General features: G+C 47.2%; 116 protein-coding genes, 1 tRNA gene and 1 rRNA gene (1 of these 118 running past the window's edge). 77 read left to right on the top strand and 41 right to left on the bottom strand.

Annotated elements, in window-relative coordinates; all coding sequences use genetic code 11:
* Together BFR57_RS10775 and BFR57_RS10770 are read right to left on the bottom strand one after the other, a co-directional pair.
* Nucleotides 1-943, bottom strand: partial view of an aldehyde dehydrogenase family protein gene (locus BFR57_RS10775; protein WP_071464009.1) — the 5' portion only. 443 nt of this gene lie to the left of the window's left edge; 943 of the gene's 1,386 nt are visible here — the first part of the coding sequence; its start codon is at nt 941-943; its stop codon lies off the left edge, out of view.
* Nucleotides 940-2,382 carry an NAD-dependent succinate-semialdehyde dehydrogenase gene (locus BFR57_RS10770; protein ID WP_083405127.1) on the bottom strand — a complete coding sequence of 481 codons (1,443 nt, stop codon included), beginning with the start codon at nt 2,380-2,382 and terminating at the stop codon, nt 940-942. Before BFR57_RS10770 ends, BFR57_RS10775 begins: the two co-directional genes overlap by 4 nt.
* A 311-nt stretch (nt 2,383-2,693) precedes the next feature.
* Between BFR57_RS10770 and BFR57_RS10765 the strand changes: the two genes are divergently transcribed.
* A complete protein-coding gene (locus tag BFR57_RS10765; RefSeq protein WP_071464007.1) occupies nt 2,694-4,457 on the top strand; it encodes a DEAD/DEAH box helicase in 1,764 nt (587 codons plus the stop codon).
* Here the strand turns inward: BFR57_RS10765 and BFR57_RS10760 are convergent.
* Genes BFR57_RS10760 through BFR57_RS10750 form a run of 3 tightly spaced genes read right to left on the bottom strand, consistent with a single transcriptional unit; the run spans nt 4,454 to nt 7,230 of the window.
* A complete protein-coding gene (locus tag BFR57_RS10760; RefSeq protein WP_071464006.1) occupies nt 4,454-5,014 on the bottom strand; it encodes a lipocalin family protein in 561 nt (186 codons plus the stop codon). The genes BFR57_RS10765 and BFR57_RS10760 overlap by 4 nt on opposite strands.
* 1 nt (nt 5,015) lies before the next feature.
* Entirely contained in the window at nt 5,016-6,572 is a 1,557-nt protein-coding gene (locus tag BFR57_RS10755) for a cryptochrome/photolyase family protein (protein WP_071464005.1), read from the bottom strand.
* Nucleotides 6,565-7,230: a flavin reductase family protein gene (locus BFR57_RS10750; RefSeq protein WP_071464004.1), complete on the bottom strand. Its 666-nt coding sequence runs from the start codon at nt 7,228-7,230 to the stop codon at nt 6,565-6,567. The genes BFR57_RS10755 and BFR57_RS10750 overlap by 8 nt, the downstream gene beginning before the upstream one ends.
* A gap of 114 nt (nt 7,231-7,344) precedes the next feature.
* On the opposite strand from BFR57_RS10750, the gene BFR57_RS10745 reads away from it, so the two are divergent.
* Both BFR57_RS10745 and BFR57_RS10740 read left to right on the top strand, forming a co-directional pair.
* On the top strand, nt 7,345-8,097 hold the full coding sequence (locus tag BFR57_RS10745; RefSeq protein WP_071464003.1) for a glycosyltransferase: 753 nt from the start codon (nt 7,345-7,347) through the stop codon (nt 8,095-8,097).
* A gap of 2 nt (nt 8,098-8,099) precedes the next feature.
* Nucleotides 8,100-10,094: a 3-deoxy-D-manno-octulosonic acid kinase gene (locus tag BFR57_RS10740; RefSeq protein ID WP_071464002.1), complete on the top strand. Its 1,995-nt coding sequence runs from the start codon at nt 8,100-8,102 to the stop codon at nt 10,092-10,094.
* Nucleotides 10,095-10,174: 80 nt separating this feature from the next.
* Here the strand turns inward: BFR57_RS10740 and BFR57_RS10735 are convergent, their stop codons facing one another.
* The 4 genes from BFR57_RS10735 to mutY form a co-directional block, all read right to left on the bottom strand.
* Complete coding sequence (locus tag BFR57_RS10735) at nt 10,175-11,428, bottom strand: glutamate-5-semialdehyde dehydrogenase (protein ID WP_071464001.1); 1,254 nt, start codon at nt 11,426-11,428, stop codon at nt 10,175-10,177.
* Nucleotides 11,425-12,540, bottom strand: coding sequence for a glutamate 5-kinase (proB, locus tag BFR57_RS10730; RefSeq protein WP_071464000.1), 1,116 nt, complete (start codon nt 12,538-12,540; stop codon nt 11,425-11,427). Before proB ends, BFR57_RS10735 begins: the two co-directional genes overlap by 4 nt.
* A 147-nt stretch (nt 12,541-12,687) precedes the next feature.
* Nucleotides 12,688-12,960, bottom strand: coding sequence for an oxidative damage protection protein (locus BFR57_RS10725; protein WP_006956129.1), 273 nt, complete (start codon nt 12,958-12,960; stop codon nt 12,688-12,690).
* Nucleotides 12,957-13,994 (bottom strand): A/G-specific adenine glycosylase, encoded by a 1,038-nt coding sequence (gene mutY, locus BFR57_RS10720; RefSeq protein WP_071463999.1) that lies wholly within the window; start codon nt 13,992-13,994, stop codon nt 12,957-12,959. Before mutY ends, BFR57_RS10725 begins: the two co-directional genes overlap by 4 nt.
* 212 nt (nt 13,995-14,206) lie before the next feature.
* Here mutY and BFR57_RS10715 point away from each other — a divergent pair, with 212 nt between their 5' ends.
* Together BFR57_RS10715 and trmB are read left to right on the top strand one after the other, a co-directional pair.
* Nucleotides 14,207-15,301 (top strand): OmpA family protein, encoded by a 1,095-nt coding sequence (locus BFR57_RS10715; protein WP_071463998.1) that lies wholly within the window; start codon nt 14,207-14,209, stop codon nt 15,299-15,301.
* Between the two features lie 99 nt (nt 15,302-15,400).
* Complete coding sequence (gene trmB, locus BFR57_RS10710; RefSeq protein WP_071463997.1) at nt 15,401-16,120, top strand: tRNA (guanosine(46)-N7)-methyltransferase TrmB; 720 nt, start codon at nt 15,401-15,403, stop codon at nt 16,118-16,120.
* On the opposite strand, the gene hemW is transcribed toward trmB, so the two are convergent.
* Both hemW and rdgB read right to left on the bottom strand, forming a co-directional pair.
* Entirely contained in the window at nt 16,098-17,249 is a 1,152-nt protein-coding gene (gene hemW, locus BFR57_RS10705) for a radical SAM family heme chaperone HemW (protein ID WP_071463996.1), read from the bottom strand. The genes trmB and hemW overlap by 23 nt on opposite strands.
* 1 nt (nt 17,250) lies before the next feature.
* The gene (gene rdgB / locus BFR57_RS10700) at nt 17,251-17,865 is read right to left on the bottom strand and encodes an RdgB/HAM1 family non-canonical purine NTP pyrophosphatase (protein WP_071463995.1); all 615 of its coding nucleotides are present in this window, start codon (nt 17,863-17,865) and stop codon (nt 17,251-17,253) included.
* A 109-nt stretch (nt 17,866-17,974) separates the two neighbouring features.
* Between rdgB and BFR57_RS10695 the strand changes: the two genes are divergently transcribed.
* Nucleotides 17,975-19,708: a potassium/proton antiporter gene (locus BFR57_RS10695; RefSeq protein WP_171903964.1), complete on the top strand. Its 1,734-nt coding sequence runs from the start codon at nt 17,975-17,977 to the stop codon at nt 19,706-19,708.
* 8 nt (nt 19,709-19,716) lie between these two features.
* Here the strand turns inward: BFR57_RS10695 and BFR57_RS10690 are convergent, their stop codons facing one another.
* From BFR57_RS10690 to BFR57_RS10675, 4 genes are read right to left on the bottom strand one after another with little or no spacing between them, the layout of a single operon-like run.
* Entirely contained in the window at nt 19,717-20,157 is a 441-nt protein-coding gene (locus BFR57_RS10690) for a DUF4426 domain-containing protein (protein WP_071463994.1), read from the bottom strand.
* A gap of 9 nt (nt 20,158-20,166) precedes the next feature.
* Nucleotides 20,167-20,694, bottom strand: coding sequence for a YggT family protein (locus tag BFR57_RS10685; RefSeq protein ID WP_071463993.1), 528 nt, complete (start codon nt 20,692-20,694; stop codon nt 20,167-20,169).
* Between the two features lie 8 nt (nt 20,695-20,702).
* Entirely contained in the window at nt 20,703-21,524 is an 822-nt protein-coding gene (gene proC, locus BFR57_RS10680; RefSeq protein WP_071463992.1) for a pyrroline-5-carboxylate reductase, read from the bottom strand.
* Between the two features lie 2 nt (nt 21,525-21,526).
* Complete coding sequence (locus BFR57_RS10675; RefSeq protein WP_071463991.1) at nt 21,527-22,222, bottom strand: YggS family pyridoxal phosphate-dependent enzyme; 696 nt, start codon at nt 22,220-22,222, stop codon at nt 21,527-21,529.
* Between the two features lie 32 nt (nt 22,223-22,254).
* On the opposite strand from BFR57_RS10675, the gene BFR57_RS10670 reads away from it, so the two are divergent.
* On the top strand, nt 22,255-23,289 hold the full coding sequence (locus tag BFR57_RS10670; RefSeq protein WP_071463990.1) for a type IV pilus twitching motility protein PilT: 1,035 nt from the start codon (nt 22,255-22,257) through the stop codon (nt 23,287-23,289).
* Complete coding sequence (locus tag BFR57_RS10665; protein WP_071463989.1) at nt 23,289-24,320, top strand: phosphodiesterase; 1,032 nt, start codon at nt 23,289-23,291, stop codon at nt 24,318-24,320. The genes BFR57_RS10670 and BFR57_RS10665 overlap by 1 nt, the downstream gene beginning before the upstream one ends.
* Here the strand turns inward: BFR57_RS10665 and BFR57_RS10660 are convergent.
* Nucleotides 24,298-25,923: an amidase gene (locus BFR57_RS10660; RefSeq protein ID WP_071463988.1), complete on the bottom strand. Its 1,626-nt coding sequence runs from the start codon at nt 25,921-25,923 to the stop codon at nt 24,298-24,300. The two genes, BFR57_RS10665 and BFR57_RS10660, sit on opposite strands and share 23 nt — an antisense overlap.
* A 118-nt stretch (nt 25,924-26,041) precedes the next feature.
* On the opposite strand from BFR57_RS10660, the gene tsaD reads away from it, so the two are divergent.
* Nucleotides 26,042-27,058, top strand: coding sequence for a tRNA (adenosine(37)-N6)-threonylcarbamoyltransferase complex transferase subunit TsaD (gene tsaD, locus BFR57_RS10655; RefSeq protein ID WP_071463987.1), 1,017 nt, complete (start codon nt 26,042-26,044; stop codon nt 27,056-27,058).
* A gap of 7 nt (nt 27,059-27,065) precedes the next feature.
* Here tsaD and plsY read toward each other — a convergent pair whose 3' ends face one another.
* Entirely contained in the window at nt 27,066-27,656 is a 591-nt protein-coding gene (gene plsY / locus BFR57_RS10650; RefSeq protein WP_071463986.1) for a glycerol-3-phosphate 1-O-acyltransferase PlsY, read from the bottom strand.
* 84 nt (nt 27,657-27,740) lie between these two features.
* Here plsY and folB point away from each other — a divergent pair, with 84 nt between their 5' ends.
* Together folB and folK are read left to right on the top strand one after the other, a co-directional pair.
* Nucleotides 27,741-28,124, top strand: coding sequence for a dihydroneopterin aldolase (gene folB, locus BFR57_RS10645; RefSeq protein WP_071463985.1), 384 nt, complete (start codon nt 27,741-27,743; stop codon nt 28,122-28,124).
* A 5-nt stretch (nt 28,125-28,129) separates the two neighbouring features.
* A complete protein-coding gene (gene folK, locus BFR57_RS10640) occupies nt 28,130-28,624 on the top strand; it encodes a 2-amino-4-hydroxy-6-hydroxymethyldihydropteridine diphosphokinase (RefSeq protein WP_071463984.1) in 495 nt (164 codons plus the stop codon).
* Here the strand turns inward: folK and BFR57_RS10635 are convergent.
* Nucleotides 28,621-29,709 (bottom strand): hypothetical protein, encoded by a 1,089-nt coding sequence (locus BFR57_RS10635; RefSeq protein WP_143441091.1) that lies wholly within the window; start codon nt 29,707-29,709, stop codon nt 28,621-28,623. The genes folK and BFR57_RS10635 overlap by 4 nt on opposite strands.
* 92 nt (nt 29,710-29,801) lie before the next feature.
* Here BFR57_RS10635 and BFR57_RS10630 point away from each other — a divergent pair, with 92 nt between their 5' ends.
* The 4 genes from BFR57_RS10630 (at nt 29,802) to BFR57_RS10615 (ending at nt 34,232) form a co-directional block, all read left to right on the top strand.
* A complete protein-coding gene (locus BFR57_RS10630; RefSeq protein ID WP_071463982.1) occupies nt 29,802-31,238 on the top strand; it encodes an AAA family ATPase in 1,437 nt (478 codons plus the stop codon).
* Nucleotides 31,238-31,945, top strand: a complete 708-nt coding sequence (locus tag BFR57_RS10625; protein WP_071463981.1) for a general secretion pathway protein GspB — start codon at nt 31,238-31,240, stop codon at nt 31,943-31,945. Before BFR57_RS10630 ends, BFR57_RS10625 begins: the two co-directional genes overlap by 1 nt.
* 102 nt (nt 31,946-32,047) lie before the next feature.
* Nucleotides 32,048-33,829: an acyl-CoA dehydrogenase C-terminal domain-containing protein gene (locus BFR57_RS10620; protein WP_071463980.1), complete on the top strand. Its 1,782-nt coding sequence runs from the start codon at nt 32,048-32,050 to the stop codon at nt 33,827-33,829.
* Nucleotides 33,810-34,232 (top strand): hypothetical protein, encoded by a 423-nt coding sequence (locus BFR57_RS10615; RefSeq protein WP_071463979.1) that lies wholly within the window; start codon nt 33,810-33,812, stop codon nt 34,230-34,232. The genes BFR57_RS10620 and BFR57_RS10615 overlap by 20 nt, the downstream gene beginning before the upstream one ends.
* A gap of 61 nt (nt 34,233-34,293) precedes the next feature.
* On the opposite strand, the gene putA is transcribed toward BFR57_RS10615, so the two are convergent.
* Nucleotides 34,294-37,461: a bifunctional proline dehydrogenase/L-glutamate gamma-semialdehyde dehydrogenase PutA gene (gene putA / locus BFR57_RS10610; protein WP_071463978.1), complete on the bottom strand. Its 3,168-nt coding sequence runs from the start codon at nt 37,459-37,461 to the stop codon at nt 34,294-34,296.
* A gap of 219 nt (nt 37,462-37,680) precedes the next feature.
* Between putA and BFR57_RS10605 the strand changes: the two genes are divergently transcribed.
* Complete coding sequence (locus BFR57_RS10605; protein ID WP_071463977.1) at nt 37,681-39,180, top strand: CYTH and CHAD domain-containing protein; 1,500 nt, start codon at nt 37,681-37,683, stop codon at nt 39,178-39,180.
* Between the two features lie 10 nt (nt 39,181-39,190).
* A complete protein-coding gene (gene glnE, locus BFR57_RS10600; protein ID WP_071464020.1) occupies nt 39,191-42,034 on the top strand; it encodes a bifunctional [glutamate--ammonia ligase]-adenylyl-L-tyrosine phosphorylase/[glutamate--ammonia-ligase] adenylyltransferase in 2,844 nt (947 codons plus the stop codon).
* Here glnE and lpxL read toward each other — a convergent pair.
* Together lpxL and tolC are read right to left on the bottom strand one after the other, a co-directional pair.
* The gene (gene lpxL, locus BFR57_RS10595; protein ID WP_071463976.1) at nt 42,031-42,957 is read right to left on the bottom strand and encodes an LpxL/LpxP family Kdo(2)-lipid IV(A) lauroyl/palmitoleoyl acyltransferase; all 927 of its coding nucleotides are present in this window, start codon (nt 42,955-42,957) and stop codon (nt 42,031-42,033) included. The genes glnE and lpxL overlap by 4 nt on opposite strands.
* A 110-nt stretch (nt 42,958-43,067) precedes the next feature.
* Complete coding sequence (gene tolC, locus BFR57_RS10590; RefSeq protein ID WP_071463975.1) at nt 43,068-44,429, bottom strand: outer membrane channel protein TolC; 1,362 nt, start codon at nt 44,427-44,429, stop codon at nt 43,068-43,070.
* Between the two features lie 215 nt (nt 44,430-44,644).
* Here tolC and BFR57_RS10585 point away from each other — a divergent pair, with 215 nt between their 5' ends.
* The 4 genes from BFR57_RS10585 to parC all read left to right on the top strand — a co-directional run bounded on the left by BFR57_RS10585 (nt 44,645) and on the right by parC (nt 50,031).
* A complete protein-coding gene (locus BFR57_RS10585) occupies nt 44,645-45,253 on the top strand; it encodes an NUDIX domain-containing protein (RefSeq protein ID WP_071463974.1) in 609 nt (202 codons plus the stop codon).
* Between the two features lie 21 nt (nt 45,254-45,274).
* Nucleotides 45,275-45,727, top strand: coding sequence for a DUF1249 domain-containing protein (locus BFR57_RS10580; RefSeq protein WP_071463973.1), 453 nt, complete (start codon nt 45,275-45,277; stop codon nt 45,725-45,727).
* Between the two features lie 79 nt (nt 45,728-45,806).
* Nucleotides 45,807-47,705, top strand: coding sequence for a DNA topoisomerase IV subunit B (gene parE / locus BFR57_RS10575; RefSeq protein WP_171903967.1), 1,899 nt, complete (start codon nt 45,807-45,809; stop codon nt 47,703-47,705).
* Nucleotides 47,706-47,748: 43 nt separating this feature from the next.
* Nucleotides 47,749-50,031: a DNA topoisomerase IV subunit A gene (parC, locus tag BFR57_RS10570; protein WP_071463971.1), complete on the top strand. Its 2,283-nt coding sequence runs from the start codon at nt 47,749-47,751 to the stop codon at nt 50,029-50,031.
* A 1-nt stretch (nt 50,032) separates the two neighbouring features.
* Here the strand turns inward: parC and BFR57_RS10565 are convergent, their stop codons facing one another.
* The gene (locus BFR57_RS10565) at nt 50,033-51,133 is read right to left on the bottom strand and encodes an HD domain-containing phosphohydrolase (protein ID WP_071463970.1); all 1,101 of its coding nucleotides are present in this window, start codon (nt 51,131-51,133) and stop codon (nt 50,033-50,035) included.
* Nucleotides 51,134-51,215: 82 nt separating this feature from the next.
* Between BFR57_RS10565 and BFR57_RS10560 the strand changes: the two genes are divergently transcribed.
* The gene (locus BFR57_RS10560; protein WP_071463969.1) at nt 51,216-51,950 is read left to right on the top strand and encodes a 1-acylglycerol-3-phosphate O-acyltransferase; all 735 of its coding nucleotides are present in this window, start codon (nt 51,216-51,218) and stop codon (nt 51,948-51,950) included.
* Complete coding sequence (gene rraB, locus BFR57_RS10555) at nt 51,947-52,318, top strand: ribonuclease E inhibitor RraB (RefSeq protein WP_071463968.1); 372 nt, start codon at nt 51,947-51,949, stop codon at nt 52,316-52,318. The genes BFR57_RS10560 and rraB overlap by 4 nt, the downstream gene beginning before the upstream one ends.
* 19 nt (nt 52,319-52,337) lie before the next feature.
* On the opposite strand, the gene BFR57_RS10550 is transcribed toward rraB, so the two are convergent.
* The 4 genes from BFR57_RS10550 to pepA all read right to left on the bottom strand — a co-directional run bounded on the left by BFR57_RS10550 (nt 52,338) and on the right by pepA (nt 57,691).
* Complete coding sequence (locus BFR57_RS10550) at nt 52,338-52,775, bottom strand: hemerythrin domain-containing protein (protein WP_071463967.1); 438 nt, start codon at nt 52,773-52,775, stop codon at nt 52,338-52,340.
* A gap of 101 nt (nt 52,776-52,876) precedes the next feature.
* Entirely contained in the window at nt 52,877-55,726 is a 2,850-nt protein-coding gene (locus BFR57_RS10545) for a valine--tRNA ligase (protein WP_071463966.1), read from the bottom strand.
* A gap of 7 nt (nt 55,727-55,733) precedes the next feature.
* Nucleotides 55,734-56,180: a DNA polymerase III subunit chi gene (locus tag BFR57_RS10540; protein ID WP_006956975.1), complete on the bottom strand. Its 447-nt coding sequence runs from the start codon at nt 56,178-56,180 to the stop codon at nt 55,734-55,736.
* Between the two features lie 2 nt (nt 56,181-56,182).
* The gene (gene pepA / locus BFR57_RS10535) at nt 56,183-57,691 is read right to left on the bottom strand and encodes a leucyl aminopeptidase (protein ID WP_071463965.1); all 1,509 of its coding nucleotides are present in this window, start codon (nt 57,689-57,691) and stop codon (nt 56,183-56,185) included.
* A 134-nt stretch (nt 57,692-57,825) separates the two neighbouring features.
* Between pepA and lptF the strand changes: the two genes are divergently transcribed.
* Together lptF and lptG are read left to right on the top strand one after the other, a co-directional pair.
* The gene (gene lptF, locus BFR57_RS10530) at nt 57,826-58,941 is read left to right on the top strand and encodes an LPS export ABC transporter permease LptF (RefSeq protein ID WP_071463964.1); all 1,116 of its coding nucleotides are present in this window, start codon (nt 57,826-57,828) and stop codon (nt 58,939-58,941) included.
* 2 nt (nt 58,942-58,943) lie between these two features.
* Entirely contained in the window at nt 58,944-60,011 is a 1,068-nt protein-coding gene (gene lptG / locus BFR57_RS10525; protein WP_071463963.1) for an LPS export ABC transporter permease LptG, read from the top strand.
* On the opposite strand, the gene BFR57_RS10520 is transcribed toward lptG, so the two are convergent.
* Nucleotides 60,008-60,517: an RDD family protein gene (locus tag BFR57_RS10520; RefSeq protein WP_071463962.1), complete on the bottom strand. Its 510-nt coding sequence runs from the start codon at nt 60,515-60,517 to the stop codon at nt 60,008-60,010. The genes lptG and BFR57_RS10520 overlap by 4 nt on opposite strands.
* Nucleotides 60,518-60,701: 184 nt before the next feature.
* Between BFR57_RS10520 and BFR57_RS10515 the strand changes: the two genes are divergently transcribed.
* Nucleotides 60,702-60,788, top strand: a tRNA-Leu gene (locus BFR57_RS10515).
* Between the two features lie 279 nt (nt 60,789-61,067).
* Complete coding sequence (locus BFR57_RS10510) at nt 61,068-61,421, top strand: hypothetical protein (protein ID WP_071463961.1); 354 nt, start codon at nt 61,068-61,070, stop codon at nt 61,419-61,421.
* Between the two features lie 2 nt (nt 61,422-61,423).
* Here BFR57_RS10510 and katG read toward each other — a convergent pair whose 3' ends face one another.
* The gene (gene katG, locus BFR57_RS10505; RefSeq protein ID WP_071463960.1) at nt 61,424-63,688 is read right to left on the bottom strand and encodes a catalase/peroxidase HPI; all 2,265 of its coding nucleotides are present in this window, start codon (nt 63,686-63,688) and stop codon (nt 61,424-61,426) included.
* Between the two features lie 279 nt (nt 63,689-63,967).
* Here katG and BFR57_RS10500 point away from each other — a divergent pair, with 279 nt between their 5' ends.
* Nucleotides 63,968-65,959, top strand: coding sequence for a TonB-dependent receptor (locus tag BFR57_RS10500; RefSeq protein ID WP_071463959.1), 1,992 nt, complete (start codon nt 63,968-63,970; stop codon nt 65,957-65,959).
* Between the two features lie 69 nt (nt 65,960-66,028).
* Here BFR57_RS10500 and BFR57_RS10495 read toward each other — a convergent pair whose 3' ends face one another.
* A complete protein-coding gene (locus BFR57_RS10495) occupies nt 66,029-66,616 on the bottom strand; it encodes a CBS domain-containing protein (RefSeq protein WP_071463958.1) in 588 nt (195 codons plus the stop codon).
* A 45-nt stretch (nt 66,617-66,661) separates the two neighbouring features.
* Nucleotides 66,662-66,991 carry a hypothetical protein gene (locus BFR57_RS10490; protein ID WP_071463957.1) on the bottom strand — a complete coding sequence of 110 codons (330 nt, stop codon included), beginning with the start codon at nt 66,989-66,991 and terminating at the stop codon, nt 66,662-66,664.
* Nucleotides 66,992-67,128: 137 nt separating this feature from the next.
* Here BFR57_RS10490 and BFR57_RS10485 point away from each other — a divergent pair, with 137 nt between their 5' ends.
* The 13 genes from BFR57_RS10485 (at nt 67,129) to dnaB (ending at nt 79,413) form a co-directional block, all read left to right on the top strand.
* The gene (locus tag BFR57_RS10485) at nt 67,129-67,914 is read left to right on the top strand and encodes a PhzF family phenazine biosynthesis protein (protein ID WP_071463956.1); all 786 of its coding nucleotides are present in this window, start codon (nt 67,129-67,131) and stop codon (nt 67,912-67,914) included.
* Nucleotides 67,915-68,079: 165 nt separating this feature from the next.
* The gene (locus BFR57_RS10480) at nt 68,080-70,623 is read left to right on the top strand and encodes an acylase (protein WP_071463955.1); all 2,544 of its coding nucleotides are present in this window, start codon (nt 68,080-68,082) and stop codon (nt 70,621-70,623) included.
* Between the two features lie 123 nt (nt 70,624-70,746).
* On the top strand, nt 70,747-73,104 hold the full coding sequence (rnr, locus tag BFR57_RS10475) for a ribonuclease R (RefSeq protein ID WP_071463954.1): 2,358 nt from the start codon (nt 70,747-70,749) through the stop codon (nt 73,102-73,104).
* A complete protein-coding gene (gene rlmB, locus BFR57_RS10470; protein ID WP_071463953.1) occupies nt 73,101-73,847 on the top strand; it encodes a 23S rRNA (guanosine(2251)-2'-O)-methyltransferase RlmB in 747 nt (248 codons plus the stop codon). The genes rnr and rlmB overlap by 4 nt, the downstream gene beginning before the upstream one ends.
* The gene (locus BFR57_RS10465) at nt 73,837-74,283 is read left to right on the top strand and encodes a hypothetical protein (RefSeq protein ID WP_071463952.1); all 447 of its coding nucleotides are present in this window, start codon (nt 73,837-73,839) and stop codon (nt 74,281-74,283) included. Before rlmB ends, BFR57_RS10465 begins: the two co-directional genes overlap by 11 nt.
* A 138-nt stretch (nt 74,284-74,421) precedes the next feature.
* Entirely contained in the window at nt 74,422-74,769 is a 348-nt protein-coding gene (gene rpsF / locus BFR57_RS10460; RefSeq protein WP_006956990.1) for a 30S ribosomal protein S6, read from the top strand.
* 25 nt (nt 74,770-74,794) lie between these two features.
* Nucleotides 74,795-75,094 carry a primosomal replication protein N gene (gene priB, locus BFR57_RS10455; RefSeq protein ID WP_006956989.1) on the top strand — a complete coding sequence of 100 codons (300 nt, stop codon included), beginning with the start codon at nt 74,795-74,797 and terminating at the stop codon, nt 75,092-75,094.
* 10 nt (nt 75,095-75,104) lie between these two features.
* Nucleotides 75,105-75,332 (top strand): 30S ribosomal protein S18, encoded by a 228-nt coding sequence (rpsR, locus tag BFR57_RS10450; RefSeq protein WP_006956988.1) that lies wholly within the window; start codon nt 75,105-75,107, stop codon nt 75,330-75,332.
* 41 nt (nt 75,333-75,373) lie between these two features.
* On the top strand, nt 75,374-75,826 hold the full coding sequence (gene rplI / locus BFR57_RS10445) for a 50S ribosomal protein L9 (RefSeq protein ID WP_071463951.1): 453 nt from the start codon (nt 75,374-75,376) through the stop codon (nt 75,824-75,826).
* Between the two features lie 129 nt (nt 75,827-75,955).
* Nucleotides 75,956-76,465, top strand: a complete 510-nt coding sequence (locus BFR57_RS10440) for an RNA polymerase sigma factor (protein ID WP_083405123.1) — start codon at nt 75,956-75,958, stop codon at nt 76,463-76,465.
* Nucleotides 76,462-76,998: a hypothetical protein gene (locus BFR57_RS10435; RefSeq protein WP_071463949.1), complete on the top strand. Its 537-nt coding sequence runs from the start codon at nt 76,462-76,464 to the stop codon at nt 76,996-76,998. Before BFR57_RS10440 ends, BFR57_RS10435 begins: the two co-directional genes overlap by 4 nt.
* Nucleotides 76,999-77,021: 23 nt before the next feature.
* Complete coding sequence (locus BFR57_RS10430) at nt 77,022-77,975, top strand: DUF4097 family beta strand repeat-containing protein (RefSeq protein ID WP_071463948.1); 954 nt, start codon at nt 77,022-77,024, stop codon at nt 77,973-77,975.
* A gap of 43 nt (nt 77,976-78,018) precedes the next feature.
* A complete protein-coding gene (gene dnaB, locus BFR57_RS10425; RefSeq protein ID WP_071463947.1) occupies nt 78,019-79,413 on the top strand; it encodes a replicative DNA helicase in 1,395 nt (464 codons plus the stop codon).
* 25 nt (nt 79,414-79,438) lie between these two features.
* Here the strand turns inward: dnaB and BFR57_RS10420 are convergent, their stop codons facing one another.
* Genes BFR57_RS10420 through zur form a run of 4 tightly spaced genes read right to left on the bottom strand, consistent with a single transcriptional unit; the run spans nt 79,439 to nt 83,238 of the window.
* Nucleotides 79,439-79,912 (bottom strand): chemotaxis protein CheX, encoded by a 474-nt coding sequence (locus BFR57_RS10420; RefSeq protein ID WP_071463946.1) that lies wholly within the window; start codon nt 79,910-79,912, stop codon nt 79,439-79,441.
* Between the two features lie 13 nt (nt 79,913-79,925).
* A complete protein-coding gene (locus tag BFR57_RS10415; protein WP_071463945.1) occupies nt 79,926-80,447 on the bottom strand; it encodes a DUF6702 family protein in 522 nt (173 codons plus the stop codon).
* Nucleotides 80,425-82,770 carry a M1 family metallopeptidase gene (locus tag BFR57_RS10410; protein WP_071463944.1) on the bottom strand — a complete coding sequence of 782 codons (2,346 nt, stop codon included), beginning with the start codon at nt 82,768-82,770 and terminating at the stop codon, nt 80,425-80,427. The genes BFR57_RS10415 and BFR57_RS10410 overlap by 23 nt, the downstream gene beginning before the upstream one ends.
* A gap of 27 nt (nt 82,771-82,797) precedes the next feature.
* Nucleotides 82,798-83,238, bottom strand: a complete 441-nt coding sequence (gene zur / locus BFR57_RS10405; RefSeq protein ID WP_071463943.1) for a zinc uptake transcriptional repressor Zur — start codon at nt 83,236-83,238, stop codon at nt 82,798-82,800.
* 211 nt (nt 83,239-83,449) lie between these two features.
* Here zur and dusA point away from each other — a divergent pair, with 211 nt between their 5' ends.
* The 17 genes from dusA (at nt 83,450) to BFR57_RS10320 (ending at nt 97,641) form a co-directional block, all read left to right on the top strand.
* On the top strand, nt 83,450-84,445 hold the full coding sequence (gene dusA / locus BFR57_RS10400) for a tRNA dihydrouridine(20/20a) synthase DusA (protein ID WP_083405122.1): 996 nt from the start codon (nt 83,450-83,452) through the stop codon (nt 84,443-84,445).
* 190 nt (nt 84,446-84,635) lie between these two features.
* Nucleotides 84,636-84,902 carry a hypothetical protein gene (locus BFR57_RS10395; RefSeq protein WP_071463942.1) on the top strand — a complete coding sequence of 89 codons (267 nt, stop codon included), beginning with the start codon at nt 84,636-84,638 and terminating at the stop codon, nt 84,900-84,902.
* Between the two features lie 166 nt (nt 84,903-85,068).
* Nucleotides 85,069-86,265, top strand: a complete 1,197-nt coding sequence (locus tag BFR57_RS10390) for a dipeptidase (protein WP_071463941.1) — start codon at nt 85,069-85,071, stop codon at nt 86,263-86,265.
* Between the two features lie 273 nt (nt 86,266-86,538).
* Nucleotides 86,539-86,850, top strand: a complete 312-nt coding sequence (gene rpsJ, locus BFR57_RS10385) for a 30S ribosomal protein S10 (RefSeq protein ID WP_006956423.1) — start codon at nt 86,539-86,541, stop codon at nt 86,848-86,850.
* A gap of 38 nt (nt 86,851-86,888) precedes the next feature.
* Complete coding sequence (gene rplC / locus BFR57_RS10380; protein WP_071463940.1) at nt 86,889-87,527, top strand: 50S ribosomal protein L3; 639 nt, start codon at nt 86,889-86,891, stop codon at nt 87,525-87,527.
* 18 nt (nt 87,528-87,545) lie between these two features.
* The gene (gene rplD, locus BFR57_RS10375; RefSeq protein WP_006956426.1) at nt 87,546-88,151 is read left to right on the top strand and encodes a 50S ribosomal protein L4; all 606 of its coding nucleotides are present in this window, start codon (nt 87,546-87,548) and stop codon (nt 88,149-88,151) included.
* On the top strand, nt 88,148-88,450 hold the full coding sequence (gene rplW / locus BFR57_RS10370; RefSeq protein ID WP_006956427.1) for a 50S ribosomal protein L23: 303 nt from the start codon (nt 88,148-88,150) through the stop codon (nt 88,448-88,450). Before rplD ends, rplW begins: the two co-directional genes overlap by 4 nt.
* Before the next feature lie 14 nt (nt 88,451-88,464).
* A complete protein-coding gene (rplB, locus tag BFR57_RS10365) occupies nt 88,465-89,289 on the top strand; it encodes a 50S ribosomal protein L2 (protein ID WP_071463939.1) in 825 nt (274 codons plus the stop codon).
* Nucleotides 89,290-89,305: 16 nt separating this feature from the next.
* A complete protein-coding gene (rpsS, locus tag BFR57_RS10360; protein ID WP_026860408.1) occupies nt 89,306-89,584 on the top strand; it encodes a 30S ribosomal protein S19 in 279 nt (92 codons plus the stop codon).
* A 13-nt stretch (nt 89,585-89,597) separates the two neighbouring features.
* The gene (rplV, locus tag BFR57_RS10355) at nt 89,598-89,930 is read left to right on the top strand and encodes a 50S ribosomal protein L22 (RefSeq protein WP_006956456.1); all 333 of its coding nucleotides are present in this window, start codon (nt 89,598-89,600) and stop codon (nt 89,928-89,930) included.
* Between the two features lie 10 nt (nt 89,931-89,940).
* Entirely contained in the window at nt 89,941-90,621 is a 681-nt protein-coding gene (rpsC, locus tag BFR57_RS10350; RefSeq protein WP_006956455.1) for a 30S ribosomal protein S3, read from the top strand.
* 11 nt (nt 90,622-90,632) lie between these two features.
* Entirely contained in the window at nt 90,633-91,046 is a 414-nt protein-coding gene (gene rplP / locus BFR57_RS10345) for a 50S ribosomal protein L16 (protein WP_006956454.1), read from the top strand.
* Nucleotides 91,046-91,237: a 50S ribosomal protein L29 gene (gene rpmC, locus BFR57_RS10340; protein WP_006956453.1), complete on the top strand. Its 192-nt coding sequence runs from the start codon at nt 91,046-91,048 to the stop codon at nt 91,235-91,237. The genes rplP and rpmC overlap by 1 nt, the downstream gene beginning before the upstream one ends.
* Complete coding sequence (gene rpsQ / locus BFR57_RS10335; protein ID WP_006956452.1) at nt 91,237-91,500, top strand: 30S ribosomal protein S17; 264 nt, start codon at nt 91,237-91,239, stop codon at nt 91,498-91,500. Before rpmC ends, rpsQ begins: the two co-directional genes overlap by 1 nt.
* Before the next feature lie 136 nt (nt 91,501-91,636).
* Nucleotides 91,637-93,058: a hypothetical protein gene (locus tag BFR57_RS10330; protein ID WP_071463938.1), complete on the top strand. Its 1,422-nt coding sequence runs from the start codon at nt 91,637-91,639 to the stop codon at nt 93,056-93,058.
* Nucleotides 93,059-93,161: 103 nt separating this feature from the next.
* Entirely contained in the window at nt 93,162-95,600 is a 2,439-nt protein-coding gene (locus BFR57_RS10325; RefSeq protein ID WP_071463937.1) for a TonB-dependent receptor, read from the top strand.
* A 61-nt stretch (nt 95,601-95,661) separates the two neighbouring features.
* Nucleotides 95,662-97,641, top strand: coding sequence for a tetratricopeptide repeat-containing sulfotransferase family protein (locus BFR57_RS10320; RefSeq protein ID WP_071463936.1), 1,980 nt, complete (start codon nt 95,662-95,664; stop codon nt 97,639-97,641).
* An 11-nt stretch (nt 97,642-97,652) separates the two neighbouring features.
* Here BFR57_RS10320 and BFR57_RS10315 read toward each other — a convergent pair whose 3' ends face one another.
* From BFR57_RS10315 to BFR57_RS10290, 6 genes are read right to left on the bottom strand one after another with little or no spacing between them, the layout of a single operon-like run.
* Nucleotides 97,653-98,027, bottom strand: coding sequence for a Na+/H+ antiporter subunit G (locus BFR57_RS10315; protein WP_071463935.1), 375 nt, complete (start codon nt 98,025-98,027; stop codon nt 97,653-97,655).
* Nucleotides 98,028-98,036: 9 nt separating this feature from the next.
* Nucleotides 98,037-98,306 carry a K+/H+ antiporter subunit F gene (locus tag BFR57_RS10310; RefSeq protein WP_071463934.1) on the bottom strand — a complete coding sequence of 90 codons (270 nt, stop codon included), beginning with the start codon at nt 98,304-98,306 and terminating at the stop codon, nt 98,037-98,039.
* Nucleotides 98,300-98,788: a Na+/H+ antiporter subunit E gene (locus tag BFR57_RS10305; protein WP_071463933.1), complete on the bottom strand. Its 489-nt coding sequence runs from the start codon at nt 98,786-98,788 to the stop codon at nt 98,300-98,302. Before BFR57_RS10305 ends, BFR57_RS10310 begins: the two co-directional genes overlap by 7 nt.
* A complete protein-coding gene (locus tag BFR57_RS10300) occupies nt 98,781-100,310 on the bottom strand; it encodes a monovalent cation/H+ antiporter subunit D (protein WP_071463932.1) in 1,530 nt (509 codons plus the stop codon). Before BFR57_RS10300 ends, BFR57_RS10305 begins: the two co-directional genes overlap by 8 nt.
* Nucleotides 100,310-100,648 (bottom strand): Na+/H+ antiporter subunit C, encoded by a 339-nt coding sequence (locus BFR57_RS10295; protein WP_071463931.1) that lies wholly within the window; start codon nt 100,646-100,648, stop codon nt 100,310-100,312. The genes BFR57_RS10300 and BFR57_RS10295 overlap by 1 nt, the downstream gene beginning before the upstream one ends.
* Nucleotides 100,649-103,438 carry a monovalent cation/H+ antiporter subunit A gene (locus BFR57_RS10290; protein WP_071463930.1) on the bottom strand — a complete coding sequence of 930 codons (2,790 nt, stop codon included), beginning with the start codon at nt 103,436-103,438 and terminating at the stop codon, nt 100,649-100,651.
* Between the two features lie 258 nt (nt 103,439-103,696).
* Here BFR57_RS10290 and rplN point away from each other — a divergent pair, with 258 nt between their 5' ends.
* The 17 genes from rplN (at nt 103,697) to rplQ (ending at nt 112,186) form a co-directional block, all read left to right on the top strand.
* A complete protein-coding gene (rplN, locus tag BFR57_RS10285; RefSeq protein ID WP_006956444.1) occupies nt 103,697-104,065 on the top strand; it encodes a 50S ribosomal protein L14 in 369 nt (122 codons plus the stop codon).
* A 10-nt stretch (nt 104,066-104,075) separates the two neighbouring features.
* On the top strand, nt 104,076-104,390 hold the full coding sequence (rplX, locus tag BFR57_RS10280; protein WP_006956443.1) for a 50S ribosomal protein L24: 315 nt from the start codon (nt 104,076-104,078) through the stop codon (nt 104,388-104,390).
* Nucleotides 104,391-104,410: 20 nt separating this feature from the next.
* Nucleotides 104,411-104,950, top strand: coding sequence for a 50S ribosomal protein L5 (gene rplE, locus BFR57_RS10275; RefSeq protein ID WP_006956442.1), 540 nt, complete (start codon nt 104,411-104,413; stop codon nt 104,948-104,950).
* A gap of 11 nt (nt 104,951-104,961) precedes the next feature.
* Entirely contained in the window at nt 104,962-105,267 is a 306-nt protein-coding gene (gene rpsN, locus BFR57_RS10270) for a 30S ribosomal protein S14 (RefSeq protein WP_071463929.1), read from the top strand.
* 26 nt (nt 105,268-105,293) lie between these two features.
* Nucleotides 105,294-105,686 (top strand): 30S ribosomal protein S8, encoded by a 393-nt coding sequence (rpsH, locus tag BFR57_RS10265; protein WP_071463928.1) that lies wholly within the window; start codon nt 105,294-105,296, stop codon nt 105,684-105,686.
* A 14-nt stretch (nt 105,687-105,700) separates the two neighbouring features.
* Nucleotides 105,701-106,234, top strand: coding sequence for a 50S ribosomal protein L6 (gene rplF, locus BFR57_RS10260; protein WP_071463927.1), 534 nt, complete (start codon nt 105,701-105,703; stop codon nt 106,232-106,234).
* A gap of 9 nt (nt 106,235-106,243) precedes the next feature.
* On the top strand, nt 106,244-106,597 hold the full coding sequence (rplR, locus tag BFR57_RS10255) for a 50S ribosomal protein L18 (RefSeq protein ID WP_006956438.1): 354 nt from the start codon (nt 106,244-106,246) through the stop codon (nt 106,595-106,597).
* Nucleotides 106,598-106,606: 9 nt separating this feature from the next.
* Nucleotides 106,607-107,107, top strand: a complete 501-nt coding sequence (gene rpsE, locus BFR57_RS10250) for a 30S ribosomal protein S5 (RefSeq protein ID WP_006956437.1) — start codon at nt 106,607-106,609, stop codon at nt 107,105-107,107.
* A 6-nt stretch (nt 107,108-107,113) separates the two neighbouring features.
* Nucleotides 107,114-107,296 (top strand): 50S ribosomal protein L30, encoded by a 183-nt coding sequence (gene rpmD / locus BFR57_RS10245; protein WP_006956436.1) that lies wholly within the window; start codon nt 107,114-107,116, stop codon nt 107,294-107,296.
* A gap of 3 nt (nt 107,297-107,299) precedes the next feature.
* Nucleotides 107,300-107,734 carry a 50S ribosomal protein L15 gene (rplO, locus tag BFR57_RS10240; RefSeq protein ID WP_071463926.1) on the top strand — a complete coding sequence of 145 codons (435 nt, stop codon included), beginning with the start codon at nt 107,300-107,302 and terminating at the stop codon, nt 107,732-107,734.
* A gap of 5 nt (nt 107,735-107,739) precedes the next feature.
* Nucleotides 107,740-109,068 (top strand): preprotein translocase subunit SecY, encoded by a 1,329-nt coding sequence (gene secY / locus BFR57_RS10235; protein ID WP_006956434.1) that lies wholly within the window; start codon nt 107,740-107,742, stop codon nt 109,066-109,068.
* 25 nt (nt 109,069-109,093) lie between these two features.
* Nucleotides 109,094-109,207: a 50S ribosomal protein L36 gene (gene rpmJ / locus BFR57_RS10230; RefSeq protein ID WP_006956433.1), complete on the top strand. Its 114-nt coding sequence runs from the start codon at nt 109,094-109,096 to the stop codon at nt 109,205-109,207.
* Between the two features lie 117 nt (nt 109,208-109,324).
* Entirely contained in the window at nt 109,325-109,681 is a 357-nt protein-coding gene (gene rpsM, locus BFR57_RS10225) for a 30S ribosomal protein S13 (protein ID WP_006956432.1), read from the top strand.
* 13 nt (nt 109,682-109,694) lie between these two features.
* Nucleotides 109,695-110,084 carry a 30S ribosomal protein S11 gene (gene rpsK, locus BFR57_RS10220; RefSeq protein WP_006956431.1) on the top strand — a complete coding sequence of 130 codons (390 nt, stop codon included), beginning with the start codon at nt 109,695-109,697 and terminating at the stop codon, nt 110,082-110,084.
* A gap of 29 nt (nt 110,085-110,113) precedes the next feature.
* On the top strand, nt 110,114-110,734 hold the full coding sequence (rpsD, locus tag BFR57_RS10215) for a 30S ribosomal protein S4 (protein ID WP_071463925.1): 621 nt from the start codon (nt 110,114-110,116) through the stop codon (nt 110,732-110,734).
* Nucleotides 110,735-110,759: 25 nt separating this feature from the next.
* Nucleotides 110,760-111,749, top strand: a complete 990-nt coding sequence (gene rpoA / locus BFR57_RS10210; RefSeq protein WP_071463924.1) for a DNA-directed RNA polymerase subunit alpha — start codon at nt 110,760-110,762, stop codon at nt 111,747-111,749.
* A gap of 38 nt (nt 111,750-111,787) precedes the next feature.
* The gene (gene rplQ, locus BFR57_RS10205; protein ID WP_071463923.1) at nt 111,788-112,186 is read left to right on the top strand and encodes a 50S ribosomal protein L17; all 399 of its coding nucleotides are present in this window, start codon (nt 111,788-111,790) and stop codon (nt 112,184-112,186) included.
* 64 nt (nt 112,187-112,250) lie between these two features.
* On the opposite strand, the gene BFR57_RS10200 is transcribed toward rplQ, so the two are convergent.
* Complete coding sequence (locus BFR57_RS10200) at nt 112,251-113,075, bottom strand: hypothetical protein (protein WP_143441090.1); 825 nt, start codon at nt 113,073-113,075, stop codon at nt 112,251-112,253.
* A gap of 138 nt (nt 113,076-113,213) precedes the next feature.
* Here BFR57_RS10200 and BFR57_RS10195 point away from each other — a divergent pair, with 138 nt between their 5' ends.
* Together BFR57_RS10195 and BFR57_RS10190 are read left to right on the top strand one after the other, a co-directional pair.
* A complete protein-coding gene (locus BFR57_RS10195) occupies nt 113,214-113,495 on the top strand; it encodes a hypothetical protein (RefSeq protein ID WP_071463921.1) in 282 nt (93 codons plus the stop codon).
* Between the two features lie 62 nt (nt 113,496-113,557).
* A 16S ribosomal RNA gene (locus BFR57_RS10190) occupies nt 113,558-113,642 on the top strand; the annotation flags it as partial.

Here is a 113,642-nt window from a genome sequence, read left to right as displayed (position 1 = left end):
TACGCTGATAGTCTCCGCCACTGATGATGTCTGTGTCGTCGAGTAGCTTTACGAGACGTTGCCAATGGTTGGCACTAATAATTCGACCGTAATCATCGCTCTGTTGCGGGTCACTGCCGTAAAACAGTTCGATTTGCTCTTTGATTTTGCTTATCAACGTATCGCGAATGCTGTCCTGAACCAGTACATAATCCGGCGCTATACAGGTTTGACCGGCGTTAAGATATTTGCCCCAGACCAAGCGTCGAGCGGTGACCTCAATATCGCAATCTTCACTTACAATTGCCGGACTTTTACCACCGAGCTCCAGTGTTGTCGGTGTCAGGTGTTGCGCTGCGTTACGTAAAACAGCTTTAGCGCCATTACTACCGCCGGTGTAGAAAATATGATCAAAAGGTTGTTGGGTAAGTTCGTCAGCAACCGAGACATCACCGGTGACAACCTTAATCGCATGGTTGTCGATATAGTCGCCCAACTTATTGGCGATGACCTCTGCGGTGTTTGGCGCATGTTCTGATGGCTTCAGTATCACACAGTTTCCAGCCGCAATGGCGGCAATAGCGGGCGCGATAAGTAGCTGCAGGGGATAATTCCACGCCCCTAAAATAAGCACGGTACCGAGTGGTTCAGGATAGAGCTGACTTGAGCCAGGCCAAGCCAGTAACGGTGTTTTTACACGCGTCGGCTTAACCCATTTATTGAGATGCTTCAGTGTGTAATCGATGTGACTTAATAAATAGTTGAGCTCAGTTAATCGACTTTCGCTCGGATGTTTACCCAAGTCCTGCGTGAGGGCGCGCTCGATCGAAGACTGCTCCTTATTTAGAAAGTTTTTAATGCCTTCTAGCTGTTGTTTACGCCAAAAAACCGGGCGTGAAAGCCCGGTTTTGTAGGTATTACTGAGCGAATCAAATAACTCAGCTATTGTTGGGGTCGTACTCATTCAAGGCCGCCTAAGGTGATGGTCTTAATTTCCAAGTACTCATCTATACCGTATTTTGACCCTTCACGTCCAATACCCGATTCTTTAATTCCGCCGAAGGGGTTGTAGGCATGCGAGATAGCGCCCGTATTAACGCCAACCATGCCATATTCAAGCCCTTCACTGACTCGGAATATGCGTGCAGTATCTTTAGCGGCAAAGTAGGAAGCAAGACCGAACGGAGTGTTGTTCGCCTGTTGAATCGCTTCTTCCTCAGTTTCAAAGCTCGAAATTGCGATGACGGGACCGAAAATTTCTTCTTGCGTGATTTCCATGTCCTGAGTCACACCCGAAATAACCGTCGGGGCATAGAATAAGTCGCCCATATCGGTCATTACTGATCCGCCTTCTTCTATCTCTGCGCCATCAGATTTAGCGCTGATGACTAAACGTTGAACCTTATCGACAGCGTCTTGGTCAATCAATGGTCCCAGATCGACATCTTCTTTATCACCTGGACCCACATTAAGCGCTTTAACTTTAGAGACCACTTTCTTAATGAACTCTTCTTTCACGCTATCCTGCACCAACACACGGTTCGCTGAAATACAAGTTTGACCGCCGTTGCGGAATTTGCATGCCATCAATTGTTCGGCGGCTGCATCTAAATCGGCATCATCGAACACGATAAAGGGGGCATTGCCACCGAGTTCGAGCGAGATCTTTTTAACGTTCTCGGCACATTGCTTCATTAAGATCTTGCCGACACCCGTTGAACCAGTGAAAGATAGTTTTCTAACTTGTTTTGATGTTGCCAGAATTTCGCCCACGGTTTTTGAATCCGTAGTCGGTAAAATATTAATGACACCGTCAGGAATGCCGACTTCGCTCGCGAGCTGAGCCAGTGCGAGACTTGATAAGGGTGTCAGTTGTGGTGGTTTAACAACGATGGTGCAACCGGCTGCCAACGCTGGCGCTACCTTGCGCGTGATCATTGCGTTAGGGAAGTTCCAAGGCGTGATGGCGGCGCATACGCCTACCGGTTGTTTGATCACCATGACACGCTTGCTATTATCGGTAATCGGTAGAATATCGCCGTTGATGCGCTCCGCTTCACCGGCAAACCAATCGACAAAGCTGGCGCCGTACTCGACCTCACCAACAGCTTCAGGAACAGGTTTGCCTTGCTCGGCGCTCATCAGTTCGCCCAAAGCCTGCTTGTTGTCCATGATGGCTTGATACCACTTGCGTAACAATGCTGCGCGCTCTTGAGTGGATGTGGCACGCCATTTAGCCAATGCTACTTCAGCGGCGTTAATCGCTCGCTTCGTGAGATCGCCGTCGGCGTCGGCCACTTCTGTGATTACCTCGCCATTGGCAGGGTTTGTAACGGCGAACCGCTTTTCGGTCGGTACCCAATGCCCCTCAATGAAACAATCCTGTTTTGTGAGTGACGACATAGAGTGAGATGACATAACGCCTCCTGTTATTCGGGTTAGTATATCAATGTAGGCAAAAACCAACGGAATGGTTCAGTTTTTTAGAAAAATAAATGACCATCTATGCGTAAATGCATAAAACGTATACAAATGAGTTGTAATTTTCCAATAACTAGGTACAATTCGCGCCTCGCAGTTATCCGTTCACATGAACCTGCGACCGAGTAAGGGTAAGCCTAATTTCTAGAGATGCTCAAAAGCATAATGGTGGCCGGGCGAAACCCTCGAACACACATCGTGGTTAATAACCACCTTATGACTTTGAGATTTTTATGAAAAATGATACTACTGCTGTGTCTTTCCAAGACATGGCTCTGCCTCCTGTTGTCTTAAATCAACTTGAAGCGTTAGGTTTTACACAACCTACACCTATCCAACAACAAGCCATTCCTAGCCTGTTAGAAGGTAATGACGTACTGGGTGAAGCGCAAACTGGTACGGGTAAAACCGCCGCGTTTTCTTTGCCTGCTTTAGCGGCTATTGATGTCAGCCAACGTCAAACACAAATGCTCGTTGTCACTCCTACCCGTGAGCTCGCGATTCAGGTCGCTGATGCCATCGAAAGCTTCTCCAAGCAAATGAAGGGTATGGAAGTTGCAACCGTTTATGGTGGCAGCGCCTTTGGCCCACAAATTCAAGCGCTAAAACGTGGTGCTTCTGTGGTTGTTGGTACGCCAGGTCGATTGATCGACTTACTCAACAAGAAAGTGTTGAAGCTTGACGGGCTGCGCTTTGCTGTGTTGGATGAAGCCGATGAAATGCTAAACATGGGCTTTATTGAAGACATCGAAACTATTTTACAGTCGGTGCCCGATACCGCACAACGTGCGTTGTTCTCGGCGACGATGCCAACCGCTATTCGTAAGTTAGCCAAAACGTACTTAACCGACCCTGTTAACATCCGTATTGCTCCAGTAGAGCAGGCGAAGGCAAATATTCGTCAGCGCGCGTGGAAAGTCATGGGCATGACTAAAATGACAGCGTTGACTCGTCTTTTAGAAGTGACTGAATACCAACGCGCGTTAGTGTTCGTGCGTACGCGTCAAGATACTATGGACGTGGCAGAGCTTTTACAGCGTCAAGGATTCCGTGCGGCGCCATTGAGTGGTGATTTGAACCAAGCACAACGTGAGCAAACGGTTACTCAATTACGTAGCGGTCATATTAAAGTACTCGTGGCAACCGATGTTGTTGCGCGTGGTCTTGATGTACCAGAAATTACTCACGTCATTAACTACGATCTACCGAGTGACACCGAGTCATACGTTCACCGTATCGGTCGTACCGGCCGTGCAGGTCGTAGCGGCGAGGCTATCTTGTTCTATCGCGGTAAAGAGCGTCACTTGTTACGTCATTATGAAAAACTGACAAACGGTTCAATTGAATACTTTGACGTACCTTCAGCAGAAGAACTGAGTAGCTTCCGCCAAGAGCAATTGCAGCAAAGCCTATTGAAGCAACTTGAGTCGGATGTTGACAGCAACATTCAGAAGCTTCTCAGTAGTTGGTTAGCTGACGGGTCGATGACCGCTGAACAGATCGCGCTGAGCCTATTGGCTCAGCGTAACCAGCAGCAGCCGTTATTCGTAAAAGAGGAGCGTCGTCCGCGTCCTGAACGCGCAGAGCGTGCTGATCGTGATAACGGACGTCCTCAGCGTGGTGAAAAGCGTGTACGCGCCAACACTAAACGTGTGCCGGATAGCGAGTTTGATACGTATAAAATTCAGGTCGGCCGTGACCACGGTGCGCGTCCGGGCGATATCGTGGGTGCCATTGCCAATGAAGCTGAGATCGATAGCCAATTCATTGGTCAGATCCAACTGTTCGCACAGCATTCGTTGGTACAGCTGCCCAAGGGGATGCCTGCTGAATTGAAGAAAGCGTTGCAACGTACTCGCGTGCGTCAACAGCCGATGGCACTTGAGTTATCTGATAGCCCGCTCAAGAAAATGCCGCCTCGTGCGAGCAAAGGCAACAGCGACAATCGTCGCCGCGCCCCGCGTAAAGGTCAACCTGCTGCACGTCGATTCAATTAATCGGCGTTAGCTACCCCGATGTCGGCCAGAGATTGTGTGATAATCATCTGGTCGATATCATATCCCCACTGTTTTGCCTTCGCTAATGCGAAATCAATATCGCTTTGATCGACATTAGGTGAGCGCGCCAAAAACCAAAAGTAGTCGTGTGAATCGCTCGTAACAATCGCCATTTTGTAGTCGGGTGATAGCCAACTGACATAATAGCCACCGTAAAACGGCCAAAAGAAGGTGACTTTGTAAGCCGCTGTCATGCCTTCTACCGGCTCGGCTTTGCCAATTGCGGTCTGCCATTCGTCATCCACTACATTATAACCGCGATTAGTCACCTCGATAGTGCCGTCAGCATTGAGTCGGTACTCTGCGGTGACGCCTTGCAGGTTCTCTTCAAAGCTGTGCGGCATACGGATAATTTCATACCATTTGCCCAAATATTTTTCCGCTGAGAACTGTTTTACTGTCGGCGCCACCGGAGTCGGGTCAGATTTGCAGCCGGGCAGAGTGGATAATACCGTTAACGTAAAAAGACCGAATAATGCCTTGCTTAAATAACTCATGCTATAACTCATCTATGTTGTTTAGGTAATACTCTGCTTGTTCAATAAGCGCTCTCTGTTCTTCTTGTGGCTTTTTATTCCAAACGGAGTACATCATCGCCATACGCTGATTATTACTAAAATGAGATTCATGTCGAGCCAAGAATTGCCAGTAGAGCGAATTAAACGGACATGACCCCTCACCTGTCTTTTTATCTGGACTATAGCGACACTGCGAGCAATGGTGACTCATTTTCTTTATGTAATTTGCGCTTGAGATATAGGGTTTGGTAGCTAACACACCATTGTCAGCATACTGGCTCATACCGCGCGTATTAGGGAGCTCGACCCACTCCAATGCATCAATATAAATACCGAGGTACCATTCATCGACTTGGTCGGGATCGCAGCCCGCTAATAGTGCAAAATTTCCAGTCAGCATAAGACGTTGAATGTGGTGTGCGTAAGCGTACTTTAAAGACTGTTTAATGGCTTGCGATAGACAACGCATATGTGTCTCACCATCCCAAAAGAACTTCGGCAGATCGCGTTGATGTCCGAGCGCATTAAGATTCTTATATTCAGGCATGTGATGCCAGTAAATGGCGCGGATAAATTCTCGCCAACCAATAATTTGTCGAATAAACCCTTCAACTTGATTGATACTGATGGTGTCTTCATTTTCGCGCCAATGAGCGAGAACTGCGTTCACGACTTCCATTGGATGTAACATTTTGCTGTTCATCGCAAACGATAAACGCGAATGGTACAAGCTCCATGCGTGAGCGTGCACTTTAGTATCCGTTATCGCATCTTGGTAGGTGCCAAAGTGAGCTAATTGATGTTGGCAAAAGAATGATAAAATATCCCGAGCTTGCTTGCGTGTGGTCGGCCAAATAAAGTGTTGAGGGTCGATTTCTCCAAAGTAATTAATATTCTGTTGGGTCACCATTTGGTGAATACCTGTGACATCATTCGCTGGGCAGCTTGGCGCAATAACAGAGCTACTTTTTGGTAGCTTGTTACGGTTATCATGATCATAGTTCCACTGACCACCTTCGGGTTTGTCGCCGTCCATCATGATATCGAACTGCTTTCGTACGCGACGGTAAAAGCTCTCCATCAAAAAATTATCACGATCGGGAAACCACTCAGCCAAAACGGTTCGTTGGGAAAGGAAGTGCTCACTGTCGACCCAGTCAATGTGTATATCTTCTTTCCCAGCCCAGCTACGGAGTTGATGATCAACCCGGTATTCGTCGGGCAGCATGCAGCTGAGCTTCGCTTTGGGGTGCTGGGCTAATATGGCCGCTAAGTTCTGAGTAAGTGACTGGGTGTTGTTTGCATCATCCAGTTTCATGTAATGAACTCGATGACCTGCTTGCTCAATGGCGCTGGCAAAATTACGCATCGCGGCAAAAAAAGCAACGATCTTTTGTATATGGTGTTTGACGTAATCAGTCTCTTGGCGCATCTCCATCATCACGTACAGCACGTTATCATGCTGCGTGCGCAACCAAGTGTGCTTCGCGTTAAGCTGGTCGCCCAATATTAAGCGAACTTCCCTAATGTCACTCATCGTACGTATCGGCCCCCTTGAGAGGGATCTCTTCTAGGGCCTTATCGGGTTTAGCATAACTGAGTCGAAATAGTCTAGAGGCACTGTGATAGCTATCAAGGCCTGATACCGCGACGGTCTCTAATGTGCTCAGATCAATAAAGCCATCTTCTTGGATCGCCTCCTCGTCAGTTTGAATCCATTGAATTTCGCCAATGACAAAGTCGGTACCATTGTGCGTAATATTGGTAATTTCGACGAGCTTTACACCCATTGAGAGCGGGCTTTCTTTAACGAAGGGAGCGTGAAAACCATTACAACGGTCAGGCGTTAAGCCGGTTGCTTCAAACTCTGATACTTTTCTATCGTATCGCGCTGCCGTTTGATGTGCCGCTTTAACTATCGATTGGGATACATGATTAATTGTATAAACACCTGTTTCTTCAATATTTTCCAATGTATGGCGCTCAACTGAATCGGGGCGCATGATGAAGCCAATAAGGGGAGGGTTAGCGCCTAAATGAACCACTGAGCTGACGATGGCCAAGTTGTCTTCATTTTTACGGCTACTAGTACCAATTAAGTTTGCGCTTTTATAACCCGATAATGAGTTGATGAAATTAACACGACGGCGGTTATCCATATTAGCCAAGTCGGCCTGAGCGATATGCTTTGTCATAAGTTGAATACTCCTCTTTTGCCTTCAGTTACGTGCTAATCTTGGGATAGGATCTAATACCGAACTGCTTTAATTTGTGGCATTATGGGCAGATTAGATGATTAGGGAGCCGTTATGAGCGACGCACAACAAAAAGTTAATGTAATCTGCATCAAATGGGGTGACAAATACGGGAACGACTACGTCAATACATTGTACTCGATGGTCAGCCGGAACCTGAGCCTACCCTATCGATTTGTATGCTTTACAGACGAAGCAGAAGGTATTCGTGATGAGGTCGAAGTTAAGCCGATTCCAAAAATTGGGTTTGAAGATTTCGACGAGAAGAAAGCATGGGCGAAAGCACATGGGTGGTTGAAGTTAACGTGTTTTGCGAATCCACTTTCTGATTTAACCGGACCCACGCTGTTTCTTGATTTGGACATCGTCATTGTTGGTTCGCTCGATGACTTTTTTAAACCGGAAGGTGACTTCATGGTTATTAAAGAGTGGGACAAGTCAGATGCTACCGGTAATACCTCGGTATTCCGTTTTGAAGCGGGCGCTCATGAGGATGCGCTGGATTATTTAAAAGCCGATCCAGAGAAAGCGACGGAGCCTGTACGTAATGAACAAGAATACATTACACAATTTGTCGACCGCCAAAATCGTCTGAAGTACTGGCCAGAGAAGTGGTGTCGAAGCTTTAAACGTCATTGTATTCGACCATTCCCGTTGAGCTTTTTCCAACAGCCGCGGATCCCCGATGATGCGCGTGTTATTATTTTCCACGGTAAACCACACCCTGATGATGCGTTGGCAGGACGAAGTGGAAAGTGGTATCGCAAAGTTCTGCCGACTCGTTGGATAGCTGAATACTGGCAATAAGCATGTTACGTTGGCTCTACAGCGGTGTAATGACAGGCGTTGCACCGTTGGCGCTTGCTTGGTTCTATTATAGAGGCCGAAAAGATAACGGTTATCGAGCGCACCTTGCTGAACGACTCGGTAAGCTCGCGGTGACTGATGCTCAGCAAAATGGGCTACTTATTCATACCGTATCGGTCGGTGAGACGATAGCTGCGCGCCAATTGATCCAACAAGCCATTGAACAGTTTCCTAATAGCCCCATTACAATTAGCTGCATGACGCCTACCGCGCGTCGTCTTATTGAGCAAAGTTTTGGTGATAGGGTGACTGTGTGTTACTTGCCCATCGATCATCCTTGTGCAGTGCGGAGCTTTCTGTCGAAGCTCAGACCGCGCGCGATTTGGGTGATGGAAACTGAGCTTTGGCCTAATTTGTTGTATCACGCCGGCCAACGTCATATTCCAGTGAGCCTCCTAAATGCACGTCTATCGAAACGCTCAGCGCGTGGTTACGCTCGGGTTGGGAAACTGATGCGTGAATCTTGGCGAAGCCTAGCCTACGTTGGTGCCCAATCACGTGCAACGAGTAAGCGCATGTTATGTTTGGGGGTAAGAGATAAGCGACTCTATATTGATGGTAACTTGAAATATGATGTGTCCGTGCCCACATCAGAAGAAGCTGCTGCAGAGCAACTGCTGAAATTGCGCGGAAATCGATTAGTCTGGCTTGCTGCAAGTACCCATCCAGGCGAGGAACAAGCTGTACTGAGCGCTCATCAAAAACTGTTAGCAACGTATCCAGCGATGCTGCTGATTTGGGCACCACGTCATCCTGAGCGGTTTGACGAAGTTGCAGCGCAGCTCCAGAGTTCTGAACTCGATTGGATGCGCCGCAGTGAGTTGAGTGATCAAGGTATCTCAACTCGCTGTAATGTGTTGTTAGCCGACTCAATTGGCGAGATGTTGAAATGGTGCAGTGTTGCTCAGGTGACTTTCGTGGGTGGAAGTTTAATTCAGCGAGGCGGACATAATCCGCTCGAGGCCGTAGCGGCAAGCTCAGCTGTTATCAGTGGAAAGCACATATTTAATTTTGCCGAGGTGTATCGGTTGTTAGACAAGCAGCGGGCCGTGCATTGGGCTAAGGATTTTGATCTTGCCACACCTCTGCAATATTTATTTGATAATGATTCAGTAAGAAAAGCGAGCGTAAGTGCCGCTGAAAACGTGCTTAGCACGCATCAGGGCGCCAGTCGACGTATGCTTGAGCATGCGCAAAGATTTAGCGATATAGGACAGCAAATGATAGCGACATTTACGACAAAACGTGATGTGATTAAGTTTGATAAGGACGTGTTGCCAGAATTTGAGGATAACTTTTTTTCTGCCAAATATTGGCAGCAGAAAAAAGCGATAGCAGGTAATGCAACGGGTCGAGCAACGGTATGGTTCATCCAGCAGGGTGACCACGGCATGGTGTTGCGGCACTATTATCGTGGTGGGCTTGTAGGTAAGGTCAATAAAGATAAGTTTATGCGAGAGCCGGTAGAGCGAAGCCGTGCTATCGCAGAGTTTGATTTGTTGGTAAAGCTACGCAATCAAAATTTACCTGTACCTCGGCCTATTGCTGCTCGTATGCGCAAAGTGGGTGTTATGAGCTACACCGCAGATATTTTAGTTGAGGTGATTCCCGGTGCCGTGGATGTTTACCGTTTGCTTCGTGAACGTCAATTGAATGTAGAACAATGGCAATCGTTGGGCGCTGCGATACGGCAGTTACACGATAAGAATGTGTTTCACTCAGACTTGAACTGCCACAATATCATGCTCGATGATAATGATAAGCCGTGGATCGTTGATTTTGATAAGTGTGGGTTCAGAGAACCAGGTGAGTGGAAAAAAGAAAATTTAGACAGGCTATTGCGCTCATTGAAAAAGGAAAAGTCAAAGTACGATACCTTTTATTGGAAAGAGAGTCGTGACTGGCCCGAGTTACTGACGGGTTACGAAAAAGGTTAGCACTTACTCTAAACGTCTAATAAAAAGGCCTGCCAAGTTAACTTGGCAGGCCTTTTTTGTGCTGTCGCAACCTAAAATGATTAGTCGCGAATCTGTCCGTTACCTGTCACTACGAACTTCTCGGTTGTAAGCGCTTGTAAGCCCATTGGGCCGTATGCGTGCAACTTACTGGTTGAGATACCAATCTCAGCGCCTAAGCCAAGCTGACCACCGTCAGAGAAGCGTGAAGATGCATTTGCCATAGTGACGGCAGAATCCACTTCGCGAATAAAACGCTTAGCTGTCTGATCGTTTTCAGTGACGATGACTTCGGTGTGTCCGCTGCCAAAACGTTTGATGTGCTCAAGTGCACCATCAAAGTCATCAACGGTACGTATAGCAATCTCAAGCGCAAGGTATTCTTGGCCGAAATCATCGACTGAGATTTCGTCGGCACCGTCAAAATAACCTACAGACTTGTTGCAAGCGTGAATAGTCACGTCCTTTTCGGCTAAAGCCTTGGCTGCCATCGGTAAGAATTTATCAGCGATATCTTGATGTACTAACAAACCTTCCAACGCATTACATACACCCGTGCGCTGGGTCTTACCATTAAGCAAGATAGCGAGCGCCTTATCGAGGTCGGCATCTTTATCAACATAAAGATGGCACACGCCTTTGTAGTGTTGAATCACTGGGATCTTACTGGTATCGCTTACGAAGTGGATCAAGCCTTCGCCACCGCGAGGGATAACTAAGTCGATGTAATCTTTCTGCTGTAATAGCTCGGTCATGACTTCGCGATCGGGCGTTGGTACAACAGTAATTACATCTTTTGGTAAGCCACTTTGTTCTAACGCCTCGTGAAGAGCGTCTGCAATCGCCTTACTACTTTCGATTGCTTCGCGACCACAACGTAAGATAACCGCGTTACCTGATTTAAAGCACAGTGCGCCCGCATCTGCTGTGACGTTAGGACGTGCTTCATAAATCATGCAAATGACACCCAGCGGAATACGCATTTTTTCGATTTTCAACCCGTTAGGGCGCTCTTCCAAGAGGTAGCTATCACCTACGGGGTCTTTTAAGTCGATAATCTCTTCGATAGCAGTTGCCATGCCTTCAACACGTTCTTCAGTCAAATGAAGACGATCCATCATGGCATCGCTCAGGCCTTTTTCTTTGCCTGTTTTCATATCGGTTTCGTTCACTTTAAGAATTTCATCTTTATGTGCACGAATCGCATCGGCCATCTTCTGTAGTACGGCGTTTTTCTCTTTTTCTGACAGTGTTGCCACCGCGTGTGCCGCATCGGCCGCACGTTTGGCAATCTGTTGTGCTAAATCTTGACTCATGAGTCCTCCAAAATCATCAAATCGTCACGGTGAATCACTTCTGTAATTGGGCTGTAACCAAATTGTTCAGCAATATCTTCCGTCTGCTGACCTTTGATGTGTAACAGTTCGTGAGAACTGTATTGGCAAATACCCTTAGCGATTGCGTCTGTATCATTTGCGCTGCGGACAAGTACCGCGTCGCCTCGGTCAAAGTCGCCTTGAACATCGACAATACCGGAACTTAATAGTGACGCACCGTTCTCTAATAAAGCTTTTTCTGCACCCTCATCGATTAAAATCTCGCCTTGCGCGACAAGCGTGTGACGCAACCAGTGCTTCTTGTTGCTAATTGGGTCTGATTGACGTCTAAATAAAGTGCCAGGAATCTCGCCTTGTAACAGCGATTCAAAAGTCTCGCCTTTGCGGCCGTTGACAATATACGTATCGATACCGTGCGAAGTTGCTTTTTCTGCAGCCTCGACTTTCGTTCTCATGCCACCCGTGCCAACCGCACTGACAGAGCCGCCTGCTAGCGAGAAAATACTTTCATCGATTTGCTCAACCACAGGAATTTTCTTGGCGTCTGGGTTAACATTCGGATCGGCGTCATAAAGCCCATCGATGTCTGAGCAAATAAATAATGCATCTGCGTCAACGAGCGTTGCGACCATCGCCGCTAAGTTATCGTTGTCGCCCACTTTCATTTCGTCAGTGGCAAGTGCATCGTTCTCATTCACAACAGGTAAAATGTCGTGTTCTAACAATCTATTCAGTGTGTTCTTGATACTTACGTAACGTGCACGGTCACGCAAATCACTGTGCGTCATCAATAGTTGGGCGCATGGAAAGTCAAAAAAGCGCGACCAATACGCCATCATCTCGTTCTGTCCTACAGCTGACATGGCTTTACGAACGGTGACGGGTAACTTTTGATGCTCAAATGGAATATGCTTTCTTCCAGCGGCAACACTGCCTGAAGAAACGAGTACGACCTCTTGGCCGCGTTCTCTGCACTCGTTGATGAAACGAGCGATTGGCAGTAGGTACTTGGTACTCACTCCGGTTTCATCTGGCGCAATGAGCGCACTGCCTACCTTTAGGACGGCTCTTCGCCAGGATGGCGCTTTCATATAGACTCCCTTTTCATGAATTCGTTAGTAGTCTAACAGATTGGCTTTTTTTTCTCTACTCACAGAGCTTTAAAGCTTCATAAGCCAAAGCTATTGTCAATATATTAGTCAAAAATAAATCACTGTGTTAGTGAATTTGTGCATCAATTAATCACTTGGCGGAGTGTAACCCTCAACCGTGACATCCTTTCTTTCGAATAGGAATTCTTTCATACGTTCTTCGAGGAATTTTCGATCGTCTTCGGCCATCATATTTAAACGATTTTCGTTAATTAGCATGGTTTGCTTTTTCTGCCACTCCGCCCAAGCTTCTTTGGAGATATGATTAAATATACGCTCACCGAGCTCACCGGGGTAAAGCTGAAAGTCGAGTCCCTCAGCTTCTTTTTGTAGAAATTCGCAATAGACGGTTCTGCTCATTTTAACATCCTTAGCTTTTTAAAAAGTTTTACTGTTACGGCGGAATACCCGAGTTCTTGATCCTCGTGAAGTGGCACCCAACGTTGTTGCCTTTCATTAATGGCATCTGTAGCGCGACTGTCAACTACGATCGGATAACAATGCAGGGTGAAGTGACTAAAAACGTGCTTGAATGGTGATAATTCGACCAACTGCTCGGGTTGAGTGGGGGCCGCGTTTAATAAAGCTGCTTTATTTTCATACTCTGGAAAACTCCAAAGTCCGCCCCAGATACCCGTCGATGGACGTTGCTCTAACATAACTGACCGACTTTTCGTATCCCGTTGAATGAGCAGGTAAACGCTACGAGTCGGGTTAGCCTTTTTGGGCTTGGGGGCCGGAATTGTGGCAACCGTATTGGTTTTAAACGCAATACAGTTACCCGTCAAAGGGCATGCCTCACAATTAGGCTTGCTGCGCGTGCATACGAGCGCGCCCAAGTCCATCATCGCCTGGTTATAGTCATCATGTCGAATAGTCGGTGTAAGTGCTTCGGATTGCTGCCATAGAGAGCGTTGTACGGCTGTTTTGCCGGGCCATTCTGTTTCACCGAAATATCGAGCAAGTACACGTTTTACATTGCCGTCGAGAATCGCTGCGGGCTTGCCAAAACCAAGTGATAAAATAGCGCCTGCGGTGGAGCGACCGATACCGGGTAATGATTCAAGTTCAGTCTGCGAATCAGGCAATTCACCGTTATACTGCTCAACTGCCACTTGCGCTGCTTTATAAAGATTACGAGCACGAGCATAATATCCTAATCCAGTCCATAAACTGAGCACGGTATCTTGATCCGCTCTAGCCAAATCGGATAGTGATGGAAAGCGTTCTAAGAATCTATTAAAATAGGGAATTACCGTATTTACTTGGGTTTGTTGCAACATAATTTCTGATAGCCACACTTTATAGGGGGTCTTATCAATTTGCCAAGGAAGTGTTTTGCGCCCAAACTTATCAAACCAACGGAGTACAAGGTCTGAAAACTGCTCTTTCATTAAGGCCTCTGATTAGCATCAACTTATTTTCATAGTATTCAGTCTATTGTCAAAAGCTGTGTAAATAAACCGCAAACCTATCTGACAAATAAAAAAATAGCTCTATAATTCTCATTATTATGAACGAACATTATGATCTGCATATGTTATTTGTCGTACTAGATTAGTAAATGAAGTACGAGACTCTTAATTGCATGAAGAAGGAGATTGCAATGAATAAATTAAACGCAATAGTTTTAGCTTTAGTTGGTGCCGGCGTCACAGGAACGGCGATGGCGCAACAAACGCAAGTTGAACAGAACGATATTTATGTAGGTGCTCGCTTCGGCGCTTTTGCTCCTGATTCAGAGCGCGTAGCAATCGACAACAATATGCTGGTACCTGTAGACAGTGGCTTTGACACACTTGCGACAGGTCTTGAAGTGGGTGTGATGCTGACCAAAGCGTGGGAAGCACGTGTCTATTATGACTACATGGAGTCAGACTTAGTTCCGACCGGAACCGCTTATGGCGAAAGCTACGGTTCGGATATCCTCTACCACTTCAATGATCTTATTTATGGTGGTCTAGGCGTAGTTAGCACTGACATTGGTGGTATTGCCGATAAAGCTGCGCGCTTAACTGTAGGCCATCGATCGTTCATTAACGACCATCTAGCGTGGCGTGTAGAGGGTGGTGTTCAGCAAGGCTTTGATGAAGACTACACTGAAGGTTTTGCAAACTTTGGTCTACAGTGGTTCTTTGGTGGTCGTGATGCTGTGACGGAAGCAAAACCACGTCCAATGCCAGCGCAGCCATCTGAACCGGCACCACAGCCAGAGCCTCAGCAGCCAGTCGACAGCGATGGTGATGGCGTTGTTGACAGTCGTGACCAATGTGCAAATACACCGGCAACCTATTCGGTTGATGCAAATGGCTGTGTTATGTACAAAAATGAGACCATCCGCGAGGAGCTTTTAGTCGAGTTTGACTTAAACTCATCTAAAGTGCGTAAAGATGCGATGGAACCGATCGCTGAAATGGCGGAGTTCATGAAGAAGCATCCACAGCTTGATATCACTATCCATGGTCATACTGACACGACAGGCGAAGCGAAATACAACCAATGGTTGTCAGAGCGTCGTGCGAAGTCAGTCGCTGATGTGTTAGTGAACAGTTACGGTATTTCTGCTAGCCGCGTTAAGTCAGTCGGTCATGGTGAGAGCCAGCCTAAAGTTAAAGAAAACAGCGCCGCAGATCGTCAAGAGAACCGTCGCATTGAAGCAGAATTGAAGGTTGTTACTCGCGTACCTGTTGAAAAGAACTAAATTGCGTTAATAACCTTAATTGGGTGATAATAGAGAGCAGGCTCATGAAAATGAGCCTGCTTTTTTATTATGGTGACAGCAACAGTTGAGTGTAAATAGATGAGTCAGTTTAAAAGCGCTGAAGAGGCCGCAGCGGCTGGAAAATACGTACGTCGAATTCGCAGTTTTGTGAAGCGTGAAGGGCGATTAACTAAAGGCCAAGCGGCGGCAATTGAACGTCAATGGCCGCAACTCGGTCTTGCGCTAGAGCAAGGTCTGCTCAACTTTGAAACAGTATTCAATAACAGCAACCCAGTCACTTTAGAAATAGGCTTTGGTATGGGGCACTCTTTGGTTGAGATGGCAAAGAATGCACCCGAGCAAAACTTCATCGGTATCGAAGTGCATGAACCGGGCGTTGGTGCCTGCTTGATGGCTGCCGAGGATGCCGGTGTTACTAATTTACGCCTATTCAATGACGATGCAGTTGAAGTACTTGAGCAGTGTATTGCTGACGGGAGCTTACAGCAGGTGCAAATTTTCTTTCCTGACCCGTGGCATAAGAAGCGTCACCATAAACGCCGACTAATTCAACCGGAGTTTGTTGCTCACCTGTGTAAAAAGCTTAAACCCAACGGTGTGATTCACTTAGCCACCGACTGGGAAAACTACGCCGAACATATGCTTGAGGTGTTGTCCGGCGAGCCACGTTTGAGCAATTTATCGACCGCGGGTGACTTTATTCCGCGCCCAGAAGAGCGCCCTAAAACCAAGTTTGAACAACGTGGTGAAACAAAAGGCCACGGTGTCTGGGATCTTAAGTTTCAGAAAGCAACGTAGTTAAAACGTCGTTCAGAAATCGGTGACCGAGCTGACTTAGCTGCCAATGGTCACCGTCTGATTCGACCCAACCTTTTCTTTTGGCTTCTGCTAGTGCAAGCTCACCGTGTTCGATAGATAATCCGGTAAAATCAGTAAATTGCTGTTTAGATACAGGCTGAAATAGACGAAATTGATTCATGAAGAACTCGAAGCTTCGCTCTTCGGGTTCAACGTCCCACTCCCGATAACGTAATGGACGCGTTAAATCGAGATAGCCCTGAGGGTGTTTCACCTTTTCGCAACGCACTATTTTATTTTGCTCTGGCGAGGTTATTTTACTGTGTGCTCCGCAACCGATACCTAAATAATCACCAAACTCCCAATAGTTAGTGTTGTGTAGACTTTGGTGCTCGGGTTTACAGTAAGCACTGACTTCGTATTGTTGATAACCGGCTTTCAGTAATCTCTCGTGGCCGCGTTGATAGATGGCCCACAGCGTATCATCATCGGGTAGTTTAGGCGGTCGGCTGGCAAACATAGTGTTGGGTTCGATGGTCAGCTGATACCATGAAATATGAGGTGGGTTAAGTGCAATAACGCCCTCGAGATCGCTCATTGCGTCTTCCGCAGATTGATCGGGCAGACCATGCATCAAATCCAAATTAAAGCTCTTCAGTGATAGCTGCCCGGCATGCTCAGCAGCTATGCGCGCTTGCTGTGGATCATGGATACGACCGAGTGTACGTAAGTGTTCTGCATTGAGGCTTTGAATACCGATAGAGAGTCTGTTGACACCCGCGTCGATGAAACCCGCAAAACGCTCGACCTCGAAAGTACCTGGATTGGCTTCCAACGTGACCTCACAATCATCGGCAAGAGCTAGGCGTTTACGCACACCATCGAGTAACCGTTGGATACCCTCCGCAGTAATCACGCTCGGGGTACCGCCGCCAATAAAAATGGATTGGATAGCGCGACCTTGCACACCGTCGAGATCGGCTGACAGGTCATCTAGCAAACGACCTATATAAGCTTGTTCAGGAATGCTGCCTTGGATCTTGTGCGAGTTAAAGTCGCAGTAGGGGCACTTCTCGACACACCATGGAATATGGATATAGAGTGACAACGGTGGGAGTGTAAGTGACATATTAAGCCTGTTCTGCCATGTGCTGCAGTAATTGTGAGAGCGCTTTGCCACGGTGACTCAATTGCTGTTTAGCCGCTTTATCGAGTTGGGCTGCTGAGCACCGTTGATCAGCGACATAAAAAATTGGATCGTACCCGAAACCGTGGTCGCCTTGCGGCTGCGTTAATAGCTCGCCTTGCCATTGTCCGTGGCAGATTAATGGCGTTGGATCAGCGGCGTGGCGCATATAAACCAGTACACAATGAAAGCGGGCTTGGCGTTGCTCTATGTCTGACATATCGGCAAGTACACGATCGATGTTATCTTGATCCGTCGCATTTTCGCCCGCATAACGCGCCGAGTAAACGCCAGGGGCACCATCGAGCGCAGGAATTTCCAGGCCTGAGTCATCCGCTATAGCGGGTAAGCCCGTATGTAGACAGGCATTGCGCGCTTTAATGATGGCGTTTTCGACAAACGTTGTGCCAGTTTCTTCTGCTTCGGGCACGTCCCATTCACTCTGTGGGCGGACTCGCCAAGATTGAGTCGCAGGTTGGCTCGCCAACATCGTTTGCAACTCGCTTACTTTTCCTTGGTTTCCAGTTGCGAGCACCAGAGTAAAATCGCTTGTTGTCATAGAAAAATCTCAAGTCAAATGGGTGACATCATGATACCGTTTGAGCGTGTCTTTTAAAATCAATGATTCATAATAAACGGCACGAATAAAATAAAAGAATAAAAGGAGAATGCACTTGGATGCTGCAAATACACTGATTCTAGTGTGTGGTTTTTTGTTGGTGGTGAGTATCCTTGCAGGAATTATTTCTAATCGCTTGGGTGCACCGATTCTACTCGTGTTTCTTATCGTGGGTATGCTCGCGGGCACGGACGGTGTCCTAGGATTAAGTTTTGATAGTCCCAATATTGCGTTTTTCATTGGCTCGATAGCGCTGGTGATTATTCTATTTGATGGCGGCATGCGCACCAATCCTGAGCGCTTTAGGGTTGCACTGTGGCCCGCTATCAGTTTGGCAACTATCGGGGTGGCCTTAACCTGCACGTTGGTTGCAACGACAGCAGTATATTTATTCGATCTGCCTTGGACGGCTGCCTTATTGATAGGCGCCATTTTAAGCTCTACCGACGCGGCCGCTGTATTTGGAATCTTTCAGTCGCAGGGTTTACAGATTAAAGAGCGGGTCGGTGCGACACTTGAGATAGAGTCAGGTAGCAACGACCCGATGGCGGTTATTCTCACGCTGACCATGACCAGCGCCGCCGCTTCTGGCGAATTTTCAGCGTGGTATCATATGCTAGGTAATGTTGCCTGGCAGCTTGTAGGTGGCTTGGCGATGGGATGGTTAGCGGGCCGTGCATTCATTATCGCAGCCAGGAAATTACCGCTTAGTTTCTCATTTCTACCCTTATTGGCGATTGCCAGTGCAGTGATGATATACGCACTGACCGCGTTCGTAGGCGCCAGCGGATTTTTAGCCGTTTATCTAATGGGCTTTGTTATCGGTAATTCAAGGCTGCCACAACTGGTTCATATTTTACATGTACAAGACGGGTTGGCGTGGTTAAGTCAAATCAGTATGTTTTTAATACTCGGTTTATTAGTGACACCGTCTCATGTCGTGCAATATTTACCCGTCGCAGTGGGTGTTGCCTTTACCCTGATATTCGTAGCGCGTCCGATAGCAGTATTGGTCAGTCTATTGCCGTTCAGCTTCCCTTGGCGTGAGCAAGTGTTTATCAGCTGGGTTGGGCTCCGTGGGGCGGTGCCTATTATCTTAGCTTTGTTCCCTTGGCTAAGTGGGGTTGAACAACAAGAACTCTATTTTGATGTGGCCTTTGTCGTGGTGCTCATCTCGCTAATTATTCAAGGGTGGACCATCGCACCTGTGGCGCGTTGGTTACAGTTAGAGGTACCCAAACGCCCGGAACCGGCGCAACGGATGCCGCTGGCGTCAGTGTCGAGTCGCGAGGCATTAGAGGTTTGGTCTTATCCTATCGATAAAGATTCACCCGCCTGTGATCACGCGTGGAAAGAGTTGAAGTTAACTGCACCTGCTACGTTTGTCGGTGTTATCCGTGATGGTGATTGGCTACAGCCAGAAACACAACCTATCGTACGCGAGGGAGATGTGCTGTTGGTGACTGCAACCGTTAAAGATATTGATGAGGTCAGTCGTATTTTGGCGTCAGGTGGTAAAGGTGTACAAATGAGTGATAAAGGCTTCTTCGGTGACTTTACCTTACGTGGCGATTTGACCATAGCCGAGTTGGCGAGTGTATACCCGGCAGGCGATGTGGATGAGTCTATCCTCAGCATGACCCTGAATGATCACTTTAAGGAAAAGTTCCATCGCCGTGTAGTTATCGGTGATAGCTTGGTTATTGGCGCGTTGACAGTGACAGTGCGTAGCTTAAATAAAACAGGTGATATTGAAGCGGTTGGTGTTAAAGCAAAAGAGTGAGCAGGCGCTCACTCTTGATACATTTTTTGCTCAAATTCAAGGCGGTGGCTATGGCCGGCTGCATCGCGGATATCAACTTTAAAGCGCATCAATTCTTCATCACCAAATAAAAAATCGGCGATATAGTAAACGCTAGTGCCTTCGTCAATCTTTTGGAACTCTAGTGTCTGTACGCCGCCCCGAGGATTTATCACATGGCCCTTTACATTGGCTGCAACGGCTTGTTGGTTGGCACGATTTAATACTGCAATATTGACCAATCCTGTCTTTTCGCTGCGCTGGATGTCATAGGTCGAAGCGATCTCTGGCGTCAGAAATGTAGAATTAAATGCGTTGTAGTGGACATCCCACTCGCCGAGCTGTTGCTTTTGCTCAGCTAGCGAAGCACCGGTAAAGGTGCTCGCTGCCAATAGCAATGTAAAGGTTAAATAACGACTCAATTGTTGCATTGTTTGCTCCTATACGCCGATTAAGATGCGCAAGAACTGAATCACAATAATGACAATTAAAACCGAAAGGTCGAGGCCACCCAGAGGCGGTATGATGCGACGCACGGGCGCGAGGAACGGTTCCGTCAATTGATACAGCATCGCTTCCATTGGGTTATAGCCTTGAGAGAACCAGCTCAGCAGTGCTCGGATGATGAGAATCCAGAACAGTGTGGTTAAAAAGGCACTGACGGTCGACAGTAAGCCCTGTACAACAATCACCAAGGGGTTCACCGGGATGTCATTTAACCAAACCAACGCACCTATTTTGAGCATGCCTAGCGCAATAGCGAGTATTAAACAGGCTAGATCAATTCTTCCCCGCGATGGGATAACCTTGCGCAAAGGACCCACCACAGGCTCGGTTGCTTTGACAACAAACTGACTGAGCGGATTATAGTAATCCGCTCGAACGGCTTGCATCCAGAGTCGTAAAATAACCACGATCGAATAAAGTTCGATTAAGGTGGTTACCAGAAACTGCATTGCGTTATTCATGGTCGCTCCTAAAACAGATCCGCCATTTCCTGATTACGTTTCACAGCGGCTTTCACAGCATCTGCCGAAATATTATGCAGGTCACGTTGTTGATAAACCTCTACGCCTTTCGCGGTTGAACCGCCTTTACTGGTTACTTGCTTGCGTAAATCTTCTAATGTTAAGTCACTTTCCTTTGCCATTTGTGCAGCACCTAAACAGGTTTGCTGAACCATAGCGCGCGCTTTTTCTGGATCAAAGCCGAGTTCCATTGCGCCTTTGGCGAGGCTATCCATAAATTCAAAAAAGTACGCTGGACCACTGCCTGCAACGGCACCTAGGATATCCAGTTGGTCTTCATCGGCGACCCATAAAGTATCGCCCACACCATCGAATACGTCTGTCACATAGGCTTTATCTTTATCATTAGCACTATCAGTTACTAAGCCTGACATGCCTTGGCCAACCAATGATGGCGTATTTGGCATTACACGGATGATAGTAATGTCATCGCCTAAATAGGTGCGGTATTTGGGCATACGAATACCGGCAGCGATGGTGATAATCAGCTTATCTGCAAGATTACTGATTTTGCTCTTAATATCTGCGCAAACTTGCTCCATTAACTGAGGTTTGACCGAGAGCACGATGACATCGGCTTGCTCAATAACCTCAATATTATCTTGGCTAGTATTGACGCCTAAGTTGGACTTCATCTTTTCAAGTTTCTCAGGGCTCGGGTTGCTGACAAAAATATGGTCAGCTGGATAGCCACTTTTGCACATGCCACCAACAATGCTTTGTGTCATGTTTCCTGCGCCAATAAATGCGATCTTACGAATATCGTTCATTATCACTCCCGTTGTCCAAAAATTGCACTTCCAATACGTACCATGTTAGCACCTGCGTGTATTGCTTGTCGCATGTCGCCGCTCATTCCCATAGAGAGCGTGTCAACGGACGGGTGCATTTGCTGTAATTTTTCGTACAGCGAGCGCATGGCCGCGAAGCTATTTAGTTGTTGGTTTTCATCGGTATCTGCTTCTAAGATGGTCATGATGCCTCGCAGTTTCAAGTGCGAGCACTGACTTACGAACTCTGCGAGTGCGTACACATCTTTTTTTTGTACGCCCGATTTATTCGGATCATTGTCGATGTTCACCTGCAAGAGTACGTTGAGTGGCGGTAACGCGTCTGGGCGTTGTTCATTTAACCGGCGAGCAATCTTTTCACGTTCAATGCTTTGTACCCAGTCAAAGTGCTCAGCGACGAGTTTGGTTTTATTCGATTGAAGCGGGCCAATAAAATGCCACGTCACATCCAGCGCTTTAAGCTGTTGAATTTTATCCACGCCTTCTTGTACATAGTTTTCGGCGAACTCGCGTTGCCCGGCGTCGTAAGCCGTTCGAATGGCGTCTGCAGGATGCTTTTTACTCACTGCAAGGAGTCGAACCGATTCATTGAAGTCACTGTGCTCTGCTATCGCATCAATATCTTGGCGAATTTGCTCAAGACTTTTGACAATATTTTCTGCTACCTTGGTCACCATTATTCCTTGTTTATCAAATAGAGAATTCAACAATGAATGTAAGCGAACTGCTTTCCTTTAGTATGAAGCAATCGGCTTCAGATTTGCATCTTTCTGCGGGCAGTGTGCCTATGATACGAGTAGATGGCGATATTCGACCACTGAAAATGGATCCTCATTCCCATGAGGAACTCCAGTCCATGTTGTTCGACGTAATGTCTGAGAGTCAACAGGAGGAGTTTAAAGAACGCTTTGAGTGCGATTTTTCTTTTGCGATCGAATCCGTTGCGCGCTTTCGTGTTAACGTTTTTACGCAAAGACATGGCATTGCCGCTGCATTCCGCGTTATTCCCAGCGAAGTCACGACGCTCGAAGCGCTCGATGCACCCGAAATATTTAAAGATATCGTCGATGCCCCACGGGGTTTAGTTTTGGTTACAGGGCCTACAGGGTCCGGTAAGTCAACAACATTGGCGGCGATGGTCGATTATATTAATCGTTCTCGCTCACAACATATTTTGACCATTGAAGACCCGATTGAATTTGTGCATGAGAACAAGCAAAGCTTAATCAGCCAGCGCGAGGTTCATCGTGATACGCGCAGCTTTGAAGCAGCCTTGCGCTCGGCACTAAGGGAAGATCCTGATGTTATTCTGGTCGGCGAGATGCGCGATCTCCAAACCATTCGATTAGCGATGACTGCGGCTGAAACAGGACATTTGGTGCTCGGCACCTTGCACACCACGTCTGCACCCAAAACGGTTGATCGCATTATCGATGTGTTCCCCGGAGACGATAAACCCATGGTGCGCTCGATGCTCTCTGAATCATTACGGGCTGTCATTTCGCAAAGTTTGTTAAAGCGCGTGGGCGGTGGTCGCGTGGCCGCGCATGAGATTATGCTGACAACCCCGGCGATTAAAAATTTGATTCGCGAGGATAAAGTCGCACAGATGTACTCTGTGATACAGACGGGACAAGAAAAGGGAATGCAAACGCTCGATCAATCATTAAAGAAATTGCTTTCGCGGGGCGATATAGATAAAGAAGAGGCGCGCCGTTGCGCCGCGAATAAAGAGGATTTCTAGTGATACGACTCGGGTGTGCGATTGTCATTTTGACTCTCTCGCTGGCTGTACAGGCACAGCAGTCAACGCGAATTGCGTTGGGTTGTTGTATCGACCAAAGCGAGCGGCAGGCGGTATGGGATGCCCTTAACCTAGCCGAACCTGAGGTATTCGCTTTGCTCGGTAATGGCGTCTCAGCAGACGCTGATGATATGGATGACTTGCTTGCCGCTTATGAAGTCTTTAATCGCTACCGAGGCCCGCGCCTGTTGCGCAGAAATAGCGCTTTTGTCTCGACGTGGGGCGCGGACGATTACAGTATCGATGGACACGTCGGTGCCGACAATCCACAGCGTTATGCCGTTCGCAATCACTTTCTTACCTTTTGGCGTGAACCGTTGGCATCTGAACGCATGTTTCAAGAGCACGGTATTGCTAAAAGCTTTATCATCGGGGAAGCGCCGCAGCGGGTACAGGTGATTTTATTGGATACGCGTTGGGCGCGCGAACCGTTGAAGAAAAAAGGTCTGCTTAAGCGCGTCAGCAATTATTTTGATGAAAATAAGGGCTCGTTACAAGCGGGTGCTGCTAATAGGCTGCTAGGCGAAGGCCAATGGCAGTGGTTAGAGCAGCAACTCTCGAAAGAGGCTGAAGTACGTATTTTGCTCTCTGAAATGCCATTTGTAGCTCCACAGAACGGATATCCGAGTTGGGCGTTGTTTACACAGGAGCAGAAGCGACTGTTTGCGCTACTAAAAAATCTCAATGTAAAGCACGTTTTATTGGGCCATGGTGGTATTAACTTTGGGCAAATTGTCAAAGCGCCTGAGTTATTAGACTATCCTGTTTGGCAAATCAGTTCCGGCACCATTAATCGAGACGATAAAACACCTTATCGGTTTAATCAGCGACAAGGTTCGGGCGAGCCGAGTACGCGATTTGGTATGATCGAAATTACGTGGTTAGAACAACCGACCGTGACGCTGTCACTCCGTGACGTCAACGGTCGGTCGCTGTCTTCCACAACGATTAATTTGAGTGAGTTGCAGTAATACTCAGTTGTGGTGGTTGGCGATGTTGAGTCGCCTGCTCATAACTGTACGCGGCTTCGATCAAAACAGGCTCAGCGTGGGCGGTGGAGAAAAAGCTGATACCGACTGGTAGTTTAGGTTGCTTGGGTAATTCGATATAGCCCATTGGCACCGTTATATGTGGGTATCCTGCTACAGCTGCAGGTGAACTTGCTGATCCCGCGTAGTGATCACCATTCACCAAGTCGATTTTCCAGCTCGGGCCCGTAGTAGGTGCTACTAAAAGGTCTAGATTATGGTCGGCGAGCATTGCATCGATACCTTCTGCGCCTGCTAAGCGTTTACTTTTCTCCAACGCCTTTTGATAACGAGGCTCATCAGCTTCAGTCATATTGTTTGCCATGATAAAGAGTTCTTGGCCAAAGTAAGGAAGCTCTTGTTGAGCCATTTTATTGTTGGCTTCGATAAGATCGGCCATGTTGCGATAAGGCAAGTTGGTGGTCGCTAAATAGTGCGCCATATCCTGTTTGAACTCATAGAGTAGAACGGTGAATTCCGCATCACCATACTCGCCATAAGTTGGCATCTCGACATCAACCAAGGTTGCCCCCTGCGCTTCTAGAACCTCTAGTTGCTGTTCAAATTGGTTATCTAGCAATTCATTGTAGCCCATCAAGTTGCGTACTACGCCAATCCGCTTACCTTCTAAGCCATCTTCATTCAGATACTCAGTAAACAGGGTATCCGTGCGAAAGCTGGCAGCATCGCTACCATCATATGACGCCATCGCCTGCATCAAGGTCACTGCACCCGCAACACTGCGTGCCATCGGGCCGGCGGTATCTTGACTGTGTGAGATAGGAATGATGCCGTCGCGGCTGATCAAGCCTAACGTCGGCTTGATACTTACAATACCGTTCACCGCGCCAGGGCATACTAAAGAACCATCTGTCTCCGTGCCCACTGCGAACGTGGTAAAGTCGGCGGCCACCGCTGCGCCGGAACCTGCACTCGAACCGCATGTTGAGCGAGTTGTGTCATATGGGTTGCGCGCAAGTCCGCCGACGCCACTCCAACCAGAACTTGAGCGTGTTGAACGAAAGTTGGCCCACTCGCTTAAATTCGCCTTTCCGAGGATAATTGCACCTTGCGCTCGCAAATTTGTTACAAGCGCCGCATCGTCCTCGGGGAAGTTCTCAGCAAAAAGCAGAGAGCCCGCGGTATTGGCTAAACCGTCTGCGGTGTCGATATTATCCTTGAGGAGCACTGGTATACCGTGCAGCGAACCGCGCACATCGCCTTGTTTTCGTGCTTTGTCGAGTGCTTCAGCTTCGGCGAGTGCATCTGGGTTCAAGCTAATGACAGCTCTTAATTCGGCGCCTTGTTGGTTGTGTGCTTGAATACGCTGCAGATAGTATGAAACAAGCTCTACAGAAGTGAGTTCGCCTTGCTCAAGTGCTTGGTTAATCGCTTGGTAATCGGCATGAGCAAATTTGAAACCGACCTCGCTCTGCTGCAACGTAGCGGAGGTCTGAGTGGTTTGGACTGGAGGCGTCTGACAAGCGGCCAGCGCTAAGGCGAAACTAAGTGATAATGTGGTTTTTGTGAGTGTATTAAGACTCATAGCCAGTGTGATCCTTGTTATTTTTTTGTATTGTTAAAATCGCATACCTTCTTAGGTAAGGCGAGAAAAAATAAGGTAGAATAGCGGAATATTGAGATTTACAGCAGGTTGTATAGGTATGAAAGTTCTGGGTATCGAAACGTCATGTGATGAGACGGGTATCGCCATTTATGACACTGAAAACGGACTGTTAGCCCACCAGCTATATTCGCAAGTAAAGTTACACGCGGATTATGGCGGGGTTGTTCCAGAACTGGCTTCACGCGATCACGTACGCAAGGTATTACCGCTTATTAAGGAAGCGCTCACGGAAGCTCATTTGGCACGCGAGGATATTGATGCTATTGCTTACACCTGTGGTCCAGGGCTAGTAGGTGCCTTACTGGTTGGTAGTTGTATAGGGCGTAGCTTAGCATTTGCTTGGGATATTCCGGCAGTCGGTGTTCACCACATGGAAGGACATCTGCTGGCGCCAATGCTTGAAGATAAACAACCTGACTTTCCTTTTGTTGCTTTATTAGTTTCTGGCGGACACACCCAACTCGTGGATGTGAAGGGTATCGGGGAGTATGAGCTGCTTGGTGAATCAGTCGATGATGCTGCGGGTGAGGCCTTTGATAAGACTGCAAAGCTGATGGATTTAGATTATCCGGGTGGACCTCGACTCGCCAAGCTGGCTGAAAATGGGCGCTCTGATCGCTTTAAGTTTCCGCGTCCCATGACTGATCGCCCAGGCCTCGACTTTTCCTTTAGTGGTTTAAAAACCTTTACCGCCAACACCTTGGCCGACAGTCCGAGTGATGACCAGACGCGGGCTGATATAGCTCGGGCGTTCGAGGACGCCGTCGTCGACACCTTAGCGATAAAATGTAAGCGAGCACTGAAGCAAACAGGGCGTAAACGCTTGGTTGTTGCAGGTGGTGTGAGTGCCAATAAGCATCTGAGGGAGCAGCTTGAGCAGTTAATGAAGCAATTAAATGGTCAGGTGTATTACCCAAGAACTGAATTTTGCACCGATAATGGGGCTATGATTGCGCTTGCCGGAGCATTTCGTCTGCAAGCGGGTGAGCAAACGGGATTGGCAATAAAGACCTTCCCACGTTGGCCGCTCACTGACTTAGCCCCGCATGCTTAGCTCAGAGCTACTGATTGCGACGGAAGGACGTTTCTTTACCCGAGGTCAGCCGTGCAATATTAGCTTGGTGGCGCCACAGTATGAGTGCTGAAATCATAATCACCGGCACGGTATATTGTGGTTTAATCCAAAAAGCATAAAACGGTGCTAGACAAACTGTTACCAATGCGGCGAGAGAGGAAATGCGACTCAGCTTGAATACCAAAAGCCAGGTTGCAATAAGTAATAACGCCATTTCCCAAGCTACGGGAAACATCGACCCCAAAGCCGTCGCGACTGCTTTGCCGCCGCGAAAGTTAAAGTACAACGGAAAGATATGGCCGAGGCAGGCTGCAACGGCAATCAATCCTAAGAAAAAAGGAGAGATACCTAAAAAATAAGAGCCCCAAACAGGAATCATGCCTTTGAGTACGTCAAATAGCAGCGTCAGTATGGCTGGAAGTTTGCCGCCGACTCGGTAGACGTTAGTGGCTCCTGGGTTTCCTGAACCGGATAACCGCGGATCGGGCAACCTCCACAGTTTACAGATTAGCACTGCGCTACTGATCGAGCCCAGTAGGTAGGCAACGAGTATCATCAGTAAAGTCAGTGCACTCATAGGGTTCGATTCTTTCCAAGATTAGGTTAAGCTTTATAGATCTAGAATAAGCGGTTTTTAGTTGAATTACCAATGAGGAAATTTATGTCCCAGCAAGGTTTAGATGAGGTGCTCATTGAGGGGCTCGAAGTCGACGCAGTCATTGGCGTTTATGACTGGGAGCAGGGTATTCAACAAAAGCTGGTCATTGATCTTGTACTGGCTTGGGATTGCCAGCGTGCCAGTCAGTCAGATGAAATTAATGATGCGCTCGATTATGCGGCGGTGAGCCAGGCGGTTGAGCGCTGGATTCAAGCAAAGCCAAGAGCGCTCATCGAAACGGTTGCCGAGGGTATTGCCGAGTTGTTATTCAAAGACTTTGGTGTCACCGAAGTGCAGGTCAAAGTAAGTAAGCCCGGCGCAGTACCAACAGCAGCTAATGTGGCTGTAAAAATACAGCGCACCCGTGTAGACGGCCCATTCGGATAGTTGCGATGGCACGTGTATTTTTGGGTGTTGGTTCGAACTCGGACCGAGAGCGACATATTCTTAATGGTCTGATTGATATCAACGAGCACTTTAATTGGGTGCAGCGTTCTCGGGTCTATGAAAGTGAAGCGGTTGGTTTTGCAGGTCATGCGTTTTATAACCTTGTAGTTGAAGTAACCACAACGCTCGATGTCGAGTCGGTGTTACAACAATGCAAGACGATAGAGAAAGCTCATGGGCGTACACATGGCGATCCTAAGTTTAGTCCGCGTACGTTGGATATCGATGTATTGCTCTACGATGACCTGGTTCGCGAATCAGAACCTCAATTACCGCGTGCTGAAATCTTAGAAAATGCCTTCGTTTTATTGCCGTTAGCGGATATCGCACCGATGCGCAGACATCCGGTTATCGGCAAGACCTATCGTGCTCTGTGGCAAACTTATAACCGAACCCAACAGCTAGCCCCACTTAAAGACGAGCGTTGGCTGCCGTTTTAAACTAAGCCTCGTTTTATCGCCAACAAGCGCTCCTCATTCAGCGCTTGGCCTACCTCAGGCCCTTTAAGACCTCGTGCAACGATAGATGACGCATCAATCGCTCGTGCCTGATTTAAGGCACTTACAATACAGCCATCACTGATATTGGGTCGTGCGATATGGCGGATGTGCGCCAATTGCTCGATACGCTCGGGTTGGCGCCACATATCGGTGCCATTAGCAAGCTCCAATAGTTGTGCGGGACTGAGTGGTGAAGGTTGCAATAACCGCTCGCGGTTACCAAACACTGCTTGTGCTAACCGTTTATACTGATTGGGTAGTCGTAGCCTTTGGCTCAACAAATTGATTTCAAAGGTATCGCTTTGACGTAACATGAGCGTTGCAAATCGTGTATGAGTACACGGTGTGACTTGGCTAATTTGTTGTAAGTCGCTGAGCGATGAGGGCGATATTGTCAATTCAGGCATCACCTGAGACCATGCATCAATTTCGACCAAGAGCTCAATAAACGCCGCTGGCGCATGCGTGGAAAGCGCTTTTTCCCACTCTCGCCACACCCGCTCGGCAACCAGTGTCGTTAATTCGCCCGATTGAGCCATGGCTGTCATCAGGCGTTTGGTTTCCTGTGCGACCGTAAAGCCCAAGGGTTTAAACCGCGCATAAAAACGTGCCACACGGAGCACACGTAACGGATCTTCAACGAAAGCCGGAGATACGTGACGCAATAACTTACGTTCAATATCTTGCTGTCCGCCATAGGGATCAATCAGGTATCCGTGCTCGTCTTGAGCGATGGCATTAATGGTTAAATCTCGGCGTTCTAAGTCTTGGGAAAGCGTTATCGTGGTATCTGTATTAACTTGAAACCCCGTGTATCCTTGTCCTTGCTTACGCTCAGTACGCGCCAGTGCATATTCTTCCCGTGTCTGTGGGTGTAAGAACACAGGAAAATCCTTACCCACTTGTTGATAACCTAAAGCGAGCATTTGGTCAGGGGTTGCGCCCACCACAACATAATCTTTATCACCGACAGGACAGCCCAATAGCTGGTCTCGAACGGCTCCACCGACTAAATATATATCCAAGTACACCTCCATGCTTTAAGGTGATGATCGCGAATCACTAGTTTAAGCGCAAGTAACTCGTTACACTGAGGCTAAAAAAGTTTGGCATGACTATGTATCAACAGCATTTTGGATTAACCGCAGAACCGTTTTCGATCGCGCCCGACCCGCACTTTCTCTATCATAGCGAACGTCACCAAGAAGCGCTCGCGCATTTAGTGCAAGGGTTGCAGGGGAGCGGTGGTTTTATTCTATTAACCGGAGAAGTTGGCACGGGTAAAACCACGGTATCGCGTGCTTTACTTGAACAACTGCCCGAGTCGACAGAAATTGCTTTTATCCTAAATCCTATGCTCAACGAGGATGAATTACTGGCGACGTTATGTGATGAGTGGGGGATCCGCTATCAAAAAGGGCGTGCCACACGCAAAGTACTGACCGATAAAATCAGTCAATTTCTACTTGATGCTCATCAACAGGATCGTCAGTGTGTTGTGTTGATTGATGAAGCGCAACACTTAAAGCCCCAAGTACTCGAGCAGCTGCGGTTACTAACCAATTTAGAAACGACAAAAAACAAGTTACTACGGGTAATTTTAATCGGACAGCCTGAGCTACAAACCTTATTAAAACGGCAAGAGCTTCGACAGCTGGCACAGCGTATTACTGCTCGTTATCACTTGTTGCCATTAACCAACTACGATACAGAAAGATATATCGCTTATCGCTGTCAGATGGCGGGCGCCAACCGAGCGCTGTTTACTCAGCCTGCGGCGATGACGGCTCACAGACTAACGGGCGGAGTGCCCCGATTGTTAAATTTACTCTGTGATCGCGCGCTCTTAGTTGCTTACGCAGATGGTCAAATGCAAGTCGAGAAAGCGCATGTTAAACGCGCCTCACAAGAGCTTGGTCAATTTGATGAGCCTCAACAAAATGGCCATACATCGTCACGTTGGCCGTGGCTTTTACTGCCGGTCGCTGCAGTCATCATAGCCGCCATTATACGCTGGTGGCCGGCTGCCGAGGGTCAGGTGGAAGAACCTACCAGCAGCTATGACTATCAAAATGCGCAATTACTGGCGACTGCGTGGCAATTACCTCAACCGCCTCGGCAACAAGCTTTTTGTGATTGGGTACAGAATTATCAGCTCGCTTGCTTAAAAACCAATGCGGTCAGCGTGTCGCAATTACAGCAAATAAACTATCCGGCGTTATTGTTACGTGATGCTCAAACAGGCATCGTATTGAAGTCGATGGAGCCGGTTGATACCCAGGGGTGGACAGGAGAAGTCATCGGCTTGTATCAGCGACCCGATATTCGATACCAAGATGGGGCTACGGAATCTGAAGCTTTGACTCAATGGGTTAAGGAGCAATTGGCGCGTTATTTAAGCGATGCCCAACAGCGTTTGAATGCGCAAGCACAATTACAAGTGATTCAACGGCAAGCTGGACTGCCGATCACTGGCGAGTTAAATCAAGCTACGTTGGCGTGGTTGAGTGCACGTTATTTCGAATCCGGTCCGCGCATACAGGAGGTTAACTGATGTCTTCTATCTTAAAAGCGTTGAAGCAACAGCAGTCACCCATCGTGCGCACACAAAGCCAACTTAATAATGAGTTATTCGCAGCGCAAAAAAGTTCGGATTCGGGTACTGCGAAGTGGGCTATCGGTGCTTGTGTGGCTGCCATAGCCTGCAGTTTAATGGTTTTGTATCTACCTTTGGGTCAGCAAGACAACGCTGCAGCACAACAGGTCCAGCAAACAGAGGTCTATCGTTGGGGAGACGCGGCTGCTGTACCTAATATCGATTGGGCGGCAGCACCTGAGCCTAAGCCGGCTGAACCCGAGCCGATAATTGTTAATCCGAGAGGGCAAACGGCTCAGCAGCCAGCAAGCCAGCAAGATGCGTTGGCTACTGACGGCATTTCTGAGGATTTGCTGAGTCGCTTTGAACAGGCTGTGAAGGCAACGGCCGATGCTAAGCAAAATGACGTCGATAGTGTGATTCCCACGTTATCGAAGCTCAACCCTTCGCTACAGCGGCAAATTCGCGCGTTCACGTACGATGCACACATGTACGTTTCTGATGAGAGTCGTCGGTGGATAGAGCTTGATCAACAAAAACTAATGGTTGGCGATCAATTTCGCGACATGCAAGTTGTAAAGATCGAGCCACAACGAGTGGTTTTACGCAGACAGGGCAAGCTTTTCGCAGTCGAAGCGCTGGTTGATTGGAAAGGCGCCCAATGATTGACAATTGAGCGCGACCTTTTTACTCTTTAAATAACTGAATTAAACACCTGTTTGAAAATGTCTCGGACAGGTTCAACTTTGTATAAAGAGAGGTAGGTCATGGCCGATTATCGTGCGCCAAGAGATGACATGGATTTTGTCCTTCATGATGTATTTAATGTCACTGCGGATTGGCAAAAAAGCGATATGCTTGCGGAGATGATGGATCAAGACACGGCGTCAGCGATCCTTGATGAAGCCGCTAAGGTCGCAGAACAGCTTATCGCGCCGGTATCTCGTCAGGCGGATGAGGAAGGCGTGAGTTTTAACGGCGGTGAAGTCACGACGCCCGCAGCGTACAAGGAAAACTTCCGCCAATTAGCTGAAGGTGGCTGGGTCGGGGTTACCGCAAACCCCGATTTTGGTGGTATGGGGCTACCGAAATCACTCTCAGCTCAGTATGAAGAAATGCTGTGTTCGGCCGACGTCGCTTTTTCCCTTTACCCTGGGTTGACCTCTGGCGCCATCATGACGCTTGATTTGCATGGCAGCGATGACATCAAACAAACGTATTTAGAGAAAATGGTGCAAGGCGAGTGGACCGGCACCATGTGCTTAACTGAACCTCATGCGGGTACTGACTTAGGGATTATAAAAACTAAAGCCGAACCACAAGGTGACGATAGCTATCTGATTTCGGGAACCAAGATTTTCATTACCGGTGGTGAACATGATTTGGTTGATAATATCGTACACCTAGTGCTGGCAAAACTGCCTGACGCACCCGCTGGCACGAAAGGTATATCGCTTTTTGTAGTGCCGAAATTTTTAGTCAACGGCGATGGCTCAGTCGGTGAGCGTAATGCGGTCAGTTGTGGCTCCATTGAACATAAAATGGGTATCCATGGTTCAGCTACTTGCGTGATGAACTTTGACGGTGCACGCGGCTGGATGGTCGGTGAGCCTAACCGTGGTTTGGCTGCGATGTTTACCATGATGAACTATGAACGTCTGGGAGTGGGGATTCAGGGCCTTGGTACCGCAGAACGCTCTTATCAAAATGCGTTGGAGTATGCGAGAGAGCGTATTCAAGGACGTGGTGCAAAAGCGACACGTGATATGAGTGCAGCCGCTGATCCTTTATTGGTGCATGGCGACATCCGCCGCATGTTGTTAACCATGAAGTCACTCACCGAAGGTGGACGTGCGTTTTCAACCTGGGTCGGGCAACAACTTGACCGAGCAAAATACGGTGAGTCAGATGAAGTGAAGCAACAGGCGGACGCAATGGTGGCATTGCTAACTCCTGTTGCAAAAGCCTTTTTGACGGATACGGGGCTTGAGTCAACAATTCATGGGCAACAAATCTTCGGCGGTCACGGCTATGTGCGAGAGTGGGGGCAAGAGCAACTCATTCGTGACACCCGCATTGCACAAATTTATGAAGGCACCAATGGTATTCAGGCACTCGACTTACTCGGGCGCAAAGTGGTTGGTTCTAAAGGTCAGCTGCTACATCCATTTGTTGCCGAGATTAAAGCATTTATTGATAAAGCTGGCACCGACAATTGGAATGCTCAATTTAATCAACTCAAACAGGCCGTTGATGAACTAGAACGCGTGACCGGACAAATCATTGAGCGCACGCAAAATGACGAGAATCAAGTCAACTCCGTTGCGGTGGAGTATTTGCATTTGGTCGGTTATATTGCGTATGCATACTTATGGTTACGTATGGCATTGGTTGCAGAGACAAAGCAAGGCGAACGTCCTTATTTGGCGAGCAAAATTAAGACAGCACGGTTTTATTTTGCGCGGATATTGCCACGTATTTCGTCATTGATCAGTGCCATCGAAGACGGTAGTGAGAGCTTATATTTACATGACGACGAAGACTTCTAAACAAACAATTAGCTTTTATCGCGATAGTCGCCGCCCCCAAGGTTGGGGCGGCTTTTTTTTAGCGCTATGGATGGCGATTTATATTGGCGGAAAGGTTCCGTTGTGGCTGATAGCTATTGGCGCACTGGCGACGATGATGGTATTTATCTTTATCGTGGTTAAGTTCCGACCTAAGCAGGAGGCCGTGCGGTGGGATGGGCGAGAACTTGTTGAGCAGCGTTTTATCTTGCCACCGAAACATTATCTGCTGAATGAACCACCACGAATTGTGCGCCATGAAGCGGATATAGCAGCCGTCGAATTTAGTGACGGAGGTGGTAAACATGAAGTTTATATTATTTACGATGAAGCTCTTGAGCAGCAGCTTGAGGGAACAGACATTGTTATTAAGGATAACCGATAGCCTATAAAAAAGCGGCGCCTGAGGCGCCGCTTTTGTTTGCATCGATAGACGACTCGATCGATTAGTCGTCCAGCGAGAGTAGTGTCGCATTGCCACCGACAGCAGTGATGTTGTCGGAACGCGTTTTTTCAGTAATGAAACGCGTGAGGTAGTGTGGTCCACCTGCTTTCGGTCCAGTACCTGACATACCACGTCCGCCGAATGGTTGAACGCCGACAATCGCACCGATCTGGTTACGGTTGATGTAAACGTTACCGACATCAACACGGCTTGCGATGTCATACGCGAACGTTTCGTTACGGCTATGAATGCCAAAAGTAAGACCGTAACCTGTGCCGTTGATACTGTCGATTACATCATCCAACTCTTCAGTTTTGTAGCGGATGACATGAAGAATTGGACCAAAGTTTTCCTTAACTAACTGGCTAATGCTGTCGATTTCAATAGCCGTTGGCGCAACAAAAGTGCCGCCTTGAGTGTAATCAGGCATTGGCGCACGAGCAATCAGACGACCCGCTTGCTGGATATCTGAGATATGCTGCTCCAAGTTGGTTTTAGCGATACCGTCAATGACTGGACCGACATCGGTCTCGTGCAACAACGGGTCGCCCACTTCAAGTTCTTCCATCGCGCCGCGCAGCAAGTCAAAGATACGGTCAGCAATGTCATCTTGGACAAACAGTACACGCAGCGCTGAACAGCGCTGGCCTGCACTTTGGAATGCACTTGCGACAACATCAGTGACTACTTGCTCTGGTAGCGACGTTGAATCGATTAACATGGCATTCTGACCGCCTGTTTCGGCAATCAGAGGCACGATAGGGCCAGTACGCGCTGCTAAAGCGCGGTTGATTGCCTGTGCTGTATAGGTAGAGCCTGTGAAGCAAACACCGCCGATGTCTTCCTGAGAAGTCAGGAAACTACCGACTTCGGCACCACTACCTGGCATAAAGTGCAAGACATTGCCTGGCACACCGGCTTCTAGAGCAAGTTGTACTGCACGATATGCTATAAGCCCAGTTTGCTCAGCTGGTTTAGCGATAACAGAGTTACCGGTTACCAGTGCAGCGACGACTTGGCCAACGAAAATAGCGAGAGGGAAGTTCCACGGGCTGATGCAAATAAAGGTACCGCGACCTTCGAGTTTCAGTTTGTTGTCTTCGCCTGTTGGGCCTGGCAACTGAATCTCGCCGTCCATTAATTTACGCGCTTCTTTCGCGTAGTAGCGGCAGAAATCAACGGCCTCGCGGACTTCATCAATGCCGTCTTGCAAGCCTTTACCCGCTTCAACCGAGCATAGTGCAATTAACTCATTGCGGTTAGCTTCCATCAAGTCGGCAAATTTCTCTAGACAGGTCGCACGCTCGTCAACCGGCACCTCGCGCCATGCACGATAGGCCTTGTTGGCGCTTTGTAATGCTTTCTCTGCCAACTTTTTATCGCCCCAGTAAATACTACCGACCTGCTTAGCGGTTTCCTGCGGGCTTGTGATGCTTACTTGGTGGTCGGTCTCTACGGTCTTACCGTCAACAATTGGGCCACCTTGCCATTGTTTGTCGCGATACTGTTGTACTGCGGCAATGAAATCATCTGCTTGTGAGTGAATATTCATATTCAATCCTAATGAATTTTTGCGTTCCTCATACATTGCAGGAGGAAGTGGAATCTTGTCGTTAGCATAAACTTCGTGACGCATTGCTGTCTTCAGCGGATGTACAACCAATTCGTCGACTGGTGTATCAGCATCAAGTAGCTTATGAACGAATGACGAGTTAGCACCGTTCTCGAGTAAGCGGCGCACTAAGTAAGGTAATAGATCGCGATGAGGACCCACCGGCGCATATATGCGCACAACCATACCTGGCTTCTGCTTCATCAACGTATCGTATAAATTGTCACCCATGCCGTGCAGGCGTTGATACTCGATACGACGTTTATGCGTTTCATTCATGTGCTCAATAGCCATGATGGTTTGCGCATTATGGGTTGCAAACTGAGGGTAGATAGCACCATCGGTATCGTCGCTTAGTAAGTAACGTGCGCAGGCAATGTAAGAAAGGTCACTGTGAGCCTTGCGGGTGAACACTGGATAGCCTGTGACACCATTTTCTTGGCTCCACTTGATTTCGTTATCCCAATAGGCGCCTTTTACTAAACGTACAGGAATTTCGTCGCCGCACTCACGAGCAAGCGCGGTGATCCAACATAGCGTTGGTAATGCACGTTTAGAATATGCTTGCACTACTAAACCAAAACGCGGCCAGCCTTTACATACACCGCTCCGATATACTTTCTCAAAGAGCTCAAGCGATAACTCGTGGCGATCCGCTTCTTCGGCATCGATAGTCACGCCAACATCAGCTTCTTTCGCTAGTTTTACAAGGTCGGTTAGCGTCGTCGCTAACTCGGTCAACACGCGTTCATGGTTAGCTGCTTCATAACGTGGATGTAGTGCCGAAAGTTTGATAGAAATCGTTGGGCGCGGCGCATCTGGGTTATTGAAATTTTCATTCGTGATGGTTTTTATCGAGTTGACGTACTGTTGCTTATAGTATTCAGCATCGCTCATCGTCAAAGCGGCTTCGCCAAGCATATCGTAAGCGTGGGTATATCCTTTGCCGCGGTTCTCGCGACTTTCTTTTAACGCTTCTTCAATGGTACGGCCCAAAACAAACTGCTTACCCATAATTTGCATGGCGGCATACGTGGCTTTACGAACCACGGGCTTGCCCAGCTTGCGGATCATGCGACGGAAGGTGCCACGTGGCGTTTCCATCGCTTTGCCTGTCGGATTAATTACACTATTTGTTAGTGCTAATCCCCAGGTTCCCGAATTCACTAGCCATGAAGCACTTTGGCCCATATGCTTTTGCCAATCACCGCCTGACAATTTGTCTTGTATCAGGGCGTCTGCAGTGGCTGCATCGGGAATACGTAACAGAGCCTCGGCGAGACACATGAGGATAATTCCCTCTTTGGTGTCTAAGCTGTACTCTTGCAAAAACGAATCGACCATACCGTTGTCGGCTTGCTCTCGCACTTGCTCGACTAACTTAGCGGCGCTCTCCGTCACTGTACTAACCGCGTCATCATCTGACGGCACCAGCGGCAACAACTCACGCATATATGCATCTTCATCGACGATATAATTGTCGGTTATTGCTTGCTGCAAGGACTTCAGATCCTCTGCCTGATGGCTTCTGGATAGCACCTCACTCGCTTTGAACATAGCATCTCCTGTTTGGCCAGGCCGAAGCTCGGCGTGCTTCCCCAACGATGGGAATCGGGCGCAAGTATACGATTATTTTTGCGCCGGTAAAGACTTTCAAAGGCCACGTTGCATATTTTCTCGATGGCTGTCAATAAAGCCTTGAAAACAATGTTTATTGACCCTTTGGAAACAAGTCAGTACCTTTAGCACAAAGCTTCTAGCACTGGGTATCCCAACATGTCACAAGAAATTGAGCTCAAACTATTAATTGAGCCACAACAGCGTGAGAATACACTCAATGAATGTCGAACCGTGGCTCAAGAGCACGGGGCAGAATCGTCTTATCAGGCGCTCGAATTGGCGAACGCATACTTTGATACCAGCGATCTGCGATTACGACAGTATGATATGGGGTTACGTATTAGACAGTCAGGAGATCATCTAGAACAGACAATCAAGTTAGCCGGACGTGTATTAGGTGGTATGCACGAACGTCCCGAATACAATCTAGACGTGGACTCCATGGAGCCCGATATTACTCTTTTTGATGAGACCATCTGGCCGGATGACTTTCCAATTTACGATATTCAACGTGACCTGCAGGAACTTTTTAAAACAGACTTTACCCGACACAAGTGGCATATCCCCAGTGGAGAGGGGCAAATTGAGCTGGTTTTGGATATTGGCGAGATCCGTGCCGGTGATAAAACGGAGCGGATTGTCGAGATGGAATTGGAGTTGCAAGGTGGTGAACTCACTGATGTGTATCGGTTGGCAGAGCGCTTGGTAAAAAATGCCGGTGCACGTATGGGGTCTTTGAGCAAAGCCGCGCGCGGCTATCTGCTGGCGGGTAAAAGTGCGCTCGAACCGTTTGTGCAAACGCATTTCGTCGATATCAGTGCGGACTACACGCTTGCCGATGCGCTGTATAAATCTCTTGAATATGGTTTGCGTCACTGGCAGCACAATGAGGCTTGTTTAGAACATCACGCACATGTGCGTGCCGCGCAGGGTATGGCTGATGGGATTTACTTGTGCCGCTCAGTGCTTGACCAGTTACAAGGACTTAATATTGACTGTAGTGACTTGGCCGAACGCATGGCCGAGATCCATCAGTCGCTAAACTGGTTGAAACGATTTGAAGGACTCGCCGAATTGACCGCTGAGGATGGGGCTTATCATCGTGCTCTTAAGAAGCAATCCAGCTTATACGAACATTTACAAGATACTCAGCAACAAGTTATTCAACTCGCTGAGCTGGTTAATGTGGTGCGTTCCAATGACTACCAGCGCGTGTTGCTCGATCTGTCCCAGTTTTTAATGGTAAAACCAACCAATGAGGCGCTTGAGCAACCCTGTCAAAATTGGAGCACAGAGTTATTGCGTAATGACTGGAAAGATGTGCAAGCCGCTTTTGAAGAAGTTGAGGATATGACGGAGGAGCGTTATTTGAAGCTACTCCCTTCGCTACAACACAGTTTAATGCTCGGCACTTGTTTAGGTCAGCTTTATGATGCGCAGCAACGTGATAGCTTCCGTTCACCTTGGCTTGACCTAGCGCGGGGGATTCGAGAAATTAACGCGCTTCATATTCTGCATGAAATGGTAAAAAACAGTGATGATCTGGCCGATGAAAAATTATTGGAGTGGCAAAAAGTTCAACGTGAATCCTTACTGACTGCTTTAGAGTACTCACGAAAGGCGGCATTACGTCGTGAACCTTATTGGCAGCAATAGTTGGGTGAGCATGCAAAACCGATTAGAGAGCGTACCGGCAAAACAGTTTATTGAAGCCTCAGAGCCCGCATGGCAGCGTATTCAAGAACAGATCAGTTTGCCACAAAGCATGCTCAAACCGTTACGACATGGCGTGGCTGTATCCTCATTTATTGCCGAAGTCGCTGAGCGCTATCCAGAGGCGTTAGTGGCAGCTTGGCTAGATCCTATTTCGGCAAACGAGACTCGCGAGGCCTTTTTAAATCACATTGCGAGAGTAGAGTCCGAGAATGAACTGAAGGCTGCTGTGAGGCGATTCAGGCATGCTCACATGGCAGCGAGTGCGTTACTTGAATGGCAAGGTCAACGTAGCTTAGCTGAATCACTCGCCTTTTATTCGGAACTCGCTGATACATTGATTATCGAGTCATTACACTGGCTTGAACAACGCTTTTATCAACGTTTAGGGCGTCCGCTCGATACTGATGGCGAACTGCAGCATCTTTATGTGCTCGGTATGGGTAAGCTCGGCGGTCGCGAGCTTAACTTTTCATCTGATATCGATCTTATTTTTTATTATCCAGAGCAGGGCGAAACACAGGGCGGCTCGCGGTCGGTAGAAAACTCCGTATTTTTTACTCGATTAGCTCAGGCGTTAATCGCTGTTTTGGATGAAAACACGTTTGATGGTCAAGCGTTTCGTGTCGATATGCGGCTTCGACCTTTTGGACAGTCAGGCCCGCTGGTCACGAGCTTAGCTGCATTAGAACATTATTATCAGGAGCAGGGGCGCGACTGGGAGCGCTACGCGATGGTTAAGGCGCGTTTGCTGAATCGATTAGGCGATCAGCAACCAGATGCTTTTCAAGAACTGATTCGGCCCTTCGTTTATCGGCGTTATATTGACTTTGGTGCCATTGAGGCGCTACGCAAAATGAAGTTGCTGATCACGCAGGAAACGCGCCGACAAGGTGCTCAAGGTAATATCAAGTTGGCCGCAGGTGGTATACGGGAAGTTGAGTTCATCGCCCAAGCCCATCAACTGATTCGTGGTGGACGAGAAAAGTCGCTACAAACGCGCTCAATCTATCGTGCATACGAGGCAATGGTTAACCTCGATATCTTCCAAGGGTCAGTGGCAAAACGTCTACTGCAAGCCTATGAGTTGCTTCGTGAAGTTGAACATCGCCTGCAACAATTAGCTGATGAGCAAACGCAAAAGCTACCTCACGATGAATCAGCGCAAGAGAAACTTGCTTATCTCATGGGTGAGGAAGACTTTGCTCAGCTTGAACAACGCATTGTTCAAGCGATGGACTTTATTCACAATGAATTTAAGCAAGTGGTGGGTGAAGGATCTGAGTGCGACGAGGAAGAGCAAAGTCTGCAAGTGCTATGGCAAGATATGCTCGAAGACGACGCGGCACTGGAAATTATTGCTGCAGAAGGTGAGCAAGATGTTGACGGTATCTGGCGTTTAATCAAGCAGTTTCGTACCGAAGCTCGCAAGCGAAGTTCGGGGCCGCGAGGTCGAGCCGCATTAGCGCGTTTAATGCCATTGTTATTTCGGCAGATGATAGCGCAACCTCAATCGATGATGATTCTTGAGCGTGTGCTTACTGTTATTCGCGCCATTATGAGTAGAACAGCTTACATTGAGTTGTTGGCCGAAAACCCAGGCGCCCGAGTTCAACTTTGTCGTCTGTGTGCCGCTTCACCGTGGGTTTCGCAGCAATTGGCACTGCATCCTATTTTACTCGACGAGCTGATCGATCCGCAGCACTTGTACCAACTACCTGATTTGACTGATTACCCAAGCGTACTCAATGAGTTTCTGATACGCACGCCCGAAGATGATTTAGAATCACAAATGGATGCGTTACGGCAAGCGAAACAGGTGTTGCAGCTTAAAATTGCGGCTGCCGATATCACGGGTGGCTTAGAGCTTATGAAAGTAAGTGACCACTTGAGTTATTTGGCTCAGGCGGTGACCGCAGAAGTCGTGCATCTGGCTTGGCGACAAATGGCGCAGCGTCACGGCACACCGCCAGGACGTTCGATACAAGATACGGGGTTTGGGGTGTTGGCGTACGGCAAGCTCGGGGGATTGGAGCTTGGGTATGGTTCAGATCTTGATCTGGTCTTTGTGACTCACGCGCAGTACGAAGGCTATACTGATGGTGCCAAACCTATCGAAGTGCAACAATTTTACTTACGATTAGCGCAGCGTATTCTGCACTTATTTACCACGCGAACCGTGGCGGGTGTTTTATACGAGGTTGATTTACGTTTAAGACCTTCAGGCCAAGCGGGTTTATTAGTGACGCAGCTAGATTCGTTTATCCGTTACTTACGCGATGACGCGTGGACTTGGGAGTTACAGGCTGTGGTGCGTGCGCGGCCGATATACGGGACCGGTGCTTTGCAAGCTGACTTACAAGATATTCGTTGCGCCATTTTGTCGCGCTCGCGTGAAGTGAATCGCTTACGGGAAGATATTCTTGCGATGCGTAAAAAGATGCGCGCACATCTCTCAAGTGGGGGGACTCATTTCGATATCAAGCAAGATCCAGGCGGTATAGCGGATATTGAGTTTATTGCGCAATATTTAGTACTTAACTACGCGCATGATTATCCTCAATTGACCGAGTATTCGGATAATATTCGCATCCTAACTTGTGCTGAGCAATGTCATTTAATCGATCCTGTAGAGGCTCAAGATCTTATCAATGCGTATCAAATTTTTCGTTGTGAGAGCCATGCGTTGGCATTGCAGGGACAAGATGCATTGAGCCAACACGACCTAACCGCTGAGCGTGATGCAGTTCGTCGTGTTTGGTCTCGTTTACTGAGTGAAAACGCGAGCGCCATTTAGCTGTAGTAGCTCGGCATATCCTCGTGGGGGCGTGTTTTGAAGCGTCGATGAACCCATAAATATTGTTCGGGCGCTTTTAATACGGCCTGTTCAACCAGTTGGTTGATGAGCGTCGCGTCTTTGAGATCGTCGCCTACTGGGAAGTTGATAAGCTTAGGCTCGTAGTAAACATCATAGCCCGTTCCATCTTCACGTCGAACACAAAGACTGACAATAACGTTGCAGTTTTTGTGGTTGGCGAACAGCATGGTGCCGGTGGTTGTAGAAGCGTCAGGGACTGCGAAAAAGGGAGCGAATACGACGCGGCGACGGCCATAGTCTTGGTCCGGTAAGTAACCTGCTATTTCACCGTTCTTGATAGCATTGACCATGCCTTTTACATCGCGACGTTGGATCATATACTTGTTTGAACGCGCGCGCCCTTTAGTCTGCAAATATTCCATAACGGCATTGTTGTGAGGGCGGTATAGACCTACAGCAGGCTCAACAAAGCCGTGTAAACGTGCATGAACCTCTAAACTCAAGAAGTGGAACAAGAGCATTAATACGCCTTTACCGCCTTCTTGAGCATCTCTTAGGTTTTCTTCGCCATGGACGTGCAGCTTGCGTTTGATACGCCAATTCGGCCACCACCAAGCGATACCCACTTCGAAATAGGCGATTCCCGTATTTTCTAAGTTTTTCTTAACTAATCGCTCGATCTCATCGGCCGGTTTATCGGGAAATGCCAGTGTTAAGTTACGACGGGCAATGGCGACTCGACGCGGTAAGGCCTTCATCAACAATCGGCCCAAGCCTTTACCCATGGCGATTTGTAGACGATACGGTAACCATGAAACAGAATAAAGGAAAATAACACCGAGCCAAGTTAGCCAGAACTTAGGGTGTAAAAAATAGAGTTTAAACTTGGGTTGTTCGATCACGGACACAGTTCTTATTTTGGAACGAATAATACGTAGGTTAACACAAATCAAAAACGTGCAGTGAACCGACCATTCACTGCACGCTGAGTGTTGAAGCTTAACTGAGTGACTTATTCAGCCGCAGTGCTATCAACATTTTCAGAGAGGCTTTCATTGATGGCTTGCAAATCTTCAGCTTGCAATTCACCCACGGTTTGCTCAAGGTTGATGCGCTGACGAATATAACCGTAGCGGGCCTGCGCTAAATTACGGCGCGCATCAAACAAGTTACGAGTGCTGTTAAGTACATCGACAATGGTACGCGTACCCACTTCAAAGCCTGCTTCCGTCGCTTTAAGTGCACTCTCGGCTGAGGTCACAGCTTGCTGAAATGCACGGATACTCGCGATTGATGCGTTGACTTCATAGTAGGCATTACGGACTTGTCGCTCTACTGAGCGCTGAGTTTCCACCATTGACTGGCTGGCCGCAACGTAGTTGTCGCGAGCCTGAGCGACTTCTGATGAGGTACGGAAACCACTAAAGATTGGTACAGAGACACTTACACCGATAGAGCGTGAGTCAAGTCTAGGTAAGTCTGTGGTAGTACCGTCGATCGTGGTTTCACTGTCTTGAGTACTGTAGCTTGCTGTTAAGCCAACGGTCGGGTAGTGACCGGCTTGATTAACTTCGATTTGCTGCTCAGCGATCTCAACATTCACCATGCTTTGCATAAGGTTTAAATTATTCTCTTCGGCCTTTTTGACCCAACGTAATACTTCTGCTGGTTGTGGATCTGAAGGTGAGAAGGTATCCGTGTTTAGACCCGCGAGCGATTGTGGATACTGACCTGTGATTTCGCGAATATTTTCCATCGCAATTTCAACAGCGTTACGCGCTTGAATCTCGCGCGCGACGGCACTGTCATATTGAGCCTGTGCTTCGTGAACGTCAGTGATCGCGGTTAGACCAACCGAGAACCGTTGTTTAGTCTGTTCTAGCTGGCGCTCGATTGCTCGTTTTTCAGATTGAGCAAAGGCTAAGTCATCTTTTGCTTGCAGTGCACCAAAGTAGGCGTTTACCACGCGTAAGCGCAATGATTGTTCTGCGGCTTGAAATGCGACTTCAGCACGATACGCTTGTTTATTGGCGATATCTGACTGTTTCCACGTGCTCCAGTCAAAAATGTTCTGATTTAAGTTAACGCCAGCGCTCCAACCGTTTGAATCACGTTCAAAGGTGCCCAAACCTGGTTGGAATGATTCTGCTGAAGAATCACTTAAGCCGACTTCACCGGTGATCTGCGGCCAGAATGAGGAATTAGCGATGTCGACGTTTTTTTGTGCGGCATCACGCTCGGCGGCTGCACGGAGTAGAGCTGGATCGTTCTTCACAGCTAACTGGTATACGTCACGTAAATCTTCTGCGCTGGTAGTAAAACTCGCTGTGGCTAGCGCTAAGCCAACAGTAATGGACACTAGATGTTTTTTCATTGCTAACGTTGCCCTGTGCTGATGGTATTCGACAGTGTAATCAGTGTATGAGTCGCTTTTAATATTCAATAAGTTTACATACACGTTTGAATGATTACCAGTTTAAACTTAATTTGGCTTAACTTTAAGCGAAAGAAGGTTTCAGATCACGCTTAAGTGTAACAGAATGTATGTAAATAGATGAGCTGCTTCTTTTTAGCGTTAATTAGGGAGTCATGGTGAAACAGTTTAGTAAAGATGATGTTCAAATTGAAAGTAAAGATTCACTTTATAAGGGATTTTTGTCGGTCAACCAGTACAAACTTAAACATAAATTATTTGCTGGCGGGTGGGGCCCCTCGATTACGCGAGAAATGATGGAGCGCGGTGATGCGGTGGTGGTGATTCCCTATGACCCAATCACCCAGGAACTGGTGGTTTTAGAGCAGTTTCGTATGGGCGCGATGGCGAACGAGTATGGGCCTTGGTTACTCGAGTTTGTAGCAGGTATGTTTGATGGTGATGAAACACCTGAACAAGTAGCTCACCGTGAATTATTTGAAGAGGCTGGGTTGCGCGCTAAACAGTTAGTCAAAGCATTGAGTTACTATTCAAGCCCGGGTGGTACTGACGAGCGCTTAACTATCTATATTGCTGAAGTCGATGCTAGCCAAGCGGCTGAGCTAGCAGGAGTCGAATCAGAACATGAGGATATCCGCGTGCACGTCAAACCCTTCGAAAGCGTGATAGAATGGTTAGAGCAAGGGCGCATTAATAATGCGGCTAGCGTGATTGGTCTACAATGGCTTCAATTACATATTAATAAGCTACCATTTGCCAAATAATTAAGGTGTAAAGCGTCGACTATGAGAGATGAGCGGTACGTTGTTGATGTAGCTGAGTTACATCGTATTAATGAACGTAACTATGCTGGGTTGGTACGACTTGTACCGGACTCAGAACACCCACGTGTCATTCGTGCTGGCGCGCACCTAACTTTTGAAATTACTCAGTTGAGTGAGTCAAAATACACGAGTGATGTTCGCATTGCGCAAACGCGAGCGCATTGGTCAGCTGATTACTTACTGACACAGCTCGACGTGCGTTTATATCATGATGTTCGGATGGCAGAAGTGCTTTCTAGTCAGGGGGTGAGTCGGCTGCGTGTAAACTATCAGCAGCCCAATCCAGAAATGCGACATCCTGATGAAAAACACCAAGTGAATCAGTTCTTAGCTGATTGGTTGATGCTCATTAAAACGCGTGGACAAGTGCCGATGCTGCGCTTAGATAAATTTTTACCACACGACTTCAAATAGACCGATAATAGCGGTACATTGAATCCACAATAACAACCATATCAACGACAATGTGTCGCGCTGGTCCAAAAATTAGATCATAACCATGACAGATTATAAATCCGATTCGATCGAGGTCTTAAACGGCCTTGAGCCGGTCCAACGTCGACCGGGTATGTATACAGACACGTCGCGCCCTAACCATCTTGGTCAAGAAGTTATCGACAATAGTGTCGATGAAGCGCTCGCAGGACATGCTAAAACCATCACAGTGGTATTACACAAAGATCAGTCACTCGAAGTAACTGACGATGGTCGAGGTATGCCTGTCGATATTCACCCAGAGGAGAAAATCCCAGGGGTGGAGCTGATAATGAGTAAGCTTCACGCGGGTGGGAAATTCTCTAATAAGAACTATCAATTTTCAGGTGGTCTTCATGGCGTCGGTATTTCGGTTGTTAACGCGTTATCCAAACGTGTCGAAATAACGATTCGCCGCGACAGTCAAGTGTACGAAATGGCGTTTGAAAACGGAGACAAAGTTTCAGAACTGGAAGTCACCGGTACCTGTGGTAAACGTAATACGGGCACCCGTGTTCACTTTTGGCCCGATGAACAGTATTTCGATTCAAGTAAATTTTCAGTTTTGAAGCTGACCCATCTGCTACGTGCAAAAGCGGTTCTTTGTCCAGGATTGAACATTCGCTTTATCAATCATATCGACGGAGAGGAAACCAGCTGGTTATACGAAGATGGCTTAACGGACTACTTAAAAGAAGCGGTTGAAGAATACCCTACACTGCCTGAGGCGCCTTTTGATGGAAGTTTTGTCAGTAAAACTGAGGCGGCAGAATGGGCTGTTACTTGGTTGCCAGAAGGTGGGGAAGCGGTCACTGAAAGTTATGTGAACTTAATTCCCACTGCGCTAGGTGGCACGCACGTCAATGGCTTGCGACAAGGTTTGTTAGAAGCCATGCGAGAATTCTGTGAATTCCGCAACTTAACGCCACGCGGTGTTAAATTAACGCCTGATGATGTTTGGGAGCGGTGTAGTTATATTCTTTCACTGAAAATGGAAGACCCGCAATTTGCCGGACAGACGAAAGAGCGCTTGTCTTCTCGCCAGTCGGCGAGTTTTGTTTCAGGTGTCGTAAAAGATTCATTCAGTCTGTGGCTTAATGAGCATACCGAACAAGCTGAGGCACTTGCAGAACTGTGTATCTCAAACGCGCAGCGACGTTTAAAGGCCAGTAAGAAAGTTGTTCGTAAAAAAGTAACGTCTGGCCCAGCATTACCAGGCAAGTTGACAGACTGCTCAGGTCAAGATAGCGAACGTAGCGAGCTCTTTCTGGTCGAGGGTGACTCTGCGGGCGGCTCAGCAAAGCAGGCGCGCGATCGTGAGTTTCAAGCGGTGATGCCGTTACGAGGCAAAATTCTCAATACCTGGGAGGTCGATCCTGAGCAGATCCTTGCTTCCCAAGAAATACACGATATTTCAGTTGCTGTAGGGGTTGATCCGAACTCGGTAGATTTGGACAAGCTGAGATACAACAAGATTTGTATTCTTGCTGATGCTGACTCCGATGGTTTGCATATCGCGACCTTATTGTGCGCTTTGTTTGTAAAACACTTCCGACCTTTGGTCGAAAATGGACACATCTTTGTGGCAATGCCACCTCTGTATCGCATTGATGTCGGCAAAGACGTGTTTTATGCCCTCGATGAAGGCGAGAAACAGGGCATTCTTGATCGCATTGAGGCGGAGAAGCGCAAAGGAAAAGTCAACGTGCAGCGTTTTAAAGGATTGGGTGAAATGAACCCATTAACACTCCGTGAAACGACCATGGACCCCAATACCCGTCGACTCGTACAGCTCACTATTGACGATGCTGAGGCGATGGAAGAATTGATGGATATGTTATTAGCGAAAAAGCGTGCAGCCGATCGCCGTACTTGGCTAGAGAGCAAAGGCAATATGGCCGATTTGGCAGAACTATAAAAATGACCACTGCGCGAAATGAATTTAAATGGAGAACAGCTCAATGTCGAGTGAAGTAACCGAACGCACACCGCTGAGTAAGTTTACTGAGGATGCGTACCTCAACTACTCGATGTACGTCATTATGGACCGTGCGCTACCGCATATTGGCGATGGTCTAAAGCCGGTGCAACGTCGAATTATTTACGCAATGTCCGAGCTTGGGCTTTCGGCATTGGCTAAATATAAAAAGTCTGCTCGTACAGTGGGTGATGTACTTGGTAAGTTTCATCCTCATGGTGATAGCGCCTGTTATGAAGCAATGGTACTGATGGCACAACCATTTAGCTATCGTCACCCACTCGTTGATGGTCAGGGAAACTGGGGATCACCGGATGATCCTAAGTCGTTCGCTGCCATGCGTTACACTGAAGCTAAGTTATCGCGTTTTAGCGAGGTACTGTTGAGCGAGCTCGGGCAAGGCACGGTCGACTGGATTCCAAACTTTGATGGCACGATGCGCGAGCCGAAAATGCTACCGGCACGGCTACCGCATATTTTGCTTAACGGCGTTACTGGTATCGCTGTTGGGATGGCAACCGATATTCCGCCTCATAATGCCCGTGAAGTGGCTAATGCGTGTGCATTATTGATTGATAAGCCGAGCGCAGATTTAGATGAGGTGATGGAGCACCTACAAGGACCTGATTATCCCACCGACGCGGAAATTATTACACCTAAAACTGAGTTGAAGAAGCTCTATGAGTCGGGGCGCGGGACCGTAAAAATGCGTGCTAAGTATCACCTTGAAGAGGGTGAGATCGTGCTGACTGCATTACCACATCAAGCCTCGGGTGCGAAAGTATTAGAGCAGATTGCAGCGCAGATGCAGGCAAAAAAACTGCCCTTAGTTTCTGACTTACGTGATGAATCAGATCACGAAAACCCCACTCGGTTAGTCGTGGTACCGCGCTCGAATCGTGTTGACACAGAGCAACTGATGAAGCACTTGTTCGCCACCACAGATCTCGAGAAGCAGTACCGCGTAAATTTGAACATTTTGGGCTTAGATGGCCGGCCGCAAGTTAAGCCATTGGTCGGTATTTTAAGTGAATGGTTAGAGTTCCGTAAGCAAACGGTGACTCGTCGATTGCAGTATCGTCTCGACAAAGTAGAAGCGCGTCTACATATTTTGCAGGGTCTATTAATAGCGTTTTTGAATATTGACGAAGTCATTGAAATTATTCGTTATGAAGACGAGCCGAAAAAGGAACTAATCAAGCGTTTCGCGCTGACGGATACTCAGGCAGAAGCTATTCTGGAGTTGAAATTACGCCATTTAGCGCGCTTAGAAGAAATGAAGTTAAAGGGCGAGCAAGATGAGCTTGAAAAAGAACGTGAAAAGCTTTCTCAATTATTAAATTCAGACCGTCGTTTAAAAACACTTATTAAAAAGGAAATTCTTGCTGATGCCGAGAAGTATGGCGACGAACGTCGTTCGCCCCTTGTTGAACGCGCGGAAGCCAAAGCACTGAGCGAAACAGAGCTCACGCCTGCTGAAGCAGTGACCGTGGTGCTTTCTGCTAAAGGTTGGGTGCGTTGTGCCAAAGGGCATGATGTTGATGGTGAAAAACTGAGCTACAAGTCGGGCGACAGCTTCCAAGCGGCTGCTCAGGGCAAAAGCAACCTACCTGTCGTATTCCTTGATACATCGGGGCGCAGCTACTCTTGTGAAGCGCATTCGCTACCTTCAGCTAGAAGCCAAGGCGAACCGTTGACCGGCCGATTTAATATGGTCGCGGGAGAGACTGTGCACCATGCGTTGATGGCGAAAGATGAGCAATATTATTTACTAAGCTCTGATGCTGGCTATGGTTTTGTGTGTCAGTTTAAAGACCTTGTTTCTCGTAATAAAAATGGTAAGGCGATTTTAAGTCTGCCTACGGGGGCCAAGGTAATGCCGCCTGTAGAAGTAAAAGATACGGCCAAGGCCCATGTTATTGTGGTTTCAAATGAGGGCCGTATGTTGGTGTTCCCGATAGCTGATTTACCGCAGTTGGCAAAGGGGAAAGGTAATAAGATGATCAGTATTCCAGCGCTGCGTGCGCAGTCACGGGAGGAATATGTCGTTGCGACCAGTGTAGCGAGTCCTGATAGTACGGTAACACTCCACGCGGGACGTCGTAAGCTAACATTAAAACCAGCTGACCTGGCACATTATCGCGGCGAACGCGGACGCCGGGGCAATAAATTGCCACGAGGCTTGCAACGTGTTGACCGTATCGAGGTTGAAGCTACCGCAAATGAGCCTGATTCATCTGACTCTGTCAACGATAGTGATGAATAGCTTAAAGCGCACGCTTGGCTTTAACGAGATCGTTCATAGCATCGTTAAAAACGGTTACCCAGTAGGGACACAACTGTGTCCCTGCTAAACGCTTGAGTTCTGCTCGAGCCCGGCTAAATGGCCTTTTCAAGTGGTGTTTGTGCGCGCGCTCATGGGTCATTGCGTCAAAGGTATCAACAATGGCTAAGATTTTTGCGCCATCACATATTTGCGCCTGTGTCAGTCCGTTAGGATAACCGGTTCCGTCCACCCGTTCGTGGTGTTGCAATACCATATGTTTTGCTACTTGCCATTGTGGTAAATTTTCGAGCAGCTTGGCCGATAGATAAACGTGCGTTTTTAATGTCTCCGTTTGAACTTCACTGAGCGCGTCGGTCGCGTGCAGAATCGAGACCGGTAGAAAGGACATTCCAAAATCGTGAACGAAGCATGCAGCAGTGAGTTGTCTGTCATCAATGGGAGACCCTGCATGACGATTGATCAGTAATGCGAGTTTAAGTTGCCTCTTTGCCCGGCCTTGCCAATAACTTGAGCGTTGCTCAGCTTGATTGATGAGCGCTTCAAAAAGGTTTAAATCCGCCTCTGCGTTATCTTCCGCATTCGGGTTGTAGCTGGGTTGCTCATCCAGATCGGTGGTGATGACTAATTCGGGCGCTAATGTGGCTAGAATCTCTCGCAGAGATGCGTCAATATGCTGGTAATCGAGCTGTCGACACAGTGTGATGACGCGTTGGAAGCGTGATTCGGGAAACTCGACTCGCACGTGATTTTTACACGATTGAACAAAATCATGGACTTGGTCGATTAAGTTAAACACGATGTCGCCGATGATCGCGTTAAAAGTTAAGCGTTGAGTGCGTACATCATCAAGTAAGTTTTCGATTGCGCCTATCAACGGCACCATAGGGTCGAGTCCTATGATACCAAGATCACCCTTAATCGTGTGAATCGCACGATACAGTGTTTGTTGATGAGACTCGGAGTTTGGTGCAGACTCTAAAGCAATTACGCTGTTTTCCGCCTGTTGATGGAGTTCTTTAATCTCATCCATAAGCTCGATGTAAATATCGGTGGATATGTCGGGTCGAGTGAATAGCGCCATGACTTACCTAATAATTGACTGATCGGAGTTTTATTTTGAATAAACACGATATACTAGCCGAGCAAAACAACAAGGAGTAATGATGTTAGCTGCGATACGCTGGATATTTTTAGGGATCTTTGTCGTCCTGTTCGGAGTTATCGGCTGTATATTCTGTATATTGAGGCCATTTCATCGTAATAATACATACGTATGGGCACGTATTTTCGGTTCGGTTACACGTATATTGGGCGTGAAACTTGAGGTCAAGGTGCACCCTGATGTACCGCCTGGCGGACCTTACGTTTATATTTGCAACCACCAGAATAGTTGGGAAATTTTTACCATTGCAGCGATGTTGCCGCCGAACACAGTTACCGTCGGCAAAAAAAGCCTACGCTATATTCCGTTTTTTGGTCAGCTCTATTGGTTAGCGGGTAATATTCTAATCGACCGGAAAAATAAAGGTCGAGCTCATGGCACCATTGCGCAAACGGCGGATGCGATTAAACGCAGAGATATTTCGGTATGGATGTTTCCCGAGGGGACGCGGAGTTACGGGAGAGGGTTGCTACCCTTTAAAAATGGCGCGTTTCATACCGCCTATAAAGCACAGGTCAATATTGTGCCCGTGTGTGTTTCAAATTTACATAAAAAGATTAAAATGAACCGTTGGAATAATGGCGTACTAAAAATTGAGTTTTTAGAGCCGATTAATATCGCCAATTATTCAAAAGATTCATTGCGGCAATTATCGCGTGATACTCATGATGTGATGAAAAGCAAAATTGCGCAATTAGATGAACACGTCAGTGCAAACGATAAAGGAAATTTATGAGTTCAATGCTAGAAGTCTTGCTCGAGCAGAGTAATGAAACAATTGACGCTATGCTCGAGGATGGTGTCGATCCAAGTGAATACTATTTAATTGAGCATCATTTGGCGTCACAGGACTTTACTAAACTCGAGAAAGCGGCCGTCGAAATGGTCAAGGAAGGTTATCACGTTGACGACGCTGATGAGTTTGAGGATGAACAGGGTGAACGTTGGTTCGCGTTTGCAGCATCGACCGAAAGCACACTTGATAAAGATGTGCTTGCTCGCCAAGTTCGAGAAATATTGGTCGTCGCCGAGGAATGTGATGTGGAATATGACGGTTGGGGCACGTTCCTTGACGAAGACGAGGAAGACTTTGAGGACGAATAATTCGTCCTCAAATGAGTGCTTAAATACCTTGTTCGTTCATTTCTGAGCGGTACTTACTACCTAATTCTGATTTCTCTTGACTACTGAGTACCTTGCCTGCCTGCTGAAAAAATCCTTGCTCTTCGTCTTCGAGGTGGTGAAGCACTTTGTGTTGAAGACTTTTAAAGTGCTGCAACCATGTTGGCGAAGACATATCGGTCCGTTCCAACGTTTCAATTAGCTCGTCGATTTCGTGGTGTTCAGCAATACCGTGACGTGATAGCTCAACGGTACTATCTTGCTTTATCAGTGGTGAGTAGAAATACCTTTCTTCAGCGGTAGCATGTGCTTGAAGTTGCGCTTTCAAAACGTTGAATTGAGTGCGACGCTCTGCTTCATCACCCTGCGTGTCACTCAAATTATCCAACAATGCGCGCTGCTTATCATGATCGGTCTTGAGTTCGTCAAAGATACTCATTGCTCTCTCCTTATATAAAGCGGTTTATGTTCTACGAAGAGAGACAATAATTGGATGAAAAAAGGCGCCATAAAGGCGCCTTCAATTATGACCTCACCCTATTACAGAGAGGCTATCTTAGCGTGCTGCTGCTTGAGTTGAGCTAACGCTTCTTCAGCTTCTGCCAGCTTCTCACGTTCTTTAGCAATGACGGCCTCAGGTGCTTTACTTACGAAGTTTTCGTTACTGAGCTTGCCGCTTAGGCGCTTTTGCTCTTGCTCGGCTTTTTGCAGAGCTTTATCGAGGCGTTTTAACTCGGCTTCTTTGTCAATTAAGCCAGCCATAGGGATGTGCAACTGCATACTATCGACAAGGCTTGTCATACTCGCTGGCGGCTCATCGCCTTCATCCAAGTAGTCGATCTGCTCGAGCTTAGCTAGACTTTGCAAGAATGTTCTGTTGGTTTCAATACGCCCCCGCGCCATCTCATCATGATGAGATATTAGCAACGGTAATGGTTTGTTAGGCGATAAATCCATCTCACCACGGATATTTCGGATCGCCAAGATCACTCGTTTTAACCACTCCATATCCTGCATCGCTTGCTGATCGACATCGGCATTTGCCTGTGGGAACGGCTGCAACATAATCGTTTCGCCCTCAACCCCGGCCAACGGTTTGACACGATGCCAAATAGTCTCGGTGATATAAGGCAACACAGGATGCAGTAGTCGTAATAGTTGCTCGAGTACGGTGACCAAGGTACGGCGCGTGCCACGTTGCTCTGCTTCAGTACCATTGTTAAGTACGGGCTTGGTTAACTCTAAATACCAGTCGCAGAACTGGTTCCAAGTGAACTCGTAAGCAATCGCTGCGGCTTGGTCAAACCGATAGGTATCGAGTGCATGACGGAACTCTTTAACAGTGTGGTTGAAGCGCGCAATAATCCACTCATCTGCGAGCGATAAGTGATAGTCTTCACCCGACTGGCCGCAATCATGTTCTTCAGTGTTCATCAATACATAGCGGCTAGCGTTCCATAACTTATTACAGAAGTTACGATAACCCTCGAGACGTTTCATATCCCAGTTAATATCGCGACCCGTCGAAGCCAGCGCAGTCAGAGTAAAACGCAACGCATCGGTACCATGTGCAGCGATGCCTTCAGGGAACTGTTTGCGTGTTGCTTTAGCAATTTTCTCGCGCATTTTAGGTTGCATCAGATTAGCGGTACGCTTTTCGACTAATGCATCAGCGCTAATGCCGTCGATCATGTCTAATGGGTCCAGTACGTTACCTTTCGACTTAGACATTTTCTGGCCTTCTTCATCGCGAATAAGACCAGTGACATAGACCTTTTTGAAGGGGACCTGGGGCTGACCATTTTCATCTTTTAAGAAGTGCATGGTCATCATAATCATGCGCGCAACCCAGAAGAAAATAATATCAAAACCGGTGACCAGCACATCAGTCGGGTGGAACGTTTTTAAATCGTCAGTCTGCTCTGGCCAACCTAGCGTCGAGAAAGTCCAAAGCGCAGAGGAGAACCAGGTATCGAGGACATCATCATCTTGAGACAATTTGATGTCGCCTAGGTCGTTTTCTTTGCGCACCTCTTCCTCAGAGCGTCCAACATAGACGTTACCTTGTTCGTCGTACCATGCTGGAATGCGGTGTCCCCACCACAATTGACGTGAAATACACCAGTCCTGGATGTCACGCATCCAACTGAAGTACATATTCTCGTATTGTTTGGGTACGAACTCGATGCGACCATCTTCAACAGCTTCAGTCGCCTGTTTAGCTAATGATTCAACACGCACATACCACTGATCAGTCAAATGGGGTTCAATTGGTACGCCGCCGCGGTCGCCGTAAGGCACCTTGTTGGTATGCTTCTCAATCTTATCGAGGAGCTCGAGCGCTTCAAACGCTGCGATAATTTGTTTACGTGCTTCAAAGCGTTCAAGCCCTGCAAACTGTTGAGGCAGTTCACCCTTAAACTCACCAAGCGACTCAACCGCTTCGCCTTTGCTCGTATACAAACCCGCAGTACTTAAAACATGTGCCGTATCATCAAGCACCGCAATCATGCCCAGTTCGTTACGCTTACCGATTTCATAGTCATTAAAGTCGTGAGCAGGGGTGATCTTAACGCAGCCAGTACCGAATTCACGGTCGACGTAGTCATCGGCAATGATCGGAATTCTGCGACCAACGAGTGGCAACTCGATGTGCTTGCCGACTAAGTGTTTGTAACGCGCGTCTTCTGGGTGAACGGCAACACAGACATCGCCGAGCATCGTCTCGGGACGAGTCGTTGCGACGACTAAATAATCTTTACCATCTTCCGTTTTCTCTCCATCCGCTAGCGGATAACGCAGATGCCAGATGTGACCCTGCTGCTCTTTATTTTCAACTTCGAGATCGGAAATTGCCGTTTGTAACTTTGGATCCCAATTGACCAAGCGCTTACCACGGTAAATAAGACCTTCTTTGTGAAGCTTTACAAAGACCTCTAGCACTGCTTTAGACAGACCTTCATCCATCGTAAAACGCTCGCGATCCCAGTCGACAGAATCACCTAAACGACGCATTTGTGAGGTAATAGTGCCGCCAGACTCTTGCTTCCACTCCCAGACTTTGTCGATAAACGCTTCACGACCTAAATCGGCGCGACTTTTTCCTTCTGCTGCGAGTTGACGCTCAACAACCATTTGGGTTGCAATGCCCGCGTGGTCAGAGCCGACCTGCCATAATGTGTTTTTCCCGTCCATCCGCTGATAGCGGGTCAGGATATCCATAATGGTGTGTTGGAACGCGTGACCCATGTGCAAGCTACCTGTCACATTGGGGGGCGGGATCATAATTGAGTATGCATCACCTTCGCCAGAAGGCTTAAAATAGCCTTTGCTTTCCCACGTTTGATATAACGATTCTTCAATGTCTTTAGGAGAGTACGTCTTGTCCATAATGGCCTTAATTGTGCTTTGCTGTTAACGGCTCGGTGCGCATTTGGCATCCGCGAGCACGATAATGTTTGTATCGCTCTCGTGCGACGGCTTTTTCATCTTCGGGCGCCGGCACAAGGTCAAAAATATGTTGGCTGCGTTGTGCAATCTCTGGCACTTGGCTTGCCAAGTTAAACAGAGCCATGCCTGTACGCGGTTGTTGCTCTGACTGACGCCACGAGAGCGTCACCGGCGCACCGTTCGGCAAGGCTTCACCTACTAACGCATGGGGGATAAACCCATCGGCAGGCCGCTGCCATAACAGTTCATCGAACAGTTCGGCCTGCTGCTGATCCTCGCATACCACAAGCAATTTGCGATACTGACGAAAAAGATCGGCGATTTTATCGCAAATCAGGTTATTTTTCTCGTCTTCGTCGGTCGTTTGTACTAAAAAAAACGTTGCACTGGGCATAACTAGTCGTTTGCATCCACTTGTTGGCAGCGGTTGATCAAAAACTGGCTAAGCAAGGGGACAGGGCGGCCAGTCGAACCTTTATTAGCGCCACCACTCCAGGCGGTGCCCGCGATATCCATATGCGCCCAGTTATATTTGCGCGTAAACCGAGATAAGAAACAAGCGGCAGTAATGGTGCCGGCTTCTTTACCGCCAATGTTTTGCATGTCAGCGAAAGGGCTATCCAATTGCGATTGGTATTCGTCCCACAGTGGTAAACGCCATGCTTTATCGCCACTTTGCGACGCCGCATTTAAAATTTCGCTGGCTAATGGGTTGTGCTGACTTAACACTGCTGAGGCGTGTGAACCCAACGCCACTACGCAAGCGCCGGTTAAAGTCGCCAAGTCGATAACAAGCTCTGGCTCAAAGCGCTCAACATACGTGAGCGTATCGCATAAGACCAACCGGCCCTCAGCATCGGTATTCAGCACTTCAACGGTTTGGCCGCTCATGGTGGTGATAATGTCACCCGGTCGATATGCTTTACCATCGGGCATGTTTTCGCAGCCGGCCATCACACCAATCACGTTAATAGGTAACTGCATTTCAGCCAGCGCTTGCATCGCACCAAATACGCCGGCAGCGCCACCCATATCGTATTTCATTTCGTCCATATTGGCAGACGGTTTGATTGAAATACCACCTGAGTCAAAGGTCAGTCCTTTACCGACTAATACTATAGGCGCCTGGTCGTCAGCGGCTCCTTTATAGTGCATCAGTGTAAGTACTGACTCATGCTCAGAACCACGACCCACGGCTAGGTAAGCATTCATACCGAGCTCGGCCATTTCCTTCTCCTCAACCGTGGTTACTTCCAGTTGAGCGTATTTTTCTGCCAAGGCATGGGCTTGTTCGGCCAAATAGCGCGGCGTACAGATGTTAGGCGGCATATTGGCAACGTCACGACATTTATCCATACCTGCGGCAACGGCTAAACCGTGGTTAATCGCCTGCTCACCAATGGTTAATTCTTTGCGACTCGGTACGTTAAATGTGAGTTTGCGTAATGGCCGACGCGGTTCCTCTTTTTTGGTTTTCAGCTGATTAAAACTATAGATCGTTTGGTGAGCAGCTTCGACCGCCATACGTACTTTCCAATAAGTATCACGGCCTTTTACATGTAACTCACTTAAGAAACAAACCGCTTCCATTGAGCCCGTTTCGTTTAGTGTATTAATCGTCTTAGCTATAATCTGCTTATACTGACGTTCATCAAGCTCGCGCTCCTTACCACAACCGACTAGCAATACGCGTTCTGCGAGTACGTTAGGGACATGATGAAGTAAGAGCACTTGACCGGTCTTGCCTTCTAAGTCTCCTCGTCGTAAAAGGTTACTAAGATACCCTTCACTGACGTTATCAAGTTGTTCTGCGACACCGGATAATCTCCGCGGTTCGAAGACACCCACAACGATACACGCGGAACGTTGTTTTTCTGGGTTGCCACTTTTTACGCTGAACTCCATGGACTGTGCTCCTATTTCGGTAGGCCGCAAGGACTGCTATAGTTAGCCTAATAAACAAATTTGTTGTTAAAATAACAAGTTTACTTAAAAATCACAGCTATTCCAGTAAAAACCAACGTTATGAGTCGAGCAACGTGCGCATTTTTAAATATTTGATTGCTGAGACATTAAAGTCTCAAATCGCGGTATTGGTTGTACTGATGACGATATTTGTCAGTCAAAAGTTTGTTCGCGTACTGTCGGATGCGTCAGAAGGCGATATTCCTAGTTCTATTATTTTTCAGTTGTTATCACTGAATCTACCAGCATTACTGGCACTGATTATTCCATTGAGCTTATTTCTGGGCATTTTATTGGCACACGGACGCATCTATGCAGACAACGAAATGACGGTATTACATGCCTGTGGCGTCAGTGAGTGGTATGTGACTCGAGTGACACTGGTTGTTGCGGTGATACTGGCTTTATTGACTGCGGCGTTGACTATGTACGTTGTGCCTTGGTCGTTGGAGCAAGAGCAAAAAATTGAGGACAAGGCTCGCGCGGATAGTGGATTAACAGCCCTTATTCCGGGGCGCTTTCAACAGTCTAGTAATGGTAAAGCGGTCATTTTTATCCAAAGCCAAGATGATCAAGGTGATTTGCAGAATGTATTTGTGGCTCAGCATCAGGCAGAGCAAGGACGTATTCGATCGGGTAGCGTGGTAGTTTCAACCTCCGGCGAAGTGAATACTGAAAGCTCTGGCTCTCAGTGGTTAGAGCTACGCGACGGCAAACGCTTTGCAGGCGATGGTGAACATTACCAGTTGATGAGTTTCGAACAGTATAGGTTGCAAATCAAAGAGCAGCCTGTAGACGAACAGTTACGAGATCTAGAGGCTTATTCTGTCAATGAGTTGTGGCAGGAACAATCAAATGCGGCAGCGGCCGAGCTGCAATGGCGTATAGCAATACCTCTGGCGATGCCGTTATTGACGCTTATTGCTGTTCCGTTAAGCCGGGTCAATCCGAGACAAGGTAAATTCGCCCGAATGGCGCCGGCTATTTTAATTTATCTAGGGTATTTTCTTGTTCTAATGGCTGCCAAATCGGCGGTTCGTGATGGTGTTATCCCAACGTATATTGGTCTTTGGTGGATTCACGTTGCATTATTAGTTTTTGGCATTGCGCTATTGAGTCGTGCACGGCCTGTCGGGTTAAGGTTTTGGGCGCACCTTATGTTTTGGCGTCAGCGTAGTCGGGGGGTGTAATAATGTTTAGTATCTTAGACCGCTACATTGGTGCCACTGTTCTTAAAACCTCGCTAATGAGTCTAATCGTACTGACGGGACTTTCGGGGTTAATACGTTTTGTCGAGCAGCTCAAGTCGGTTGGACGAGGGAACTATGAAGTACTAGATGCTGCGCTTTTTGTGTTTTATAGCATTCCCCGTGATATTGAAGTGTTCTTCCCAATGGCCGCTTTGCTCGGTGGGTTAATTGGTATGGGCGTGCTGGCGAGTAATTCAGAACTGATTGTGATGCAGGCGGCTGGGCGTTCCAAATTGAATATCGCAGGAGCCGTTATGAAAACAGCGATCATTATGATGATTGCTGTGATTGCTATTGGCGAATGGGTTGCGCCGCCGATGGAAGCTAAAGGTCGACTAATCCGTGCACAAGAAATTTCCGGTGGTAGTCTTATCTCCGCTCAACGTGGCGTTTGGGCAAAAGATGGCGATGACTTTATTAATATCTCAGAAGTCGAGGATACCGGACGTTTGAATGGCGTGCTGATTTATGACTTTGACGGAAAGCAACAACTTGAAAAAGTAACCTATGCGCAAACGGCTGTTTATCGCAACGAAGCGTGGCGTTTAAACCAAGTCGTAGAAACACAGTTGACTGAACAAGAGGTGATTGAAAAACGGTTTGCATCGACCGTATGGCGCCCAAGTTTGACGCCCGATAAACTGGGTGTCGTGACTACTAAGCCTGAATCGTTATCTATCACTGGGTTAATCGACTACTTGACCTATCTCAAGGCCAATGAGCAATCAGCACAAAGGTACGAATTAGCGTTATGGCGGAAGTTGTTATCACCATTGACCGTAGCGGTGATGCTTTTGGTTGCTTTGTCCTTTATCTTCGGCCCGTTACGCGAGACAAGTATGGGCGCGCGAATTTTGCTGGGCGTTATTACTGGGTTTGCTTTTCACGTGAGCAATGAAATTTTCGGCCCCCTTGCTCAGGTATACCAAGTCCCTGCGGTGCTTGGGGCCTTACTTCCAAGTTTAGTATTCGCTAGCGCTGCTGTTTTTATTATGCAGCGCAAAAGCTAAAGTTCTTTCCAGTAAAAGAGTTGGTTCGCTTCTTTCGAGAGTGTAACCAGCTCTGTTTTCGCTGCATAGTCCTGCCAGGCTCGGCGGTTTTTGAAGTCAACTAACACCCACAAATGACCTAAGCCAAAACAACAGGTTAATAATCGCAGGGCGACTTGCTTGTGAGTCAAGCGAGAGCCATCACGTTGCTGCAGCTTTAAACGCCAAGCGCGCATACCCACCGTCTGACCGGAAGTTTTCCAGAAATAACCGAAGAATAGCGCCAGCACTGCTAATAAAAATAGACTGAGCCAAGGACCCTGGTCGATAAATTCCGCGTGATCCATTCCTTCTGGTAAGACGACCCAACCGAGGCTGGTAGCTATTGCGGCCGCTCCCAATGCCAACCCTGTGGCGAGCATGATCATTGCACAAGCGACTAAAAAGTCATAAATCCAAGCCGCCAAACGACGTAAAAAATTTGCTGATGGAAAACTAGCATGCAACTTTTGAGCTTCTGTAGGCATAATTTTATCCGTAACTACCTGATGAGCGCGCCAGTTTACCATGACCCGAACGCGGGCGCAGTAGGGCGGTTCGGTTAAGGAATGAGCAAACGAGCGCAAATCGGAAAAAATTCTGCAATATTTGCTTGATTAGAACAATGTCATGGGTATAATCCCACCCGTCGACCAAGACAACCTATCTTATGCCGAGGTGGCGGAATTGGTAGACGCAGTGGATTCAAAATCCACCGCTGGTAACAGCGTGGGGGTTCAAGTCCCCCCCTCGGCACCAAGCTTCTGTTTATGTTAGTTCATCGAATCCATCAATAGCTATTACGGATCTAATCCTGGAACTTCTTCAGGCAATTCTTTTGGATCGACACATTTCTCACTTAAGAACACTCGCCGCCAACCATCATCTTTGAAGTTATGAATTAAAACAGGCATGCGCAAACCGTAGCGGTATTTAGACTTTCTTAATTAAATATTCCAGTCTTGCTTGTATTTTCTAGTGTTGAAAAATTAATCTGTTGCTATACTCTTAATCATATTACTTAATTGAGAGTTAGTTATGCCACATGTAAAAGTGTTAGCTGCGGGTTTTGTCATACTGCTTTGCAGCGGATGCTCAACGACATCCGATTCACCCGATTATTTCAAAGCAGCCGTTTTAACGGGCTTGTCCCAAACAATTGAACGTCAGCAATATGAAGATAACCTGATGGCCAATCCACGCAGTTCCGACTTCAGTGGTGAAGCAGTCTCTGCAGGTGTCGAAGCATTTTCATTTTGCATGTGGTTTAGTTGCGATGAGGATAACTACCAGTTAAAAGAAGTACCGACCGATCGTGATGAGCATCGTATTAAATTTATAGAGCTCAATCCTAACGACCGATCGGTATTAGAGTTAGAAGAGTTTAAATAGGCTTACGACTTTTTCAGATCGAAGCGATCAAGTTGCATCACTTTAACCCATGCATTGATAAAGTCGTCGACGAACTTTTCTTTCGAGTCGTTAAGCGCATAGATCTCAGCAACGGCGCGTAACTCGGAGTTTGACCCAAAGATTAGGTCGACCGTCGTTGCGGTGTACTTTTGCTCTCCTGTAGCGCGGTCACGACCAATATACAGTGATTCGTCGTCTTTTGATGGCTCCCATTGGGTGTCCATGCTTAACAAGTTAACGAAGAAGTCGTTGTTGAGCGTGCCGGGTTTATCTGTAAAAACACCGTAATCGGTACCTTTATAATTAGCACCCAAGCTGCGTAAGCCGCCGAGTAGCACGGTCATTTCTGGCACGGTTAAGTCGAGCGTGTCGGCTTTATCCACCATCATTTGCGCAGGATTCAAACGACTCTCTTCGCTGTAGTAGTTTCGAAAAGCGTCTGCTGTGGGTTCCAAGAATTCAAATGACTGCACATCGGTCATCTCTTGAGTTGCATCAGCGCGTCCTGGAGCGAACGGTACAGTGACTTGATATCCTGCATCCGCCGCCGCTTTCTCGATCGCTGCAGCACCTGCTAGTACAATGGTATCTGCTAGAGATACTTGCTTATTACCAGAGAGCGATTTATTGAACTCAGCGCGAATGGCCTTAAGTTCATTAAGTACTCGTTTGAGCTCCTCAGGGTTGTTTGCTTCCCAATTGATCTGTGGCTCTAATGCAATACGTGCACCATTAGCACCACCACGCATATCTGTGGCACGGAAGCTTGAAGCCGCTGCCCAAGCAGTGCGAACAAGCTCTTGTACCGTCAAATCGCTTGCTAAAACCTGGTTTTTCAGTTCGGCGATTTCGCTGTCATTAATCAACGTGTAATTGATCTCAGGGATTGGATCTTGCCAAATCAAATCGTCTTTAGGTGCTAAGTTGCCTAAATAACGTGCTTTAGGTCCCATATCGCGGTGAGTTAACTTAAACCACGCTTTAGCAAAGGCGAGCTCAAACTCCTCAGGATTTTCCTGGAAACGTTTTGCTATTTTGCGGTACTCAGGGTCAAACTTAAGCGAAAGATCCGTGGTAAACATAATAGGTGCGTGGCGTTTACCCTCGACATGCGCATCGGGAACCATATTAGCGCCTTGACCGTCTTTCGGTATCCATTGAATTGCACCCGCTGGGCTGCGGGTTTGTTCCCACTCAAAGCCGAACAGGTTATCAAGGTATTGGGTGGTCCATGCGGTTGGGTTCACTGACCAAGCCCCCTCTAGACCACTGGTAATGGTATCTTCGGCATTACCTTTTCCACACTTGTTGTTCCAACCGAGACCTTGTTGCTCTACTGGCGCCGCAGCAGGTTCAGCGCCAAGGCATTCTTCTGGTTTGTGCGCTCCATGCGCTTTACCAAAGGTGTGACCACCAGCAATCAACGCCACGGTTTCTTCGTCGTTCATCGCCATACGACCAAAGGTATCACGGATGTCTTTAGCCGCCAGTAATGGATCAGGTTTGCCGTTAGGACCTTCAGGATTGACGTAGATAAGCCCCATTTGCACGGCTGCGAGTGGGTTCTCTAACTTGCGGTCACCCTTGTAGCGCTTATCACCTAGCCATTCTGTTTCGGGTCCCCAATACACAATATCGGGCTCCCAAGCATCCTCACGACCACCCGCGAAACCATAGGTTTTAAAGCCCATCGATTCGAGAGCCACGTTACCGGTGAGCACCATGAGGTCAGCCCAGGAAATATTACGACCGTATTTTTGTTTAACTGGCCATAGCAGGCGACGTGCTTTATCGAGACTGACGTTATCTGGCCAACTGTTTAGCGGCTCAAAGCGCTGTTGTGCACCGGCTGCACCACCGCGACCGTCTTGAACTCGATATGTCCCCGCACCGTGCCAAGCCATACGAATAAAGAAAGGGCCATAATGACCATAATCTGCAGGCCACCAATCTTGATCAGATGTCATTAGCGCTTCGATATCTTTTTTAACCGCTTCGAGATCAAGTGAATTAAAGGCTTTGGCGTAATCAAAGTCTGCGTCTAATGGGTTTGATTCAGGACTGTGTTGGCGAAGAGGTTCTAAGTTAAGTTTGTTTGGCCACCAGAAACTGTTTTCTTTTGCCTGCTCAGTTTGCTGCATGTTGTTGTGGTAGTCATGACCCTGCTGAGCCATCGCTTGACCTGATAGTGTGAGCGTTACTGCAGCCGACAAAATTGAGATACTAAAATGTTTTGTGATGTTCATTTTGTTAACCTCGTGTTAATTAATAATGGTTCATCGGGAAGTAATATAGACTAGTTTTATGAATTTATCTTGCTGTTATATATTCTAAAAAGCGATTAAGATAATCGTTTAATTAGCACATTTATTCTTTAGACGCGTGATCAAGTCGGTTTCTCTCAGCGCGTGTGTATTCCCGTTCAATATTTAGTATGCTATTTAAACTATTTAATTTGTTATGAGGTTCTAGTGGTCAAATTTCGACTCTCCGGAGTGGTGGGGGCTTTAGTCAGCGCACTCCCTATGCTAAGTGCTCAGGCGCACGATGGTATCGAACGTATTTTAGTCTCTGGGCATCAAGCCAATTTATTGGGGCAGTCGATGTCGGCCTCCGAGGGGGTCTTGGGGCAGCCCGAAATTGAAATTCGTCCGATGCTACGAACAGGCGAACTGATGGAGCTTATACCCGGCATGAGTGCGACTCAGCACAGTGGCAGTGGTAAAGCCAACCAATACTTTTTGCGTGGTTTTAATTTAGACCATGGTACTGATTTTGCTACCTATGTTGATGGCATGCCGGTTAATATGCGTAGCCACGGGCATGGCCAGGGTTACACGGATATTAACTTTTTAATCCCCGAAATTATTGCGCAAGTGACTTATCAAAAGGGCACTTATTACGGTGATGTCGGTGATTTTTCGGGAGCAGGAAGCGTGGGCTTTAGTACGCAAATGACCCGACGCAATGGTATCGCTTCAGTGACCCTAGGTGAGGATAATTACCAACGTGCGCTAATAGCTGACAGTGTCAATTCGGGAAGCCGGAATGCAACCTTGTATGCATTTGAGTATCAAACTTACGATGGACCGTGGTCAGATATCGACGAAGATGTTGATAAGCTTAACGGTGTTCTGAGGCATAGTATTCGTCTAGACGACGGTGTTTTGACACTCGGAGCCATGGGTTACCACAATGAGTGGAATAGTGCTGACCAAATTCCAGCTCGTGCAGTGCAGTCGGGGTTAATTAATGAACTTGGTTCGATCGATCCCACGCTCGGCGGTAAAACACATCGGTACAGCCTCAACGCTATTTATACAACAGCTGACTACGCGCTAAGTGCTTACGCCATTGACTACGGTTTGTCGCTCTTTTCTAACTTTACATACTACCTTGATGACCCAATCAATGGCGATCAATTTGAGCAGGTCGATGATCGAATGATTTATGGTGCCTCAGGTAGTTGGCATATTAATAATAATTTCACGGTTGGTTTTGATACGCGTTACGACGATATCGGTGAAGTGGGGCTGTATAAAAGTGAAGCACGCGAGCGTATCGGTGCAGTGCGCAGTGACCGCGTTGATGAATGGAGCGTTGGCTCGTATGTGACGCACGATTATCAATGGACAGGGCGTTTGCGTAGTACTGTGTCTCTGCGTTACGACTACTTTGATTTTGACGTCGCGAGCCGACTCCAACAAAACGTTTACGACGTGACATTGACGCACAACAACGGACAGGAATCTGATGCCTTGTGGTCATTAAAAGGCAGCCTTAATTATCTGCTACTTGATGATATGGAAGTGTACCTTTCAGCGGGTCAAGGCTTCCACTCGAACGATGCTCGTGGCACGGTAACGCGTATTGATCCTAATTCCGGCGATCGTGTTGACCCCGTTGATCCATTAGTTCGTGCATTAGGCTACGAGGTCGGCATGCGCTGGCGGCCAAGTAATCAGTTTAATAGCTCAGTTGCACTTTGGGCGCTTGAGCAGGACAGTGAGCTACTTTTCGTTGGGGATGCAGGTAATACTGAAGCAAGCCGGCCCTCATTCCGCCATGGTATCGAATTAGCCGCGTATTATAACGTCAATGACAACCTGAGTTTTGATCTTGAATACGCCTACACTGATGCTGAGTTTGATGATGCGCTTGCTGATAAATATATCCCCGGAGCGGTTGAGGATATTCTACAACTTGGTGCAACACATCGTTTTGGTGACAATTGGCTTTCGACTTTACGCGTGCGCTACATTGGTGAGCGTCCTCTGACAGAGGATAACAGCGTACGCTCGGATAGCTCGACCGTCGTCAACTTTTTGCTTGCTAAGCAATGGAAGAATTGGTCAGCACAGGTTCAGGTACTCAATCTATTAGACAGTAATGATCATGATATCGACTATTACTATGCCTCGCGTCTTCAAGGCGAGCCAACAACCGGCGTAGAGGATTTACATTATCATGTCATGGAACCCAGAACGGTGCGGTTCGAACTGAGTTATACCTTTTAAGTGTGACAGACTTATATAAGTGATGGGAAAAAATAAGGCGGCAAGGCCGCCTTATCTTTTTGACTATGATTAATCATTGAGGTGTGAATGATTCACCGCTGAAATGATTTCGGCAAAAGTCGATGCTGAGTGATAGATATTCACAGACTCTCCGGTAACCTGTGCAATCCGCAATGATGACACGACGCCACGAATCGAGCCTGCTTCGAATACCAATAAAAAGTCGCGGCCTGCTGATTTAAGTGTTGCAGCGGTATCGCCGATACGAGCTTTCTGCAACTGTTTATACTCAACTTGTGGCAATTCATCGAGCTTTCTCATCAAGTCACCGACAGTAAGGTCTGCCCAGGGCAACTGAGTAGACTGACTAACTTGCATCGCATGACGGCTATGAAACTCGCGCAGCGCAACCAAGCCAACAATTTGTTCGTTGCTGTTAACGACACAAGCGTAACGAACCTTCGCGGAATTCATTAGTTGTTCGGCGCGGTCAAGGCTGGTGTTTGACCGTAATAATAACGGATCATGACGCTCGAAGTCGTCGAATACATGTAGGGCATTGGCATGCCAATCACAATTAAACGGATCGCGAGCTTGCGAAGAGAGTGATACGGCATCACCATGAGATACTGATTTAAGTGATTTAAACTCAGTCATAACGTACTCCTTAATTCCAAAAAAATAGTTGTAAATACAGCGGAATTAAAGCGTTTTAGGTGGTGCTCTGAGTTGGGGACGAATAAATTCCACCTCGGCAACATACCGAATGATGGACTGAACTCGCTCATCAGCTAGTGAAACAGAGGGGGTAAAGCTCTGGCTTGTAATGGTAGGCGAGTGATCAGACTGCTCCGAACCGATATCGTTCGCGCCAGAGGTTTGAATAATGCCTTGGCAGTGTTCGGCGTGATAGACCGATAACTCATGGTTGGATGAGACACTCTGAACACTGTGCGCACTTAAAGAGGCCATCGCGGGTTGCGCGAGTAGCGTTATCGTGACAACAAGTAGAGCAAAAAATTTCCGATACATCTTAGCGTTCAGCTCTCAACTAATTTAACTTACAACTTGTGCAAACAATATGGATTCACTTAAGCAACTATCAAATCAATAATGCTTACACTGATAGGTTTATACCTATTTAGAGGAAAACACAAGGAATTAGTTCAATGCAACTTTCTTTATATCAAGTTGATGCCTTTACAGAAACCGTCTTTGGTGGTAACCCCGCGGCGGTAGTGCCGTTACTAGAGCAGCCAGTACCCGATGAAAAACTTCAGAGAATAGCAGAAGAGAATAACCTATCGGAAACCGCCTTTCTCTCATCAACGTTAGCGCATGACGAATTTGATTTACGTTGGTTTACGCCGGCAGCTGAGGTTGATCTTTGCGGCCATGCGACGTTAGCCGCCGCGTTTGTGGTATTTAATCATTTGCGTCCAGATATTTCGGAAGTACGTTTTAACACGCGTAGCGGTACTTTAATCGTCACGCACACCTCATCTGGAATGATGATGAACTTTCCTGCTACGCAACCCCAACCTATTGCACCCGATCCTTTTGTCAGCCGCGGTCTAGGCTGCGAACCGCAAGAGCTACTACTTGGCTTTGATCATATTGCAGTGTTGGAGAGTGTCGAACAGGTGCAAGCTTTATCACCTGACTATAACGAATTAAAGAAGCTTGATTCTCGTGGTGTGGTCGCCACCGCGGCTGATGGGGACGGGTTCGTAAGTCGGTGCTTTTTTCCAAAGTTAAACGTTAATGAGGATCCTGTGACAGGTTCTGCTCACTGCCAACTTGCGCCACTTTGGAGTAAGCGTCTACAAAAATCTTGCGTGACGGGAAAACAGCTATCAGCTCGAGGTGGGCGTGTTATTTGTGAGGTTGATGGTGATCGCGTGAAGCTTTTTGGACAGGCGGTTGAATATTTGCGAGGAACGATCACGATTTAGTGGTTGGACCATGCTTAAATAACACGTTATAACAGAGGGTATACATCCAGCGCATATTTTACATGAGGTTAAAATATGCGCTGATGATTTAGACTAATCACATGCGAATAAAGCAGTCTCGCTAATGTGGCAATAACAATAACTTAAATTCACAAGGAAAGCGCGATGAGAACCTATAAAACCTCACTGCTCTACCGAGCTATGCTAATTGCGGGCGTGGTCGCACTGGGCGGTTGTAACTTTAGTAATGAAGTTGCTGAATACCAAGCTCCTGAGCCACCACCCGAGCCCGATTATAGTAGCCCACTACCCGACCAAGAGCCTTTATCTACGTTTGACGATGATGATGAGCTCAGCGCAGATATTCGCTGGACTACCTACGGTGTTCCTTATGTCAAAGCTGACAACTTAGAGAGTTTAGGTTTTGGTGTCGGTTTTGCGTTTGCTAACGATAATATTTGTATTTTAGCTGACCAAATCGTTAAATTTAACTCACAACGTTCAATGTACTTTGGCCCTCATAATCCAATTGGCTCAAGTAACAATCAGAACTTGATTGACGATTTTGGGTTTCTCGCGCTGGGTATTCGCGAAAATGCCGAGCAAGGTTTCGATACACTCAGCGAAGAGTCACAAGCTCTACTCACCGGCTACGCCGCGGGCTATAACCAGTACCTTAATGAAACCGGCGTAAATAACATCGACCCAACGTGTGCTGGACAACCTTTTGTACAAGAGATTACGCCAGTTGATTTGCTTACTTATGCTCAGGGGGTCGCGTTACTACCTGGGGCGAGTAACTTTACTGGGGCTGTGTTTGTTGCGGCGCCACCTAATCAAAACTATATGCCACAACCTGTCGCTGCAAATCAGCAAGTGATGACGTTGGATCCTGTTCACATTGAAATGCCAGAGCCAAACCCAACTGAAATGGGATCAAATGGTTGGGCGATAGGGTCGGAATTATCGGCAACCGGTCACGGTATGGTGTTGGCGAACCCTCACTTTCCACATACTGGCAATCAGCGGTTTTGGCAGTTTGGAACGGAAATTCCAGGTGAGTTAAAAGTGGTTGGTGGCTCGCTATCAGGCATGCCGGGCATCGTCAATATCGGGTTTAACGATCACGTTGCGTGGACACATACATTCTCCACTGCGAATCGTTTCGTTGTTCATCAGTTGGCGTTGGATCCAGAAGATGAAACAGGCACCCATTACATGGTTGATGGTGAGTCTGTTCCTATGACGACAAAAACGCATCAAATCCAAGTGAATACTGGTAGCGGTTTAATTACACTAGAAAAAACCAGCTATCACAGTGAGTTCGGTACTATCATTAAGGTGCCGAATTCGCCATTAACTTGGGGTACAGACCCTTACGGAAAGGACGTTGCCTACGCCATTTATGATGCCAACCTGCCGAACTTTGAGATTTTTGATCATTGGTTAGCAATGAACCGTGCACGTAATATCGAGGAGTATCGTCAATCGTTTGTCGATTATACCGGTACGGTATTTAACAACGCCATGGCTGCCGATGAAGATGGTGACGTGTTCTTTACGGACGGCTCGTCTGTTCCTAACTTAAGTGATGACACCATCGCGCAATGGCAAGGTAATGCTGTGTTACAAGGGATCAGTTCGTCTGCGGGCTTCCCTGTGGTGCCAGGCACCTCAGCAAGTCATAAAGCCGATGGCAAGATGCCGTTCAGTAAAGCGCCACAATTGCTGCGCAACGACTTTGTACAAAATTCTAACGATAGCTTTTGGCTAACTAATCCTGACAACCCGATTGAAAACGTGTCGCCGCTGTGGGGACCGATTGGTAACCAACAGTCTTTGCGCTCACGCTTAGGGCAAAAGATGTTGGCTGAAGGTGGTTCGGTTGATGGGCTATTTAGTCGCGAAGATATTGCCAACAAACTGTTAAGTAACCGTGGTTTCTTGGCTGAAGCAATCCTCGATGACCTTGTAGCGCTGTGTACGGCACAAGGTGAAACCCCCGTTAATACGGCCGCTGGCGCTATGAGTGTTAAGCCGGGTTGTGATGTTCTTGCACAATGGGATGGCACGATGAATAAAGAGAGTGTCGGTGCGGTGTTGTTCCGAGAGTTTGCCTCGGAATGGTCGCGCAATCCGCAGTGGCAAGTACCTTACGATGCCTCGCAACCGCTTACAACCCCCAGCGGTTTGAAGAAATCAACAGCGGCCCTGACGCTATTAGGCAATGCTATGGCGCGTATTCAGTCGGTAGGTTTGTCGATTGACGCCCCGTTGGGCGAGGTTCAATTCGTTGAGCGCGCACTGCCCGATGGAACGCCGAGTGGAAACCGCCTGCCATGGGCGGGAGCCAATAACATTGAGGGTGGTTTCAATGTGTTCCGCGCGAATACAGGCTCAGATGGTACGATTTATCCGCGCTTGATTTATCCACAAGTGGAAGGATCAAACCTAGCGGCCAATGGTGCTGGCTATCATATTAGCTATGGCTCGAGTTGGATGTTCACTATGGAGTTCACAGAGGATGGCCCTCAGGCACAGGGTTTATTGAGTTACTCTCAGTCCCGCAACATCTTATCGGATCACTACCTCGATCAGACTCAGTTGTATTCGCAGGAGCCACAGTTGCGCCCGATTTGGTTTGATGATGCCGATATTGATGACAACGTTATCGAAGAGCGAACAATTACTCAGTCGCAGGCAAATTAAAGTGACACCACAAGACCCCAGCTTCGGCTGGGGTTTCTTTTTTCTGTCACTGACAATATCGCTTATAAAGCGTATACTGCATGCATAGTAGCCGATATTTACTTCCAACTTAAAAGAGATCTTATGTCAGAAACAGATTCGAACGACCAACACACCCCAACCTACGAGGTTGAAATACCAAGCAGGGAAGAGTTGCTTGAGTTGGTACAGAAGCAATCAAAGCCTGTTTCGTTTGATGAATTTGTAAGTCATTTCAAGCTCAGTGATGAACGCCAACAAGTGGGCATCAAACGTCGCTTGCGAGCGATGGAGCGTGACGGTCAGTTAGTGTATACAAAGGCCAATAGCTACGGGTTACCCGACCGCATGCAACTGATCAAAGGGCGTATCATCGGTCATCGCGAAGGTTTTGGTTTTTGTCAGCCTGAAGAAGGTGGCGGTGATATCTTTATTCCTCATCACCAAATGTACTCAGTGCTCCATGGTGATGTGGTACTGGTTAAAGTGTCAGGCCAAGATCGCAAAGGTAAGCGCGAAGGTCGTGTGGTACGAGTAATCGAACAGCGTGACAATAATATTGTTGGACGCTACTTTGTCGATCATGACATGGGCATTGTGGTGCCCGACGACAGTCGTATTAATCAAGACATCCTGATCCCCCCGCAGGCAAATGCGGGTGCACGTCATGGTCAGTTGGTAGTAGTGAAAATTACCCGACGACCGAATAAACGCACTAGTCCGATTGGTGAAATTACCGAAATTCTTGGCGACCATATGGCACCAGGAATGGAAATTGAAGTCGCTATTCGTGAGCATGACATTCCTAATGAATGGCCTGAAGGGTTAGATCAAGAACTTAATAAAATAGCTGATGAGGTGCCTAAGCAGGCGTATGAAGGTCGAATCGACTTACGCGACTTGCCACTGATTACTATCGACGGTGAAGACTCGCGTGACTTTGACGATGCTGTATTAGCGATGCCCGAAGATGGAGGCTGGCGCTTGTGGGTTGCCATCGCCGATGTATCTTACTACGTGAAGCCTAATACGGTGCTCGACCAAGAGGCGTGGAACCGCGGAAACTCGGTTTACTTTCCTAATAATGTGATTCCGATGTTACCGGAAAAGCTATCTAACGGTTTGTGTTCGCTCAACCCTAATGTCGACCGATTGTGTATGGTTGCAGAAATCGAAGTAGGGCCGCGCGGCAAGTTGAAGTCATCACGTTTTTATCCAGCCGTGATGAATAGTCACGCTCGTCTTACCTACACTAAGGTCAAACAAATTTTAGAGGGTGATGTTGAGCTACGCGAGCAATACAAAGATGTGTTGAGCAATGTCGAATCATTACATAGCTTATACAAGGCGCTGGCCTCCGTTCGCAAAAAGCGTTCTGCAATTGAGTTTGATACTCAAGAAGTGCGCTTTATATTCAACGCGCAACGTAAGATTGAACGGATTGAACCCGTGAAACGTAACGTGGCGCACAAAATTATCGAAGAATGCATGATCGCGGCCAATGTGGCAGCTGCTAAGTTGGTTGAGTCAGACGACGATATTAATGCGTTGTTCCGAGTCCATGAGCCGCCGGCAGACGAGCGTTTAACTAATTTTCGCAGTTTCTTGGGTGAATTAGGGCTTGAGCTGGGGGGAGGTGAAGAGCCTACGCCAACAGACTTTGGTAAACTATTGTCGGAAGTCGAAGAGCGACCCGATCGGGGGCTGATCGAGACAATGTTGTTGCGCTCTATGCAACAGGCGGTTTACCAGCCAGATAATGTTGGACACTTCGGTTTGGCGTTAAAGTCTTATTCACACTTTACGTCACCGATTAGACGTTACCCTGACTTGATTCTGCACCGTGCGATTAAAGCTATTTTGAAACGTCGCGGTGAGTACAAAGGTGCGTTAACAGGGGCATGGTCCTATGATGACACTGGCCTTGATGACTTGGGCGTACATTGCAGCCACACCGAACGACGTGCGGATGATGCGACGCGACAAGTAGATGAGTGGCTCAAATGCGAATTTATGCAAGACCACATTGGTTCAAGTTTCTCGGGTGTTATCGCCGCAGTGACAAACTTTGGTTTATTTGTGCGGCTTGACGAGTATCAAATCGATGGGCTAGTGCATATTAGTAATTTAGGCGACGACTACTATCAGTTTGATAACACCAAGAATATGCTGATTGGCGAAAATAGCCACCGCGTATTTAGGTTAGGCGATAAAGTGGATGTGCGGGTTAAACAAGTCAATTTGGATGACCGCAAGATTGACCTTGAGTTACTAAGTGCCGAGAGCCCCTCTGGCAAATCGCGTATGCCTAAAGGTCATAAAGATCAGCAACGTAACTCGAAAAAGGGTGATAAAAACAACCGTGGCAAACGCTCCAATAAGCGCAAGTCGTCAAACAAAAAGCCGTCAGGTCAAAAAAATAGCCGCGGTCAAGCAAGCAGTAAAGGACGTAATAAGTCATGAGTCAAAAGGTTACAGTGTTTGGGTTGCATGCCGTTCGTTCCGTGCTTAAGCAGCACCCGGAGCGACTCATTGAGCTATTTGTTTCTCGCGAACGACAAGATGCTTCAGTAGCGGAGGTCATCGGTCAAGCAGAGGCCATCGGCATTCGCCCACAATGGATTCCAAAGCAAGCGTTGGATAAACGCGCAGAGTTTGGTAACCATCAAGGGGTCGTTGCGACAATAAAAGCCACGCCACCATTGAACGAGAATGACTTTTCGAGCTTGATAGAAAAAGCGGGAGGGCAGCCGTTATTCTTAGTCTTGGATAATGTCACTGATCCACATAATTTAGGTGCATGCATGCGTACTGCAGATGCTGCTGGCGCGACTGCAGTCGTCGTACCTAAGGATAAGTCAGCACAAATTACACCGACGGTTAGGAAAGTGGCTTGTGGTGCAGTCGACAACATCCCATTAGTGGTGGTGACGAATTTGGCGCGTGCGCTACGCACCTTGCAAGAACTTAATGTGTGGGTGATTGGTACAGCTGGGGAAGCCGAAAAGTCACTTTATCAGATTGACTTTAAAGGTCCTGTGGCGTTGGTAATGGGTGCTGAAGGTAAAGGCATGCGTCGTTTAACGCGCGAAACCTGCGACGAATTGGCATCTATTCCGCTTGATGGTTCGGTGAGTAGCTTAAATGTGTCTGTTGCCAGTGGTGTTTGTCTTTTTGAAGCGGTGAGACAACGCAATGCCGATTAGTCGTCGTTTACTGCCTATTATTATTGCCTTGGCTCTTATCGGGTTACTTTTCCTTAGTTGGACGCCAAACTGGAATGAAACCACCTTTGTGCGCTCGACCAAGCCTTATGTCAGCATTAATTATGAATCGAAAACTGATGAAACAGTTGTAAATCAGGTTATTGAAGATTTGCGTAATCGGTTCGATGTGCGTCATGAATGGCACATCGAATCGCTCGAAAATGCTGAATACGCTATCCGTATCGAAGTGGCCAAAGTAGATGAATCGCTGACCTTGCAAGCCGATATTAGTCAATCGGGTAGCCCGCTTGATAGGGTTATCGTGCGGGGCCCTGAAGGTGTAAAAACTGAGTTAGCAGGACGCTTAGTATCGTTGGTTACCGACGAAGTGAGCGCTGCCCATCAAGCCTCTCATCCTGAAGCGAGCGATTATTAATCATTGCACTTTGCATGAAATTTAGTTAAACTCGCGCGGCTCAAATCAGCCGTTTTATCTTTTTATTTAGAGTATTCCTTGCTTCTATGTCAGTTTGGCTGAACTGAACAGAGGCTACTGAACCAAAAGGAAACAGTAATGCGTCATTACGAAATCGTATTTATGGTCCATCCAGACCAAAGCGAGCAAGTACCTGGCATGATCGAGCGTTATAGCGAAACGATCAAGCAAGGTGGTGGCCAGATCCATCGTCTAGAAGACTGGGGTCGCCGTCAACTAGCTTACCCAATCAACAAGCTTCATAAAGCGCACTACGTGTTGCTAAACATTGAAGCGAACGCAGAAGTTGTTGACGAGCTGGAAACAGCCTTCCGTTTCAACGACGCTGTTTTACGTAACCTTGTTATGCGTAAAAAAGAAGCGATCACTGAACCATCTCCTTTAACTAAAAAGGAAGAGCGTAAAGGTGATAGCGAAGCCGCTTAATTGAGGTTTTGCTCCTTTAGCAACTATGAATCGACTTCATTTAACTGGACACGTTTGTAAACCTGCTCGACTTGAAAAAAGTCCGTCAGGTATTGAGCACATCCAATTCTCTCTTGAGCACCGCTCAATGCAAGCAGAAGCAGGAATGAGCCGACAATCATTTGTTCGTTTACAAGTCATCATGAGTGGCGAAGGGCTTACGCACTGGTTGGATAAATTGACGGTGGGCAGTGAAGTACATACTGAAGGTTTCTTGCATCGTCACGAAGACAAGCAAGGGTTAGCCAAGCTAGTTCTTCACGCTCAGCATCTAGAAATGATTTAAGGAGGCCATAATGGCTCGTTTTTTCCGTCGCCGTAAATTCTGCCGTTTTAAGGCTGAAGGCGTAAAAGAGATCGATTACAAAGACATCGCTACGCTAAAAAACTACATCACTGAATCTGGCAAGATCGTTCCAAGCCGTATCACTGGAACTTCAGCTAAGTATCAGCGTCAGTTAGCACGTGCTATCAAACGTGCTCGTTATTTGTCTCTGCTTCCATACACTGATTCACATCAGTAAGTTAGCACGGACTCGGATACCAAGATTTAGAGGTAGCGAAAATGAATGTCATCTTATTAGATAAGATCGCTAACCTAGGTAGCTTAGGCGACCAGGTTGCTGTTAAGTCAGGTTACGCGCGTAACTTCTTGTTCCCACAAGGTAAAGCGGTTCCTGCAACTAAAGAAAACGTTGAACTTTTTGAGCAACGTCGTGCTGACTACGAAGCTAAATTGGCAGACCAATTAGCTGCAGCTCAAGCGCGCGCTGAGAAAGTAAATGCTTTGGAATCTGTTACTATCGCTTCTAAAGCGGGTGACGAAGGTAAACTATTTGGCTCTATCGGTACTCGCGATATCGCTGACGCAATCACTGCGGCAGGCGTTGAAGTGAAGAAGAGCGAAGTACTTATGCCTAACGGCACTTTGCGTGAAGTAGGTGAGTTCGAACTTGAACTGCACTTGCACGCAGACGTTTATGCAAATATCACTGTTAAAGTGGTTCCAACTGAGTAATTTTTGATTCAGTTGTGAAAAAAGCTGCCTTAGGGCAGCTTTTTTTTTGCCTGCTTGTAAACCTAGGCTCGCGTTAACTCGACTAACTCTATAAATTAGCTAATTAAACGTTTTTTCAGGGAGAGGACATTGTCAGACAGCAACGATATTGAGTTAGCTGCCAATGGCGATAAGCATGCGTTCAAGCGCTTATATGAGCGTCACGTACGCGGAGTCTATGGAATGGTTTTTAGGTTAACTGCTGATCGCTCACTGGCCGATGATTTAGTGCAGGAGATTTTTGTACAAGCCTGGCGTTCACTACCCAAGTTTGATGGTCGTGCAAAGTTTTCCACCTGGCTATTTAGTCTTGCTAATAATGTGGGCATTACAGAAATGCGCAAGCAGTCACGTTGGTTCAAACGTAATGAGCGAGCTGTTGAATATAATACGCAGGACGAAGCAGACAGTAGCGATATTGATTTAGGCGAGCTGGATAAGTTGATCATCCGCTTGCCTGAGCAAACACGCCAGGTTTTTGTTCTACATGCGTTACAGGACTACTCGCACCAGCAGATTGCAGACATGTTACATATTGCCGAAGGTACGAGTAAATCGCAGTTTTTTCGCGCTAAAAAAATGATGCAGGAGTGGTTATGAGCAACGAAAAAGAGCAACAGTTAGAAGCACTTATTGCGCGGCATCGTGAGACTCCTGACGCAATAGAGCCGAGTGATAATTTATGGCAGGGCATTGAACAGCGCTTAGAGCAGCAAGCGACTGAACGTCGAGACGAAGGCACGCGTACTTGGTGGGCAGCGGCCGGTGGGGCGCTCGCTGCGAGTCTGTTGGCGGTAGCTGTTTTAGTTGGCTACCAAGGTGCTCAGCCAGTAGGGGAGAGCAGAAATAATGAGTCGCCGTATTACGCGGCTGCGGCACAGATGATCAGCACCCAAGCGCAACAGGTTTCCGCGCTGCAAAGTGGTTACAAACTTGCTGGAATTGAGCAGAGCGATGAGCAATTAACTACACAGCTACAGCAGCTAGCTAAAGCGCGACAGTCGGTATTAGAAGCGTTAGCGTCTGGCCCTGGTAACGCACAGCAACTGGAATTATTGCGTTGGATTAACGAACAAGAACTGGCTTTGTTAGAGCAAAGCTATCAACAAAAGCCAGTATTGAAACAAATTTAAGTCTGGTGAACGAGGAGATTACTATGAAATTTTTAACTGCATTATTGATGGGTGCCGTTGCGCTATCAACAGTAAATGCTGTTGCACAAGAGCGTGTCGATGAAAAAATGGAAGTGCCGAAGGGTACTGAAGTCTTTGTTGATAATGAACGTGGGTCAATCGAGGTTATGGCAAGTGATGACAATGTCGTTCATGTTACTGGAACACTCGACAAACGTACTGAACAATTCATCTTTGAACTCCGTGGTTCAACATTGCATGTGCAAGTTAAAACCCCCGAGCAAAACGGATGGTTTGACGATGATGATGGCTCTAAACTAACGATATACATGCCGAAAACCAGTCACCTTGATGTAAAAGGTGTTTCGATGGATTTTGAAGTGTTTGATTTGGAAGCCGGCGTAGAGGCTAACCTAGTCAGTGGCGATGTCAAAGTCGAAAATGTTAAGGGCGGTGTTGAAGTGAGCACCGTAAGTGGTGATATCGATGCGCGTGCAATTGCTGGCTTGGTGCGGTTAGAGAGCGTGAGTGGTGATATAAGCGACAAGGATAGCGCTGCTAAAGTGGCGCATTATCAAGCCGTCAGCGGTGATATTAAAGTGCGTGCTGACCAGCTCGAGGAGTTTTACTTGCAGAACGTATCTGGGGATGTCAGTGGTGAGTTGCCGAAGCTTAAAAAGGGTAACTTAAAGAACGTCAGTGGTGATATTCATATCTCGCTTAACTTGGCAAATAACGGTGAGTTAAAAGCCTCATCGGTCAGCGGTGATATGGAGTTCATCTTCGCTTCAATGCCAGACGCCAGTTTTGATATCTCGACCAACGCCGGTGGTGATATTGTTAACCGTCTGAGTAATGATAAGCCGACGGAATCACGTTGGGGCACCTCATCGGAGCTAAACTTTGAAGTCGGAGCGGGAAGCGCGCGCGTTGGAATAACAACGGTTTCAGGAACTGTCGAAATCCGTCGCGATTAACGATATAGTAGCGACCATTAGGGAGTGTTCAGAGACCTCAACAATGGCCGAAAAAAATAAGCAAAGAGATAAGTCGATTGAGGCGCTGCGTTCAGCGCCTCATTCGATCGAAGCCGAACAATCTGTATTAGGTGGTTTGATGTTAGATAATGATGCTTGGGATAAAGTGTCTGGGCTCATTATCGCACAAGATTTTTATCACCGAGCGCATCGCCTGATTTTTACTGCCATGCAGTCCCTCGCTGATAGCAGTCAACCAATGGACTTAGTGACTGTTTCTGAGGAGCTAGAGGCGAATACTGAGCTCGACGCCGTGGGGGGCTTTGCGTACCTAGGTGAAATCTCGAAAAATACACCGAGTGCAGCCAATATTGTCGCTTATGCCAATATTGTTCGAGAGCGTGCGGTGCTCAGAGAAATGATTGCCGCAGCCAATGACATCGCTGAGTCAGGCTATGACACTCAAGGCCGAACTAGCCAACAGCTACTTGATGAAGCAGAAAGTAAAGTATTCCGTATTGCTGAAAAGCGCACCAGCGCGACCGAAGGGCCGAAAGGTGTTAGTGATATATTGGCCAAAACGATTGAGAAAATTGAAACCCTTAGCAACATCAAAAACCATAATGGTGTCACCGGGACTTCAACGGGCTTTCACGATTTAGATCAGATGACAGCAGGTTTACAGCCTTCCGACCTGATTATCGTAGCCGCTCGACCATCTATGGGTAAAACTACCTTTGCGATGAACCTGGCTGAAAATGTGGCGATGAATGAAGAAAAGCCAGTGTTGGTGTTCAGCTTAGAGATGCCATCTGAACAGATTATGATGCGTATGTTGGCTTCACTGAGTCGCGTTGACCAGAACCGCGTTAGAACAGGGCGTCTGGAAGATGACGATTGGGCTCGGATTGCATCGGTGATGAATATTCTGAACGATAAAAACAATCTTTATATTGATGATTCGTCTGGCTTAACACCGACTGAAGTGCGTTCACGGGCACGTCGTGTCGCACGAGACCATGGTGGCTTATCAATGATCATGGTCGACTACCTGCAGTTAATGACAGTTCCTGGGATGTCAGAAAACCGGACGCTAGAAATTGCGGAAATTTCTCGCTCACTCAAATCACTAGCGAAGGAATTAAGCGTGCCCGTTGTTGCGCTTTCGCAGCTTAACCGTTCACTCGAGCAACGCTCAGATAAACGTCCAGTAAACTCGGACTTACGAGAGTCAGGCTCGATTGAGCAGGATGCCGACGTCATTATGTTTATTTATCGTGACGAAGTTTATCACCCTGATAGCGCAGAAAAAGGCTTGGCTGAGATTATCATTGGTAAGCAGCGGAATGGGCCAATCGGTAAGGTTGAACTTAAATTCCATGGACATTTATCAAGATTCGACAACTTTGCACGTGCAGCGGACGATGAACGCTATTAGATGGGAAGTGAGAGCTTAGTATGAACTAGGCTCTCAACTTGTCGAAGCAAATTTCGATGTAAGCCTTACCTGCCACATGGTTGAAAGGCATAATGAGTTTAGCGCCTTCCGACTTGTGAGAAATAGTATGGTCTTTGCCAGATACAACAATAGGCGTGGCCATATCAAAATCAAACCCACGCTCAGCAAGCTCTTTTTTGGCTCCACCTGTGACCATATTGGTAATTTCGCCAACCATGTCACAGACTTCTTCATCCACTGAGTCGGGCAATTCCCCAAGCATTTTGTGCATGATTTCACATGCCAAATTCTCTTCGAAGGATATTGAGAATGAACCTTTAACCTGAGGCCCCACCATCCCGATAATGCCAGAGACGTCGCCCCGCGCATATTCATCCTTTTTAATTTGAGGCTTGCCTGGTTTGAGCTCCATCTGAGCCATCATCGAGAGCACGTTTTGGAGGGCGTTCAAAAATGGATTCACGAACTCTGCGTCCATAAATAATTACCTTTTATTCACCGCAATTAATTTCTTTTGTATCACGCTGCTCGTTGAGTGTAACGCCACGCGTTAATTCATCACTTTTCACATTAACAGTGTTAACTTGAGCCGGGTACGTCGAAAGCATAACACGGTTTGTTATTTTCCAATTACAAAAATCCGTTTTTGTGTGAGATTTTTCTTGATAGATCCACAGGTTTTGAAAGTCGGCTTCTAGACCAACCCAATCAAGATTAAGGGCACGACCCGAAGTATCCTTCATCACGAAGCGAGCTCGTATCCACTCTTTGACCCGCTGGTCAGCATCAGGCTGGTCAATTCTGAAAGGTTCATCGTAAAAACGGCCGATAGCGAGTTCAACGTCGTGTAGTGTGTATTGATGTACAACTTCGATATTGCCAGTATGGGCGTTCCAACTAACATCGGTTAAACCAAAAAAATATTTGTGCGCTGCTACCGGGGGTAGCAGCGCACAAGAGGCGATTAAACCGATAATAGAACGCGAAATATTACTCTTCAGCGTTTTTATCATCCGTGTCTAATTCCTCATTATAGCGCTCCATCATGCTGTCATCGCCATGGTCGCGCTTATACAGTTCAATGCGTGATGGGACAGCACGAGCAGGCCAATAGTTGTTTGAAGTATCGGTATCTGCTGTTTCCCAATACGGGTCTACCACTACCTGATCGATCTTTTTGTCACGAATCAGCAGTTTACTTACGTGCTCAGGTGAACGGCGCCAGATTTCCGCAGGGATGCGTACGTGCTCTTTAGTGCCATCAGCGAAATGAAGGTCTAGCAAAATAGGCATGACCAAGCCGCCTTTATTACTAAAGTCGAGTACATAGAAATTTTTGCCGTTTTTCAGCATCTCTTTCTGTTCGTCATCCAAGCCGTCGAGTAACTGTTTGTACTCGTTACGGTCAGCGTTGGTGACAGTGTACTCGTCATTCTCGTTGTAGAAGTCACGAAGGTGTTCTTGTTGAGCAATCTTCTTGACCATATCTTCATTGCGAATCGCAGTGATAGATTTTGGATCTTGCTGGTCAACTTCTTTCTTCCAAGCCTTTTCGACTTCTGGATCTTGAGTATTGACGGTTAGCAGGTTTACTTTGTCGAGCGAGATATCTACGTGGTCAGTGGTGTAGAACCAGCCACGAATAAACCAGTCGAGATCAACGCCTGAAGCATCTTCCAAGGTGCGGAAGAAATCTTCTGGGGTGGGGCGTTTGAATTTCCAGCGACGTGAGTATTCACGGAATGCAAAGTCAAACAATTCACGGCCAACAATGGTTTCACGCAAGATATTGAGCGCAGTAGCTGGCTTACCGTAGGCATTGTTGCCGAACTGCAGAATCGATTCTGAGTTGGTCATAATTGGCATTTGATTCTGGCTCGCCATGTAACCTGTGATATTACGTGCTTCGCCGCGCCATGAAGGGTAATCATCTTCCCAGGCTTGTTCAGCGAGGAATTGCAGATAGGTGTTTAACCCTTCATCCATCCATGTCCACTGACGCTCGTCAGAGTTAACGATCATCGGGAAGTAAGAGTGACCGATTTCATGGATGATGACAGAGATTAACCCGTATTTAGTGCGTTTTGAGTAGTACTTTTCGCCACTGTCTTCGTCAACGTATGGACGTGGACCATTAAAGGTAAGCATGGGATATTCCATACCACCAACAGGACCATTGACCGAGATAGCGACAGGGTATGGGTAAGCGAAACTGTATTTATTATAGTGTTCAATTGTGTGAATAATTGAAGCTGTCGAGTAGCGCTCCCAAAGAGGGTTACCTTCTTCAGGGTAGTAGGACATGGCTAAAACATCGCTTTCGCCATTATCAAAACCTTGTGCGTCCCAGATAAACTTACGTGATGAAGCCCACGCGAAATCACGAACATTGTCGGCTTTGAAAACCCAGGTTTTGGTTTCAGAAGTGCCTTCTTTTTCGTTCTCAAGCGCTTCTTCTTGAGTGACGATCTTAACTGGCTTATCAGCTGTTTCAGCTTGTTCTAGACGCTCTTGTTGTTCGTCGGTTAGCACGTCATCTGGGTTTTGCAAGGTACCTGTAGCCGCAACAATATGGTCTGCCGGTACGGTGATTGCAACCTCATAGTTACCAAATTCTAAGGTGAACTCGCCGCGTCCCATGAACTGCTTGTTTTGCCAGCCCTCGGCATCATAGTAGGCTGCCACACGTGGGAACCACTGTGCCATTTCGTATAGGTAGTTACCATCATCTTCAAAGTACTCGTAACCACCGCGACCGCCAAGTACATCGGCTTCGATGATATTAAATTTCCAGCCAATGTTGAATTCAATCGATTCACCTGACTTAAGCGGCTTATCTAAATCAATACGCATCATGGTGTCGTTAATGATGTAGTCCATCTGTTCGCCGCGAGGGTCCGAGACGTCAGTAATAGTATAGCCCGCTGGAAACTCTTCTTGAGTCATCATCGTTTCCATTTGGCTAAAGCTGACTTTCTTCATTCGCTCTGCGCTGGAAGCTGAAGCTTGCGGACCGATAGAGTCTTTCTTAAATCGGTTCTGGTCCAGCTGTACCCAAATGTAACGTAATGTATCGGGTGAGTTGTTAGTGTAGGTAATGGTGCTACGGGCATTGATGCTTTGATTTTCGTCATTCAAAGTAACTTGAATGTCGTAATCCGCTTGTTGCTGCCAATAACCGTGACCTGGGGCACCTGAGGCGGTTCTGTAAATGTTAGGAGAACGGTATTTGTCGTCATTCAACTGGCGAAACTTGTCGTCGAACGCTTGCGCATTGATGGCCTGAGAGACCGCCATGCTCGCGACAGCTACACCAAGGAGGTGAGTTAACTTCATTGGTATTTCCTGTTGTTATAGTAAGGACTAATGGCATTTAGCACATAAACCATGTGCTTCTATTGTTTGCTCTTTTACCAGGAATCCCTGATCTTCAGCCTGTGACTGTAGTTCAGAGTAAACTCCTTCAGAGTGAATTTCCTGTACATCACCACAGCGATCACAAATTAACATTTGTACCGGATGTTGGTGCTCAAAATGCGAGCAAAGAACAAAACTATTCGATGAAGTGATCTTATGAACAAAGCCTTGCTCTTGTAGAAAGTCGAGCGCTCGATATATTGTCGGCGGCTTTGCATTAGGAACGGAGCCTTTTAACATATCAAGGAGGTCGTAAGCGCCAACGGCTCCGCTCTGGGCTGCCAGTATGCGAAATACTTCTCTACGCGTCGATGTGAGTCGAGCGCCTCGTTGTTGGCACAGTTTTTCAGCCTTGGTAATTAAACGCTCTGTTTCGATAGTTCCCATATGTGACCTTTTCATCTGCTGGCTTCGATTTTAATTAGATTTGTTCGCCAAGCAATGCTCGACCCAATAATCGTCTCCAATAAAGTGTAAATCATATCATCCTATTACGGAACTAACGTGGTGTTCTGAATCGCGCAAAACAGGTATAATAACACCTCATACATCCCGTCGAGTCGTTACAGTTATTGCCGGTAAGGCACAGGAGTTTTCGTTGTCAAAGCTATACCCACATTTTGCCTCAGTCGCCCCGATGCTGGATTGGACGGATCGCCATTGTCGCTATTTTCACCGTCTATTGAGTCCGAGTACTTTGTTATATACCGACATGGTTACGACGGGAGCGATTATTTACGGGCAACAAGACTTCTTGGCTTACAATGACGAAGAGCATCCGGTTGCATTGCAGTTAGGTGGTGCCGATCCGGGGGCAATGTCGAAGTGTGCCGCGCAAGCTCAAGCAAGGGGCTACGATGAAGTCAATATTAATGTCGGGTGTCCGTCCGACCGGGTACAAAATGGCAGCTTTGGTGCATGCTTGATGGCGCAACCGAAATTAGTCAGTGATTGCATTAAAGCGATGAAATCCGAAGTAGACATTCCAGTGACGGTTAAGACCCGCCTCGGCATCGATGAGCACGACAGCGATGACTTTTTATATCAATTTCTGGACGCGTGCGTAGATGCGGGCGTTGACCAGTTAACGCTGCATGCGCGCAAGGCTTGGCTTAATGGGTTAAGTCCGAAGGAAAATCGAGAAATACCTCCGCTACAATATGACCGAGTTTATCGCGCTAAGCAACGGTACGGTGATTTACCCATTGCGATCAATGGTGGCATTAAGACGCTGGCCGAGAGCAAGGCGCACTTACAGCATGTTGATAGTGTTATGATAGGTCGTGAGGCCTACCAAAACCCTTGGCTATTAACTGAACTTGAGACGCTCTATACATCTCAGCCTGTAATCATAGAGCGCGACAACATCGCACGTCAGATGATCCCTTATATTCGTCAGCACATCGCTGAGGGAGGACGCGCATGGCATGTTGTTCGCCATATGTTGGGCTTATTTCAGGGCCAGCCTGGGGGCAAAAAATGGCGTCAGTATCTCAGTATAAAAGGTCCTCGCGCTAGTGATGCTGAAACGCTCATAGAAGGAGCACTTGAGTTCCGACAAAATAGTGCGTTGCGGCTCGCCGATATTCAGTAGTGATATTAGCTAAAAGTTAGCGTGTTTTGTAAAACTGTGTAATTTTTTCACCACCTCAAAAAACGGTGCTGAATTGAACGTTTAATAAAGTTATTTAAAAACAAACAGTTATAACTTTTTAAGAGTTGGCACAACCTTTGAAAGAGTAATAGCGACTTAATTAGTACGTTACCTTCAAAGGAGCACAACCATGAAAAAATTAATCATTACTTTGTCAGCTGTTGCCGCATTAAGCTCAGTACCTGCAATGGCGCAAGATAGCCAAGAGAGTAGCATCCGTAGCGCTATTCAAACTGAAATTAGCTCATTCTCTGAATCACTATGGCAAGCCTCTAAGGACGCGATGGTATCTACATTACAAGAGATAGAGACCGAATTGTTTAGCGAAGAGGCACTTGCTTCAGTTGAGTCCAATGACGACGCAGTTGAGTCGAACGACGACAACAAGAGCGAGTAACCACCATGGCCTATCTTACTCATTGGTGGTTAGTTTGGTTAATTGCACCGGTGTTAGGCACAGTTATCATCGGTGCAGTGACTGCCGCGAGTTCATCGCTAGTGCGTCAGGGTTAAAGTTTTGCTAATCTGCTAGTTCTTTGTTTTGGTTGTGTTAAGGAACTTGCATGTTAAAAAAGACAATTACAATGACAGCACTAGCGGTACTAGCCGCTACCGCAACATCTAGTTTTGCTGAAGAATATACCGCTAGCGAAAAAGCACGCAAGCTAGCGCAAGAAAATTTACTTATCGACACTCACATCGATGTTCCCTATCGTATTCATAACGAGTGGGAGGATGTGACGGTCGCGACCCAAGGTGGAGACTTTGATTACCCGAGAGCGGTAGAAGGCGGGTTAAATGCTCCATTCATGTCAATCTATATTCCTGCGCACTACGAGCAAAGTGGTGGCAGTATCCAACTTGCGAACGAGCTAATTGATGGTATGGAAGCGCTGGTCGGTCGAGCGCCTGACAAGTTTGCTATGGCTTATACGACAGAGCAAGTGAAAGAAAACACCGAAAAAGGCTTAATGTCTATTGCCTTGGGAATGGAGAACGGCACCCCCATCGAGGGCGATCTGGCCAATCTTGAGCACTTCTATAAGCGCGGCATTCGCTACATTACGTTGGCGCACTCACAGTCCAACCATATCTCGGACTCATCATACGATATCCGTCGCCAATGGGATGGTTTATCACCTTTTGGTAAGAAGCTCGTTAAAGCAATGAATGATATGGGCGTTATGGTCGATGTTTCACACATCTCTGATGATGCGTTTTATCAAGTTATTGAGATCAGTGAGGCGCCCGTTATCGCGTCACATTCGTCTTTACGCCAGTACACGCCAGGTTTTGAACGCAACATGAGTGACGACATGCTGAAAAAGCTTGGTAAAAATGGCGGTGTCATTCAAATCAACTTTGGGTCTTCGTTTGTTGCAAAGCAAGCCAACCGTTACCGCGATATGCTTAAAAAGCGTATTGAGGCAGTAAAAGAGCAATATGGTGAAGAGTCAGAGGAAGCAAAGCAGCGTATTGCTGAGATCGAAAAAAACAACCCATACCCCTATGCAACGCTGGATCAAGTACTGGACCATATTGACCATGTGAAAGCACTGATTGGTGTTGAGCACATTGGTATCGGCTCTGACTACGACGGTGTCGGTGATTCTTTACCTGTAGGTTTGAAAGACGTGTCGAGCTACCCTAATTTGGTGCAGGGGCTATTAGACCGAGGTTACACCGACGAAGAAATCAAAATGATTTTGGGTGGCAACTTGATGCGCGTCTGGCAGCAGGTGGAAGACCTCGCGAAGTAACTTGCGCCTTTGGCGCAAGTCACACCATGAAGTCGCGCCATAGGCGCGACCTACTTACTGCTAAATGTTGACAACCGGTCGCGAAGCTGTATAATTCGCGACCACATCAATTTTTATCTAAGTTTAGCGACTTGATTAATTGATGTTCCACAACAGTCCCGATAGGGGATTGAATGGTTGACGTAGATAATCGCACCCCCGGTATGTGCCAGGGAGGTTGCGTTTGTCTGTGCTCTTTTTTAAATGCTCTTTAATTTGAGGCTTTGATTTTTTATGGCTAATCAAAGAATTCGGATTCGATTGAAAGCGTTCGATCACCGTCTGATTGACCAGTCGACTGCAGAGATTGTTGATACTGCAAAACGCACTGGCGCGCAGGTACGTGGACCGATTCCACTGCCAACTCGGAAAGAACGCTTCACCGTGCTGATTTCTCCACACGTAAACAAAGATGCGCGTGACCAGTACGAAATCCGCACCCACAAGCGTCTGATCGACATCATGGACCCAACTGACAAAACTGTTGACGCATTAATGCGTTTAGATTTGGCAGCTGGCGTTGATGTACAGATCAGCTTGGGTTAAGTGGGCAGTAATAGGATTACACACGAGAGGTTTTAACAATGGCTATAGGTCTAGTCGGTCGTAAAGTAGGAATGACGCGTGTCTTCCAGGAAGACGGCGCTTCTGTTCCTGTTACTGTGATCGAAGTGCTGGCTAACCGCGTGACTCAGGTTAAAACTGAGGAAACTGACGGTTATCGTGCGCTTCAAGTAACCACAGGCGAAAAGAAAGCTAGCCGCGTAAACAAGCCTTCAGCAGGTCATTTTGCTAAGGCGGGTACTGAGGCAGGTCGTGGTCTTTGGGAATTCCGCCTAGAAGACGGCGAAGGCGACGATTTCGCAGTAGGTTCTGAGATTTCAGTAGAAGTATTCTCAGAAATCAAAAAAGTGGATGTTACAGGTACGTCTAAAGGTAAAGGCTTTGCTGGTACCGTTAAACGCTGGAACTTCCGCACTCAAGACGCTACCCACGGTAACTCATTATCACACCGTGCCCCTGGTTCAATTGGTCAAAACCAATCACCAGGTAAAGTTTTCAAAGGCAAGAAAATGGCCGGTCAAATGGGTAACGAGCGCGTGACAACTCAATCACTTGAGTTGGTTCGTGTAGACGCTGAACGCAACCTTTTATTGATTAAAGGTGCTGTCCCTGGCGCTACCGGTGGCGATGTGATCGTTAAACCTGCGGTCAAGGCGTAACGTCTGAGGAGAATGGTGATGGAATTAACATTGAAAGACGCAAAAGGCGCTCTTGAGGTTTCCGAAGCTACCTTTGGACGTGAGTTCAACGAAGCACTTGTCCACCAGGTAGTTGTTGCATATGCAGCGGGTGCTCGTCAGGGTACCAAAGCTCAGAAAACTCGTTCTGAAGTTGCTGGCGGTGGTAAGAAACCATGGCGTCAAAAAGGCACGGGTCGTGCACGTGCCGGTACTATCCGTAGCCCAATCTGGCGCTCAGGTGGTACTACTTTTGCGGCTAAACCGCAAAACCACGAACAGAAAGTTAACAAAAAAATGTACCGTGGTGCTGTAAAAAGCATCCTGTCAGAATTGATTCGTCAAGACCGTTTACAGGTTGTTGAGAACTTTGAGCTTGAAGCGCCAAAGACCAAACAACTCGTTGCGAAGTTGAAAGAATTGAACCTGAATGACGTTTTGATCGTGACTAAAGAAGTTGACGAGAACTTGTTCCTTGCGTCACGCAACTTGCACAAAGTTGACGTACGTGATGTACAAGGCATCGACCCAGTAAGCTTAATCGCGTTTGAAAACGTCCTGATGACTGCTGACGCAGTTAAGCAGCTTGAGGAGGTGTTGTCATGATGCGCGAAGAACGTTTACTTAATGTAATCTTGGCACCTCACGTTTCGGAAAAAAGCACCATGACTGCTGAAGGCTACAACACTGTAGTTTTCAAAGTAGCTAAAGATGCGACTAAGTCCGAAATCAAAGCAGCTGTCGAAAAACTTTTTGAAGTTGAAGTTAAAAACGTACGCACAGTGAACGTTAAGGGTAAATCTAAACGCACTGGTTTCCGCTTCGGTAAACGTAGCGACTGGAAAAAAGCGTATGTGGCCCTGAAAGAGGGTGCTGACATCGACTTCGTTGGCGGCGCTGAGTAACAGGAGGAATTATCATGGCTGTAGTTAAAAGTAAGCCTACGTCTCCGGGTCAACGCCACGTCGTAAAAGTCGTCGGTCAGGACCTGTACAAAGGCAAGCCTTTTGCTCCATTGCTGGACAAAAACAGCAAGAAGGGCGGTCGTAATAACAATGGACGTATCACTGTACGTCACATCGGCGGTGGTCATAAGCACCACTACCGTATTATCGACTTTAAGCGTAATAAAGACGGTATCCCTGGAAAGGTAGAGCGTATTGAATACGATCCGAACCGTTCAGCGAATATCGCATTGGTATTGTACGCAGACGGTGAGCGTCGCTACATTTTGGCTCCTAAGAACTTAAATGTGGGCGACCGCGTTGCTTCAGGTTCTGATGCGCCAATTAAAGCGGGTAACAGCTTACCTATGCGCAATATCCCAGTAGGTACTGTAGTACACGCAATCGAAATGCAACCAGGTAAAGGTGCACAGCTGGCTCGTTCAGCAGGTGCGTATGGCCAAATCCTGGCGCGTGATGGTGCATATGTCACTATCCGTTTGCGCTCTGGCGAAATGCGCCGTGTGCAGTCTGAAGGTCGAGCGACCATCGGTGAAGTGGGTAACGCAGAACACATGCTGCGTCAATTGGGTAAAGCGGGCGCGAAGCGCTGGCGTGGTGTTCGTCCTACCGTTCGTGGTGTGGCGATGAACCCAGTTGATCACCCTCACGGTGGTGGTGAAGGTCGTACTTCTGGTGGTCGTCACCCTGTGACACCTTGGGGTACTCCGACCAAGGGCTACAAAACCCGTAAGAACAAGCGTACTGATAAGTTCATCGTACGCCGTCGCAACAAATAAGAGTTGAGGATTTAACATGCCACGTTCTCTTAAAAAAGGTCCATTTATTGACCTTCACCTGCTAAATAAGGTGGAGAAAGCGTTGGAAGCCGGGGATAAGAAGCCAATTAAAACTTGGTCCCGTCGTTCAATGATTATTCCAGATATGATCGGCTTGACTATCGCTGTACACAACGGTCGTCAGCACGTACCGGTATTCGTTTCTGACGAAATGATCGGTCATAAGCTGGGTGAATTCGCACCAACCCGTACTTATCGCGGCCACGCCGCTGATAAGAAAGCGAAGAAACGGTAAGAGGTAGAAAGTGATGGAAGCTATTGCTAAACACCAATTCGCCCGCGTTTCTGCTCAGAAAGGCCGTTTGGTTGCTGACCAAATTCGCGGTTTGCCAGTTGAAAAAGCACTGGACATTCTTGCGTACAGCCCTAAAGCAGCCGCTGGCTTGGTTAAGAAAGTACTTGAGTCAGCGATCGCTAACGCGGAGCACAACGAAGGTGCGGACATCGATGAGCTGAAAGTGGCTCGCGTCTTCGTCGACGAAGGTCCGACCATGAAGCGTATCAAGCCACGTGCCAAAGGCCGTGCGGATCGTATCTTTAAGCGCACCAGCCACATTACTGTGGTCGTGTCGGATAGCTAGGAGATAAATTATGGGTCAGAAAGTACATCCTAATGGTATTCGCCTAGGTATCTCCAGACCATGGAATGCAACCTGGTATGCGAATACAAACGAATTTGCTGACAACTTGCACAGTGATCATCAGGTACGTAAGTTCCTGACTAAAGAACTGCGCAACGCATCAGTATCTCGTATCGTTATCGAGCGTCCAGCTAAGAGTGTTCGTGTGACTATTCATACTGCACGCCCTGGCGTTGTTATCGGTAAGAAAGGTGAAGACGTAGAAAAACTTCGCCAGCAGGTTCAGAAGTTGACTGGCGCTCCGTCGCAAATCAACATTTCTGAAGTGCGTAAGCCAGAATTGGACGCGCAACTTGTTGCTGATAATATCTCAGGTCAGTTGGAACGTCGTGTTATGTTCCGTCGTGCTATGAAGCGCGCTGTTCAAAACGCTATCCGTCTTGGTGCTAAAGGTATCAAGGTTGAGGTAAGTGGTCGTTTGGGCGGTGCAGAGATTGCACGTACTGAGTGGTACCGTGAAGGACGCGTTCCTCTGCACACACTTCGTGCAGACATCGATTACGCAACTTCTGAAGCGAATACCACTTACGGTATCATCGGCGTTAAAGTTTGGATTTTCCGTGGTGAAGTTCTTGGTGGACTTCCAACCGAGGAAAAACCAGCTCCAAAACGCGGCAAAAACCGTAAGTAAGGGGAGACGATATGTTACAACCAAAGCGTACAAAATTCCGCAAGGTTCACACAGGCCGTAACCGTGGTCTTGCGCAATCAGGTAACAAAGTCAGCTTCGGAAGCTTCGGACTAAAAGCAGTTGACCGTGGTCGTATGACTGCGCGTCAAATCGAAGCCGGCCGTCGTGCGATGACTCGTCACGTTAAGCGTCAAGGTAAAATCTGGATCCGCGTATTTCCAGACAAGCCTATTACCAAGAAGCCATTAGAAGTTCGTATGGGTAAAGGTAAAGGTAACGTCGAATACTGGGTAGCGCAGATTCAGCCAGGTCGCGTACTGTACGAAATGGACGGTGTTTCTGAAGAATTGGCACGTGAAGCGTTCCGCCTTGCGGCACGTAAACTGCCATTCAAAACCACTTTTGTTACTCGGACGGTAATGTGATGAAAGCAAGTGAACTTAAAGAAAAAACCGTTGAGCAGCTGCAAGAAGAATTGCTGAACTTGCGTCGTGAGCAGTTCAATCTGCGTATGCAAGCGGCAACAGGTCAGCTGAATCAGACTCACATGATGAAGCAAGTACGTCGCGATATCGCACGTATTAAAACCATCTTAAATGAGAAGGCAGGTGCGTAATGGCTGAAGAAAAACGTGTTCGTACACTGCAAGGCAAAGTTGTTAGCGACAAGATGGATAAAACCATCACTGTAGCGGTAGAGCGTCGTGTTAAGCACCCGATCTATGGCAAGTACATCTCGCGTACAACTAAAGTACACGCACATGATGAAGAGAATCAGTGCAAGATGGGCGATACCGTGATTGTTCGCGAATCACGCCCTCTTTCCAAGAACAAATCTTGGGCACTGCTTGAAATCGTTGAACGTGCTGAAATTGTCTAATTGCAGTTCGCAACAATAAATGTCAAAAGGCCTCCTTGCGGAGGCCTTTTTTTTGATCTAAATAAATTTAATCACGGTATAATTTATAGCAAAATAATAACTTAACCGTTTTTTTACCTAAAGTAAGGAGCACAACATGGCAAAAGGTTGGGTGCTAGCCGCCTCTATGCTAGCTGCGAGCCCGATCTATGCAGCACCGGTACAGCAGGATCAGCAGTCGGTACAGCAGGAGATTGAAGCGCTAAAGCAGAAACTGGCTGAGCTCGAAGAGCGTTTAGCTCAACAAGAGCAGGCCAAGGAGAAGATGAAAGAGCGTCATCAAGAAATGATGTCCAAAAAGGAGTATTCTCAGAAATCTAAACGCTCGCGTAGAATGCAAAGTGAAGAAGTCGCTGATTCAGGTGTACAAGCGCGCCTTGCTAAACTTGAGGACAAAGCAGAAGAGAACGAGAACTGGCCGATTAAAGTCCATGGCGCCGTTCGTTTTCAATATGAGTATAATAACTACGATCAAGACAACGAGAACCGTACGGGTGACCTCGACTTCGATATTTTCCGCTTGAACTTCGATGGTGAAATAGGCGACGTTATTCTGTCTGCCGAGTATCGTTGGTTCCAATATCAAGACGTCGTTAAACACGCATGGTTTGGCTATAACTTTACCGACAAGTGGCAGGGGCAAATTGGTGTCGTCAAAGTACCTTTCGGTAACATGCCATATAACTCTCACAGCTATTTCTTTAACTCAACGTTTTATATCGGTTTAGAGGACGAGCACGACAACGGTATCCGCTTCCTTTACCGCGGTGATGACTGGGACTTCGATATTGCTTATCACAAGTCGGATGAGCAAGGTGGGGTAGACGGTTCTGCTACTGACCGCACAGCACGTTATAACTACGATACGGTCGGTATTCGTCTGCCAGGTCAAGGCGTGTATGACGCACCTGGTTTGCCAATTGGTGAAAGCAACAGTTACGCATTGCGTGCCGCGCGTAAGTTTACTTTTAGTGATGAGGAAAACTTAGAAGTCGGTTTGTCTGCTCAGGGCAATAACTTCTACTCGGGTTCAGCTGCAGAAGGTTTTACAGCGGCGCAAGAATACGAAAACCAAAACGTCGGTAATCGTTTTGCTTGGGGTGTTCACGGAAACTATAACAATGGCCCTTGGAATGTTCAGTTGCAATATGCTGATTATGAATATGACCTTGAAGTAGAAAACCGTGGCGTTTATATGGGCGCGTACGCTTATTATGATGCGATCCCGACAGAAGCGAAAGTGTATACGGGTAACGTAGCTTATACACTACCTGTAAGCATTGGTCCTATTACATCACTCACATTCTACAACGACCACAGTATCATCACCGATAAGAAAGGTTATCAAGATGACACTTGGATGAATGTTTTGGGTGTTGCAGTTGCGGCAGGTGGTGGTTTCTACACTTACGTTGACTTTGTTAGAGCGAAAAACCAACCGTTCATTGGTGGCAATATCGCGACGGACGGCGGTGACGTAAATAATCGTTTTAACATCAATTTTGGTTATTACTTCTAATGCTTTACACTGTATAGGCTAATTAACCGAATGTAGGTCTTTAAAGTGGCGCTGAGGCGCCACTTTTTATTCAAGGAGATAAAAACACAAAACGGGAGAGCATATGTTCAGTTATAGTAAGCTGAGTTCCGCTATTTTTATAGCACTCGCTGCTTCTTCGTCAGCAGTTGCACAGGAACAGGGGCAACAAGAAGAAGCAGAAAATAATAAACAAATCGAAACCATTAATGTCACCGCTACCAAGCGGACTACCAATATCCAACAAACCCCTACTGCCGTTCAAGCGCTCAGTTCGCGCGATCTCAAAGAGCAAAACATTGGTAACTTTGATGACTACGCGCAGTATGTTCCGAATGTTTCCTCAAGTGGTCGTGGACCCGGTCAAAATGACGTGTTCATTCGCGGCATGTCCATTCAACCCATTTCTGTAATGCTATCAGGCGCGCAAGGCACGATGCCAAACGTGGCGCTCTACGTCGATGAACAACCGGTTACGGCGCCAGGACGTAACTTAGACGTATACGCTACTGACTTGCAACGTATTGAGGTATTGCCAGGGCCGCAAGGCACTTTGTTTGGCGCAAGCTCGCAAGCAGGGACTATTCGATACATCACTAACAAGCCTATTCTTGGCAGTTTTGAGGCCGGCTTCACCACGGGCTTCGAGACAATGCCAGAGGGTGAAATGAGCAGTTCAGCAGAGGGTTACATTAATATTCCTGTGTCGCGTGACTTTGCCGTTCGTGGCGCGTTCTACAATGTTAATCGCGGTGGTTATATCGACAACAAAGCGGGTGAATTTTCGATCGACCCGAATAACCCGAATTTCCGTGGGTTGAACCCCGCTATTGAGGGCTTGGTCGATGAGGGCACTGAGTTCACCAGTGCTTTCAATACGGATCTTGCTGAGGATGACTTCAACGATAGCTATTACAAGGGGTTCCGACTCAGTGCTAAATATCGCATCAACACGGACTGGGAACTGCTTGTTCAACACCAAGCACAGGACCTCGGTGCGGATGGGGTGTTTGACTACGATCCAGAAGTCGGTGACCTCGAAGTGGAGCGCTATTTCCCTGATGAACTCGAAGATAGTTTTGATCTAACGACATGGACGTTAGACGGGCGTCTCGGAGCGCTCGAGATCCTCTATACGGGCGGTTATTTAGATCGTGAGATCGAGCAATCTATTGACTACACCGGGTATAACACCTCAGGTTCGTATATTATTTACTATACCTGTGTTTACGGTGAGGACGGCATTGCAGAGAAGTGCGTAGACCCAACAAAAGGGTTTAAAGGGCACCAAGAACACGAACGTTTCACGCAAGAAGCGCGTATCAATTATGACTTCAACTCGCGTGCTCGCATTACAGCAGGTGTGTTCTATGACGATTACGAGATCAACACACAAGATGATTACGTGTACTTCGCTAACCCAGAAGCGCTCGGCTTTGTGCCTAACGCGCCTATCTCAGATGCTTACGCAAATAACCGTGATACACGGGCGCCAGGTATTGGCTTCTTTAACGATATCACGCGTACTGAAGAGCAGATCGCGTTATTTGGTGAGTTTACCTATGACCTGACAGAAAAGCTATCGGCAACAATCGGTTTGCGTTGGTACGATATGGAATCCGATTTTACGGGTCAGTCGAGCTTTGCCTCAAAAGGCGAGGACGGAGACGCTGGACGTGATTATGACTCAACAGCTGGGCACACTAATGAGCCACTCGAGCAGGACGATGTCATTCCTAAGTTCGCGCTGAGTTATCAATATACTCCAAGCACTCTATTCTTTGCCACGTATTCAGAAGGCTTTAGACCCGGCGGCTTTAACCGTGCAGGTGGTCAAGGTAGTGACGAAACCGGCTACGTTAATACGGTTTATGAATCGGATGAGGTGAAAAACTACGAGTTTGGTTGGAAAACGCTGCTGTTGGATAACACCTTGCGTTGGAATGGTAATGCCTATTTCGTTGAGTGGAACGACATGCAGATTACTCGGTTAGATACGGACATCTCGATTCTAACCTTCGTGGACAATGCTGCGGATTCAGAAATTCGTGGTTTAGAAACCGACATGACGTGGCGCTTGACCGACAACTTCACTCTAAATGGTGCGTTGTCGTACAACGACACTGAACTTGTGAGTACAGGTCAAGGTATCGTGCGGACCTTGCCAATCGGTTCGGAGCTACCTTTAACGCCGAAAATTCAGGCCAGTGTTCGCGGCCGCTATACTTGGACGCTTGAGAACAAGTGGGATGCATTTGCGCAGGTTGGCTGGATCTATGCTGATGACACCTATCCTTCAATCGTCGCAACGGAAGTTGAACAAGCGGGTGGTCGCCAAGACTCTTATAACATTGGCAATGCATCGATTGGTGTTATGAAGGACCAGTGGAGCGTCAAGCTATATGTTAAGAACCTGACCGATGAGCGTGCAGAGCTGTATACCAATACCCAGGATGATATTTTAAGAACAACAACGAATCGTCCTAGAACATTTGGTCTATCGGTTTCTTACTCATTTTATTAAGGTTTAATCTAATAAAGAGGTCGTGGCTGGCACGGCCTCTTTCTTTTGTTTAAGGGTCATCATGGATAAGATTAAGAAGTTACTCGCCGACGGCCAGTTTGGCGTTGCACTGGCTCAACTAGATGAACAACTCCCCAACGCTGAAGGTGATGAGCGAAAAGAAGCGTTGTATTACTCAGCGGTTGCTCTGCGCTACTTAGGACGACTAAATGAAGCGCATCAACGTTTAGATAAGTTACTTGATAGTTGGTCTGAGTTTGGTAGAGGCCACCAAGAGTTAGCTCATACGATGCGTGCGCTAGGACATCAGGAAGCTGCCCTAAACGCCTATTACCAGGCGTTAAAATTAAACCCTGCTTTATATGCGAGTTGGGATGCTACTGCAAGAATTGAGGCGCAACTCGGTAACCAGCGACAAGCCGAATTAAATGCTGAACAAGCCCAGTTTTTGCAAAAGCAACCCAAGCAAGTGGTCGGTGCGCTTAACTTGTTTCACGAGGGCAAACTATACAAAGCAGAACGTATTTGCCGCGCCTACCTACAACGTAACCCTCATCATATTGAGGCAATGCGCACATTAGCTCTGATAGGTGCTCAACTCGATGTGCTCAACGATGCCGAGTTTTTACTCGAGAGTGTATTGGTATTATCGCCCGAGTATAACCGAGCCCGTTACGATTACATCAAGGTACTGCAACGGCGACAAAAATTCACTAAAGCGTTAGAGCAAGCAACATTGCTGCGCCACAATGAGCCGAACAACCCATTATATAAGGCATTATACGCTAATCTTTGTAGTGCAATTGATAATCACGATGAGGCTTTAACACTGTATGATGAGTTGCTACGCGATAAGGTTGGCGATGTCGCTGGCGTCTATGTTGCTAAAGGTCACCTTCTGAAAACCTTAGGCGACACACAAGGCGCGGTTAAATGCTACCAGCAAGCCTACCAGCTACAGCCGATGTTTGGTGACGCGTTTTGGAGCCTTGCCAATTTGAAGACCTACCGCTTCGATGACTCTGAGTATCAACGGATGCAAACAGCAGTGAATGCGAGTGAGGCGCGCGTCGAGGATAAAGTCCACTTGAACTTTGCATTAGGTAAGGCGCTGGAGCAGCAGGGCGCGTATGACCAGAGTTTTAAATACTATCAGCGAGGCAATCAACTAAAACGCGAAACCAGTCACTACAAGCCAGAGGTATTGAGTCAACGTATTGAGGCACAAATTGAATATTTTGACGCCAACAAAATTGCTCACTTAGCGCAGTCGTCGATAAATCACTCTCAGCCCACGCCTATTTTTATAGTGGGTCTGCCGCGCTCCGGCTCAACATTGATAGAGCAGATCCTAGCGGCTCATTCGCAAATTGATGCAACACTTGAGCTTGCTAATATTCCGGCCATCGCACATGAGTTAAACGGGCGACAAGTTAATCGAGAAAAACCGCTTTACCCCAACGCTCTCGATGCGTTGTCGGAACAACAAATCGAGCAGCTCGCCCAGCGATACGTCAATGAAACCCAAGTCTATCGCGGTAATGCGCCGTTTTTCACTGATAAGATGCCAAACAACTTTCGTCACATCGGTTTAATTAAGCAACTCTTCCCCAATGCTAAGATTATCGATGCGCGGCGTAATCCCATGGATTGCTGTTGGAGTGCATACAAACAACTGTTTGCCGAGGGTCAGGAGTTTAGCTATAGCTTTGATATGCTTGCCGACTATTATAGGGATTATCTGAAAATGATGGCGCATTGGAACCAAGTATTTCCGGGCCAGATATACACGCTAATTCATGAACGTTTAGTAAATGCGCCAGAAGCACAAATCACTGAGCTGTTCAACTACCTCGGACTGGATGTTGAGCGCGCGTGTTTTTCACCGCATCAAAACAATCGCTCAGTTAAAACGGCGAGCTCAGAACAAGTAAGGCAACCGATTAGTACAAAAGGCATTGGACAATGGCGCAGCTTCGAGAAGTATTTGTCGCCATTGCAAGACGCTTTAGGCGATGTGTTAACTGAGTGGGAGCGCTAGCTCCCACCTTATTACTTCTTAGCCTCGTGCTGATAAGCGTCGTTCTCGTCGCGGTGGTCTTTGGTAGGACCAAACTTAGGCAGTTCGGTGTGTAATGCCGATTTTGCAAGAATATGCGCACTGATCGGGGCTGTTAAAAACAGGAAGATGGCAATCAGCAGCTCATTCAAGTTCAATGTTCCTTGCGCGGACGTTGAAATGATAGCCGCAATGACGATTCCACCAATCCCCATGGTGGTGTTCTTGGTCGGCGCGTGTAGTCTAGTAAAAAAATCTGGCAAAATCGCCAAACCGAGCGAGCCGACAAAAGCGAAGCTCGCACCTAAAAGAATGAAGAACGCAATTATCCATTGCACCCATTCTGGCAATTGACTTAGTGCTTCCATTTCCTCTCCTTACTCGATCAGGTCGCCACGCAGTAAAAACTTACCGGCTGCGATGGTACCGACGAAACCAAACATTGCGATCAACAAGGCCGCCTCAAAATAGGTTTGCGTATTTTGGTAGATCCCTAGCAATAACAAAAGCGCGAGAGAATTTATATAAACCGTATCCAGCGCTAAAATGCGATCGGGCAAATCAGGTCCTTTAGCCAAGCGCCAAAAGTTCATAATAATTGACAGGCTAAAGAGTACGAACGCAATGTGAATAACTGTCGTTAACATTGGAAAATCTCCTTCAGGCGACGCTCGTAACGGTGACGTATCACTTTTATTGTCTCCTCGGGGCTCTCATCAGAAAATGCGTGAATGAGTATACCGCGGCGACCACGCGTGATTTCGCAGGATACCGTCCCAGGGGTCAAGGTAATTGTGCTGGCGAGAATTGTTACGGGGAGTTCATCTACCATATCCAACGGAAACACGAATAATGCTGGTTTAATGTGTTTACGGCGGCCCAAGATCAATGCGGCAACTTTAAAGTTAGCCACGACGATGTCAAAGATTAAAATAACCAAATAAATCAACGCCAAATGTGGCTTTTTGATGGTTTTAAACTCAGGCCAAGCAGGGCGTAATAATAACGGTAGGAGTGTGGTTACTATCAAACCTAGAATCACAACACCTGGGGCAATGGAATTAAACAACAATAGCCAAATGGCTAACAGGCACAGTGTTAGAAACGGCGCTGGGAACAACTTACTCATATTGGCCCTCTCCATTGCGTTTTGGAATAATATTATTCGGGTATGTTTGGGTATCGAGCAATTGGTCTGCTACGGCATCGGTATAGTCTCGAATCGGATTAGCGAAAATCGTAAGTACCAATGATAAGGACAACAGTACGCCGATTGCGATACGTTTACCCATGGGCGCCGATTGATCATTGGGTTTACCTTGTAAGGTATGCCAGATCATCTTGCTACCGGTGCGGCTCATCATAATTAACATCACCAGTGTCGCTGCAAGCATAGTGCCCCATAACCAGAAGCCACTGGCTGAAACAGGGGCGGCCTGTAAGATCATTAGTTTACCAGCGAATCCACTCAATGGCGGTAAGCCAATAATTGCAATACTCGCAACAAGAAACATGACCGCGTAAGTATTGTGGTTAGCCATACGCTTACCTGTAACGATTCTTGAAGCCGTTTTGCCGCGTTCTAATGCCATTACATCAGCCAGCAGGAATAAGGCGCCCGTGATGACGGTTGAATGGATTAGATAGAATAGTGCAGTACTTATACCCGCCGCTGAACTGAAGCTATAGGTGGCTAATAAGGTGCCAACCGACACGATAACTAAATAAGCAACTAATAGCCTAAGATCTCGAGCACCTAACATACCAATAATGCCAAAAATCAGTGTTAGAATACCCAGTATCCAGAGCCAGTCTGCGGCAAGCCATGTAAGTTCGTTAGCTTCGGGCCCAAAGATAAGGGTATAAACACGAATGATGGAGTAAACACCCACTTTGGTCATGATAGCAAACAATGCGGCGACCACACCGGTAGTCGTTGAATAAGCTTGTGGCAACCAAAAATGCAGTGGCAAGATAGCTGCTTTGATACCAAACACCGCGAGTAGCATAAAGCCACCCGCTTTGGCGAGAGCAGCTTCATCACCCGAAAGGAGTGCGACTTTTTCGGCCATATCCGCCATATTCAGGGTTCCGGTCGTGGCGTAGAGCGTGCCGACACTGATGAGAAACAGTGCGGACCCTAATAGGTTGAGTAATACATAGTGTAATGTCGAGCGGACGCGGAATTTCCCGCCACCATGCATCATTAACCCATAAGAGGATATTAATAATACCTCAAAGAATACGAATAAGTTAAATAGGTCGCCGGTTGCAAACGCACCAATGATGCCCATCACTTGGAACTGGAACAGCGCATGAAAATGCGAACCTAAGTTATCTTCCGCGTAGCAACCATAGATCAGTACTGGTAGTGCAAGCACGGCCGTTAACAAAATCATTAGTGTACTGAGTTTATCAAGCACTAATACAATGCCGAACGGTGCTGGCCAATCGCCGAGTGCATAAACCAACATGCCATGTTGATTTACATGGGCGAGTAATAAAGCCGCGAACACCAGTGTTAAGATACTCGATGCTAAGCCAAGTGCACGGCGTTTAGGTTGCGGACGGTCGCCCCAAGGGAGCAACTGCAATAGCGCAGTAAATAACGGAATAAGTATTGGTAATATTGCTAGGTGTTGTTGCCACATTAGCGCGATGACTCCCCACTATCTTGTTCATTCACTTCATCTGTGCCGATTTCACCACGTGTACGCACAGCCAAAATGACCGAGTACGCGGTCATAGCAAAGCCGATGACGATGGCCGTAAGTACCAATGCTTGCGGTAACGGGTCCGCATACTCCGTGTTGGTGCCTAAAATGGGCGCGCCATTAATCGTGAGTCTGCCGGTCGAGAACAAAAATAAGTTAACGGCATAAGACAGCATCGTGATGCCGACAACCACAGGAAATGACCGACCTCGCAAGATGAGAAACACGCTGCAGGCTGTCAGTACACCGACGGTAACTGAGAATAACGCTTCCATTTAATTACCCTCCTGACGGGGACGATGACGTGTGGTCATTTTGCCGAAGTTACTGAGAATCATCATGGTGGCCCCGATTACGGTGAGAAATACACCTAAATCGAATAGTAACGCCGTGGCAAATTCAAATTTACCAACCACTGGCCAATTAAGATATGTGAACCAAGACGTAAGGAAAGGGCGGTCAAAGAACCAACTACCTACCCCGGTTAGGGCCGCAATCATCACACCAAAGGACATTAACGACTGGTAATTGACGTTAAAGCGCTCTTTCACCCAGTCGACACCGTTCGCTATGTACTGCAGGATCATTGCAGATGCAGCAATAAGACCCGCAATAAACCCGCCACCAGGCAAGTTGTGTCCGCGTAAGAAAATATAAACCGCGACGACCATTGCCATCGGTAGCACTAAATTGGCTACATTAGTGAGCATCAAAGGATGCTTGATACGATGCCAAGGGCGACCATCAATATCGCTAGAAGGCATGAATGGTTTGAGTTTATTCAGTAACTTGTGAATACCAGCAGCGGCAATCGCCAAGACGGTGATTTCGCCCAATGTATCAAAGCCACGAAAGTCGACTAAAATAACGTTAACCACGTTTGTTCCACCGCCGCCTGTCTTCGCGTTAGCGATGAAGAAGTCCGAAATCGTCTCAAAGTCGCTTGTCAGAATGCCATAGTTAAGCGTGGCAACAATGCCACCTATCAAGCTGGCAATAAGAATATCGCGAAACACCCGGTGCCCGGTTGATGCGCGAGCGGTTTTCTGGGGCATAAAAAATAGTGCGAGCACCATCAATATGATACTGACCACCTCTACGACTAACTGCGTCATCGCAAGATCGGGGGCGGAAAAATGTGCAAAGGACAGTGATACAATCAAGCCAACCACTGACAACATCATCAACATGATGAAACGGTGCCGATGAAGAATAGCCGTAGCAAAACCTGCGACCATTAATACAGACGCACCCACTATCGATACAAAATCAATAGGTTGCTGTGGTCGAGTGCCTTCGAGGCTAACAATATCGAACAATTGAGGTATTACTAGCACAATGACTGCGATTAACACTAACGCCATGTAACGTTGCAGTGAGCCTGTATCGATATAAGCAAATAAACGATTGGCACTATCACATACAGTCTGAACGATACGTTCAAAGTTGTGCTTAGCATCCTGACCTTCAAACTGACGGTTAAATGTGAAAAGCTGATCGCGTTGGCTGTAAATAACGATACCACCTACGATGGCAACTGCACTCATTAGGAGTGGAAGATTAAATCCGTGCCATAAACTCAGTTTTACATCAGTCGGAGCAAGTACCACACTACTGACGGCTTGATTTAAGATGCCAGATACGGACAGCATCGGAATTAGGCCGATGATGATACATAAAGCCGCCAACACCAGTACCGGAAGCGCCATCATTTTAGGCGGGTCGTGGGGGTGCTTGGGTAACTCTTTATAATCTCCGTTAAAGAACACATCATGAATAAAGCGGATTGAGTAAGCCACGGAGAGTGCAGCGCCTACAGTTGCGAGCATAGGAACAAACCAACTTAAACCACCAAACAAGTGCTGGTTAAGGGCTTGATCGAGAAACAATTCTTTCGACATAAAACCGTTGAACGGCGGAATACCGGCCATAGACGCCGTTACAACCATGGCGAGTGTCGCTGTTATCGGCATAAAACCAAGCAACCCCTGCAATTTACGCATGTCGCGTGTGCCCGTCTCATGATCAATTATTCCTGCTGTCATGAATAGACCCGCTTTGAAACAAGCGTGATTTATCACGTGAAATAGTGCGGCTATGACAGCGGCTTGGGAGCCGATACCAAGCAACATGCATATCAACCCCAAATGGCTGACAGTAGAAAACGCTAATAAGCCCTTCAAGTCGTGCTTTAATAGCGCAAAGTAGGCGCCCACGAGCATAGTGACAAGACCGATCAGGGTCACGGTGATAAACCAAAACTCAGTACCCGCTAATGCCGGGTGCATGCGGGCAAGCAAGAATATCCCCGCCTTAACCATGGTAGCAGAGTGTAAGTAGGCACTTACTGGGGTCGGTGCTGCCATGGCGTGTGGCAACCAAAATTGAAATGGGAACTGGGCTGATTTTGTAAATGCGCCTAATAGCACCAGGATAAGCGCCGGGACGTATAGCCTGTCGGCCTGAATCGCATCTTTAGCGGCAAAGATTTCGTTGAGCTGATAACTACCAGCAATGTCGCCAATAATGAGCAAGCCAGCCAGTAGAGCGAGTCCACCTGCGCCGGTTGTTGCAAGTGCCATACGCGCACCACGACGTGCGTCGCTTTTGTGATACCAGTAACCAATCAATAAGAACGACGAAATACTCGTGAGCTCCCAAAATGCCCACATCAGCAATACGTTATCGGCTGTGACAATACCCAGCATTGAGGCCATAAACAGGAGCAGGCACGCGTAGAATCGGCTGTCACTATCCTCGCTAGACAGGTAATAGTGCGCATAAAGTATGATAAGCACACCGATACCTAAAATCAGACTGACGAATAATAATGATAAGCCGTCCAGTCGAAAGGCCAAGTCGAAGTCGATATTAGGCAACCAATGTTGAATGGCGGTGGGTATCTCGCCGCTTAGCGTTTGTTGGGCGAGTGGCCATGCAACCAAAATACATGACAGTGGGATTGCGATGGTGGCAATTGTCTTTACGGAGCGACTCGTTCGTCGAAGCAGTAAAGGAATCAAAGCACCAATCAATGGCGCGAACACAATATAAAATAGGTTCATAAGCTAATACGTATGGCCTCGGTTGCTATTCCACAAAACTGTACAAGTCAAACATGAACAATGTTTTACGAATTTACCATTGTAAAGGATGAGTGCCAACTGATACTGGTGGAGATACGACGATTAACAAAAAAAGTAAGATAACCCTATCACTTCATATTTTTATCTGTTACAATTCGCCGCCCTTTTTATAAGGGAAAAACCAAAAGGCAGCACGACCCGAGAGGGTCTGTTTTTTTAACTAAGCGGGGCACTGAAATGATCCAAATGCAAACTACCCTGGACGTTGCCGATAACTCCGGCGCGCGCAGCGTACAATGTATTAAGGTTCTAGGTGGTTCGCACCGCCGCTACGCGAACATCGGTGATATCATCAAAGTTACTGTCAAGGAAGCAATTCCGCGCGGTAAGGTGAAGAAAGGCGATGTTGTGAATGCGGTGGTCGTTCGCACCAGAAAAGGCGTCCGTCGTCAAGACGGGTCGGTCATCCGTTTTGACCGCAACGCGGCTGTGTTGTTAAACAACAACCAACAGCCAATTGGTACTCGTATCTTCGGTCCGGTAACTCGTGAACTGCGTTCTGAGCAGTTTATGAAGATTATCTCGTTGGCACCAGAAGTTTTATAAGGAGTCCATTATGGCGGCAAAAATTAAACGTGATGACGAAGTAGTCGTCCTGGCCGGTAAGGACAAGGGCAAGCAAGGCAAAGTCCTTAAAGTTCTTACCGATAAGAATCGCGTGATTGTGGAAGGTGTTAACGTTGTCAAGAAGCATCAAAAGCCAAACCCGGCTTTAGGTGAATCAGGTGGCATCGTTGAACAAGAAGCACCAATCCATATTTCAAACGTAGCGATCCTTAACCCAGAGACAGGTAAAGCAGATCGTGTTGGATTCCGATTCGAAGACGGCAAAAAAGTCCGTTTCTTCAAATCGAACAACGCAATCATTTAATTCAATTTTGGAGTTTTACGATGGCGAAACTGCATGATTTTTATAAAGAATCGGTAGTTCCTGGACTGATGAAAGAGTTCAGCTACAACAGCGTCATGCAAGTCCCTCGGATTGAGAAAATCACCCTTAACATGGGTGTTGGTGAAGCTCTGGCTGACAAGAAAGTACTTGACAATGCAGTGGCAGACTTAGAGGCAATCTCTGGTCAAAAGCCAATTCGTACTGTAGCGCGCAAGTCTGTCGCCGGTTTCAAAATCCGTGAAGGCTTCCCGATTGGCTGTAAGGTAACTCTGCGCGGCGAGCGTATGTGGGACTTTTTGCAACGTCTAATCTCGATTGCAATTCCACGTATCCGTGACTTCCGTGGCCTCAACCCTAAGTCGTTTGATGGTCGTGGTAACTACAGCATGGGTGTTCGTGAGCAGATCATCTTTCCGGAAATCGACTATGACAAAGTCGACAAGGTACGTGGTCTGGATATCACCATTACCACTAATGCTGGCACAGATGACGAAGCTCGTGCTTTGCTAGCTGCCTTTAACTTCCCGTTCAGAAAGTAAGGTGTAGAGTTATGGCAAAACAGTCAATGAAAGCGCGTGACGCGAAGCGAGCAAAGCTTGCGTCAAAATACGCAGAAAAACGCAATGCACTGAAAGCGGTCATTAATGACCCGAAAGCATCAGACGAAGAGCGTTGGGAAGCCGTACTTAAATTGCAACAGCTCCCACGTGATGCCAGTCCGACACGTCAACGTAATCGTTGTCGTATCACTGGTCGTCCTCACGGTTTCCTCCGTAAGTTCGGCATGAGTCGAATCAAGGTGCGTGAGATGGCGATGCGCGGTGAAATTCCTGGCTTGAAAAAAGCTAGCTGGTAAGCCACGAATCACGGGAGAAAGCAAATATGAGCATGCAAGATCCAATTGCGGATATGTTCACACGCATTCGCAACGCTCAAGGTGCTAACAAAGTGTCAGTAAAGATGCCTTCATCTAAGCAAAAAGTGGCAATCGCCGAAGTGCTTAAGAAAGAAGGTTTCATTGTTGATTACCGCACTGAGAGTACTGCTAAACCTGAGCTTGAAATCGAACTTAAATACTTCGAAGGAAAGCCAGTTATTGAATCTATCGAGCGCGTTAGTCGCCCTGGTTTGCGTATTTACAAAAAACGCAACGAGTTGCCTAACGTGATGGGTGGTCTGGGTATCGCTGTTGTTTCAACATCGAAAGGCCTAATGACCGACCGTGCCGCTCGCCAAGCTGGTCTTGGTGGCGAAGTTATCGGTTACGTAGCGTAATTAGGAGGTAGGAGATGTCACGTGTTGCTAAAGCACCTATTGAGATTCCTGCTGGCGTTGAAGTTACGCTAAACGGTCAGGAAGTTACCATTAAGGGTGCCCAAGGCTCACTGAGTCACGTTGTTAACGACGCAGTAGAGCTTGTTCAAGAAGAGAACGAGCTGCGCACTGTCCCACGCGATGGAGTGGCTAACTCCACTGCACAAGCGGGTACTGCACGTGCGTTGTTAAACAATATGGTAGTTGGAGTAAGCAAAGGGTTCGAACGTAAGCTGCAATTGATGGGTGTTGGTTACCGTGCGCAAGCACAGGGTAAAAAACTAAACCTAACTTTGGGCTTCTCACACCCTGTAGAGTTCGAGATTCCAGAAGGAATCACAATCGAAACTCCTTCTCAAACTGAGGTTGTCGTTAAGGGCGCAAATAAGCAGCTTGTTGGACAAGTTGCCGCTAACATCCGCGCATATCGTAAACCTGAGCCTTACAAAGGCAAAGGTGTTCGTTATTCGGATGAGCAAGTGCGCCGTAAAGAAGCCAAGAAAAAGTAGGGTAATACGATGGACAAGAAAGCAGCTCGCTTACGTCGTGCTACTCGCGCACGTAAACAAATCAAAGAGTTGGGTGCAAACCGTCTGGTTGTACACCGTACGCCAAGACACATTTATGCACAGTTGATCGCACCTAACGGATCTGAAGTGCTAGCAGCCGCTTCGACGGTTGAAAAAGCGATCCGTGACCAAGTGGAAAAAACAGGTAATGCTGATGCCGCTAAGGTTGTGGGTAAAGTTATCGCTGAACGCGCGGTTGAGAAAGGTATCAAAGACGTTACTTTTGACCGCAGTGGTTTTAAATACCACGGTCGCGTTGCTGCATTAGCAGACGCTGCGCGTGAAGCTGGACTTCAGTTCTAGGAGACGAACATGGCAAATGTAGAAGCTCAAAACGGTGAACTGATTGAAAAGTTGATCACAGTTAATCGTGTAGCAAAAGTTGTTAAAGGTGGTCGTATCTTTAGCTTCACTGCACTGACTGTGGTTGGCGATGGCAAAGGCAAAGTCGGTTTCGGTTACGGCAAAGCACGTGAAGTGCCTGCTGCTATCCAGAAAGCGATGGAAAAAGCACGTCGCAACATGGTGACTGTGCAGCTTAAGGGTGAAACTTTACAGCACCCGGTTAAAGGCCGTCACTCAGGTTCACAGGTATATATGCAACCAGCGTCTGAAGGTACCGGTATCATCGCAGGTGGTGCGATGCGTGCGGTATTGGAAGTAGCAGGTGTACATAACGTGCTTTCAAAAGCATATGGTTCAACCAACCCAATCAACGTTGTTCGTGCAACTATCAAAGCATTGAACGACATGAAGTCGCCTGAGCAAGTTGCGGCTAAGCGTGGATTGCGCGTTGACGAGATACTGGGGTAGTGAACAATGGCGAAAAAGACATTAAAAGTAACACAGACGCGTAGCTCTATCGGTCGTTTACCGAAACATAAAGCTACACTACGTGGCTTGGGTCTCCGCCGTATTGGTCACACAGTAGAGTTGGAAGACACTGCTGCAGTCCGCGGTATGGTGAACCAAGTAATTTACATGGTTAAGGTGGAGGACTAAGCGATGAAACTTAATACTCTTGCTCCTGCACCGGGTGCAAAAAGCAGTAAGAAGCGCTTAGGTCGTGGTATTGGTTCTGGTCTCGGTAAGACTGGTGCTCGTGGTCATAAAGGTCAGAAGTCTCGTTCTGGCGGTACCGTGAAGCCAGGTTTCGAGGGCGGTCAAATGCCAATTCAGCGTCGTTTGCCAAAGTTTGGCTTTACTTCTCGTAAAGCGGCATTAACGGCTGAAGTAAACCTAGCTGAGATCGCAAAAGTTGACGGCGATGTCGTTGACTTGGCAGCGCTTAAAGCGGCTAACTTGATTCGTAAAGATGCATTGGCTGCAAAAGTCATTAAGTCTGGCGAAATCAGCCGTAAAGTAGCTGTAAAAGGTCTTAAAGTTACAAAAGGCGCTCGCGAAGCTATTGAAGCTGCTGGCGGAAACATCGAAGGATAGGTCTCATGGCTAAACCAGGATTGGAATCAAATCGAGCGCAAGGTGGCTTGTCGGAACTCAAGCGTCGCCTGTTGTTTGTGTTAGGAGCGATTATCGTCTTCCGAGCGGGCTCCTTTGTGCCTATTCCTGGTATTGATGCCGCCGTGTTAGCTCAGCTGTTTTCACAGCAAAAAGACACCATCGTTGCCATGTTTAACATGTTCAGCGGTGGTGCACTTGAGCGTGCATCCGTTTTTGCACTGGGAATTATGCCTTACATCTCTGCTTCGATTATTATGCAGTTGGCTACGGTGGTTCACCCACGCCTTGCGGAATTGAAGAAGGAGGGTGAAGCAGGACGTCGTAAGATCAGTCAGTATACTCGTTGGGGTACACTGATCCTTGCTACATTCCAGTCAATAGGGATCGCCACGGGCTTACCTAACTTGATGCCTGGTCTGGTTATAGACCCAGGCTTTCAGTTTTATTTCACCGCTGTGGTCAGTTTGGTTACAGGTACCATGTTCTTAATGTGGTTGGGTGAGCAAATTACTGAACGAGGCATCGGTAACGGTATCTCTATCCTGATTTTCGTGGGTATTGTTGCAGGCTTGCCTTCTGCTATCGGTCAGACAGCAGAACAGGCACGTCAAGGCGATTTAAATATATTACTCTTGTTGCTTATCGGCGTAATCGTGTTAGCGGTTACTTACTTTGTTGTTTTCGTAGAGCGTGGTCAACGTCGTATCGTTGTTAACTACGCGAAGCGTCAACAAGGACGTAAAGTATTCGCTGCGCAAAGCACACACTTACCATTGAAAGTTAATATGGCAGGTGTAATTCCACCGATTTTCGCATCAAGTATCATCCTGTTCCCAGGTACAATTGCGACTTGGTTTGGTTCAGGTGACGGTGTTGTTGCTGATGTGTTGCAACAAATTTCTATGACTTTATCTCCAGGTCAGCCACTTTATGTGTTACTATATGCGGCTGCGATTATTTTCTTCTGCTTTTTCTATACGGCGTTGGTTTTCAACCCGCGTGAAACTGCAGATAATCTGAAAAAATCTGGTGCGTTCATCCCGGGTATCCGCCCAGGTGAACAAACGTCTAGATACATCGATAAAGTAATGACTCGCTTGACGTTGGCAGGCGCGCTATACATTACCTTTGTATGTTTGGTTCCTGAGTTTATGATGATTGCTTGGAACGTTCAGTTCTATTTCGGTGGCACATCGCTACTGATTATCGTGGTAGTTATCATGGACTTTATGGCACAGGTACAGACGCATATGATGTCACATCAATACGATTCTGTACTTAAAAAAGCTAACCTGAAAGGCTACGGTCGCTAAGGTTAGGTAGAAACGGAGAGTAGCAATGAAAGTTCGTGCTTCCGTGAAGAAAATCTGCCGTAACTGCAAAATCATCAAGCGCAACGGTGTTGTGCGTGTGATTTGCACTGATGCAAAGCATAAGCAACGGCAAGGTTGATTCGAAGGAAAGGGCGGCGGCTTTAGGGTCGCCACCTTTAGTATTTGCAATTCGGCAATCGGTTGAGTATCCTAACGGGCTTTTCAACTGAAGCCTACAAAAAAAGGAGACGTGTTAGTGGCCCGTATCGCTGGCATTAACGTTCCTGACAATAAACACGCTGTGATTGCATTAACTGCAATCTACGGTATCGGTCGTACTCGCTCTAGCGCAATTTGCGAAGCAGCGGGCATTGCTGAAGATACCCAGATCGGTACATTGTCAGAAGAGAAATTAGACGTTCTTCGTGAAGCAGTAGCTAAGTATGCAGTCGAAGGTGACCTGCGTCGCGAAGTTTCAATGAACATCAAACGGTTGATGGATCTCGGATGTTTCCGTGGTCTTCGTCATCGTCGCAGCCTCCCTTTACGTGGACAGCGCACTAAGACAAATGCGCGCACTCGTAAAGGACCGCGCAAACCGATTAAGAAATAAGGGGGATTGAGTAATGGCTAAAGCACAAACTCGTTCTCGCAAGCGCGTTAAAAAGCAAGTCGCCGATGGCATGGCTCACGTGCATGCATCTTTCAACAACACCATCATCACCATCACAGACCGTCAAGGTAATGCGTTGGCATGGGCTACAGCTGGTGGATCAGGGTTCCGTGGTTCACGGAAATCAACCCCGTTCGCTGCGCAGGTAGCTGCTGAGCGTGCTGGTGAAATGGCGAAGGAATATGGTCTTAAGAACTTGGAAGTATTTGTAAACGGTCCAGGTCCAGGTCGTGAATCATCTATTCGCGCACTGAACGCCGTAGGATACCGCATCACGAATATTACCGATGTGACACCTATTCCTCACAACGGTTGTCGTCCGCCTAAGAAACGTCGCGTTTAAAGGCGTGAATCGATAGTTGGAGAAAGATCATGGCAAGATATTTGGGTCCTAAACTCAAGCTAAGCCGTCGCGAAGGAACAGATTTGTTCTTGAAAAGCGGCGTACGCGCAATCGATTCTAAATGTAAGATCGAAACTGCTCCTGGTCAGCATGGTGCCCGTCGTGGCCGTTTGTCTGATTACGGTGTTCAGTTGCGCGAGAAGCAAAAAGTACGTCGTATGTACGGCGTGTTAGAGAAGCAATTCCGTAACTACTACAAAGAAGCTGCTCGTCTTAAAGGCAATACCGGTGAAAACCTGTTGCAGTTGCTAGAACAGCGTTTGGATAACGTAGTTTATCGTATGGGTTTCGCGTCAACACGCGCTGAAGCTCGTCAGCTAGTCAGTCACAAGGCAGTTGTTGTTAACGGTCAAGTGGTTAACATTCCATCATTCATGGTTCGTCCTGAAGATGTAGTGTCTGTTCGTGAAAAAGCGAAGAAGCAAGCACGTATCAGTGCAGCGCTTGAGCTTTCTGAACAGCGTGAAAAGCCAGTTTGGTTAGAAGTTGACAGCAACAAAATGGAAGGTCAGTTTAAGCGTCTTCCAGAACGTAGTGATTTGTCTGCTGAAATTAACGAACAGTTGATCGTAGAGCTTTACTCTAAGTAAAGCTTAAGCATAGAGAGAGGACACAATGCAGGGTTCTGTTACCGAATTCCTAAAGCCGAGGTTAGTTGACATCGAGCAAATTAGCACGACTCACGCCAAGGTGACACTGGAGCCTCTAGAGCGTGGCTTTGGTTACACCCTAGGCAACGCTTTACGTCGTATTCTATTGTCGTCAATGCCAGGCTGTGCAGTGACTGAAGTAGAAATCGACGGCGTGCTGCACGAATACAGCAGCAAAGAAGGCGTGCAAGAAGATGTCATCGAAATTTTGTTGAACCTCAAAGGGCTGGCTGTCAGCTTAGAAGGTAAAGACGAAGCGACGTTGACCTTGAATAAATCCGGTGCAGGTCCTGTAACCGCAGGTGATTTCCAGCACGATGGTGATGTTGAAATCGTCAATCCTGAGCACGTAGTTTGTCACCTTACTGGCGACAACGAATTGAATATGCGTGTTAAGGTTGAACGTGGTCGTGGTTATGTTCCTGCGTCGGCTCGTCAGTCAGAAGATGACGAGGAGCGTCCGATCGGTCGTCTGTTAGTGGATGCCTCTTTCAGTCCAGTTGAGCGCATTGCGTACAGCGTTGACGCTGCACGTGTTGAACAGCGCACTGACTTGGACAAGCTGATTATTGAAATGGAAACCAATGGTACATTGGATCCAGAAGAAGCAATTCGCCGTGCTGCTACAATCCTAGCTGAACAGCTAGAAGCGTTCGTCGAACTTCGTGATATCAGCGAGCCGGAAGAGAAAGAAGAGAAGCCGGAATTTGATCCGATTCTCCTCCGTCCGGTAGATGACTTAGAATTGACTGTTCGTTCTGCAAACTGCTTGAAGGCAGAAGCAATTCAGTACATTGGTGACTTAGTACAACGTACCGAGGTTGAGCTGTTGAAAACGCCTAACCTTGGCAAGAAATCGCTTACTGAAATTAAAGACGTCTTGGCGTCTCGTGGTTTATCTCTTGGCATGCGCCTTGAGAATTGGCCACCAGCAAGCTTGATCGACAACGACTAAGTTGCCTTGGTAATTGATTTACTGAGAAGGGTATAGGTATGCGCCATCGTAAGAGTGGTCGTCAACTCAATCGTAACAGCAGCCATCGTCAAGCGATGTTCCGCAACATGGCAAGCTCGTTGGTGCGTCATGAGATCATCAAAACGACGTTGCCAAAAGCGAAAGAGTTGCGTCGCGTAGTCGAGCCGTTGATCACAATGGCTAAGCAAGACAGCGTTGCAAATCGCCGTTTAGCATTTGCACGTACACGTGATAAAGAAGTAGTGGGCAAGCTTTTCAATGAACTTGGTCCGCGTTATGAATCTCGCCCAGGCGGCTACACTCGCATTATGAAGTGTGGTTTCCGTGCAGGTGATAACGCACCAATGGCTTACATTGAATTGGTTGGCCGTCCAGAAGTTGAAGAAATCGAAGAAGCAGCGGAAACTGCGGAATAAGATGTATTCAGCTTGAATAAAAAGCCGGCTTTTAAGCCGGCTTTTTTAATGTGTGTATAAAGGACTATTTGTCTGCCCGGTTGCTTTCCTGCGCGCTGTAGACTTTAGCTATCTGTTGTTCTGTGAGGTAGCCATGTTCCTTAAACCATTCTAATTCAGCTCGCGTTATCCCTTGAGCTTTTGCCTCAACAATAAATCTATCCCATTGTTCCGGTTTCGGTGTTTTCTTTTGATTTGCTTCGTTGAAGTTGAAGAAGTCACGTACTGCAACAAAAGCTGATTTAGTGATTTGTGGTATTTCCTTAATGGAGGAAACCACTGCATCCAAAAAGCCATCCGGTGCGCTTTGAGCTGCTGACTTCACAACAGTTTCACTCATTTGTGGCTCACTTACTATGGCGACACGAACAATAGTGTTCAACTTTTCTGGTGCAAGTTGTGTGGCTGTGGTTACGATATCATCGATATAGCTAGGTTCCACATCGATAGCTTGTGCGATGGTTTCATCAAATGCTCGAGGTGCCACTAAGTGAGTAGTGGTTAACACGTCCGCCGTTAATGCTGGCTCTACTTGTATTACCGCGCGATTAATCAAAGGTATACGTGTTGGATAATGTTCATAAGCAGCAACTAAAATCTGATTAACGTGTTGTGGGTAGTGATTGACCAGAATGCGGACAGTACGAGTAATCGAAAAGTTGTAATTTAAGTGATCGTCGATAACAGCATTGTATTTATCGACAAGTTTCTTTTCTTGTTCAGTTAGCACCGTTAGATTCAAATCGGTGGCTTTGACCCCTACAATGGGGTTTGTCGGCTCTGTGTTATGAGCGTTTACTAAATTCGCATCTGCTGGTGCTATTAATAGACTCGCACTGAAAATACTCACGAGCGAAAGTCGCGTACAAAAGTGCATTATAGATCCCCCAGTTACTACTGAATAACATCCGTGTTTTTGATTGCTTATTGTGTTTGTGTGTTATTTATAGTTAAAAGTTCCCATGAATCAAACAATAAAGCAACAAAGATGGACAAAAAATCGCCATTTGAAATTAATTTAAAAAAAGTGCTTGCAAGTGCGAATAGGATCTCTATAATTCGCCGCCGTTGTCACAGAGAAAGACGCGAAAGCGGATGTGATGACGGTCAGCAAAACGAGTTGAAAAAAGTACTTGACGCGCTGGCAAAGGGATGTAGAATACGCATCCCTGCTTCGGGAACGAAGCAACGCTCTTTAACAAATTATCAAGCCAAGCAAACTGTGTGGGCACTTGCAAAAGTAAGCAACAAAAAATATTGCAACTTTTGAATGAGTGTCTAGCTACTGAGGTAGCAAGCACACGTAATTCATTGAGTTGATTGAACTACTTTTAATTGAAGAGTTTGATCATGGCTCAGATTGAACGCTGGCGGCAGGCCTAACACATGCAAGTCGAGCGGTAACAGAGAGAAGCTT

Source organism: Idiomarina sp. MD25a, from assembly GCF_001870515.1.
Classification (GTDB): domain Bacteria; phylum Pseudomonadota; class Gammaproteobacteria; order Enterobacterales; family Alteromonadaceae; genus Idiomarina.
Note: the sequence above shows the minus strand (reverse complement) of the source record. Positions and strands in the feature narration are given on the sequence as shown.

What these genes read in the sequence shown, in the direction of transcription:
- BFR57_RS10770 (WP_083405127.1), bottom strand. Translation starts at nt 2,382, where the DNA reads ATGTCGTCACTCACAAAACAGGATTGTTTCATTGAGGGGCATTGGGTA.
- BFR57_RS10765 (WP_071464007.1), top strand. Translation starts at nt 2,694, where the DNA reads ATGAAAAATGATACTACTGCTGTGTCTTTCCAAGACATGGCTCTGCCT.
- BFR57_RS10760 (WP_071464006.1), bottom strand. Translation starts at nt 5,014, where the DNA reads ATGAGTTATTTAAGCAAGGCATTATTCGGTCTTTTTACGTTAACGGTA.
- BFR57_RS10755 (WP_071464005.1), bottom strand. Translation starts at nt 6,572, where the DNA reads ATGAGTGACATTAGGGAAGTTCGCTTAATATTGGGCGACCAGCTTAAC.
- BFR57_RS10750 (WP_071464004.1), bottom strand. Translation starts at nt 7,230, where the DNA reads ATGACAAAGCATATCGCTCAGGCCGACTTGGCTAATATGGATAACCGC.
- BFR57_RS10745 (WP_071464003.1), top strand. Translation starts at nt 7,345, where the DNA reads ATGAGCGACGCACAACAAAAAGTTAATGTAATCTGCATCAAATGGGGT.
- BFR57_RS10740 (WP_071464002.1), top strand. Translation starts at nt 8,100, where the DNA reads ATGTTACGTTGGCTCTACAGCGGTGTAATGACAGGCGTTGCACCGTTG.
- BFR57_RS10735 (WP_071464001.1), bottom strand. Translation starts at nt 11,428, where the DNA reads ATGAGTCAAGATTTAGCACAACAGATTGCCAAACGTGCGGCCGATGCG.
- proB (WP_071464000.1), bottom strand. Translation starts at nt 12,540, where the DNA reads ATGAAAGCGCCATCCTGGCGAAGAGCCGTCCTAAAGGTAGGCAGTGCG.
- BFR57_RS10725 (WP_006956129.1), bottom strand. Translation starts at nt 12,960, where the DNA reads ATGAGCAGAACCGTCTATTGCGAATTTCTACAAAAAGAAGCTGAGGGA.
- mutY (WP_071463999.1), bottom strand. Translation starts at nt 13,994, where the DNA reads ATGAAAGAGCAGTTTTCAGACCTTGTACTCCGTTGGTTTGATAAGTTT.
- BFR57_RS10715 (WP_071463998.1), top strand. Translation starts at nt 14,207, where the DNA reads ATGAATAAATTAAACGCAATAGTTTTAGCTTTAGTTGGTGCCGGCGTC.
- trmB (WP_071463997.1), top strand. Translation starts at nt 15,401, where the DNA reads ATGAGTCAGTTTAAAAGCGCTGAAGAGGCCGCAGCGGCTGGAAAATAC.
- hemW (WP_071463996.1), bottom strand. Translation starts at nt 17,249, where the DNA reads ATGTCACTTACACTCCCACCGTTGTCACTCTATATCCATATTCCATGG.
- rdgB (WP_071463995.1), bottom strand. Translation starts at nt 17,865, where the DNA reads ATGACAACAAGCGATTTTACTCTGGTGCTCGCAACTGGAAACCAAGGA.
- BFR57_RS10695 (WP_171903964.1), top strand. Translation starts at nt 17,975, where the DNA reads ATGCACTTGGATGCTGCAAATACACTGATTCTAGTGTGTGGTTTTTTG.
- BFR57_RS10690 (WP_071463994.1), bottom strand. Translation starts at nt 20,157, where the DNA reads ATGCAACAATTGAGTCGTTATTTAACCTTTACATTGCTATTGGCAGCG.
- BFR57_RS10685 (WP_071463993.1), bottom strand. Translation starts at nt 20,694, where the DNA reads ATGAATAACGCAATGCAGTTTCTGGTAACCACCTTAATCGAACTTTAT.
- proC (WP_071463992.1), bottom strand. Translation starts at nt 21,524, where the DNA reads ATGAACGATATTCGTAAGATCGCATTTATTGGCGCAGGAAACATGACA.
- BFR57_RS10675 (WP_071463991.1), bottom strand. Translation starts at nt 22,222, where the DNA reads ATGGTGACCAAGGTAGCAGAAAATATTGTCAAAAGTCTTGAGCAAATT.
- BFR57_RS10670 (WP_071463990.1), top strand. Translation starts at nt 22,255, where the DNA reads ATGAATGTAAGCGAACTGCTTTCCTTTAGTATGAAGCAATCGGCTTCA.
- BFR57_RS10660 (WP_071463988.1), bottom strand. Translation starts at nt 25,923, where the DNA reads ATGAGTCTTAATACACTCACAAAAACCACATTATCACTTAGTTTCGCC.
- tsaD (WP_071463987.1), top strand. Translation starts at nt 26,042, where the DNA reads ATGAAAGTTCTGGGTATCGAAACGTCATGTGATGAGACGGGTATCGCC.
- plsY (WP_071463986.1), bottom strand. Translation starts at nt 27,656, where the DNA reads ATGAGTGCACTGACTTTACTGATGATACTCGTTGCCTACCTACTGGGC.
- folB (WP_071463985.1), top strand. Translation starts at nt 27,741, where the DNA reads ATGTCCCAGCAAGGTTTAGATGAGGTGCTCATTGAGGGGCTCGAAGTC.
- folK (WP_071463984.1), top strand. Translation starts at nt 28,130, where the DNA reads ATGGCACGTGTATTTTTGGGTGTTGGTTCGAACTCGGACCGAGAGCGA.
- BFR57_RS10630 (WP_071463982.1), top strand. Translation starts at nt 29,802, where the DNA reads ATGTATCAACAGCATTTTGGATTAACCGCAGAACCGTTTTCGATCGCG.
- BFR57_RS10625 (WP_071463981.1), top strand. Translation starts at nt 31,238, where the DNA reads ATGTCTTCTATCTTAAAAGCGTTGAAGCAACAGCAGTCACCCATCGTG.
- BFR57_RS10620 (WP_071463980.1), top strand. Translation starts at nt 32,048, where the DNA reads ATGGCCGATTATCGTGCGCCAAGAGATGACATGGATTTTGTCCTTCAT.
- BFR57_RS10615 (WP_071463979.1), top strand. Translation starts at nt 33,810, where the DNA reads ATGACGACGAAGACTTCTAAACAAACAATTAGCTTTTATCGCGATAGT.
- putA (WP_071463978.1), bottom strand. Translation starts at nt 37,461, where the DNA reads ATGTTCAAAGCGAGTGAGGTGCTATCCAGAAGCCATCAGGCAGAGGAT.
- BFR57_RS10605 (WP_071463977.1), top strand. Translation starts at nt 37,681, where the DNA reads ATGTCACAAGAAATTGAGCTCAAACTATTAATTGAGCCACAACAGCGT.
- glnE (WP_071464020.1), top strand. Translation starts at nt 39,191, where the DNA reads ATGCAAAACCGATTAGAGAGCGTACCGGCAAAACAGTTTATTGAAGCC.
- tolC (WP_071463975.1), bottom strand. Translation starts at nt 44,429, where the DNA reads ATGAAAAAACATCTAGTGTCCATTACTGTTGGCTTAGCGCTAGCCACA.
- BFR57_RS10585 (WP_071463974.1), top strand. Translation starts at nt 44,645, where the DNA reads ATGGTGAAACAGTTTAGTAAAGATGATGTTCAAATTGAAAGTAAAGAT.
- BFR57_RS10580 (WP_071463973.1), top strand. Translation starts at nt 45,275, where the DNA reads ATGAGAGATGAGCGGTACGTTGTTGATGTAGCTGAGTTACATCGTATT.
- parC (WP_071463971.1), top strand. Translation starts at nt 47,749, where the DNA reads ATGTCGAGTGAAGTAACCGAACGCACACCGCTGAGTAAGTTTACTGAG.
- BFR57_RS10565 (WP_071463970.1), bottom strand. Translation starts at nt 51,133, where the DNA reads ATGGCGCTATTCACTCGACCCGACATATCCACCGATATTTACATCGAG.
- BFR57_RS10560 (WP_071463969.1), top strand. Translation starts at nt 51,216, where the DNA reads ATGTTAGCTGCGATACGCTGGATATTTTTAGGGATCTTTGTCGTCCTG.
- rraB (WP_071463968.1), top strand. Translation starts at nt 51,947, where the DNA reads ATGAGTTCAATGCTAGAAGTCTTGCTCGAGCAGAGTAATGAAACAATT.
- BFR57_RS10550 (WP_071463967.1), bottom strand. Translation starts at nt 52,775, where the DNA reads ATGAGTATCTTTGACGAACTCAAGACCGATCATGATAAGCAGCGCGCA.
- BFR57_RS10545 (WP_071463966.1), bottom strand. Translation starts at nt 55,726, where the DNA reads ATGGACAAGACGTACTCTCCTAAAGACATTGAAGAATCGTTATATCAA.
- BFR57_RS10540 (WP_006956975.1), bottom strand. Translation starts at nt 56,180, where the DNA reads ATGCCCAGTGCAACGTTTTTTTTAGTACAAACGACCGACGAAGACGAG.
- pepA (WP_071463965.1), bottom strand. Translation starts at nt 57,691, where the DNA reads ATGGAGTTCAGCGTAAAAAGTGGCAACCCAGAAAAACAACGTTCCGCG.
- lptG (WP_071463963.1), top strand. Translation starts at nt 58,944, where the DNA reads ATGTTTAGTATCTTAGACCGCTACATTGGTGCCACTGTTCTTAAAACC.
- BFR57_RS10520 (WP_071463962.1), bottom strand. Translation starts at nt 60,517, where the DNA reads ATGCCTACAGAAGCTCAAAAGTTGCATGCTAGTTTTCCATCAGCAAAT.
- BFR57_RS10510 (WP_071463961.1), top strand. Translation starts at nt 61,068, where the DNA reads ATGCCACATGTAAAAGTGTTAGCTGCGGGTTTTGTCATACTGCTTTGC.
- katG (WP_071463960.1), bottom strand. Translation starts at nt 63,688, where the DNA reads ATGAACATCACAAAACATTTTAGTATCTCAATTTTGTCGGCTGCAGTA.
- BFR57_RS10500 (WP_071463959.1), top strand. Translation starts at nt 63,968, where the DNA reads ATGCTAAGTGCTCAGGCGCACGATGGTATCGAACGTATTTTAGTCTCT.
- BFR57_RS10495 (WP_071463958.1), bottom strand. Translation starts at nt 66,616, where the DNA reads ATGACTGAGTTTAAATCACTTAAATCAGTATCTCATGGTGATGCCGTA.
- BFR57_RS10490 (WP_071463957.1), bottom strand. Translation starts at nt 66,991, where the DNA reads ATGTATCGGAAATTTTTTGCTCTACTTGTTGTCACGATAACGCTACTC.
- BFR57_RS10485 (WP_071463956.1), top strand. Translation starts at nt 67,129, where the DNA reads ATGCAACTTTCTTTATATCAAGTTGATGCCTTTACAGAAACCGTCTTT.
- BFR57_RS10480 (WP_071463955.1), top strand. Translation starts at nt 68,080, where the DNA reads ATGAGAACCTATAAAACCTCACTGCTCTACCGAGCTATGCTAATTGCG.
- rnr (WP_071463954.1), top strand. Translation starts at nt 70,747, where the DNA reads ATGTCAGAAACAGATTCGAACGACCAACACACCCCAACCTACGAGGTT.
- rlmB (WP_071463953.1), top strand. Translation starts at nt 73,101, where the DNA reads ATGAGTCAAAAGGTTACAGTGTTTGGGTTGCATGCCGTTCGTTCCGTG.
- BFR57_RS10465 (WP_071463952.1), top strand. Translation starts at nt 73,837, where the DNA reads ATGCCGATTAGTCGTCGTTTACTGCCTATTATTATTGCCTTGGCTCTT.
- rpsF (WP_006956990.1), top strand. Translation starts at nt 74,422, where the DNA reads ATGCGTCATTACGAAATCGTATTTATGGTCCATCCAGACCAAAGCGAG.
- priB (WP_006956989.1), top strand. Translation starts at nt 74,795, where the DNA reads ATGAATCGACTTCATTTAACTGGACACGTTTGTAAACCTGCTCGACTT.
- rpsR (WP_006956988.1), top strand. Translation starts at nt 75,105, where the DNA reads ATGGCTCGTTTTTTCCGTCGCCGTAAATTCTGCCGTTTTAAGGCTGAA.
- rplI (WP_071463951.1), top strand. Translation starts at nt 75,374, where the DNA reads ATGAATGTCATCTTATTAGATAAGATCGCTAACCTAGGTAGCTTAGGC.
- BFR57_RS10435 (WP_071463949.1), top strand. Translation starts at nt 76,462, where the DNA reads ATGAGCAACGAAAAAGAGCAACAGTTAGAAGCACTTATTGCGCGGCAT.
- BFR57_RS10430 (WP_071463948.1), top strand. Translation starts at nt 77,022, where the DNA reads ATGAAATTTTTAACTGCATTATTGATGGGTGCCGTTGCGCTATCAACA.
- dnaB (WP_071463947.1), top strand. Translation starts at nt 78,019, where the DNA reads ATGGCCGAAAAAAATAAGCAAAGAGATAAGTCGATTGAGGCGCTGCGT.
- BFR57_RS10420 (WP_071463946.1), bottom strand. Translation starts at nt 79,912, where the DNA reads ATGGACGCAGAGTTCGTGAATCCATTTTTGAACGCCCTCCAAAACGTG.
- BFR57_RS10415 (WP_071463945.1), bottom strand. Translation starts at nt 80,447, where the DNA reads ATGATAAAAACGCTGAAGAGTAATATTTCGCGTTCTATTATCGGTTTA.
- BFR57_RS10410 (WP_071463944.1), bottom strand. Translation starts at nt 82,770, where the DNA reads ATGAAGTTAACTCACCTCCTTGGTGTAGCTGTCGCGAGCATGGCGGTC.
- zur (WP_071463943.1), bottom strand. Translation starts at nt 83,238, where the DNA reads ATGGGAACTATCGAAACAGAGCGTTTAATTACCAAGGCTGAAAAACTG.
- BFR57_RS10395 (WP_071463942.1), top strand. Translation starts at nt 84,636, where the DNA reads ATGAAAAAATTAATCATTACTTTGTCAGCTGTTGCCGCATTAAGCTCA.
- BFR57_RS10390 (WP_071463941.1), top strand. Translation starts at nt 85,069, where the DNA reads ATGTTAAAAAAGACAATTACAATGACAGCACTAGCGGTACTAGCCGCT.
- rpsJ (WP_006956423.1), top strand. Translation starts at nt 86,539, where the DNA reads ATGGCTAATCAAAGAATTCGGATTCGATTGAAAGCGTTCGATCACCGT.
- rplC (WP_071463940.1), top strand. Translation starts at nt 86,889, where the DNA reads ATGGCTATAGGTCTAGTCGGTCGTAAAGTAGGAATGACGCGTGTCTTC.
- rplD (WP_006956426.1), top strand. Translation starts at nt 87,546, where the DNA reads ATGGAATTAACATTGAAAGACGCAAAAGGCGCTCTTGAGGTTTCCGAA.
- rplW (WP_006956427.1), top strand. Translation starts at nt 88,148, where the DNA reads ATGATGCGCGAAGAACGTTTACTTAATGTAATCTTGGCACCTCACGTT.
- rplB (WP_071463939.1), top strand. Translation starts at nt 88,465, where the DNA reads ATGGCTGTAGTTAAAAGTAAGCCTACGTCTCCGGGTCAACGCCACGTC.
- rpsS (WP_026860408.1), top strand. Translation starts at nt 89,306, where the DNA reads ATGCCACGTTCTCTTAAAAAAGGTCCATTTATTGACCTTCACCTGCTA.
- rplV (WP_006956456.1), top strand. Translation starts at nt 89,598, where the DNA reads ATGGAAGCTATTGCTAAACACCAATTCGCCCGCGTTTCTGCTCAGAAA.
- rpsC (WP_006956455.1), top strand. Translation starts at nt 89,941, where the DNA reads ATGGGTCAGAAAGTACATCCTAATGGTATTCGCCTAGGTATCTCCAGA.
- rplP (WP_006956454.1), top strand. Translation starts at nt 90,633, where the DNA reads ATGTTACAACCAAAGCGTACAAAATTCCGCAAGGTTCACACAGGCCGT.
- rpmC (WP_006956453.1), top strand. Translation starts at nt 91,046, where the DNA reads ATGAAAGCAAGTGAACTTAAAGAAAAAACCGTTGAGCAGCTGCAAGAA.
- rpsQ (WP_006956452.1), top strand. Translation starts at nt 91,237, where the DNA reads ATGGCTGAAGAAAAACGTGTTCGTACACTGCAAGGCAAAGTTGTTAGC.
- BFR57_RS10330 (WP_071463938.1), top strand. Translation starts at nt 91,637, where the DNA reads ATGGCAAAAGGTTGGGTGCTAGCCGCCTCTATGCTAGCTGCGAGCCCG.
- BFR57_RS10325 (WP_071463937.1), top strand. Translation starts at nt 93,162, where the DNA reads ATGTTCAGTTATAGTAAGCTGAGTTCCGCTATTTTTATAGCACTCGCT.
- BFR57_RS10320 (WP_071463936.1), top strand. Translation starts at nt 95,662, where the DNA reads ATGGATAAGATTAAGAAGTTACTCGCCGACGGCCAGTTTGGCGTTGCA.
- BFR57_RS10315 (WP_071463935.1), bottom strand. Translation starts at nt 98,027, where the DNA reads ATGGAAGCACTAAGTCAATTGCCAGAATGGGTGCAATGGATAATTGCG.
- BFR57_RS10310 (WP_071463934.1), bottom strand. Translation starts at nt 98,306, where the DNA reads ATGTTAACGACAGTTATTCACATTGCGTTCGTACTCTTTAGCCTGTCA.
- BFR57_RS10305 (WP_071463933.1), bottom strand. Translation starts at nt 98,788, where the DNA reads ATGAGTAAGTTGTTCCCAGCGCCGTTTCTAACACTGTGCCTGTTAGCC.
- BFR57_RS10300 (WP_071463932.1), bottom strand. Translation starts at nt 100,310, where the DNA reads ATGTGGCAACAACACCTAGCAATATTACCAATACTTATTCCGTTATTT.
- BFR57_RS10295 (WP_071463931.1), bottom strand. Translation starts at nt 100,648, where the DNA reads ATGGAAGCGTTATTCTCAGTTACCGTCGGTGTACTGACAGCCTGCAGC.
- BFR57_RS10290 (WP_071463930.1), bottom strand. Translation starts at nt 103,438, where the DNA reads ATGAACCTATTTTATATTGTGTTCGCGCCATTGATTGGTGCTTTGATT.
- rplN (WP_006956444.1), top strand. Translation starts at nt 103,697, where the DNA reads ATGATCCAAATGCAAACTACCCTGGACGTTGCCGATAACTCCGGCGCG.
- rplX (WP_006956443.1), top strand. Translation starts at nt 104,076, where the DNA reads ATGGCGGCAAAAATTAAACGTGATGACGAAGTAGTCGTCCTGGCCGGT.
- rplE (WP_006956442.1), top strand. Translation starts at nt 104,411, where the DNA reads ATGGCGAAACTGCATGATTTTTATAAAGAATCGGTAGTTCCTGGACTG.
- rpsN (WP_071463929.1), top strand. Translation starts at nt 104,962, where the DNA reads ATGGCAAAACAGTCAATGAAAGCGCGTGACGCGAAGCGAGCAAAGCTT.
- rpsH (WP_071463928.1), top strand. Translation starts at nt 105,294, where the DNA reads ATGAGCATGCAAGATCCAATTGCGGATATGTTCACACGCATTCGCAAC.
- rplF (WP_071463927.1), top strand. Translation starts at nt 105,701, where the DNA reads ATGTCACGTGTTGCTAAAGCACCTATTGAGATTCCTGCTGGCGTTGAA.
- rplR (WP_006956438.1), top strand. Translation starts at nt 106,244, where the DNA reads ATGGACAAGAAAGCAGCTCGCTTACGTCGTGCTACTCGCGCACGTAAA.
- rpsE (WP_006956437.1), top strand. Translation starts at nt 106,607, where the DNA reads ATGGCAAATGTAGAAGCTCAAAACGGTGAACTGATTGAAAAGTTGATC.
- rpmD (WP_006956436.1), top strand. Translation starts at nt 107,114, where the DNA reads ATGGCGAAAAAGACATTAAAAGTAACACAGACGCGTAGCTCTATCGGT.
- rplO (WP_071463926.1), top strand. Translation starts at nt 107,300, where the DNA reads ATGAAACTTAATACTCTTGCTCCTGCACCGGGTGCAAAAAGCAGTAAG.
- secY (WP_006956434.1), top strand. Translation starts at nt 107,740, where the DNA reads ATGGCTAAACCAGGATTGGAATCAAATCGAGCGCAAGGTGGCTTGTCG.
- rpmJ (WP_006956433.1), top strand. Translation starts at nt 109,094, where the DNA reads ATGAAAGTTCGTGCTTCCGTGAAGAAAATCTGCCGTAACTGCAAAATC.
- rpsK (WP_006956431.1), top strand. Translation starts at nt 109,695, where the DNA reads ATGGCTAAAGCACAAACTCGTTCTCGCAAGCGCGTTAAAAAGCAAGTC.
- rpsD (WP_071463925.1), top strand. Translation starts at nt 110,114, where the DNA reads ATGGCAAGATATTTGGGTCCTAAACTCAAGCTAAGCCGTCGCGAAGGA.
- rpoA (WP_071463924.1), top strand. Translation starts at nt 110,760, where the DNA reads ATGCAGGGTTCTGTTACCGAATTCCTAAAGCCGAGGTTAGTTGACATC.
- rplQ (WP_071463923.1), top strand. Translation starts at nt 111,788, where the DNA reads ATGCGCCATCGTAAGAGTGGTCGTCAACTCAATCGTAACAGCAGCCAT.
- BFR57_RS10195 (WP_071463921.1), top strand. Translation starts at nt 113,214, where the DNA reads ATGGACAAAAAATCGCCATTTGAAATTAATTTAAAAAAAGTGCTTGCA.